Source organism: Desulfoscipio geothermicus DSM 3669 (assembly GCF_900115975.1).
Taxonomy (GTDB): domain Bacteria; phylum Bacillota; class Desulfotomaculia; order Desulfotomaculales; family Desulfallaceae; genus Desulfoscipio; species Desulfoscipio geothermicus.
The window spans coordinates 1-104,859 of the sequence record NZ_FOYM01000012.1 but is presented as its reverse complement, the minus strand read 5'-3'; the positions used below and the strand labels follow the sequence as shown (position 1 = coordinate 104,859).

The window sequence follows — 104,859 nt, the reverse complement described above, 5'->3', positions numbered from 1 at the left end:
GGCTGCAATTAACATATATTCACCGACGCTAATGCCCTGCTCTCTTTTGGGTATGTGGTTATCAATGGTTTCGACAATTTTCAGTTGTTCCGCCACTGTTAGTAGAGCAGCAACTGCTCCAAATTCAAAGACCTTAGCGTGTTTCGGTGGAGTTAACTGTTCAGGGTTACTCATAGCCCTCGCAATGTCCTCTACTTTTCCCAGGTATTTTTGCCAGACAATGCGGGGCTTGCCGTTAACCCGTTGACTTTCCACAATATAATAATAAAACTGATTCTTCTTTTTCTTTTTAATGATTGAGGCCACTTGGGCATACCTCCCGGGTGAAATATGGTAGGGTAATACATACTTCGCCCAAGAAGAGTAAAAATCCTGCCAATAAATGAAAAAAGTCAATATTTTAGGGTATTTTCATGGGTCATTTGGACTGTTAAAGATTGAAATATAATTATAGAGTAGGGTAATACATTTTCTGCTTCATAAGTACCATAAATGTTATTCCGTACCAGCTAATTCGGCCCTGGAAATAAACAGTTTTTGTTAAAAAATGTGACCCATGCGATCATTAAAACTGGAAATAACTTTCGATAATTCGTAAACTGCTGCTAGAACCTTCTCTATCTCACTCCAACGATTGCTCGCATATTTTGCACGTAAAGAGGCGATGAATTGGCCGGTTTCCACTCCCCACTGCATACCGGATTGTTTCATCCGCTGTTGGATGACTTTTTTATTCCCACTCTCTATCGCACCGCTTCCTGCTTTGAATCCCCGTTGTTCCAGTTCTTTGTAATTCATGCGGTTGCGATTATTGCTAAGGTACGTATACAGATTTGGGACGCCTGTAGGTAATTTTGATTCATTGATCGAAGGGATTGCCTCCAACGCATCATCTACCTTTCCAGCCTCAATGCTCGCAATGATCGTTTCGGCCCACGCTTTCATCTTCGCATCATTGTAAGGATAGATATAGCGGGCATAGGTATGAACATTTTCGCTCATATGATAATAGGAAATGGTGGAAAAGCGTATGTTGAGCGGTATGAAATAAGTCCTGAGGAAGCAATAAAGTTAATAAGGGAAACCGGTGGTATAGCTGTACTGGCTCATCCCGGTTTTTTTTAAAAGAACGTCAAAATGGATGATTTTGATATCAGGTACCTGGCCGGCAGAGGATTGCAGGGTGTTGAAGTCTGGCATACCAAGCACGGAAGAAGATGTACAGCGGGACAAGGCTGTTGCTGAAAGTCTTAACCTGGCTATCACTGGAGGGTCTGATTGCCACGGTGGAAATACCGGTGAAATTCTAATGGGAAAAATTAAGCTGCCATATACGTATGTTGAGAAATTGAAGGGACTACTATACAAGTAGTCTTTTTTGCTGGAAGTAATCGAAGTGCAGCTTGGCGAGTACTTGGAGGAAGACGATATTGTCAGGTTCGACGATGATTTCGGCAGAGCTTTCGAAGAGGCAACTTTGCGTGACCTGGCGACTGCATTTGACGAGGTTGCGGTGGCGAAGGAGAAGGAGTAAAAGTATACCTATGCCCGGAGTAAGTGGTGGTGGACTGCGGGAACGGTACCGCGGGCTTCTTTGCGGAACAATTAATGCGGGTCTTTGGGGTGGACTTCACCCAGCTGTACTGTGATCCCGACCCCGCCTTTCCCCATCACCAGCCCGACCCGGTTAAAACCGCCAACCTGGTCGACCTGCGCCGGGTGGTGCTGGAGCAGGGGGCCGACCTGGGTGTGGCCTATAACGGCGATGCCGACCGCATCGAAATGGAATTGTAGAATAAAATCAAGAATTCACAACTTAACAGACGGGGCTTTTAATTAAGCCTCAACACTTTTACCTTTATTAATTATTTCGTCATGTAAAAACTGGCCAGGACTAACTTTTTTATATTCTTCGGTAGAATAGGGTCTGGGCGAAATATCTAGATCTATGGATTCACTAATTTTTTTTAGCATGACAGCTTCTTCCAAGTAATCTTGGCCAAAATCAGGTGAAATTATCGCAATATCAATATCACTATCTTTGTTTTCTTGGCCACAGGCATAAGAACCAAAAAGTATGGCCTTTTCGACCCGAATTTTTTTTGCTTTTAGGGCATTGATATATTCTTTTATTATTATCTCAACTTGTTTTTTAGCCATTCAATGACCCCCTTTGTTGCTGCCAATAATTCTTCCGTATATTCATATGTGCATTTTAATTCAAGCTCTTTTCTTATCTGGGTATCTTGTCTCAATGTAGTATATTGAAAGGCGGCGTAAAAGATCTTGAGTTTTATCATCCAATGCATTAAGTATATTAGCAGCACCAGCCAGAGATATTAAGTCGTGTTTTTTTGGAGGAGTGTCCCCGGTCTTTTCAAAATAAAGAGCTTTTATGGCTTTTTCCACAGCTTGTTGGCACATAAACAAAGCTCATAGATAATTTTTGCCATTAAAACAATGCTCTGCAGCATCTATATCATCAGCTGCTATTTCTAGCCATACAGAAGATTGTGCTTTCAAGAGTGACCACGCATCCCTTTAATAATAACTAAATCTTCTTCAATATTTTACCACCATTTTATTTATAATAGCAAGTGCTACGCTCGGAAAATCCGGAAGGGCTTGGCGCCCTTCCAGATTTTCCTAAAAGGGGTCTGTCCCCCGGTGCGTTAAAAAATTAACGAACTAAAGCAAAGTCCGGACCCTCCCCCGGCTACCACATCGGCGGAGGGCTTTTCTTATCCCAGCCGGCTGCATACACCCAAGAATTATTCGCCGCCAATACCTTGGACGAAGCCCGTGCCATCATCAACGACGGCGTTGGTGAACCATCATGATCGGCGGTGTGCAAGTTAAAAACCTCGTTCGCCACTGTGATGACCGGGGTTTTTTCATGTGTATGTGGTTTATGCATAAGGTGGACTCCTCAATTATGGGATTTGGAGGTTCTTTTGCCGGGCTTGTTCCGGCCGGGCAAGGGTTTGCGGGCCGGGGCGAATACAAATTCTGTTTTAACGGCCTGGTAGCCGGTCTGCTCTGTCTGCTTTGCCTTGTCTCTCTGCTGGCCCACCAGGTCACCGGCCCGGATAAAGAACAGGGCGGCCAGAGCCGCCAAACCGGCCAGGGCGGCACCGCTCCAGTACATGTAGGCGTTGCCGATGTCCATCAGGTACCCGAACAGCGGGGGGCCGGCGGCCACGCCCAAAAAGCGGACGCTGCCGTACACTGAAGTGACCAGGCCTCTTTCTTCGGAATCCACCGTACCGGTGATAATGGTATTTAAACAGGGCAGCAGAAGGCCCGTGCCGATACCGGCGACAGAAATGCCGGCAAAAAAGAAATAAACATTCTGGTACAGGTTCAGCGACACCAGCGATACGGCTACCAGTCCGAGGCCGGTTACCACCAGCCATTTCATTAACTTGACCTTCTTTTTAATGAGCATACCCGTGATAAATGAGGTAATGCTCATAAACAGGACGGGTACGGCCAGGGCCGCACCCTTTAAGATGCCATAAATGCCCACGCTTTTTTCAAGGTAGTCGCTCAGGAAAAACAGAATGCCGAACAGTATCAACAGTGCGGTCATGCCGGCCAGGAAAACGGTCAGCAGCATGGCCGATTTTCTGGCGAACACTTTTTTTATGGCCTGCATGTACCGGGATATGCTCTGGGTGGCCCGGTTGCCGTCCGGTTCTTTGACCAGCAACCAGATGCCCAGGACAATGGGTACGATAACGGCCGGAAAAAACAAAAAAGTGGCGTACCAGGCGATCAGGCCCAGGGCCGCGCCCAGCACCGGGCTGAGCACCTTGCCCAGCCCGTTGGCGGCCTCCACCACCCCCAGTGACTTGCTGCGTTTGGGCCCTGCAAACAGGTCGCCGGTGAGGGCCATGGCGATGGGGGTGGTGCCTGCCGCTCCGATGCCCTGGATAATGCGCCCGCCAATAATCCAGGTATATGCTTTTTCCTGCAGGAAAACAGAGGCCAGTCCGGCTATTATGCCACCCAGGCCGTATAAAATCAGGCCCGGAATAATTACCTTTTTGCGACCGATGCGGTCGGACAAAAAGCCGGCCAGGGGAATGAGCAGGCCGGGTATGGAAAACGCCGTAATAATCATGCTGACCTTTAACTGGCTGAGGTCGAGGGCTGCTTTTAATTGCGGCAGCACCGGGATAAGCATTGAATTCCCCAGCACCATGATAAACGGCACGCCGGCTATGGCGGCCAGCGCGGCAGTTCCGGCTTTCGCCCCCATGAGAATTTCACGTCCTTTCTGTGAACATGGATATTTTGCCTCTTGTCCCAAAGCGGTATGCATTTTATGTCCCCTCCCCGCATAAGAAAAAATAGTTAATTGCGGGGAGGGAATAAATTGTTTTTTTCCTTTGATAAAATAGTCATGTCCATGGCGGCAGTACGGTTTTTATCCTCCGTCGTTGAACTTACGGCGGCTGTATTAATGCTTTATTTCAACAGGGTGGAAACGGCCTTTAAAATAAACGCCGTGCTGGCCCTGGTGGGCCCCGCCGTGCTGATCACCGTTACCACCCTGGGGCTGGTGGGGTTGGCCGGCAAGGTATCACCCCTGGGCATGGCCTCCATCTTGCTGGGGGTGACGCTGATATTTCTGGGGATCAACAAGCTTTGAAAGTGAATAAACATTCGGGTAAATTGTATAAATATAAAAAATTTTACCATATTTAAATAACGGGTTGACTGGAAACCTGGTATCTGGTAGTATGAATTAAATCTTACAACAACCTTTAAAGCGGTCCCGTGAGGCCGGTAAGGGTACATGGATATGCCAGCAAGGGCTCAAAGTATGTCTATCTATGCCTGCTTACCGGAAAGCAGGTTTTTTTAATGCCATTTTCAGCCGGGGGGATATCAATTTGCCAAATTTAAAGGAAAAAGCCCGGATAATTGATAAAGACGGGATCAGGCGCGCCCTGACCCGCATAGCTCATGAAATCATTGAGCGCAACAAAGGCACGGAAGACCTGGTGCTGATCGGCATCAGGCGGCGCGGGGTGCCGCTGGCCCGAAGGCTGGCCGAAAAAATCAGGGCCATTGAGGGCAGCCGGGTGCCGGTGGGTATACTTGACATCACCTTGTACCGGGATGATTTGTCCACCCTGAGCCACCAGCCCGTGGTCAGGCAAACGGAAGTTAATTTTCCTATCAAAGGTAAAAAAGTGATTCTGGTTGATGATGTCCTTTTTACCGGTCGCACCATTCGGGCTGCCCTGGATGCCGTTATCGACTTGGGCCGGCCCCGCAATATTCAACTGGCGGCCCTGATTGACCGGGGGCACCGGGAACTGCCCATCAGGGCGGACTATGTGGGCAAAAACGTACCCACTTCCCGCCGTGAGTCGGTGGCGGTGCACCTGGAGGAAACAGACGGAGTGGATGAAGTGGTAATCATGGAAAAAACATAATCTGTTTAGCGTGTCCTTTTAAGCGGTCCCGTGAGGCTGGCAAGGGAAGGCTGAAAGCGAACCGGGGTAGGTTGATAATGCTTGAAGTTATGCCCCGGCCCGGTTGTCCCTGATAAAAACTCGCAAAAATAAATACTTAACAGGTGTTACAAAGAGTTTTTTTAACGGGAAACCGGAAAAATGCCCTGCCGGCCTCCGCCGGGTTTATGGTATAAACCCGGGGAGGTCTTATTTTTTGGGAGGGGGTATTCTTATCTTGTTTAAACACAAAGATTTATTGGGTTTGAAAGACATTACCGCCGCGGAGATCAATTTCTTGCTGGATACGGCGGTACCCATGAAAGAGATTATTTCCAGGCCGATAAAAAAAGTGCCCACCCTGCGGGGGCGCACGGTGGTTAATCTTTTTTACGAGAACAGTACCCGCACCCGTGGTTCCTTTGAACTGGCGGCCAAGCACCTGAGCGCAGACAGCATAAACATTTCCAGTTCCTCCAGCAGCGTGGCCAAAGGCGAGAGCCTGTACGACACCGCCCGCACCATCCAATCGCTGGGTGCCGACGTGGTCATTCTGCGCCACCCCATGGCCGGCGCGGCGCAGCTGCTGGCAGGGACGGTGGAGGCGGCGGTGATCAATGCGGGGGACGGGGCGCACGAACACCCGACACAAGCTCTGTTGGACTTGTTTACGGTACGGGAGCGCCGGGGGGAAATAGCGGGCCTGCGGGTGCTGATTGTGGGTGACATACTGCACAGCCGGGTGGCCCGGTCCGATATCTGGGGTTTTACCAAGATGGGGGCCGAGGTACGGGTATGCGGCCCGCCGACGTTGGTGCCGCCCGGCCTGGAGGAAACCGGCGCACGGGTATATTACAACCTGGAAGAGGCCCTGGTGGACGTGGATGTAGTCATTATGCTGCGCATCCAAAAGGAAAGGCAGCAGCAGGGACTGTTTCCGGGGCTGCGCGAATACGCCCGGCTGTACGGCTTGAACAGGGAACGCCTGGCCCTGGCGCGCAAAGACGCGCTGGTGATGCACCCCGGGCCCGTGAACCGCGGCGTGGAAATAGCGTCGGATATTGCCGACGGGCCGGCGGCGGTGATCGAGGAGCAGGTGACCAACGGGGTGGCGGTGCGCATGGCCCTGCTGTACCTGTTAACCGGGGGAGGTGACCGGCATGAAAATGATTATTAGAGGCGGGCGGGTGCTCGATCCTGCTTCCGGCAGGGACGAAACGGCTGATGTATATATACGGGACGGGCTGGTCAGCGGTCCGTTCAAGGCGGACAAAACGACGCGGGTGATTGATGCATCCGGTAAAATAGTGGCGCCCGGGTTGGTGGACATGCACGTGCACCTGCGGGAGCCGGGGTACGAGGCCAAGGAAACCATTGCCACCGGCGCGGCGGCGGCCGTCCGGGGCGGTTTCACCGGGGTGGCCTGCATGCCCAACACCGATCCGGTGGCCGACAACCGCTTTATTATAGAATTTATCAAAAAAAGAGCGGCTGAAGCAGATATGGTCAATGTATACCCCGTGGGGGCCGTCACCAAAGGCAGCCGGGGCGGGGAAATGGCCGAATTGGCGGACATGCGGGACGCCGGGGCGGTGGCTTTTTCCGACGACGGCTGGCCCGTGATGGACGCCGGGGTAATGCGCCGGGCCCTGCAATACTGTAAAATGCTGGGCGCGGTGATTATATCGCACTGCGAGGATAAAAACCTGGCGGCAGGCGGGGTGATGCACGAGGGGTATTATTCCACCATCCTCGGTCTGAAGGGTATACCCGCCTCCGCCGAGGAAGTGATGGTGGCCCGGGATATAATCCTGGCGGCGGAAACGGGCTGTCCGGTGCACATCGCCCACGTCAGCACCGCCGGCTCCGTGGCGCTGGTGCGGGAGGCCAAAAAGAAAGGCCTGCCGGTGACGGCGGAGGCCGCGCCGCACCACTTCACTTTAACCGACCGGGCGGTGGCCGAGTATAACACCGCCGCCAAGGTGAATCCGCCGCTGCGCGGCGAAGCCGACGTGCAGGCGGTGCGGGAGGGGCTGGCGGACGGCACTGTCGAAGTCATCGCCACCGACCACGCGCCGCACACCGTGGAAGAAAAAAACGTGGAATTCGACCTTGCGCCCTTTGGCCTGGTGGGGCTGGAAACGGCGGTGGGTCTGGTCTGGACCGAACTGGTGCACACCGGCATTCTCACCCCGCTGCAGGCGGTGGCCAAACTTTCCCTGCACCCGGCCCGCCTGCTGGGCATCGACCGGGGCACCCTGGCCGAAGGCGGCGCGGCGGACATCACTGTCATCGACCCGGAACTGGAAGAAACGGTGGACCCGCAGCATTTCGCCGGCAAGGGGCGTAACACCCCCTTTGCCGGGCGCAAGTTGAAGGGCCTGCCGGTGATGACGATAGTGGCGGGGAAAGTAAAGTACGAAAGGTAAATTTTAATAGACATACATGCAATAAACTGCGGAGGTGTATCATATTGAAAGCTGTTTTAGCACTTGAAGACGGCACCCTGTTTACGGGCCGGTCTTTCGGCGCCACGGGGGAACAATGGGGGGAGGTCGTTTTTAACACCGGCATGACCGGGTACCAGGAAATACTGACCGACCCCTCCTACTGCGGGCAAATCGTTGTCATGACCTACCCCCTGATTGGTAACTACGGTATTAACCGGGAAGACTTCGAGGCCGAAAAATCTTTCGTGCGCGGTTTCGTGGTCCGCCAGGCCTGCGACCATCCCAGCAACTGGCGCGCCGGTTACCGTATCAGCGATTACCTGGCCCGGGAGGGCATACCGGGCATCAGCGGAGTGGATACCAGGGCGCTTACCAGGCACCTGCGCAGTTACGGTACCATGCGGGGCGTAATCGCCGCCGGGGAAGTGGATACTGACGAACTGGTGGAAAAGGCTAGGACCAGCCCGCACTTAAGCGGTCAGCAGTTGGTAGCCGAGGTGGCCGTTACGGAACCTTACACCATCGAAGGCAGCGGCCCGCGGGTGGTGCTGATTGATCTGGGGGCCAAGCAAAATATTGTCCGGCGGCTCCTGGACAGGGGCTGCACGGTGATTGTCGTTCCGCCCGCCAGCACTCCGGAGCAGATCGGAGCGCTGGCACCCGACGGCGTGCTGCTTTCCAACGGCCCCGGCGACCCGGTGGATGTCCCCGGCACCGTTGAGACAACACGGGCGCTGGTCGGCAGGTACCCGCTGTTCGGCATCTGCCTGGGCCACCAGGTACTGTCCCTGGCCCTGGGCGCCAAAACCTATAAGATGAAGTTCGGGCATCGCGGCGCCAACCACCCGGTGAAGGATTTGCATTCCGGGCGGGTTTACATTACCTCGCAAAACCACGGATTTGCAGTGGACGCGGGTTCCCTGGCGGGACTGGACGTGGCGGTTTCCCACATCAACCTGAACGACAACACGGTGGAGGGCATTCGGCACAAGCAATTGCCTTTGTTCGCGGTGCAGTACCACCCCGAGGCGTCGCCGGGGCCGCATGATTCCGACTATATATTTGACCAATTTATGGACATGATGCGCGGGGAGGGACAGTAAATTGCCGATTAAAAAAGGTTTGCAAAAAGTTTTAGTGGTTGGCTCCGGCCCTATCATCATCGGCCAGGCCGCCGAATTTGATTACGCGGGTACCCAGGCCTGCCGGGCGCTGCGGGAGGAAGGGCTGGAAGTGGTGCTGATCAACAGCAACCCGGCCACCATCATGACCGACGCCAACATGGCGGACCGCATATATATCGAGCCCATCACCCCGGAATTTGTCACCCGGGTCATTGCCAAGGAAAAACCGGACGGTTTTCTGCCCTCCCTGGGCGGGCAGGTCGGCCTGAACATGGCCCTGCAGTTGTCCGAGATGGGCGTGTTGGAGCAATACGGCGTACAGCTTCTGGGCACTCCCCTGGACGCCATCAAACGGGCCGAGGACCGCGAGCAATTCAAGGACACCATGGAACGGATCAATGAGCCCGTGCCCGAAAGCACCATCGTATCATCGGTGGACGAAGCCGTGGAATTTGCCAAGCAAATCGGCTTTCCCCTGGTGGTGCGCCCCGCCTATACCCTGGGCGGTACCGGCGGCGGCATGGTTTACAATATGAACGAGCTTATCGACACCTGCACCCGGGGCCTTAAGGCCAGCATTATTCACCAGGCGCTCATTGAGCGCAGCGTGGTGGGGTGGAAGGAAATCGAATTTGAAGTCATGCGGGACGGGGCGGACAACTGCATCACCATCTGTAGCATGGAAAACCTTGACCCCATGGGCATTCACACCGGGGACAGCATCGTGGTGGCCCCGACCCAGACCCTAAGCGACCGGGAGTACCAGATGCTGCGCAGCGCGGCGCTGAAGATCATCCGCGCCCTGGGCGTGGAGGGCGGCTGCAACATCCAGTACGCCCTGGATCCCAATAGTTATCAATATTATGTCATCGAGGTCAACCCGCGGGTGTCCCGCTCTTCGGCCCTGGCTTCCAAGGCCACCGGTTACCCCATTGCCAAGGTAGCCAGCAAGATCGCCATCGGCCTGAACCTGGACGAAATTAAAAACGCGGTAACCGGGAAGACCTATGCCTGTTTTGAACCGTCCATAGATTATACCGTAATCAAGTTCCCCCGCTGGCCCTTTGACAAGTTTGCCGCGGCTGACCGCACCCTGGGCACCCAGATGAAGGCCACCGGCGAGGTGATGGCCATCGACCGCACCCTGGAGGGCGCGCTTTTAAAAGCTGTCCGTTCCCTGGAGATCGGGGTGCCGGGCTTGATTTATCCGGGCCTGGAACGGCTTACGGACGAGGAAATCGAGCAAAAGCTGGCCCGTGCCAACGACGAGCGGCTGTTTGTGCTGGCCGAGGCGCTGCGCCGGGGCATGCTGTTTGAACGCATTCACAACCTGACAAAAATGGATTACTTCTTTATCCATAAAATATATAACGTGGTGCAGCTCGAGGACAGGTTGCGCCGGGAGGGCGGCGCGGCCCTGACCGCCGGGCTGCTGCGGGAGGCCAAGCAAATGGGCATGGCCGACGCCTACCTGGCCCAGGCCGCCGGCGTGACGGTGCAAGAAGTCCGAACGCTGCGGAAAGCGCACGGTGTTGAGCCGGTTTACAAGATGGTGGATACCTGCGCCGCTGAATTCGAGGCAGTAACTCCCTATTATTATTCATGTTACGACAGCGAAGACGAGGCCGAGCCCACCGGCAACCGCAAGGTGGTGGTGCTGGGCGGCGGGCCCATCCGCATCGGCCAGGGCATCGAGTTTGACTACTGCTCGGTGCATTCGACATGGGCGCTGAAGGAGTTGGGCATTGAGGCCATAATCATCAACAACAACCCGGAAACCGTCAGCACCGACTTTGATACCGCCGACCGGCTGTACTTTGAACCATTGCTGCCGGAAGACGTGCTTAACATCCTGGAAAAGGAAAAGCCGGAGGGAGTGATAGTGCAATTCGGCGGGCAGACTCCCATCAACCTGGCCGGGCATTTGGACCGGGCCGGCATCAAAATCCTGGGCACCTCCATGGATGATATCGACCGGGCCGAGGACCGCAAGCGGTTCGACGCCATGCTGAACGACCTGGATATTCCCCGGCCGCCGGGGGGTACGGCCACTTCGGTGGCGGAGGCCGAGGCCATATCCCGGAACATCGGGTTCCCGGTGCTGGTGCGCCCTTCCTACGTGCTGGGCGGGCGGGCCATGGAAATTGTTTATAATATCGAAGATTTGAGAAACTATATGGAAAACGCCGTTAAGGTGACGCCGGAGCATCCCGTGCTGGTGGATAAGTACTTCCTGGGCGAGGAAATCGAGGTGGACGCCATCGCCGACGGCGAAACAGTGCTCATTCCCGGCATCATGAAGCACGTGGAAAGGGCCGGCGTACATTCCGGGGACAGCATCGCCGTATACCCGGCCAACCACCTGGACCGCACGGTGCGGGAGCAGATCGTGGACTACACCACCAGGCTGGCCCTGGAACTGAATGTGCGGGGCATGATCAATATTCAGTACGTGCTGTACAACGGTCAGATTTACGTACTGGAGGTCAACCCGCGGGCCAGCCGCACGGTGCCGTACATGAGCAAGATCACCGGCATTCCCATGATCAACCTGGCCACCAAGATCATCATGGGTCAAAAACTTTCGGATATGGGATACCGGGGCGGCTTATACCCGGAAACCAAATTAGTGGGGGTCAAGGCGCCGGTGTTCAGCTTTGCCAAGCTGCTGCAGGTGGATATATCGCTGGGGCCGGAAATGAAATCCACCGGCGAGGTGCTGGGGGTGGACGCCAGCTACCCAGTGGCTTTGTACAAGGCGCTTCTGGCCTCCGGGGTGGTATTCCCGCGCCAGGGCAACATCCTGGTGACGGTGGCGGACAAGGACAAGGAAGAAGCGTTACCCATTGTCAAAGGCTTTGCCGGCCTGGGATACAACATCTTCGCCACGGCGGGCACGGCCCGTTACCTGGAAGAACACGGTGTGGCGGTAACCCGGGTCAACAAGGTGCGCGAAGGGTCGCCGCATATAGACGATTTGTTGCGCAAGGGGGATATACACCTGGTAATCAATACGCTCACCAGGGGGAAAGCACCTGAGCGGGATGGTTTTGTCATCCGGCGGGCCACCGTGGAACTGGCCGTGCCCTGCCTGACCTCCCTGGACACCGCCCGGGCCATCCTGGAAGTGCTGGGCGATTTCAAGGAAGGCTCCGACGTAACGCTGATTCCGCTGCAGGACTACCTGAATTAGTGGCCGGTTACGACGGGTCAGACCCGTCGTAACTGTATTGTGGTGGGGGGCGGCATAGGCGCCGCGCCGCTGTAATTCTTGTGGTCAGTATACGGCCTGGCGGCGGCTGGCTGTCGACGACTAAACTAAAAGCCCCGGACGGCTTTTAAGAATCCGTCCGGGGTTTATGTTAACCGGGCAGGCGGCCCGGGGATTTGGCGGGAATTAAAACGGACCTGCCTTAAGCGCCCTTTCTGAGGGTTTCTATCGCTTGCAGCAGGTCCCGGTTGAGGTTGTTGAACCAGTCCTTAAGTTCCTGGTTTTTCTCCGCCTTTTCGTTGTTGGACCGGATCATGTCGCTCAGTGCGCTGATGGCGTGTTCTCTGTCCGTCATTAATTCATCACCTTCCTTTGATTATTAATATACAGCAAGCACGTTAAATGTCAATGAAAAATATATTAATTTTTTGGAGGGCTTGCCAAATGTCCCAACTTGTACAGGCTGAAATAACCGGGCACGCAGAACCGGTACCCGGTGTGAGTAGGATTGAATTTTATGCTCCGGGCCTGGCCCGGGCGGCCGGCCCCGGCCAGTTCGTACATGTTCGCTGTGGGGAGGGCAGCGATCCGCTGCTGCGCCGCCCCATCAGTATTCATGCCGTGGACCGGCAGGCCGGTACCGTAAAGATTATGTTCCAGGTGGTGGGGAAAGGAACCGCCTGGCTGGCCCGGCAAAAAAAAGGCTTGCTCGACGTCATGGGGCCGCTGGGCCGTGGCTTTACGACGGGTCAGACCCGTCGTAACTGTGTTGTGGTGGGGGGCGGCATTGGCGCTGCGCCGCTGTACTTCTTGCTGCAGGAACTGGCGCGGGAGGGCTGCGCCCGGCAGGTCAAGGTGCTTTTGGGCGCTCGTAACGCCGGCCGGCTGTTGATCAAGGAAGAAACGGAAAGGCTGGGTTTTGCGGTACGCGTGGCCACGGACGACGGGTCGGCCGGGCACGGCGGACCGGTAACGGAGTTACTGTCTGAAGAATTGCAGGCAAACCCCGGTTTTATTTACGCCTGCGGCCCGGTGCCCATGTTGCGGGCGGTCTGCGGTATGCTGGAAAGCGCCGGGGTGCCGGGTGAAGTTTCGGTGGAAGAGAGGATGGCCTGCGGCGTGGGCGCCTGCCTGGCCTGTGCCTGCCGGGTGCGGGAAGCCGCCGGCGGGGAAAACTACCGCCGGACCTGTGTAGACGGACCGGTATTTGCCGCCGAGGAGGTGGTCTGGTGATGAATACGTCGGTAAACCTGGGCGGGATTAAAATGAAAAACCCCGTGACCACCGCCTCGGGGACCTTCGGATTCGGTCTGGAATACCAGCCTTATGTTGACCTGCAGCGGCTGGGAGCAATCATTGTAAAAGGTACCACTCCTAAACCCCGGGCGGGCAACCCGCCGCCGCGCATTGTCGAAACGCCGTCCGGGATGCTCAACGCCATAGGGCTGCAAAATCCGGGCGTGGAGCGGGTGGCCGGGGAGATAATGCCTCGCCTGGCGGAGTTAGGTGTGCCGGTGATCGTGAACATTGCCGGGGATACCGTGGAAGACTATGCCCTGGTGGCCCGCAGGCTGGACGGTGTGCCCGGGGTGGCGGGGCTGGAGATCAACATTTCCTGTCCCAACGTAAAAAAAGGGGGCATCCAGTTTGGTAGCGACCCGCGCACCGCGGTCGAGGTGACCCGGGCGGTAAAGTCGGTTACCGGGCTGCCCGTGATCGTGAAATTATCGCCCAACGTGACCGACCTGGTGGGTATGGCCGAGGCGGTGGCGGAAGCGGGGGCGGACGCCCTTTCCATGATCAACACGCTGCTGGGGGTGGTTATTGATGTGGACAGGCGCAGGCCGGTGCTGGGCAACATCACCGGGGGGTTGAGCGGTCCTGCGGTGCGCCCGGTGGCGGTGCGGGCGGTCTGGCAGGTATACCGGGCGGTATCTCTGCCCATCCTGGGTATGGGCGGTATCATGACGGCCCGGGATGCCCTGGAATTCATCCTGGCCGGGGCCACGGCGGTGGCGGTGGGCACCGCCAATTTCGTCAACCCCCGGGCCACCGTGGAAATAGTGGAGGGCATTGAAACCTATATGCGGGAAAACGGTTTTTCAGACATAAGCGAACTGGTGGGTCTGGCCCACCGGGCTTGATATTTTTTATAGTGCTTACAAAAAATATTAAACGCTTTCCCATGTGTGATCTGCCGATAATAGACCGTAAAATGGGGACTGGCTCCGATTCGTTATGTGAATCGGTGCCTGTCCCCATTTTATCGGAACCAGTCCCCTTTTGGGTATACTGACGCACAGAGGGGATAAAAAACCCGCCTGAATTTACGAAGACATCAGGCGGGCTTTGCTGTTTCCGGTATGGGTTACCTTACTTGTTTCCTTCCTGTGATTGCCCCCCATTTACGTCAGCCGGCGGGGTTAAATCCAGTTCTTCAGCTTGCAGGGCTTCTTCCGGCAGTGTAATGTTGATTTCCTGGTTGTAATCCGAGTATTTAAAATCATACTCCACCCGGATGGACTTGATGGGGAAGGGCTGCCCCTGGAACTTGTCGGCGTAAGTGACTACCGAAAAGTTCTTGACCTGCACAGGCAGGTAAGTTTCCTTATCCACATACATTTTGCCGAGGTAACTTACGGATTTCAACAAACCCCCGGCCTGGCTCACGGTTTGCTGCAACTGACTGTTAAACTGGCCCAGGGCAGCCAGCATTTGGGAGAAGTCTTTTATTTCCCCGTAGAATGCCATTTTGATGACTTCCCGGTCACCGAGGTTTTCCTCACCCAGGTATCTGAAGTGGAACATCTTTTTCATTTCCTCGGATAGCGGGTTGGATTGCTGTTTGAGCAAATCCATCATATTGGGAAGCATATCTTTCGGGATTCTCTTCCAGGAGGCTTTGTTGGTTGCTGGGTCCGGCATGTTCATAAATATACCTTCGTTGGTCATGTATTGTTCCACGGTGAAGCTTTTTTCTTCTCCTTTGACGGGAACGGCAGTTTCCATCACCATATGCATTCCTTTATCTAAGACCAGTTCACTTTGCATGCTTGCTTTGGTTTGCACATCCGGAGCCTGCCCCATATCCATTTGCATTTGCATATCTCCGGCCATGCGCAGGCTTTTAATGTCTTTGTTGGCTGTTTCGATTTTGGCGTTGATTTCCGCACACTCATCGGCGGTGCCAAACACGTTCACCAGTAATGCGGCCCCGGCGTCCGGCGTCATTGTCTGCTTGGCGTTTACTCCGGTTACCAGACCTTCGCTGACCATCCAACTGTAAGTATCATGGGCCCAGTGGCTGTCGGCCAGGGAAATTTTATCGCCAACGGCGCGGGCGGGTTCCACCCGGGGCAGGCCCAGTGCCCTGGCCACCATGACAACGGCCTCGGTTTGGGAGATGGCTTTATCGGGTTTGACGGTCCCATCGGCAAAACCCCTGATTATATCCGCGGATAACAAAGTTTTGATACTGTCCGCGTACCAGGCGTCCGCATTCACATCAGCAGGTAACTTTTCAACACTGTTTCCGTGCTGCAAGTCCGCTGCCTTGACCAGCATGGCGCCGAATTCGGCCCTGGTTAATTCAGCGCCCGGCTCGCCGGGCAGCACATCAAGTAATTGGGATTTTTGCAGGGGCGCGGCATAAGCCAGGGAACTGATGCTGAAAAGCAAAACGAAAACCAGGACAGTTATCCGGTTGATTTGTTTCATACGCATTTTTTCCTCCTTTAGTTGATTAATTGGCTGAAATTCCATATTTCACTTCTCCTGTAAATCTTTAAAAATTATAACACAGGCAAAGGGTTATTTGTGACACTTTGTTTTCTAAAAAACCGGTTCCGGGCGTTGGAATGTTGTATAATCTTTTTCCAACATTTCAATACCCGGCACCGGTTTAGGTGGAGGTTTACTTTTTCCTTTGCAGTTCCGCGGCCAGCATTTGCGCGATGTCCTGGTCTTGTTTTCTCAGCGCGGCCAGATACATGAATACGCTGCCGGGGTAATGAATGTTTTCTTCCAGAATGGTATTCTCCAGGCAAGTGCGGGCCAGGGCGATGACGCAATCCGGGGAATGGTTGTCCTGGCATTCTTTGCACTGCCGGCAAGTTTCACCCAGGGCGGGGATAATGTTTTCAGCAAAGTAATGTTTCATGTCCGACTGGGGGATATGCTGGACCGCGCCGGGAATATCCAGGATGCCCTTTTGTTTGGCAAACTGCAGCGAGCGCAGGGCGAACCCCGCCATGCAGGCGGCGGGCTTACAGTCATCCGTACCGTTGTAATCGCACTCATTGCATATGTTTTGCAGCGGTTTAATCATGGCTTCCAGGTCTACATGCGCGGTAGTCCTGATTTGATTACTCATGCCCATTACTTCCCCTTTCCGTTTAAAAATGCCAGAAAATCCTGATCTGCAGATTCCTGCGGGCTATTGTCGCCCAGCAAACCCGGCGGTGGTGAAAAGGCTTCAAAGCCCAGCCGTGCAGCGGTCACTGCCAGGCGTTCCTTGGGCAAGGCCAGCTCGTCATACTGTTTAAGCACGTGTTCCAATATTTTAAAGACACCTTCCTTATGCACCCCGCCGGCCAACAGGCTGCCATGGAGGGGCTTGCTGCTGCCGCTGCGCCCGCCCAGGAAAATATTGAAGGTGCCTCCGCCCCGCGCGACTACTCCGAAATCAGCGCACAGCGGGTCGGTACAACCCCGGGGACAACCGGCCACGGCGATTTTGACATCCTTTGGCACCTCGCGGCCCAGGAATTTTTCCTGGATTTCAATACCCAGGTCAAGAGCGTCGCCCAGCGCCCGGGGGCATAGGGCGGAGTTGCCGGCACAGGCCTTGACGGCTCGCACGGCGCCCCCGTAGGGGGAAACCGCCAGGCCCAGTTCCGTCAAGCGTTGTTCCAGGCAGGACACTTTTGCTTCGTCCAGCACCGCCACCACCGTTTGCCGGCTGGTTAGTTTCAGCCTGAAAACGCCGCAATCTTGCGCAGCTTTACCCAGACCGGCAAATTGTTCAGGTATGAAAACGCCGCAGGCGGCCACAATGTTTATGGCATAAAGGCCGCATTTTTGCTTAAAGTACGCTTTACCCATTTTATACCTCCTTCGCCTCTTTTGATATTCCAATTGTATTATTGATAGCCGTAATAATCAAACAAAAGATTTATTCACCAGGTGAAAACAAGGCTTAACTCTCAAACAAAGGGAAATCATTGGCTTATGCCTAAATATAAAAGAAGGGATTGTGTATATATTCGTTGTTAGCGGGATGTGATGTTAATGAAAGTTTCACAATTTATGACCGGCAACCCTGTTACTTTGAAAGAAAGTGACACCATCAAGCAGGCTGCGGAACTGTTTACCCGCCATTTTATTGACGGGGCGCCCGTTGTTGACGGGGCCGGTAAAATAAGCGGCATTTTTACAAAAAATCACTTATACCGGGCCATTATCAACAGTTATGCCCCTGAAACAGCGGTCAGCTGTTTGATGAAAAGAGATGTTATCAGCATTGACGTGGACATGCCGGCGGAAAAAGCATGGCAGATAGCGCAAGAAAAGCATATCGGCAGGTTTCCCGTGGTTGACCGGAGCGGCGCCCTGGTGGCCATGATGACCCGAACCAACCTGGTTCGGGCGTTCAGTAAAACCACCGAGCTATACGAAGAACTTAATGCCGTAATCAATTCCTCATACGACGGTATCGTTGTGGTGGATGAAAGCGGGACTGTAGTGCAGCGCAACCGGGCTTTTGAAAAAATGGGCCTGCAGGTTAATGAGTCAATTATAAATTTTGCCAGGCAAGCAATAGAAAAAAGCAACGCAGTTACCCGGTTGTATCAACTCGAAGACGGCCGGGAACTTCTCCTTACGGCCAACCCGGTGCGCGGGAGTTCCGAGCGTAAAACTACCAAGGTGGTGATCAACTGTCGCGACATTTCGGAACTGAACAAGCTGCGCAGGGAGGTGGCCGCCAGCCGGGAATTGTCGGAAATATATCACTTGGAACTGGAAACCCTGCGAGCCAAATACCTGGGTCATACTCTGGTTTGTGAAAGCCAGGTGATGCGCAATATTCTGGATCTGGCCATCAGGGTAGCCAAAGTGGACTCCACCATCCTCATTCTGGGCGAATCCGGGGTGGGTAAAGATGTGGTCACCAGGTTGATTCACAAGGCCGGCAGGCGGTCGGCAGAACCATTTATCAGGATTAATTGCGGAGCCATACCGGAAAACCTGCTGGAATCCGAACTTTTCGGTTACCAACCGGGCGCGTTTACCGGGGCCAGGCGGGAGGGAAAGCCCGGGTTATTGGAACTGGCTCATAAGGGAACGCTGTTTTTGGATGAAATTGCCGAGCTGCCCCTGGCGCTGCAAGTCAAATTGCTTAATGTTATTCAGGACCGCGAGGTCACCCGTTTGGGCGGGGTGAAACCGATGCCGGTGGATGTCCGTATCATTGCGGCGACCAATAAAAACCTTGCTGCCATGGTCAAGAAGGGCCGGTTCCGGACCGACCTGTATTACCGCTTGCATGTTGTGCCCATTACCATACCGCCGTTGCGGGAACGGCGCAGCGATATTCCGGCCCTGGTAATCCACTTTCTGAGAAAATTCAATGAAAAGTATCACCTGAATAAAAGCATTTCCGCCGAGACCATGGAGTATCTTACGCGCTATCACTGGCCAGGCAATGTGCGCGAACTGGAAAACTTGATTGAGCGTTTGATGGTGATCAATACCCACGATACGATCGGTCCCCGGGACCTGCCCACGGTTTTTTTGCGGTCGGGCGGTAAAAGCACCTTAAATGCGGGAGAAAACGGCTGCGGTTCGGAAAAAGAATTGATCGAAGAGTTATACCGGAGGCTGCAAAGTACCCGGAAGGTGGCGGAAGTGCTGGGTGTGCATCAGTCCACCGTTGTAAGAAAAATGAAGAAATATAATATCAAAGTGATCAAAATAAATGAACAGCGTGTTTGATGCGATGCGAGGCGATGCATCAGGTGATGCAAAGCATCGTTTTTTTTGTTTCCGTGGCGCAGAAAAAACAGCCCGGGAGCCTTTCAGTGCCCGTATTATTGCTGGTATTGGACTTGCATATAAATATTGACAATAGTTTTTATAGTAATGAAATTTTAAATTTTCAAACACGTGAACCGGAGTTGTAATCTTGATTTCATTGGGTTTGGGCTTTGCGGGCATTGTTTAAGCCGGCGGCAAGACCCGGCCACGGGTGATGCATGCTGATGCACCTGATTGTAAAGAGGGGTGGTTGCAACGTATACTATTGCCAATATGCTGGAAATGTCGGCCGGTAAATACCCGCACCGAACGGCGCTGGTTTATCCGGCCAAAGGTCAGCGCTGGACATACCGGGATTGGGATGCTCAGGCAAACCGCCTGGCGGGTGCCCTTTTAAAACTGGGCATCAACAAGGGGGACAGGGTTTCAGTCTTTTTGGGCAACACCGGTGAGCTGGTTTCCACACTTTTTGCGGCGGCAAAAATTGGCGCGGTATTCAATCCGATTAATTGTAATTTAAGTGCCACCGAATTAACTTTTATTTTAAACCATGCCGAGTCCCGGGTGCTTGTTTTCGGGGCGGATGAACAAAAACGGGTGGACCGGGCGCGCGCTAAAATAAGGACTGTGGAACACTATATCTACGTTGACGATGCGCCTCCGGAATTTGCGCTTCCGTACTATCAGTTGACCGGGGTGGCTTGTGATGACCGACCCGCAATCCTGGTTTCGGAGAATGACTGGTATTCCATAATCTATACCAGCGGGACGACCGGCAAACCAAAGGGTGTGATTCACCGCCACCGGGACATTGTCGATCACAGCATGTGCATGATTGAATGTCAGAAGTTAACCTATCGCGACAGGGGGCTGTCCATTGACCCGCTGTATCACGCCGCCGAACTGCATTGTTTTTTTCTGCCCCGTGTGCATGTGGGGGCCGCCAACATTATATTGAAAAACTTTGACCCACAACTTGTCTGGCAGGTTTTGCAGGAAGAAAAAATTACCTTTATGTTCGCGGACCCTGCCAAATGCCGGGCTATCCTGCAGCATGCCCCCGCTGACTGTCGCCTGCCCCATTTGCGGGTGCTGGCCAACGGGGGGGCGCCGATGCCGCCGGCGCTGGCGGCCAGGTGTCGGGAGGTCTTTCGGTCGGATATTATTCATTTGTACGGGATGACCGAAATGGGACCGGTAATAACGGTGCTTTATCCCGAAGAGCAGGAAAGTAAGTCCGGTTCGGTGGGCAAGCCGTTGATTAACCATGAAATCAGGGTGGTACGTATCAGCGACGCATTTCCTTCCGACCCGCAGGATGCAGTGGAAACCGGGGTGCGTGGGGAGGTTGTCGTGCGGGGCGTCGGTATGATGCAGGGTTATTACAACCGGCCGGAAATGACCGCGGAGGCGTTGTACGGGGGGTGGTATCACACGGGGGACATCGGCAGCCTTGACGAGGATGGGTATTTGTGGTTGTCGGGACGCAGGGATGATGTCATTTTTTCCGGGGTGGACAACATCTACCCGCAGGAAATAGAGGAAGTTTTGCTGGAACACCCGGATGTGCTGGAAGCCGCGGTGGTGGGTGTGGAAATCGCTGATTGGGAAACAGAAATCGTAGCCTTCATAGTAAGCCAAAACCCTTCGCTGGCGCCGGGGGATATTAAAAATTATTTGCAGCAATGCGACAAGCTGGCGGGTTTTAAAATGCCCGGAGAGTATGTATTTATTGACAAGCTGCCCCGGGTAACCACGGGCAAGGTGCAAAAGCGCCTGCTGGCCAAACAATTCAAGCGCCTGTGCCTGGCCAATGCGCAATTTCAAAATGCAGAATGATTTAGGAGGTTTTTATCTTATGGAAAAGGTTTGGTTCAACAATTACCTGGCGGACACCCGGCGTACCTTGGATTATCCAGAAATACCGGTGCATCAATTTCTGGCGGACAGCGCCCGGCAATACCCGGATGTCAATGCAATTCTCTTTTTTGACCGTGGAATAACCTTCAAGGAATTGGACGATTTAACCAGCCGCTTTGCCACTTTTTTGCAAGACAGAGGTGTGCGCAAAGGGGACCGGGTGGCCATCATGGCGCCCAACTGCCCGCAAAATGTAATCTGCTTTTTCGGCACCCTGAAAACCGGTGCCGTAGTGGTGCAGCACAATCCCATGTACGTGGAGCGGGAGCTGGAACACCAGCTCAACGATTCCGGCAGCGAAACATTGGTATGTTTGGCCGATCTTTATCCCAAAGTGCAAAATGTTCGGGCCGAAACATCCCTGAAAAATGTCATTACTTTCAACATGGACGGGACACCCGTTTCCACCGGTGATGACACCGAGGATTTGAAAGACATCCTGGAAAAGTATGATGCGGCTTATGATCGTATTGGCGTCGGGCCCGAAGACCTGGCTCTTTTACAATACACCGGCGGCACCACGGGTGTGTCCAAGGGCTGTATGCTCACCCACCGCAACCTGGTGGCCAACGTATTGCAAACGGTGGAGGTGGTGGGGAAAAACTACCGCCGGGGCAACGACTGCGTCATCGGCGTGCTGCCGTTATTCCATGTTTACGGATTGACCTGTATCATGAATATGTCCGTGTATATGGGAGTAACCATGATCCTGTTTCCGCGCTTCGAACCGAAGGCGGTCATCGAGGCCATTCATAATTACAAGGTGGGCGTATATTTTGCCAGCCCCACCATGCTGATTGCCATCAACAACTACAAGGAAATCGGTAATTATGATTTGCGCTGCCTGCATACCTGCGTCAGCGGCTCGGCTCCCCTGCCCAATGAAGTTAAAGAAGCGTTTCGTAAATTGACCGGAGTGGAAGTGGTTGAAGCTTACGGGCTGTCGGAAGCCTCGCCCGTGACCCACAGCAACCCCGTCAACGGCAAGGTGAAGACGGGCAGCATCGGTCTGCCCATACCGGATACGGGCATGAAAGTCGTCGATATCAATACAGGCGAAGAGTGCACATTCCACCAGGCCGGTGAAATGTGGGTCAAGGGGCCGCAGGTCATGCGGGGCTACTGGAACCGCCCGGACGAAACCGTCAACGTATTTGCAGACGGCTGGCTGAAAACCGGCGACGTGGTGGAAGTGGATGACGAGGGTTATGTTTGTATTGTCAGCCGGAAAAAAGACGTTATCATCGCCGGGGGCTACAACATATACCCGGTGGAGGTGGAAGATGTGCTGTTTGCCCATCCCAAGGTTAAAGAATCGGTGGTGGTGGGCGTGCCCGACGCGTACCGGGGCGAAACGGTCAAAGCCTTCATAGTACTCAAGGAGGGGGAGACGGCCACGGAAGAGGAGATCATTTCCTACTGCCGAACCAAACTGGCGGCCTACAAGGTCCCGCGCCGGGTGGAATTCCGCGCCGAGCTGCCCAAATCCGCCGTGGGCAAAATACTTCGCCGCCTTCTGCGGGAGTAGAAGATAGATTCTAAACGCAGCGGGTACCGCCGGACCCGCAGGCGTTGTATTGTATAAACATGTAAAGCCGCCAATAAAGACACCCCGGGCTTTATGGTCCCGGGGTATCTTTGTGTCAAAATGAGATTGGTATCAATTTGAGATGCGCCGCTTTTTAGCGCTTGTACAGACTTTTTATGTCAAATTGAGAGCCGGGATGGGATACCGGGAGTGTTTATGTTATTGATCCGTCGTTGGCCGGGTATGACCCAAATGGGCTGAAGCCCTTGAAAAAAACGGTTTTTTTTACTATTTAAAAAATGAAATCCCAATCATTACACAGTGGCATGCGGGTTGCTTGTTAAAAAAGCAAGAAGGATTGCAGGTTGGTTTTGGTTTACAAATCAGAAGGATAGGAGTGATCTGCATGGCCAGACCTGCTTCGCATTACTACGATAATAGAATACATGTAAAAAGGGAATGGTGCAAGGGCTGCGGCATCTGCACCGTCCTCTGCGCCAAAAAAGTTCTTTTACTGGATAACCGGGGTAAGGCCGTGGTGGCAAACCCGGTGGCTTGCACCGGTTGCGGCAATTGTGAAACACACTGCCCCGACCTGGCCATTATGGTTGACCGGCCCGCCGCTAAAGACCGGGTGCCGGTGTATGCCGGGGAAGGTGCCCGGCCCGGCTGTTCCGGGGAAAGCAGGGATGATTCGCGGGTATAATACTATGGATATACACGCAAAAAGGGGGCGCTGAATATGAGCCAGGTTATTGAAATGGCCCGGTTGATGCAGGGCAATGAAGCCGTGGCCGAAGGGGCGCTGGCGGCCGGGGTGCGGTTTTTCGCGGGGTATCCCATTACCCCTTCCACGGAAATAGCCGAGATCATGGCCGATCGGCTGCCCCGGCTGGGCGGCAAGTTCATTCAGATGGAAGATGAAATTGCCGGTCTGGCTGCCGTTATCGGGGCGTCTCTGGCAGGCTTAAAAGCATTGACCGCCACCAGCGGGCCCGGATTTTCCTTGATGCAGGAAAACCTGGGTTTCGCCGCGATGGCGGAAGTGCCCTGCGTTATAGTGAATGTCCAGCGCAGCGGACCCAGCACGGGCATGCCCACGTCGCCCGCCCAGGGCGACGTGATGCAGGCTCGCTGGGGTACCCACGGCGACCACCCGGTTATCGTGCTTAGCCCGTCATCGGTGCGGGAGGCCTATGACCTGACCGTGCGGGCGGTCAATCTGGCGGAAAAATACCGGGTGCCGGTAATCCTGCTAATGGATGAAGTAGTCGGGCACCTGCGGGAAAAAGTGGTTCTGCCTGCCCGGGGCGAGGTGGAAACCGTTGACCGCCCGTCGCCCAAAGTGCCGCCCGGCGAATACGTTCCGTTCCGGCCGGAGGATAATCTGGTTCCCCCGATGGCCAATTTCGGTGAGGGATACCGCTATCATGTCACCGGCCTGGCCCATGATGAAAAGGGAACGCCCACCAATAACCCGGCACTGGCGGAACAATTGCTGCTGCGCTTACATGATAAAATTAACATGCACCTGGATGATATATTGCTTGATGACGCAAAATTCCTGGAAGATGCGGAAATAGTGGTACTGGCCTATGGTTCCACGGCCCGCCCGGCCCGGCGGGCCGTGAAGGAGGCTCGCGGCAGGGGAATCAAAGCGGGGCTGTACCGCCCGCTGACGCTGTGGCCTTTCCCTGCTAAGAAGGTGCGGGAACTGGCGGAACAGGCGCACAGTATTATAGTGCCGGAAATGAACCTGGGCCAGTACCGGCTGGAAGTGGAACGGGTGGTCCGGGACCGGGCCCGGGTGTCGGGCGTCAACCGGGTGCACGGTGAATTGATTGAGCCTGAAGAAATAACGGCGGCCATCCTGGAGGTGGTTTAAATGATGCAAGAATTACAAGGGTATCTGCGACTGGACAGATTTCCGCACATGTGGTGCCCCGGTTGTGGCAACGGTATTGTGTTGGGGTGCCTGCTCAGGGCTATTAAAAAACTGGAGCTGGATCAGGACCGGACAGTTATAGTCGGGGGCATCGGATGTTCCTCCAGGGCAGTGGGTTACCTTGATTTCAATACCCTGCATACCACGCACGGCCGGGCGCTGGCCTTTGCCACGGGAATAAAACTGGCCCGGCCCGAGCTGCATGTAATCGTGATAACCGGGGACGGGGACGCCACGGCCATTGGCGGCAATCACTTTATCCACGCGGCCCGGCGGAATATAGATTTGACTGTAGTGTTATTCAACAACAATATTTACGGTATGACCGGGGGGCAATACTCGCCGCTGACACCGGGCGGCAAAAAAGCTACCACGGCCCCTTACGGCACCATTGAGCATAATTTTGACGTGGCCGAACTGGCCCGCTCTGCCGGCGCCACTTATGTAGGCAGGAGCACCACTTATCACAGCAACCTGCTGGCGAATTTAATCGCCGCGGGGATCGAAAACAAGGGTTTTAGCCTGGTGGAAGCGATAACTGCTTGTCCCACGGCCTACGGGCGGCGCAATAAAATGCGCAGTGGTGCGGAAATGCTGCTGTGGCAAAAGGAAAACGCCGTACACGTCAAAAAGACCGAGCGTATGGCCCCTGCGGAACTGGCGGGGAAAATCGTCATCGGTGAACTGCATAAAAGGGAGGCGCCGGAATATACCGCCATGTATGAGCAGTTAATAGCCGAAGCCGGGCGGGAAACCGGAGGCGGGTCGGTGACCCCGCTGAAGGGAAGATAACGGGGGTGATGTCATGGGTAAAAGCATGGAACTGCGGTTAAGCGGCACCGGGGGGCAGGGACTGATCCTGGCCGGTATCATTATTGCCGATGCGGCCATCCGGGACGGCAAAAATTCCGTTCAATCCCAGTCCTACGGCCCGGAAGCCCGCGGTGGAGCCAGTCGGGCCGAGGTGATTATCAGTGACGAAGAGATCGACTACCCCCGTGTTGCGCACCCGAATGTGCTGTTGGTCATGAGTCAGGAGGCTTATGATAAGTTCGCGGCCGATCTTGACCGGGGCGGAGTGATGATTATAGATTCCACATATGTGCAGGAACGGCCCGGAATTGACGGCGCCGTATATACCCTGCCCATAAGCTCGACGGCCCGGGAACAGGTGGGTAGGGAAATGGTGGCCAATGTAGTGGCGCTGGGGGCGATGGTGCGGATCACCGGCGTCGTCTCCCGCCGGGCCTTGGCGGATGCGCTGCTGGCCCGAATCCCCCGGGGCACTGAGGAACTCAACCTCAAGGCGCTGGAAACGGGCTGGCAGCTGGCCGAAAAAGTATTGCACTGATTATTGCTAAATTTAATATATTGATAATAAGCGCACGGTGCTATATGATTTTATTACGGAGGCATTATTTATAAGCCTCCGTTTTTTAGATGGCTATATGCGGGGACTCCCAACCCCGCAGTCAAGAGTTTTTACCTCCGGAGGAAAGCAAATGCTTAGTTTGATGCAGGCCAAGGAAATGGAGCAGCGCGTATCGGAAGCTATCGCCGCTGCTTTGAAGGTGGAAGTGGAGATAATTGACGAAAACCTGGTGCGGGTGGCCGGTACGGGTAAGGTGCGGGCCGGGGTGGGTAACCGCCTGCTGCGCGGCCTGGTGAACAAGCACGTGTTGCAGACCGGTGAGCCCGTCTTCATCAATGAACCGGGTTACCATTCCATTTGCCTGTCCTGTCCTCTTTCGGGCACCTGTTTTTATTACGCCTATCTGGTTTATCCTATCCAGGTTGATAAAAAGGTTATCGGTACCATCAGCCTGGTGGCTTTTGACGAAACCCAGAAGCAGACCCTGACCGGTAATACGGACACCCTGCTTGACTTCGTGGGACGTATGGCCGACTTGATTGCCGGCAAGGTCGTGGAGCGGGAAATGGTGCGGGAAAAAATCGTCATGGCCAACAGGCTGGAAGCGGTGGTGGACGCGGCTTACGAGGGTGTGCTGGCCATAGACGAACACGGGGTGATCACTCACTGCAACCGCTCGGCAGCCAGGATGTTAGGCATCAGCAAGGAACAGTTGATCGGGCAGCCGGTGCGGGAAATTTTCACAGAAATGCCCCTGACTGAAGTGCTGCGCAAGGGTAAGGGGTTCAATTCGCGGGAATTTTTTATGAACCTGCATGGCCGGAAATTGCATTTTTTAATCACTGCCAGGCCCATTCGATCCGAAAGCGGTATTGCGGGGGTTGTGACCACTTTCAAGGATTTCCGCGAAGCTCAGAAAATGGCTTACCAGATCATCACCTCCCAGGAGATGCTGAACTTCGATGACATCATTGGTGAAAGCAAGGCCATCCGTGAAGTGAAATCGCAGGCCGCGAAAATAGCCCGCAGCAATTCCACCGTGCTGATAGTGGGTGAAAGCGGCACGGGCAAAGAGATTTTCGCCCGGGCTATCCATGCCGCCAGCCCACACGGCCATAAACCCTTTGTGCCCATTAACTGTGGGGCCATACCGGAGCACCTGCTGGAAAGCGAATTTTTCGGCTACGAGGAAGGGGCGTTCACCGGCGCCCGCCGGGGCGGCAAACCGGGCAAATTTGAACTGGCCAACGGCGGGACAATTTTTCTGGATGAAATCGGCAACATGTCTCTCTATTTGCAAGCCAAGCTGCTGCGGGTGCTGCAAGAAAGGCAAATTGAGCGGGTTGGCGGCACCCAGGTGATTCCGGTGGATATCCGGGTGATTGCCGCCACCAACAATGACTTGCAGGACATGGTGCGGCGGGGTCGTTTTCGTGAAGACCTTTATTACCGGCTCAGCGTTATTCCCCTGGTAGTTCCCCCGCTGCGGGAGCGCCGGGAAGATATCCCGCTTTTGCTGGAGTATTATATGCGGCGTTTTGCCAAATTGCTGGGTAAGAATATCACAGGTTTCAGTGCCCGGGCTTTGAAAATATGCCTGGAATATCCCTGGCCCGGCAATATCCGGGAGTTGATCAATGCCGTGGAATATGCTATAAATTTGGAGGAAGGTGCGCAAATTCTTCCGGAGAGCCTGCCGCCGCGCTTGCGTAACCGGGAGCAGCGCCTGGTTGTAAATTCGGTGGAAATCAAACCGCTGGAACAATTGGAAAAAGAGGCTATCAGCCGGGCGCTGGAACATTACGGCTGGACCGATGAGGGTAAAATGCGTGCCGCCGCGGCGTTGGGCATCAGCCGGGCCACCATATACCGCAAAATAAATAAATACCGTTTAAGCGAAAAAAAGGATTAAGTGTTTTATCATGTCAGATTCTTTTTAGTGTTTTTTTAGTATTTATCCTTTTGCAGGCAGGAATTTTTTTTGCAAAAAATGAATAGTACATTAAGTACAGCTACAAGCAACTTATAATATTTATAAAGATGTCTGTATCCTATTTCAAAAGATAGAAAGCAATGTATTTATAACCAATAAATGCAAGAAATATATTATCCATCAAACCGGCATTGGTACATAAAAGCAATTTATACGGAGGTGAAGCTTATTGACAGTTAATAAGCATGATAAACGTGACATAGCGCTGGACAGGACGGAAGAGTTGAAGCAGCGCATTGAGAGTTACCTGGAAGCGGCCAAATCCATTCCTACAGGTTTCAAGATGGAAGAAGAATATCAGGCCAGAAAAAAAGAATTGCTTCAGTTTTTCGGGGCCACGGAAGAAAATTGGCAGGACTGGCATTGGCAAATGCGTAACCGCATAAGTGATGTCGGCATGTTAAGGAAGTTGTGGTCCTTAACCGAGGAAGAAGCCGAACAGATAGAATCGGTAAGCGAAAAGTTTCGCTGGGCGGTTTCGCCGTATTACCTGAGCCTTATGGAACCCGGCAACCCCGGGTGTCCGGTCAGGATGCAGGGGATTCCCAGTATCCGTGAACTCCAGGATAACTGGGGCAAATTGGACCCCATGGCGGAAGAGTATACTTCGCCGGCCCCGCGCATCACCAGGCGTTACGCCGACCGGCTGATTATCAACGTCACCAACCAGTGTGCCATGTTTTGCCGGCATTGCCAGCGCAGGCGCAGCATCGGCGAGGTGGATAAGCCGGCGCCGGTGGAGGAGATCAAGGCGGCCATTGATTACATCCGCCAAAATCCGGAAGTGCGCGATGTTTTGATCACCGGCGGCGATCCCTTGACCCTATCCGATGAATGGCTTGATTGGATACTGTCCGAGTTGGATAAAATCGAGCACGTGGAAATAAAGCGGATAGGCAGTCGCACACCGGTAACCATGCCCCAGCGGATTACGCCGGAATTGTGCGCCATGCTGGAAAGCCACCATCCGCTGTATTTGAACACCCATTTCAACCATCCCAGGGAAGTAACCCAGGAGGCGCTCCGGGCGACCAGGATGCTGGCCAAGGCCGGGATATCACTGGGCAACCAGGCGGTATTGCTGAAAGGGATAAATAATGATCCCCATGTAATGAAAAAGTTAAATCACGAATTGTTGAAAATTCACGTGCGCCCGTACTATATATTCCACGCCAAGCCTGTTAAGGGTACAACCCATTTTGTCACCACCGTGCAGGAGGGTCTGGAAATCATGGAAAACCTGCGGGGTTACACTTCGGGTCTGGCCATACCGTGGTATATCATCAATGCCCCCGGCGGTGCCGGTAAAACGCCTCTGTTACCGCAATACCTGCTTACCATGGGCAAGGATTACGTGATGATCAGAACGTGGGAGGGCAAGGTTTTCCGGTGCGCCAACGGCAACATATAAAAGACATCGACCGCAACATTGCCGATCAATGGGTGAAATCGTGTAAAATTCAATAAAATATGGCATAAAATTCAATTATTGACTAACAACTCATCTAAATTTGTAATTTTGTCGGCAATATTAAATATTATTCGTAATATTGCCAACATAATGAATAAGGAAAATAAGGGGGTTGACGAATGCGGAAAAAGTTTTTGTTGCTGTTGACACTGTTATTGGCGGTATCGTTGCTCGCAGTCGGATGTGGGGGGGCGAATGAAGAGCCCAAGGAGCAGGCGGGTGAAAAAAGCGGCGGTGAAACTTTTAACCTGCTGATGGCCACCGGTGGTACGGGCGGTACTTATTACCCGCTTGGCGGCGCAATGGCTGACGTTTGGAACAAAAATATTGAAGGGTTGAACGTTACCGTGCAGGCCACCGGGGCGTCCGTGGAAAATATTCGCCTGCTGGCCGGCGGTGATGCGCAGCTGGCCATGGCTATGAACGGTCCGGCGCAGAGAGCCTGGAACGGGGCAGGTGAGTTTGAGAGCAAAGCCCTGCAAGATTTTGCAGCCGTGGGGGTCATTTACCCCGAAGTGATGCAGATCATTGCTCCCGCCGGCGCGGGGATCAAAACTGTGGCCGACCTCAAAGGGAAGCGCGTTTCCCTCGGCCCTCCGGGCAGCGGAACGGCATCAGCGGCGGTCGCGATTCTTGAGTCATATGGTATTGACCCGGACAAAGACTTGGATAAGTTCCAGGATAACTTTGCCGATGCCGCCCGCAAATTAAAGGACGGGCAGCTTGACGCCGCTTTTGCGGTGCTGGCGGTGCCGGCAGGCAACGTTGTGGACATCACCACCGCCACGCCGGTAACCATTGTGGATATTGAGGGTGACGGTCTGCAAAAGCTGCTGGCCTCCGACCCGGCTTTCACGCCGTATGAAATCCCCGGCGGCACTTACAAAGGACAGGACGAGACCGCCCATACCGTTTCCCAGTGGGCGGTGCTGTACGTGAAAAAGGATCTGCCGGATGATCTTATTTACAACATGACTAAGGTGATGTACGAACATACGGCGGATATTGCCAAGGGTCATGCCCGGGGCAACCAGATTACCATTGACAACGCGCTTAAAGGGATTGAGCCTGTAGAGTTCCATCCGGGAGCCGTCAAGTACTACAAGGAACAAGGCTTGATGTAACAGCAACAGGCATAGCACAGGAAAAGGTTGATATTGCATGAAGAAATCATTAATGAGCACCTTCACAGGTGCTCATTATGTCGTATTTTTTTTGTTGTTTGTTTGTGTATTTATAGCATATGCCCTTCATAACTATGCTTTTTTTGAGGTTAAAGAGCATTTTTCAGGGGAAGTGTTATTTCGCAAGCCGGTAAAAGTAGGGACAGTCTTTACCTTGGAATACGTACATTCGGTGACCAAACAACCGGTTTATGAAGATTATAAAATAGAGGACAAGCGCATATTGTCCATGGTGGAAATGCGCTATGATTCCTTTGGGGCCAACCTCCCCGTCGGGCCTGAAAAGATGGCTGAAGAAACCACCGGATTTATAGTGGAAGACGGTTATTACAAGGTGCTTTACGAAAACCGGAAATTTGCCAAAGTGCCGCTGCGGGTGGGCCAGGTGGTGGCGGACCACACCCTGGTGTTCAAAGACGGATCAAAGCTGCGTTTGCTTGATGTGGCCGAAGGTGGCGCTTTCGTTGAATTTTATGTGCGACCGTTATTATCGTTAAGCAGTTGAAATATATTGCAGAAGGAAGGGAATTATGCCGAATTCGCAAACCCAGTCAGACGCAAAACAATATAATTTAGGCCCCCGGGAAGAGGAACTGAACCTGGCGCAGGCAGTGATGGAGAAGTACGACGCCGCCAGCGCTTACCGCAAAAACGTGCCTCTTTTCTGGAAGTGGTTTATATTTGTCGTTTCTATAACGCTTACTTTGTTCCAATTGTATACGGCTATATTCGGCACGTTGATTTCCAACCAACAGCGTGGTTTCCACGTGGCTCTGGCCCTGGGTTTGGCATTTTTGTTATACCCGGCGAACAAGCGGGATGACGGTAAGATTTCCTGGGGAAGTCGGGTTATTACTCTGTTGCTGCTGCTGGTGGTTGCTGTCATATATCAAAAAGGCGAGATCAGCTTGCCGGTTGCCCTGGTTTCCGGCCTGGTGCTGCTTTTGTTTCATCTGGCTAAAAGATATAATCAAAAATATGCCGGCATTCCGCTGTTTGACATAGTATTATCTATTTTGGGTTTTACGGTTGGCTTATACCAGTTCTTCTGTTATGAAGGGATTATTGCCCGGGTGGGCATGTACAATGATGTGGATTACGTGGTGGCCGGCGCCGGCGTGCTGCTGGTGCTGGAAGCGGCCCGGCGCGTCATCGGGGTGCCGATTGTCGCTGTGGGGGTTTCCATGCTGTTTTACGCTTACCTGGGTCCCTACCTGCCCGGCTTTTTAAACCATGCCGGGTTTAGCGTGGAGCGGGTGATATCACACTCTTTTCTGAGCATGGAAGGGGTTTTTGGCATCCCCATATCAATCTCCACCACCTTCATATATCTGTATATGCTTTTCGGGGTGATCCTGCAGCGCACCGGCCTGGAAAAGTTCTTCAGTGATCTGGCCATGTCCATGACGGGCTGGATGACGGGCGGCACCGCCAAAGTGGGGGTTTTAACCAGCGTGTTTTCCGGTATGATTACCGGCAGTTCCGTGGCGAATACGGTGGGTAACGGCGCGTTCACCATTCCCATGATGAAGCGGGCGGGCTACAAGCCGGAGTACGCGGCGGCGGTGGAGGCGGCGTCGTCCACGGGCGGGCAGATCATGCCGCCCATTATGGGTTCGGCGGCCTTTTTGATGATTGAGTTCACCGGACTGGCTTACCAGGATATTATGAAGGCCGCTATCATTCCGGCGCTGCTGTTTTTTACCGGCCAGTTCATTGCGGTGCACTATGAGTCGAAGAAACTGAATATCATGGGTGTGCCGCGGGACCGGTTGCCCAGCGTATGGAGTTTGTTGCTGAAAAAGGGCTACATGCTGCTGCCGATCATCGCCATCGTCGTCATTCTGTGCACCGGCCAGTCGGCCATGAAAGCGGCTCTTTACGGGATATATACCTCCCTGGGCATGAGCGTTTTGGCCCTTATAATAGCTAAAATACTGGGCAAACAGGATATGATAGAAGATAAACTGACCCTGCCGGTATTCTTTCAAATTCTGGCCGACGCGGCCCGGACCGCGCTGCCGGTTATCGCCGCCTGTGCCGCCGCCGGCGTCATTGCGGGCGTGATTACCCTGACCGGTCTGGGATTGAAAATTTCCGGCGGTATTTTAAGCCTGGCCCATAACAAATTGATACTGACCATGTTTTTCACCATGATTGCCAGCATCATCCTGGGTATGGGATTGCCCACCACCGCTAACTACGTGATTACCGCCACCATGGCGGCGCCGGCCCTGCTGGCCTTTGACAGCGTGCCGGTGATTGCGGCCCACATGTTTGTGTTCTATTTCGGTATCGTGGCGGACATCACCCCGCCGGTGGCCCTGGCGGCTTATGCCGGCGCGGGCCTGGCAAACAGCAACCCCTTCCAAACCGGTGTCCAGGCCGTGAAAATCGCCATAGGAGCGTTTTTAATCCCGTATATGTTCGTGCTGTCACCGGTGTTGTTGATGGAAAACGCCACTCTGTTCAAACTGGTGATAGTGATTGTGGCCGCCATGCTGGGGATGTTCTGTATCAGCGTTTCTTTGGCCGGATTTATGGAAAAGAAACTTTCAATTATCGAGAGGGTATTATTAATACCGGCCGGTTTGGCCCTGGTCAATCCCTGGTTATTGAGCGACCTTTTCGGCCTGGTAATACTGGCGGCAGTTTTTTTATACCAGAAGAGAAGTGTTCGCAAGCAGGCCAAAACCACCGGTATAAGCGTATAAACTACCAACTACCTGGATACACCCCGGCCATGAATTTGGCCGGGTGTACTTTTTTTGTGCCCTTTGCCAAAAGCGGCATACTGCCGTTGATTTACGAAAACGGCCGGGTATTGAAGGAAGAACATGACCCGGAGGGGGTTGAAATCACCACCGAACTGGGCGTGGTATGGGCACACCTCAGTTACGTGGAGCCTATGAACGTGACTGAAAAATTGCTGACAACCGTGGGATGTTATACTTCGGCCACAATTTTGCCTGTTTCGGTTAAATCGTAATCCCCCAAGCCCTGGACTTCCTTTTTATACTGTTCGGACTGGAGAATTTCAATTACTGCACGGATATGAGGCTTTTCCAGATCTTCTTTTTTGATGACCAGTTCATAGCGTTCCTTGTGTAGGGGGAGAAACTCCAGTCCCCGTACCTGCAGGGCTGCTTTTTCGTTGCCCAGGCCTACGTCGGCCTCTCCCCTGGCCACGGCGCTGGCCACGCCCAGATGGGAAAATTCCTCTTTCTCGTACCCCGTTATGAGCCGCCTATCCAGTCCCAGGCGGCGGAGCTGTTCGTCCAGCAGGACCCGGGTGCCGCAGCCCTTTTCCCGGTTGATGAAACATATGTCCGGTCGGGTCAGATCTTTCCATTCCTTAATGTTTTTGGGATTGCCTTTTGCCAGGTAAAATCCCTGCATCCGGTAGGCCAGGTGCACAATGATCGCGGGAACACCGGGGAGAAGGCGGCGTACGAAAGGGATATTGTATACCCCGGTGTCCCCGTCCCATAGGTGGATGGCGGCCATATGGGCCTTACCCTGGTACAGGGCCAAGAGGCCGGTGAAGCTACCCACGTGGTGGCGGAAGGCATGAACCCCCTGCGGGTGTCGCTCCAGGTGGCGGGTCAGAATATCCAGGAGCACGTCCTGGCCGCAGATCACCAGTCCCTGGTGGTAAGAGGCTGTTTCTTCCGGGCGATAACTTCGCGGGTTCAGAGGCAGGTTGCGGCAGGAAGCTGTGCCCGGGTCCGGCGCTAATTCAATATTTTTGCCATGTTTCTTATAGGCTTCAACATCCTGCAGATCAACCCGGATTTTACGGCCTACCCGGTAAGCCGGAAGCTCTCCCCGCTTAATCAATTCATAGACCGTGTTTTTAGCAATTTTTAGTATTCCCGCCACTTCTTCAGGTGTTAAAGAAATCTCTTCTTTCATAATTTATTCCCTCCCAATATCTTGACAATTATTATAACTTAATTTATTATTTCTTCATAGTAACGTTTTGTAATGTTAAGTAATGTTTCGTATGGCATTGTCTTTATTTATAAATTGTTAAAAATAAAAGGTAAAAAAAAAATTCGGTATTTTTATATTAATTGTTTATTTATGTTACGTTATGTTTATTTTTATTTGCTGCAAAAACAGTAAAAAATTTAATAATAAATTAAAATCAAAGGGGGAAACAAAACAATGAGAAGACTATTGTTTTTATTGGGTCTTGTGATGTTTATCGCAGCTGCTGCGGCCGGTTGCGGGGCCGGCAAGGAACAACCCGAGGCCGAAGCGGAGCCGGTGAACCTGATTATATCCGCCGCCGCCAGCCTTAAAGATGCTGCGGAAGAGCTTAAGGATATCTACATAACCAAACACCCTGAAGTAAATATAACCTATAATTTTGCCTCCTCCGGCACCCTGCAAAAACAGATCGAAGAAGGCGCCCCGGCAGACGTGTTTATATCCGCGGGTAAACCCCAGATGGACGCCTTGGCAGAAAAGGACCTGATTGTTAAAGAAACCCGTCAGGACTTGTTAAGCAACGAAATAGTACTGATCACGCAAAGTGATAGCAATTTGGCCGGCTTTGAGGAACTGGCCGGCAGCGACGTGGAAAAAATCAGCATCGGCACACCGGAATCCGTGCCCGCGGGTAAGTACGCCAAGGAAGCCCTGATTAGCCTGGGACTATGGGAAAAAATCCAACCCAAACTGGTTTTTGCCAAGGACGTGCGCCAGGTGCTTACTTACGCGGAAACCGGCAATGTGGACGCCGGCCTGGTTTACCGATCCGACACCGTAATCGGCGAAGGAATTAAAATCGTGGCTGCTGCGCCGGCCGGTTCACACAAGCCTATCGTTTATCCCATGGCCGTTATCAAAGGCACCGGGCACCCCGAGGAAGCAAAGGCTTTTACCGAATTTATCTCCGGGGAAGAAGCGGCACAGATTTTTACCAAGTACGGCTTCAAACCCCTGAATAAGTAGTTTTTAGCCATGTTTTTTCAACTTACTGACTGGTTTCCCGTTCTACTCTCCCTCAGGGTTGCAATAATAGCGGTGTTCGTAGTCACCTGCCTGGGCCTGCCGCTGTCCAGGTTGCTGGCCCGCCGGGAATTTTACGGGAAGGACCTTGTGGAAGCAGCTCTGACTTTGCCCATGGTGCTGCCACCCTCTGTCATCGGTTACGGACTCCTGATGCTGATCGGTAAAAACGGTCTTTTAGGCCGTGTTTTGTCCGAGTTGGGCATATCTTTAATTTTCACCTGGTGGGCGGCCGTGCTGGCTTCCACGGTGGTGGCTTTCCCGCTGATGTACCAGAGCGCCAAGGCAGCCTTTAAAAGCGTGGATGAGAATTATGAAAAAGCGGCCCGGACTCTGGGGGCCGGTGAATGGCGAATATTTTTTACAATCACCCTCCCCCTGGCCTGGCCGGGGATAATAGCCGGGTTGGTTTTATCCTTTGCCAGAGCCTTGGGCGAATTTGGCGCCACCTTGATGGTGGCGGGCAACATTCCCGGGCAAACCCAGACCATCCCCCTGGCCATATACTTCGCGGTGGACGCCGGGGACAACGCCACGGCCAAAACTTTGGTGGCTATTATTACTGTTTTCAGTTTTGCGGTGATTTTCTGGGTCAACCGGTGGGCCAAGCGGCGTAAGTACTGATATTTGTGGTGATGTTATGTTAGAGATGCGATTCGCGAAAAAGCTGTGGCACTTCGCCCTGGAACTGGAACTGGAAATTGGTAACCAAATTCTCGTCCTGTGGGGACAGTCCGGGGCGGGGAAAACAACGGTCCTGCATTGCCTGGCCGGTTTGCGAAAGCCTTCTTCCGGACAGATAAGGTTGAACCGGCGGGTATTATACTCGTCAAATGAAAGAATTAATATCCCCACCCGGTCCAGAAACGTGGGCTACCTGTTCCAGGATTATGCCCTGTTCCCGCACATGACCGTACACCAGAACGTATTGTACGGGCTGCAAAACAAGCGGAACAAAAAAAACGGAGAAAACGGAAAAAACGGCCCCGTGACGGACCCCATGGAAATGCTGCACTCTTTCGGCGTGGGACACCTGGTGGACCGTTATCCCGCACAGCTCTCCGGCGGGGAAAAACAACGGGTCGCCCTGGCCCGTGCATTGGTGGTACAGCCCGAATTACTGCTGCTGGATGAGCCGTTCAGCGCTCTGGACAGGGAGAATAAAATCAAGCTCAGGCAGGAATTAAAAAAACTGCACCGGCAGTGGCAAATACCCTTCGTGCTGGTTTCGCACGACGAAGAGGACGCAAGTTTTCTGGGAGATGTAATTCTGACGTTGGAAAAAGGACAGTCCAGGGCACATTAGAAGTCTTGACAACGGTTTTTATGCTGATGCTTCTTGGTGGCCTGTTTCTCTACGGAAAATGGACTACCTTTTTCTTCGTCCTTCAGCACCCCTAATTCCGTTTCGCTGCCGGATTTACATTGTGGCCGACCCTTCTGGCGCTTTAATTTCTGCCATAATGGCTCTTTCCTGTGGACATAAATGGCGGTGTACTTATCAAAGATGGGGTGATACGGATGGCGGAATCCCGGGCGGGCAAAAAATAGCATTAGATTCAAAAGCGGGGGAGGTGAGAATTCATGCACATGGGGAGTTGGTGTTCGCCCGGCATGTCTTCCGACCAAAAAAATGCCTGGAAGAGTTACCGGGCATTATTATTAATATTTTCCTTTTATTTCACTATTTATTTTTACCGTTTTTATCCACCTGCTTTCCACCCGGTGTTTTCTTATAATTTATGGTTAACTTGGGGCCTGAACCCTGGTGGGATTGTTTTTTCTTTTTTTCCTCCTTACCTTCTTTTACCCGGGGCTGGGTGTTCTGATCTTTCTTTTCCTTATCCTTCGGTGCGGTTCCAATGCCATAGTTGGCGCCGATATTGAGCATTCCGCTTAATTCTTTGATCCCCAGCGAACCAAAATTATTTGTATATTCAACTTTATCAACCACTATTCTCTCGACGTGAAACTGCTCTATCACGATGGGGGGCAATTTTTGCATGTTCTTGGTTACAGCGCTGTTCCAAATCTTGAATCTTTTTTTCCAGTTCACAGACTCTTTTCTCAATAATATCCCGGTCATCACCAAAAATTAATTGCCACAAGTAATTTGCAAAACCTTTAATTTTTTTAATAATTTTACATGACATGTTGACCCCTACATTTGGACAACTATATTCTATATTATACTTGGTAACACCTTCCATTAGATTTGAATACTATGAAGTATCTAAAAAATCTTTAAAACGGGAGGTATGTATTTATGGGCTACGGAGCTGCTCCTGACAGCAAGGCTAAAACTACGGGGATTCCATTCTTTTTCCCATGGCTATTCTTTTTCCCATTCTTATTTTTCTTATTCCCCTTCTTTTTTGGGCATCGTCCAATAGGCCAATACTTTTTCTAAAGTGCGAAAAAAAAAGCCCCTGTTCGGTGTTTATCCCGGACAGGGGTTTAATTTCAGCTAATGATAGTCGAGAGGTAGGATGATGCATTAAAAAGGGGAGAGTAAATCAGCTAATATTCAATTGTGTTTTATCTTGGTTACGCAAAGAATGTGCCAGAAGAACGAGTTTTATCTGAAAAGCCAAAAAATTGTTCCGGCTGCAAGCAGAGCCGGTTCGTCACGTTTTTTGGCAGGCTATAGCATAATTAGACATTAGTAATAGCGCCGCCGGTATGCATGAAAATTACACAACGACGGCGCTCCATAAATGAACAATTGTTCTGAAACGATACGTTATCCGGTTACATGGCGTTGCGGTAAACCTGAATTACATCTTCCAGGGTGGCCGTGCGCGGGTTGGTGAAGCTGCAGGCGTCCTTCATGGCGTTTTCAGCCATTACCTTCAGGTCCTCTTCTTTGACACCCAGATCGGTTAGTCCGGTGGGGATGCCCACGTCCACGGAAAGCTGCTGGATGGCCTGGATGGCCACGTCGGCGGCGGCTCTGGTGCTGAGTCCCTCAACATTTTCGCCCATGGCTGTGGCGATATCAGCAAACCGCTCGGGACAGGCAATCAGATTGAACTGGCAGACGTGCGGCAGCAGGATGGCGTTGCAGACACCGTGGGGCAGGTTGTAGAAACCGCCCAGCTGGTGGGCCATGGCGTGCACGTAACCCAGGCTGGCGTTGTTGAAAGCCATGCCGGCCAAAAACTCCGCGTAAGCCATTTTATCCCTGGCTACCATGTTTTGGCCGTTGGCCACGGCATTGCGCAGGTTTTCCGAAATCAGTTTGATGGCCATCAGAGCCGCCGAATCCGTAACAGGAGTGGCGATGGTGGAAACGTAAGCCTCTACCGCGTGGGTCAGGGCATCCATTCCGGTGGCGGCGGTAAGGGCCGGGGGCATGCCCACCATCAGGAGCGGGTCGTTGATAGCCACGTTGGGCGTGGTTCTCCAGTCCACGATGGCCATTTTAACGTGGCGGTCGGTGTCGGTGATAATGCAGAAGCGGGTCATTTCGCTGGCGGTGCCGGCGGTGGTGTTGATGGCGATGAATGGCGGCATGGCCTTGGAGGACTTGTCAACCCCTTCGTAGTCGCGTATATTGCCGCCGTTGGTGGCCACGATGCCGATGCCCTTGGCGCAGTCGTGGGAACTACCGCCGCCCAGGGAAATGATCATGTCACACTGGTTTTCCTGGAACACTTTCAGTCCGTCGTGTACGTTTATGTCAGTGGGGTTGGGTTCTGCGCCGCCCCACACGGTGGCCTTGGCGCCGGCGGCCTCCACCAGCGCTTTAATTTCGTCGGCCATGCCGGACTTGGCCAAAAAAGCGTCGGTGACAATCAGGGTATTGGTGCCGCCCAGCACCTTGACCTGATTGGTGACTTCCTTGGACGCGCCTACGCCCATAAGATTAACTGTGGGAATAAAGTAACCGTAAACCTGTTCTCCTAATGCCATGGTAAAAAAACCTCCTTGTTATATTTTTTTATTAATTCCGATTATTCTTAATCGCAAGGGTCGTGCCAGTTCAGTAAAGACAAGCTTTTAATTCACATACGCCGTAAAAAAAAGCGTGAAAAAGTTTAGTAAATTATGAAAATGGTCCAAAATGATACCTGAATAATCTGAAAAAACGTCAATGGTAGTTCGATTATGAAACAATGGTCCCGAAAAGGAACATAAAAAAATCGGAATGCATCGAATATATTCTATTATTTTGCAATTAATCCAGCCTATCTTAATTACTTTTTTGCTTATCTTGAAATTGTAATTAAGTGCCTTAATTGAAACCACTACCTTAATGTATATTTTTTTCTGAATTCTTTTAACTGTTTCCGAGATTGCTCATTATTTGTGGCACGCGTTATGCATGATAAAACATAAAGCCTATAAATTACCTTGAAAAACACTATTTTTATTGGGATTTTTTAAGCGGCTTAATGAATAAGCTTGTACCAGTCCGGGACATGTGTACTAAAAAAGACCGGCTAACTGTACTGTTTTAAAACAGACCGGAGGGAAAAACCTTCGGTCTGTTTTTTTTATACCAGCGAGGGCCAATAAAATATTAGCATAAAGGCTCATAAATTCAATGGTATATATGTTGCATAACGTATCATGAAGATATTCAAAATATTTAAAAAGAAACGGAAAAAGGAGGAATATTTTGTGGACAAAATTTTAAGGGTCAATATGACCACCAAAGAAGTCAAAGTAGAACCTGTTCCTGAGAATTACGCAGCTCTGGGCGGCAGGGCCCTAACATCGCAGTTTGTTCTCGACGAGGTTGTACCGACCTGTGATCCGCTGGGTCCGTTAAACAAGCTCATCTATGCTCCCGGCCTGCTTTCCGGGACCAGTGCTCCGTCTTCAGGACGTCTCTCCGTAGGCGGCAAGAGCCCTCTGACCGGTACCATCAAGGAATCCAATGCCGGTGGTATTACCTCCCAGAAGATCGCCAACCTCGGCTACAAAGCCATCATTGTTGAAGGAAAACCTGCCGCCGGAGATTTCTCCATACTGAAAATCACAACTGAAGGAGCAGAACTGCTTCCCGCCGGCGATTTAGCCGGTAAAGGCGGCTATGATACAGTTGCAATGCTACGTGAAAAGTATGGCCAGAAGGTCGGCGTTATATTTATCGGTCCTGCCGGTGAAATGCTCATGGCAAACGCCGGTGTTGGCACTAACGACGGCGACGGAAACGCATCCCGTTACGCCGGACGCGGCGGCCTGGGTGCCGTAATGGGCTCCAAGGGCCTCAAAGCCATTGTCATTGACAGCCCAAGCACCTTTGACGTTCCTGTCAAGGATCCTGAGAAATTTAAAGATGCCGCCAAGAAATTTGCCAAGATACTGCTGGACCACCCTGTGTGCGGCCAGGGGCTGCCCGCTTACGGCACCAACGTGCTGATGAACATTATCAACGAAGCCGGTACCCTGCCCACCAGGAACTTCAAGTTTGGCCGTTTCGACAAGGCCAGCGAGGTATCCGGAGAAAAACTGGCTGAAGTGGCCACCGCCCGGGGCGGGAAAGCCACCCACGCATGCCATCCCGGATGCGTAATGCGCTGCTCCAACGTATATCCAATGCCTAACGGCAAAGTTTGCGCCCCCATTGAGTATGAATCCGCCTGGGCTTTCGGACCCAACCTGGAGGTCGGGGATCTTGACGATGTGGCCATGATGAACTGGCTCTGCAACGACATCGGCCTGGATACCATCGAAGCCGGAGCCACCCTGGGCGTACTGATGGAAGCCGGTGTAATTCCATTCGGTGACGGAAAAGCCGCTATCAAGGCTCTGGAAGAAGTACGCACCGGTACTCCTCTGGGAAGAATTATCGGCGCCGGAGCTACATTTGCCGGCAAATTATACGGTGTTACCAGAATACCTGCTGTTAAAGGTCAGGCTATGCCGGCTTATGACCCGCGTTCCTGCCGCGGCAACGGCGTTACCTACGCCACCACCCCGATGGGTGCGGACCACACTGCCGGCTACGCTGTAACCGCCAACATTCTTAAGGTAGGCGGCTATGTTGATGCAACAAAAGACGAAGGCCAGGTTGACCTGTCCAGGAACCTGCAAATCGCAACCGCTGCCGTGGACGCCACCGGTTTATGCCTGTTTGTTGCCTTTGCCGTTCTTGACAATCCGGAAGGATTGCCCACAGTGGTTGAAATGATTAACGCAATGTACGGAACCAGCCTGACCACTGACGATGTTGTGGTACTTGGCAAGAGTATACTCAAGAATGAGCGGGAATTCAACGAAAAAGCCGGATTCACCAAGGCTGACGACCGCCTGCCCGAGTTCTTCTACAACGAAGAACTGCCACCCCACAACACCATGTTCACTTTGACCACTGAATTGGACGAAGTATTCAACTTCTAAAATATATTGATAAAAATCCTGTCGAGCATATGCGTGACAGGGTTTTTTTAAAAAATAATATCGAAAACTGGCCCCGGTGATGGATTTTGCCTCCGCCCATGGCGTAGCATAATTTCCTTAAAATAAAAAACCAAAAAGGGGACAGGCAAAAAAGGGGACTGGCACTTTTTTTTAAAAGCGAAAAAAGAGCCAGTCCCCTTTTTGCTTATCCCCCAAAGGCGGCGGTATATGAAAGAGTGCGGTTACTTGGTTTCAATATCGTATTCTTTAATCTTCCTGTACAGCGTATTTCTGCCGATTCCCAGGGACCGTGCGGCGGTGGTTATGTTACCTTCGTAATAAGCCAGGGTGCGGGTAATGGTTTGCGCTTCGATCTCCGCCAAACTGGGTGGCAGGGGACCCGGTACGTCAAGGTGCCGCATGCGGTCCAGGATTTTTTCTTCCACTTGCTTGATAATACGGTAAGCTAGTAGTACATTGCCCGGATTCAATGTGTTTATTAACTTGGGATTATTTACCATATCATTCAGTATTTCCACCAGCGTTCGCGGGGTATTGTCTTCCCGGTGACTGCCCGCCGGTATGCCCACAGTTGGGGTAAAGTGTTCGCCGCCGGTGGATAGAATCTTGTCCGGCAAATGCGCGGGCAATATTATATTGCTGTCACACAGCGCAAGTATCTGGTCCACTATATTGACCAGTTCCCGGATATTGCCGGGCCAATTATACTCAAGCAGCATCTGCATGGCTTCCGGGGAAACCTGCAGTGGTTCGGCGTCTTTGGGGGCCAGGCGGGAAATAAAGTGATTCACCAGCATGGTGATGTCCTCTTTCCTTTCCCGTAAGGGAGGTAGTTCCAACCTTACCACGTCCAGGCGGTAAAAAAGATCTTCGCGAAATTGTTTTTCCCGTACAGCTTTTTCCAGGTTTACGTTGGTGGCTGCAATTACCCGTACGTCGGTTTTAACAGGTTTTTCCCCACCCACCCGCAAGAATTCTCCCGTTTCCAGCACCCGTAACAGTTTTACCTGGATGGGCAAACTGGCTTCGCCGATCTCGTCCAGGAACAGGGTGCCGTTGTCGGCAATTTCAAAAATGCCGCGCCGCTGGCTGGTGGCGCCGGTAAAAGCGCCTTTCTCATGGCCGAAAAGTTCGCTTTCCAGCAGGTTTTCGGGCAGGGCCCCGCAGTTTACCGGAATAAAGGTCTGTTCGCTTCGCTGGCTGGCTGCGTGTATAAACCGGGCCAGCACTTCTTTGCCCGTGCCCGTTTCCCCCTGAATTAAGACGTTTATGTTTTTACGGGCTATTTTATCCGCCACGGTGGCCAGACGCAGCATTTTGGGGGTGTTGCCCACCACAAAACCGATGCGCTCCGCGGTGGTCAGCCATTCCGGCTGGCCGGCGTTTTTTCCCGCTACCCGGCGTCCGTATTCCAAAGCCTTGGCGATCAGCTCCTCCACTTCGGTAATATCCTCAAAGGGTTTTTCTATATAATCAAAGGCCCCGAGTTGAATCGCTTTGACGGCGGTTCGGGTGGTGCCGTAACCCGTCATGATGATGGCCTCACATTCGGGCTGTCTGCTTTTCAGGTGCTGCAGGAGGTCCAGTCCGTTGGCGTCGGGCAGTTTCAAGTCTATTAAGGCCACCGAAAAACCGGTGGAGTTGATTAGTTTGACGGCGTCACTGCCGGTATAGGCCGTGCTGACGTTAAACCCCTTGCGCTCCAGCAACCGGCGGAAAAAAGTTCCCACTTCCATTTCATCGTCGATAACTAAAATATTTTCACCAGGAGCCAAGTACGGTACACCCCCTTGTTAATTTTCCGGGCAATCCACCGGAATTGCCAGGGTGAAACTGCTGCCCCGGCCCGGTTTGCTGACCACTTCGATAGTTCCCCCATGGGCTTCGGCTATGCCCAGGCTCACCGATAAACCCAATCCGGTGCCCCGGGTGGCTTCCTTGCTGGTAAAGAAGGGGTTGAAAATCTTCATGATGTTTTCGGGTAGTATTCCTTCGCCGTTGTCGGTGACCGTGGCCACTACCGAGGCGCCTTCTTCGGCCCGGCGCAAGCCGGTGGAAATGAAGATTTTTTTCTCTCCCGGGTTATTCTCCAGGGCGTCCCGGGCGTTGAGCAGCAAATTGATCAGCACCTGGTCCAACTGGTGTTCGTTGGCCAACACGTCCGGCAGCTTTGGGTCCAGGTCCAGTTCTATGTCTACGTTGTTGCGGTTGATCTGGTACTGAATCAAGCTTAAAACCCTTTCCACCACCTTGTTCAGGCTGGTGCGGGACATGGGGCGCTGATCCTGGCGGGAAAAGGTCAACAGGTTCTGGATGATTTTTTTGCAGCGCAGGCCGCAGTTTACAATATCTTCCAATAGGTCGGCATTGTTTTGATCGATACCGCCGTCCCGCATAATCATCTGGGAATTGCCGATGATTACGGTCATGGGACTGTTTAATTCGTGGGCCACCCCGGCGGCCATTTCTCCGATGGCGGCCAGCTTGCCGGACTGCATGAGCTGGGCCTCTATTTTAATTTGTTCCGTGACATCCTTGATGTGTTGGATCACGGAATATATTTCCTGGTTAACGTTAAATACCGGGTAGTAATAAACATCGTAAGTTTTTCCCGATTCCAGCTGCACGCGGTGGTAAGCGGGGGCCTGGTTTTCGTACACTTCGTCCAACTTGCAATTTTCACACTTATTTTCGTGGCCCCATACATAACGATAACATTTGCTCTTTTGCGGGTCCCCGTAATTTTTGCCCGGTAAATCATCCAGGCGGTTGTTACAGCGGATGATGTTATGGTGCCGGTCAAGCAGCAAAATCGGGTCGGTGAGGGCCTTGAAAGTTTCTTCCCATTCCAGTTTGCTTTTCAAAATTTGCTCGTAGAGCGGGCATTTTCAATACAGATGGCCAGCTGGTCGGCCAACTGGCGGGTAAATTTCACTTCGTCTTCCGTATAGGCGTTGTCTTTACTGCTGCCGGTCATCAGCACCCCGATGACATTGCCCTTGACAATCAGCGGGTCCAGGGCCAGGGAGGTCAGGTCCAGTTTTTTTATCGGCGGGCAATTGTGAAGCATACGGTCTTCTTCGTCGAGCGAGTACACCTTGCTTTCTCTTTCCCGGACGGCACGCCAGAGCAGGGACTTGAAGGGTACCGGGCGGCCCGTGCAGTCACAGGAGGGAATCATGGCCGTCATAATTAACTCGTGATCGCTTTGCATGAGCGCCAGTCCCAGGAAATCACAGCGTATTACCAGCGGCAGGCGGTCGTAAACCCGCTGGATGATGTCCGTCAGCGACATATCTATATTGATATCTTTAATTATCTGGTGGATAATTTCCAAACGGTTGTTTTGCTTGATAATTTCATCGTTACTTTTCTTGACTTCCAGGTAATAATTCAGCTTGGAGGAATTTACGCCGGTGAGGTTTTCAATCAGGCGCATTTTTTCATTAACTAAATGATAATTTTTCATATTTACTGAAACCTCCTACAAGGCCTTGCGGAAAATCCGGGCCATGTCTTCAGCGCTGGCGTCCCTGGGATTGGTTACCAGGCATGCGTCATTCAAGGCGTTTTGGCTCAGTTTGGGGATATATTCCTCCTTAAACCCCATGGTCGACAGCCCGCCCGTGATGCCGATGTCCCGCACCAGGCGCTGTACTGCGATGATGGCCCTTTCAGCCCTGTCCTGCTTGTTCAGACCGGTTACGTTTTCTCCCAGTGCTTCGGCTACCCGGCCGTATTTTTCGGTACAGGAAATCAGGTTGAATTCCATAACGTGGGGCAGCAGCACGGCGTTGGTTTCTCCGTGGTGGAGGTCCAAAAGGCCGTCCACCTGGTGGGTCATGGCGTGGGTGGCGCCCAAAATGGCGTTGGAAAAAGCCAGGCCGGCGTGCAAGCTGGCCATCGCCATGGCGGACTTGGCCTGCATGTTGGTCCGGCAGGCCACCGATTCCCGTAGGTTTTCCGCTATCAATTCAATCGCCTGCAGGGCGTGCACCTCGGTCAAACCGGTGGCGGCAAGGGAAACATAGGATTCAATGGCATGACTCAGGGCGTCGATGCCGGTGGCGGCCGTCAATCGGGAATCCTTGGTTTGTAAAAGCAGCGGGTCGATGATGGCAATGTCGGGGACCAATGACTTGGAAATAATAGTCATTTTTATCTTGCGCTGCTTGTCCACGATAATGGCAAACTGGGAAACTTCCGAGCCCGACCCGGCGGTTGAGGGCACCGCGATCATTGGCGGCAAGGGCTTGGTGATTTTGTTGATACCCTCGTAATCCTGGATTTTTCCCCCGTTGGAGGCGATGATGGCCACGGCCTTGGCGGCGTCGATGGGACTGCCGCCACCCACGGCCAGTATGGCGTCGCAGTGCGAGGAAAGGTATGCTTTGGCTCCCTCGGCCACCTCGCTGTCCTTGGGGTTGCTGGTGATGCCCGACCAGACCATGTACTCCAGCCCCGCCTGTTCCAGGTAAAACAGGGCTTTAGCCACCCAGTTGTTTTCTTTTACCCCGCAGTCGGTGACTAAAAATATTTTTTTGGCCCCCAGGCGCAGGGCACTTTCGCCGACCTGGCTGATGGCGTCCAGACCAAAAATAATTTCCGGTGCGAAAAATTTACTGATATCCATGAATAACACCTGCTTTAATCTATTTATTGTGCCAAAATGGCACAGTATTATTTTAACAAAATTGACCACAATGCGAAACCACTAATAAATTGGCTGGTTTGTAAGTTAAAGTTATTTCTGTAATTAAAAAAAGGATGCGCTTATTTAGCGCATCCTCGGTCTGCCGTCCCTATACCATAGATCGCTCTGCCTTTTCAATGGCCAGGCGGACCAGGTTCCCGCAGTCTCTGGACGAGACGCTGCCGAAATCGCCTTCCGCCCGCACAATATCGGCAACCCCAAGTTCTTCGGCTAACTCCATTTTCAGCCTGTCGGACATAACGCCGCGCCTTCTAGCCATTAGCCTACCTCCTTTGGGTTTGTAGGGACCGGCAGGTCCGTTTTTAGTATGTGTTATGCGATACCCATTTTATTTGTACAGGTTAACTTTTTGTACAATGGCTGTGGTAAAATGCAAAGTTTGCACTATATCGTTCAAATCGGCAATTTGGCCCGGGGAGTGGGCGTAACGCAGGGGGATGCCCAGGGTGGCCACCGGTACGTCGGCCAGTTGGATGACCGAGGCGTCGGTGTAGGAACGGGATATGCCCTCCTGCAGGACAATACCTGCGGCGGACGCCACTTCTTTTAAAAAAGCGCGCATCTTCGGGCGCATGATGGCCAGGTCGTCCACCAGTCGCAGCGCCACTCCTGCGCCCAGGCGGACCTGGCGCAGGTGGGGCGGTATACCGGGTATATCGCTGCAGACGATGCTGTCCAGCACCACGGCGAAATCCGGGCGCAGGTTCATGGCCGCCACTCCGGCGCCCCGGGCCCCGTACACCCGGGCCGGGCCGCTGACCGGCAGCATGCCGTGTTCCTCGGTGGTGGAGAACACTCCGGTCACGGTGGCTTCGATATTGTTTGCCGCCAGCCGGCGCAGCAGGGCAACCAAAACGGCGCAGCCCATCCGGTTGTCCAGGCACCGGCCCATCACCCGGTCATTGCCGAGCTGCTGAAAGTGCCGCGTAAAAGTGACCGGCGTCCCCGTGATAACACCCATTTGCTGCACCTGTTCCCGGTTCCGGGCCCCCACATCCGCGAAAATTTCCCGGCGCGCGGGCACCGCCAGGTGAGGGGGATGAATGCCCACGCATCCCTGAATATCGCCCTTATCGGTATGCAAAGTAACCCACTCGCCCGGCCCCAGGTATTCAGGAATGCCGCCCAGGGGATAAAGGAAAATAAAACCCCGGTCGTCTATGTTGTTTACTACGAAGCCCACCTCATCCATGTGGGCGCAGACCATAACCCGGAGGTGCCCGTCCCGGCCGGTGTCTGCGCCGGGGACCGTTGCATAAAGGTTGCCCGGGTTGTCTGTGCTGATCCGGGCACCGGTTGGTGGCAACAAAGAAATTATTTTTTGCCTGATTGAGTCCTCAAATCCCGTAACCCCCGGAACAGACACCAGTGTCCGCAGCAGGTCCGCAATTTCTTCTTTAATAATTTTTTCATCACCGGCATTTGACAAATAAGCTCAACTCCCGAATCAGCCAATCTTATTCCTGAGCCGCCCAATGCTTTCGATGTAACATTCCACTTCGTCGCCGGGTTGTAAGAATTTGCCCGGCTTAAACCCCATGCCCACCCCGCCCGGGGTCCCGGTGGAAATTATGTCACCCGGCAGCAGGGTTATCCCTTTGGAAAACTCGCTGATAATGTGCTCGATACTGTAGATGAGGTCGCGGGTATTGGCGTTTTGTCTTAATTCCCCGTTGACATGGCACTTTATGGCCAGCTCCGGAGGGTATTTGACGGCGCTTTTGTGCACCAGGTAAGGGCCCATGGGGCAAGTCCCGTCCAGGCTTTTGCCCCGGAACCACTGGGCATGCTGCCTTTGCAGGTTCCTGGCAGTTATATCATTTATAATGGTGTAGCCAAATATGTATTCCTCCGCTTTTTCCGCCGGGATATTTTGGCCCTGTTTGCCGATGACCACGGCCAATTCCACTTCGTAATCAAGCTCGGTCGTAATGCCGGCATGAGCCGGTATATTATCGTTATGGCCGGCGGCCCTGTCCACCATTTTTAGAAAATAAACGGGGTATGCGGGGATTTTCTCGGCTTCACTGGCCGCGCCGGCCATTTCTTTGACGTGCTCCCGGTAGTTTTTGCCCAGACAAATTACCCCCCTGGCCGGATGGGGAATGGGAGCGGTAATTTTTACCATATCCAATGATATACCGTTTTTTTCCACCGTCGCTTTCCGGATTAACGCCAAATAATCATTAGTTGGGGACATTCCTCCGCAGGAGGTGTGCCCCCGTTCCTTATTTTCATGATCAAATCTTTTTATAAGTTCCAACATGGTGTGGGGCGGGTTTTCCGGGATAATCTCCTCAATCGGGATAATACCCTGCCGGTCTGCTGTCAGCACGCCTATTTTTTCTTTATTATCCAAAATGAATGTGGCAAAGTGCAATATATACCCTCCTTTTTGCTTTAATATTCGTTGTTATTCATTAACCGGCTTCATGGCGTCGGGACGCGGGTTTACGTATACGGTTTTCTGTTTTTCGTAGATAACGTAACCGGGCTTGGCGCCGCCGGGTTTTTTGACGTACTTGCGCCGGGTATAATCCACGGGTACGTTGGCGGACTCCCGGGCCCGGCTGAAGTAGGCCGCCAGGGCCGCCGCTTCCAGCAGGGTTTTTTCGGGCACTTCCCGTCCCCCGGTACGGATGATGACATGTGAGCCGGGTATTTTGCAGGTGTGCAGCCAGATGTCGTCATCGTCGGCGGTTTTCAAGGTCAAGGTGTCGTTTTGCCGGTTATTCTTGCCCACCAGCACGGTAAAACCGTCGCTGGAAATGTACTGCAGCGGTTTGGTATGGGGTTTGGGGTCCCTGGCCTGTTTTTTGCCGGGGCGGGGGGCGGTTTCCTTGATATAACCCTGGCCGGTCAACTCCCGTTTTATTTCCGCCAAGTCTTGCATGTCCCCGGCCATATCCAGGGAGGCCTTAACCCCCTCAAGATATTCCAATTCCTCTTCGCTTAACCGGGCCATTTCACCGGCGGCTTTTCCGGTGTTCCGGGCCTTGCTGTACTTTTTGAAGTAAACTTGAGCGTTTTCCGCACCGGTCAATTCCGGGATCAACGGGATGGTTATTAATGCGACCTCCGGATCGTGATAATTTTCCAGTTCCACCTCGCGCATTCCCCGCTTTATCCGGTAAAGATTTGCAATAAGCAATTCCCCGTACAGCCGGTAGCGGTCCGCTTTGCCGGCATCCTGGATGCTTTTCCTTTGCAGGGCCAGCTTTTTTTGCAAGCGCTTAATTTCTTTATTTATTATATCCAGCAAGGCGCCTTTTTGCCGCTGCAAGTTTTCCAGGGCTGTTTTCTGTTTGTAAAACTTGTCCGCTGTTTCGTTGAACCCGCCCTTTATTTGTTGATGATTTTCCTCCGGCGCTATGGCTGCGGGGAAAAAATCAACGGGCTGACCTTTAGCGTTGCATATGAGGGCGGCTTGCAGGTTGTGTTCCCGGGCGGAGGCGGTGATGGCTTGCAGTGTTTGCCACAGGGCGCGCAATTCGTGTTCCCCGCAGTGATTTAATAATAAATCCGGTTCCAGGCCGGACAGTTTGACCAGTTCCCGGCAGGTGGGGATGCTCAGCCCGTCCAGTGTCTTTTGCATGGCCACGGCCAGGCTGGCGTCCAGGTCGCCGGACAGGATAATTTCCCGGAAATCTTCTTCGCTGATAAACAGGGGATTGGTCTTGTTGGAACCGGGAGGGGGGATGTAGGGCTGTCCGGGCAGCACTTCCCGGTGCCGGCTGACAGCATGGCTGTACCGGCGAATGCCGTCCAGGATAATGTTTTCGGGTCGGGATACCAGGATAATGTTGCTGTGGCGGCCCATGATTTCACAAATTAAAGATTTAACCACTCGGCGGCCCAGTTCATCGCGGCTGTCCACCCGGATGTCCAGGATTCTGTCCAGGCCCGGCTGTTGGAATTCGATAATCTTGCTGCCTTCCAGGTGTTTGCGCAGCAGCATGCAAAACATGGGGGGCGCAGTGGGGTTGGGACCGGTTTCCCCGGTCAGATGCGCCCGTGCTTGCCGGGCGTTGGCGTTCAACAGCAGCCGGTGCTTTTCCCCGGGGCGGCTGATAATCAAAATTATTTCTTCCCGGGCCGGCTGGTATATTTTTTCAATGCGTCCCTGGCGTAATTTTTCGTTCAGTTCATGGCAAATGCCGTATAAAAAAAGGCCGTCAAAGGGCATGGCGTTTCCTCCGGCTCTTGGATTTCTGATACAGGCATCAAATTGCTAAAAGTATAACACCGGACCGGGAAGGGGTCAAACGGTTTTAACCGGGATATTTTATTCATAAGATTTTGAAGTTTTAAATCTTTAAAAAAAGGAATATTTTAGGTTTTAAAGAAAATCCATACTATAATCAGTTAATACATTTCTTTGAAAGACCCCGGTAGAAATTCAAATGGTAGAGGCCTGCAAGCAATATAAAACCAAAAGCTGTGACAATACATGTCACATTGAAGAAAAATTAAATGATAAATGAGAAAGTTTTGCAAATCTGATAAAAGGCGGATCGAGGTTGGCAGCGAGGAGGGTGCGAGCACCACGTTCCGCATCTGTCTGCCGGCTTCAGAGGCGTAGTTTCTTTGCGGGAAACAGCGTAAAATGATGGTAATTTTTTCTTGCCCCTCTGAATATGATTTTGTAGTCGAGGAATTAAACTCCGAGGGGTGAGGACATGCCTGATATCTGGCAAACAATGAGTGCGGAAGAAACGGCGGTGCGTCTGCAGGTGGATACGTCAAGGGGGCTGGGTGCGGACGAGGCCCGGGCCCGGTTGGAGCGGGTCGGCTTGAACACCCTGGAAAAAGGACCGGACATTGCCCTGTGGCAGATGTTTTTAAACCAGTTCAAAGACTTCATGGTGCTGGTGCTGCTGGCGGCCACCGCCATCAGTGGTTTTTTGGGCGAATGGTCCGATGCCGTAACCATTTCCATCATAGTGCTGCTGAACGCCATATTGGGAGTAGTGCAGGAACAGCGGGCCGAACGTTCCATGGAAGCGCTGCGGGAACTGACTTCGCCCGAGGCCAGGGTGGTCCGGGACGGGGTGGAAATAAAAATTCCCGCCGCCGAGCTGGTCCCGGGGGACATAGTGCTGTTGGAGGCCGGTGACCGGGTGCCGGCGGATATTCGTCTGGCCCGGACGGTGGACCTGGAGGCTGTGGAGGCAGTTTTAACGGGTGAGTCCAACCCGGTGTGCAAACACACCCGCCCGTTGGAAAAGCAGGTGGGGCCGGCAGATGCCGGGAATATGCTTTATATGGGTACGGTGCTGACCCGGGGACGGGGTCTGGGCATCGTGGTGGCCACGGGTATGGCCACGGAAGTGGGCCAGATTGCCGGGATGATCAAGGAAGCCGAGCAGGAACCCACGCCGCTGCAGCGCAGGCTGGCCCAGCTGGGCAAGGGGTTGGTGACGTTTTGTCTGGCGGTGTGCGCCGTGGTGGTGATTGTAGGCATTCAGCGCGGTGAGCCCGTGTACCGGATGTTTTTGACCGGGGTAAGCCTGGCGGTGGCGGCGATACCGGAGGGGCTGCCCGCTATTGTCACCGTTGCCCTGGCCATCGGGGTGCAGCGGATGATTAATAGAAATTCTATAATCCGGAGATTACCCGCCGTGGAAACGCTGGGCTGCGCTACATTTATTTGCTCCGATAAAACCGGTACCCTTACGCAGAATGAAATGACGGTCCGCCGGGTGCATTTGGCCGGCCGGGAACTGGAAGTAACCGGGGAAGGCTACGATCCCAAGGGTAAGTTTAAGGGTGATGGGTTGGATACACAGGGTGCGGATTTCGCTAAAATGATGAGCATCGCCGCTTTGTGTAACAATGCCACCCTGGTGCGCAACAATATTGCCGTCGGCGGCCTGTTCAGAAAGCCGGGGCAGAAAAAAGACCCGGCATGGACTGTTTCGGGCGACCCCACCGAGGGGGCGCTGCTGGTGATGGCGGCCAAGGCGGGCTTTTGGCGGGAGCGGCTGGAGAAAAAGATGCGGCGCCTGGCGGAAATTCCCTTTGACTCGGATCGTAAACGCATGACTGTTATTTATAAAACGGCGGGAGGGAGAACCGAGGCCTATATCAAAGGGGCGCCGGATGTGGTGCTGGGCCTGTGCACCCATTTTTTGCGGGACGGGCGGCCGGTGCCGCTGGACAAGCGCACGCGGGGCTCCATCCTGGCGGCCAATTCGGCCATGGCCGATGGCGCGCTGCGGGTGTTGGCCGTGGCTTACCGTGAACTGTCGCCGGGCATGAACGCCGGGGAGGCTGCTCCGGAGGAAATAGAAAGCAACCTGGTATTTGTCGGTCTGGCCGGCATGATTGACCCGCCCAGGCCGGCGGCGATTCAGGCGGTGCACACCTGCCGGCGCGCCGGTATTCGAGTGGCCATGATTACGGGCGACCACCGGTTGACCGCCCGGGCGGTGGCCCGGGAAATGGGCATAGCCGGTCGGGGGAGCCGGGTATTGACCGGTGCGGAACTGGAAGAAATGAGTGAAGAGGAACTGGCCCGCGTGGCGGAAAACGTCCACGTTTATGCCCGGGTTTCCCCGCGGCATAAACTACGCATTGTCCGGGCATTGAAGCGGAACGGGCACGTGGTGGCCATGACGGGCGACGGGGTCAACGATGCCCCCGCCGTTAAAGAGGCGGATATCGGCATTGCCATGGGTGTTTCGGGAACCGATGTAACCAGGGAGGCGTCAGCCATGGTCCTGGCGGATGACAATTTCAGTTCCATTGTGGCGGCGGTGGAGGAAGGGCGGGGAATTTATGATAATATACGCAAATTCATCCGTTACCTGCTTTCCTGTAACGTGGGAGAAGTGCTGGTCATGTTCCTGGCTGTGCTGGGCGGCATGCCGCTGCCCCTATTGCCCATCCAAATACTGTGGATGAACCTGGTTACCGACGGGCTGCCGGCCATGGCGCTGGGTGTTGACCCCATTGACCGGAATATTATGCGCCGTCCGCCCCGGGACCCGCAGGAAAGCATATTCTCCCACGGGCTGGGCTGGCGGATACTGAGCAGCGGTACGGTCATTGCGGTGTTGACCCTGGCTGTGTTCGGGCTGTCTTACGCGGACGGGCGCAACCTGGATCTGGCCCGGACCATGGCCTTCAATACCCTGGTGTTTCTGCAGCTGGTCTATGTTTTTTCCTGCCGGTCCGAGCATGCCACCATCTGGGAACTGGGCTGGCTGTCGAACCCGCATCTGGTGGGGGCGACGCTTATTTCCGCCGTGCTGCAAATAAGCGTCAACTATATACCGTTTTTGCAACCGGTATTTCACACCGTGCCGCTGGGCGTGCACCACTGGCTGACCATCCTGGGCGTGGCCCTGCTGCCCACCCTGGCCGGCACTGTCCTGGGCGGCGTAGGCAGCCGCTTGCGTGAAAGGGTTACTTATCTACGGGTATGAAGAAATAACCCCGGTACAGCGAGGACTGCCGGACCCTGCACGATATCGGAGTCAAATCAAAAAGGGCAAAAAAGGGGACTGGCTCTTTTTTCGCTTTTTGAAAAAAGTGCCTGTCCCCTTTTTTGCCGGCACCGTAAAAGGGGGACAGGCACCAATTCGCACTTCATAAATTATATCCTGGCCATCAGCGGAAAGGGGACACACCTCTTCGAGGAATGTCCCCAATGTATGGCCAGGACAAAGGAATGAAGTACTGAAAGGCGCGCTTAAAGGGAACTGATTAGGTGCGCGCCTTTCTTGCAAAACGAATTGGAGCCAGTCCCCTTTTACGGTGCCTGTCCCCTTTTTTGCCTTCACCGGTTAAACCCTAAATATCCTGTATACATAAGAAATTCAGGGGAGGAAAGATTAGACTGACAGGGAAGTATAGTATAGAATATAGAAAGATAAGTATGGGAGGAAAAAATTTTGCGTTTTACCAAGGTGCACGGGCTGGGTAATGATTTTATCCTGGTCGATGCAGCCGTGGAGAAGGAACTGCCCGAAGACCCGGCCGGGCTGGCCGTGCAGGTTTGCGACCGGCATTTCGGCATCGGTGCCGACGGGCTGGTTTTGATCAAACCCGGCGATAAGGCGGATATTGCCATGCGAATAATCAATTCCGACGGCAGCGAGGCGGAAATGTGCGGCAACGCCATCCGGTGCGTGGCCAGGTACGCCTATGAGCGGGGATTGGTAAACAAAACCGTGCTGCAGGTGGAAACGGCGGCCGGTATCATGGTGCCCGAACTGGTAATGGAAAACGGCAAGGTCAAGGCCGTGCGGGTGGACATGGGCGAGCCGCGCCTGGAGCGGGGGGAAATCCCCATGACCGGTCCGGCGGGCCGGGTGGTCAATGAACCGCTGCAGGCGGGGGAGGATAGTTTTCACGTTACGGCAGTTTCCATGGGCAACCCCCATTGCGTGATTTTTGTTCCCGATGCGTCGTCGGTGGCTCTGAACACCCTGGGCCCGCGCCTGGAAATGCACCCGGCATTTCCCCGCAAGACCAACGTGGAGTTTGTTCAGGTGCTGAACGACAAAGAGCTCCGCATGCGAGTATGGGAGCGGGGCGCCGGTCCGACCATGGCTTGCGGCACCGGGGCCTGCGCCTCGGCGGTGGCGGCGGCGCTGAACGGTCACACGGGCCGGAAGGTCCGGGTGCACCTGCGCGCAGGCGCGCTGGATATAGAATGGGCGGAGGACAACCACGTCTACATGACCGGCCCGGCGGAAGAGGTGTTTACCGGGGAGTACCCCGTTTAGACTTCCACATGTAGCGACCGGCGGGGGTAACCGAACCTCGCAATAAGATGCATCAAGCAGCTCAAACAAAAGTATTAGGAGGTTTTTTCTGTTGACTTTGCAGTTTGAACAAGCCCAAAGAATCAAAAACTTACCACCTTATCTTTTTGCGCGGATTGAAAAACTGGTAGCCGAAAAAAAAGCGGCCGGAGTGGATATCATCAGCCTGGGTATCGGCGACCCCGATATGCCCACCCCGGAACATATAATTGAGGAATTACAAAAACAGGCGGCAGTTCCTGTCAATCACCAGTATCCCTCATCGGTGGGCATGCTGTCCTTCCGGCAGGCCGTGGCCGACTGGTACCGGAAGCGGTCCGGCGTTGAACTCGACCCCGCCACGGAAGTGGTTTCCCTGATAGGTTCCAAAGAGGGTATTGCTCACATTTCCTGGTGCTATCTCAACCCCGGCGACACCGTACTGGTGCCCGACCCGGGTTATCCCGTGTATTCCGGCGGCGCCATCCTGGCCGGGGCGGAACCCTATTACATGCCCCTGACGGCGGAAAACAAGTTTCTGCCTGATTTAAACGCCATTCCAGCTGAAGTGGCCCGCAAGGCGAAAATGATGTTTATCAATTATCCCAACAACCCCACCGGGGCAGTGGCCGGTGAGGAGTTTTACCTGGCCGTCATTGACTTTGCCAAAGAGTATAACATCCTGGTTTGCCACGACGCGGCCTACTGCGATATGGCTTTTGACGGCTACAAGCCGCCCAGTTTCCTGCAATTCCCCGGAGCCAAGGACGTGGGTATAGAGTTTCTTTCTGTGTCCAAAACATACAATATGACCGGCTGGCGCATCGGCTGGGCTGCCGGCCACCCCGGTGTGGTGGACGCCCTGGGGCGCTTGAAATCAAACATTGATTCCGGCCAGTTCCAGGCCATTCAATATGCGGCCATGAAGGGCCTGACCGGGCCCCAGGATTCCGTGGAGCGGATGCAAAAGGTTTACCGGGAGCGGCGGGATATCCTGGTGGATGCGCTTAACAGCATGGGCTGGCAGCTGGAGAAGCCCAAGGCCACCTTTTACGTATGGGCTCCGGTACCCGCCGGGTATACTTCGGCCTCATTCGCCGAAATGGTGCTGGATAAGTGCGGGGTAATCATCACCCCGGGCAACGGATACGGTGAAAACGGCGAAGGCTTCTTCCGCATCGCCCTCACAGTGGAAAAAGACCGTATGATGGAAGCCCTCGACCGCATGAAGAAAAACATCGGTACCGTGAAGTTTTAACCATTGTGTTTATATTACAGGAGGATAAACTAAATGAAATTAGCTGAAAGAGCAAAAAATATCAGCCCGTCGCCAACCCTGTCCATTGACGCCCAGGCTAAAAAAATGATTGCCGAGGGCATCAAGGTCATCAACTTCGGAGCCGGGGAGCCCGACTTCGGCACCCCGGAGAACATCAAACAGGCCGGGGTCAAGGCCATTGAAAACGATATGACCAGATATACCCCGGTGGCCGGCATCGAACCCCTGCGCCGGGCCATTGTCAAAAAACTGGCCGAGGACAACGGGCTGGACTATGAGCCCGGACAAATTGTGGTATCCGCCGGCGCCAAACACTCGTTATATAACGCCTTTCAGGTGCTGTGCCAGGAGGGCGACGAGGTTATTCTGCCCGCCCCTTACTGGGTCAGTTACCTGGAGCAAATCAAACTTACCGGTGCCAGACCGGTTATCGTATCCACCCGGGTGGAAAACAACTTCAAGCTGACCCCGGATGAACTGCGAAGGGCCATTACGCCCAATACCCGGCTGATAGTATTAAACAGCCCCAGCAACCCCACGGGGGCTGTGTATACCGGGGACGAACTGGTGGCCCTGGGAGAAATCTTGGAGCAAAACAAAATTGCCGTTATTTCCGATGAAATATATGAAAAATTAATTTATGACGGGCTGGAGCACGTGAGCATAGCCGCTTTAAGCCCCGGCTTAAAGGAACTGACCGTGGTGATCAACGGGGTCTCCAAGTCTTACGCCATGACGGGCTGGCGCATCGGATACGCCGCCGCGCCGGCGCCGGTGGCCAAGGCCATGGCCGACCTGCAGAGCCATTCCACCTCCAACCCCACCTCCATCGCCCAGGCGGCCAGTGTGGAGGCGCTGGAAGGCACCCAGGAACCGGTGCGGCAAATGGTGGCCGAATTTGTCAAGCGGCGGGATTATATGGTGGAAAGACTGAACGCCATGCCGGGGGTCAATTGCAACCGCCCGGGCGGCGCATTTTACGTATTCCCGGAAATTAAGCCGCTGCTGGGTAAAAGTTATGAAGGGGTAAAAATAGACAGCGCCTCCGACCTGGCCAAAGTGCTCCTGGAAAAGGCGCACGTGGCCATTGTGCCCGGCATAGCTTTCGGGGACGACACCTGTTTCCGCCTGTCCTACGCCACTTCCATGGATAATATCCGCGAGGGATTGGATCGCATTGAAAAAGTACTGCAGCAGCTGAGCTAAAAAGAAAAAAAGGGACTGGCTCCTTTTTCGCATTTTGAAAAAGGTGCCTGTCCCTTTTTTTCGATTCAAATTAAAACCGGTCTTGATGAGGCCGGTTTTTATATTTTTAAATATAGATTGCAAAGAATAGCCCAGCTTTTCTTTTTATTAAAAGGAATTTCATTTTTTAGGTAGAAAAAATAATTTTAGTAACAGTGTCAATACTATATGTACTATTAATTAAAGCTGGGTGGTGGGATATTGATCAAAAGCATGACCGGGTTCGGCCGCGGAGAGATAGAAAACGATATACTAAAAGTCGGCATAGAAATGAAATCAGTTAATCACCGTTATTGTGAAATAGTGCTGCGCATGCCCCGGTCGCTGAATGTACTGGAAGATCGCATTAAGCGGGTGATCCAGCAAAAAGTTGCCCGAGGCAGGGTGGACGTGTATATAAATATGGAATTGTGCGGTCCCGGCAGGGTAACGGTTAAAGTGGATGAAACGCTGGCGGCCTCTTATTTGCAAACGTGCAGGGAATTGCAGGCCCGGCTGGGGGTGAGCGGGGAAATTACCATCTCCGAATTGATGCATTTATCCGGTGTTTTCAGCCTGGAAGAAGCGGGTGAAGACGCCCAGCAATGGTGGCCGGCCTTGGAAGCCGCCCTGCAGGCGGCTCTGGACGGTTTGATGGCCATGCGCGTCAGGGAGGGGCGGCAATTGGCCGCCGACATTAGTGAAAGGGCCGCCCGCATTACCGCACATGTTAAAGAGATTGAACAGCGTTCCCCGGTGGTGGTTGAGGAATACCGTGACAGGCTGCGCCAGCGGCTTAAAGAGTTGCTGGACTCCGGTGCCATGGACCCGGCCCGGCTGGATACCGAGGTGGTTATTTTCGCGGAACGTTCGAACATTGCGGAAGAGGTTACCAGGCTGAAAAGCCACCTGGAGCAACTGGCCGGTTGTCTGGGAATTGAGGCGCCGGTGGGCAGGAAGTTGGATTTTCTTTTGCAGGAGATGAACCGCGAAATCAATACCATTGCTTCAAAATCGTCGGACCTGGCCATCAGCCGTACGGTTGTTGAGGTTAAAAGTGAATTGGAAAAAATAAGGGAACAGGTGCAAAATATTGAATAAAATGAGGAGGATCTGGAAATGGATATCAAATTGATAAATATCGGCTTTGGCAATATCGTTTCCGCCAACCGTATCGTAGCTATCGTCAGCCCCGAATCGGCGCCAATTAAAAGAATAATTACAGAAGCCAGGGACAGGGGGATGCTGGTGGACGCCACTTACGGCAGGCGTACCCGGGCGGTGATCATTACTGACAGCGATCACGTAATTTTGTCGGCGGTACAGCCGGAAACAGTAGCGCACCGTCTGGTCAACAAGGATAGTTCCGCAGCGAATGAAGAAGATTGACGGGGTACCGCGGGCATGAAAACCAGGGGGAATTTAATAGTTATTTCCGGGCCGTCCGGTTCGGGCAAGGGGACTGTCTGCCAGGGCCTGTGCCGGGCGATGTCCGGTCTGCATATTTCCATTTCGGCGACCACCAGAAAACCCCGCAGCGGGGAAAAGGACGGAATCAACTATTACTTTTTGAGCCGGGAGCAATTTGAAAAGATGATTGCGGGGGGGCAGCTTTTGGAATGGGCTGACGTATACGGGTATTATTACGGCACGCCCGGGGAGCCGGTGATTGAGGCCTTAAATGCCGGCAAGGATGTGATACTGGAAATTGACGTACAGGGCGCCCTCCAGGTAAAAAGCAAGTTTCCCGGTTGCGTACTGATTTTTTTAATACCGCCGACCCGGGCCGAACTGGAAAGACGGCTGAGAAACAGGGGCACGGACAGCGCGGAGGAGATTGAACGGCGTCTCCGGTGGGCGGAGAAGGAGATCAATGAAGTAAGCAAATATGATTACCTGGTGATTAACGATGACCTGGAAAGCGCGATCCGGAAGGTATGCACCATCATCACAGCGGAAAGATGCCGTCCTGCTTTGTTAGACGTGGAAATGCTTTTGCAACGCTACCGTAATGCATAAAATTATAATACACACTATGTTGACTGGGGGGATTGGGGATGGCTATGAACAAACCTTCTCTGGACGAACTGATGGACAGGGTGGATAGCCGGTACACCCTGGTGGTGGTATCGGCAAAGCGAGCGCGCCGGCTCACGGAAGTGGCGCTGCATCAAGACTCGGAAGAAAAACCGGGAACGGTTGGTAAGCCTGTTTCTGCCGCTTTATATGAAGTGGTGCAGGGTAAGATAAAGTATCGCAGGACCAAACAAGGGATTAAATAACGGGGGTTCTCTATGCTTGCGGGCAAAAATTTTGTTATCGGGGTATCCGGCGGCATTGCCGCTTACCGGGCCCTGGATCTGGTAAGCAACCTGGTAAAAGCCGGGGCCGAGGTACATGTGATAATGACCGCCGGCGCCCGAGAATTTGTCAAACCGCTTACCTTTGAGGCCATATCCGGGAACCGGGTTCACGTTGATATTTTCGAAACGCCGCCGGGATGGCGCTACCCGCACCTGGAATTGGCCCGCCGCGCCGACATGGCCGTGATTGTTCCCGCCACCGCAAATGTGGTGGCCAAACTGGCCTGCGGGCTGGCCGACGACCTGCTGACTACCGCGGTGCTGGCCATGGTTTGCCCGGTGCTGGTTTGCCCGGCCATGAACGTGTACATGTACCGGAACCAGGCGGTGCAGGAAAACCTGCGCCGCCTGCGCCGGATGGGATTCATAATGGTGGAGCCCGGTATCGGTCGCCAGGCCTGCGGCGATACCGGCCCCGGGCGGCTGGCCGACGTGGCGGTCATTCTGGATCAGATAAAACAGGTACTGGACCCGCCGGACGGTGATTTAAAAGGCGTGAGGGTACTGGTAACCGCCGGGGGAACCCGGGAGCCCATTGATCCGGTGAGGTATATCAGCAACCGTAGTTCCGGCAAAATGGGATATGCGCTGGCGGAAACTGCTGCAAACAGGGGAGCCGGGGTTTGCCTGGTTTCCGCCCCGACCAGGCTTGAACCGCCGGCGGGTGTAAAATTAATCAATGTGGAAACGGCGGCACAAATGCACCGGGCCGTGACAGAGCTTTATCCCCGGGTGGACGTGGTTGTGAAAGCGGCGGCGGTTGCGGATTACCGCCCCCGGGTGGTGGCCGATCACAAGATCAAAAAAAAGGAAGCCGGGCTGGTGGTGGAGTTGGAGAAAAACCCGGATATTCTATTGGAACTGGGTAGACAAAAACAACACCAGTTGCTGGTGGGCTTTGCGGCGGAAACAGAAGATTTAATTAACAACGCCCGGGAAAAATTAATCAACAAAAATCTGGATATGCTGGTGGCCAATGACGTAACCATGTCCGGGGCCGGGTTCGGCTCCGATACCAACATTGCCAAACTGCTTTTTCCCGACGGCAGGATAAAGTCACTGCCAATGATGGACAAGCTGGAACTAAGCGACCGGATTTGGGATGAGATTGTAAAACTCAGAAAAACAGTGCCCAAAGACGCAGCAGATTAATTTGCTGCGTCTTCGGTTGACATGAGGGTCAGGTAAACCGTTTGGCCTTCCTTAAAACCTTTAACCAGTTCACAATGCCGCAAAACGGCAAACTGTTTTTCCAGTTCCCAGGGGGGCAGTTCAAAAGACCGGGCCAGTTCCTCGCGGGTAATTTTACCTTTTTCCTTAATCAGGGCATAAATTTGTTTTTGCAGCGGGGTCAATCCATCGGTGCCCCGCTGGCCGAGCTGGCTGCGGGTGGCCTTGGCGCTGGAAACGGCAGCGGGGTCGCAGGGTCTGGGGGGCTGCAGGGCTCCGATGTAGCAGTCTTCACAAAGCTGCTTGCCATACCACTCGAAGTTTTCGCCTTCTTCAATTGCACAGCCGCATCTTTCGCAGATCATGAGTGACACGCACCTCCTGTATAAATTATAATGGGTTAATATGTTTAAAGTAAACATATTAACCAAAAAGGAAAAATAAAAACATTTTAAATATTTTTCATTCCCCTGCGCAATTTTTGCAATAATTCAATAAGCAAGTTTTTTTCATCGGGACTCAAGCCCGACATGGCTTCCCGGGTGAATACGGTATGAATGGGCAGAATATCTTCCAGCAGGTTGGTCGCCTTGGTAGTTAATTTGGCCCTGAATATGCGCCGGTCACGGGGGTCAGCTTCCCGAAAAACAAGGCTGTCCCTTTCCAGCCGGTCGATCAGGCCGGTGATATTGGCCCTGCTGACCAGCATGCGTTCACCCAGTTCCGACAGCGCCAGTCCCCGTTCGCCTGCCTGGCGCAACTGTATCAAGGCGTTGAATTTGGGCTGGGACAGGCCAAAGCGGGCGAAATGCCTGCCCAGCACATCTTCCAGCATATCATAAGATTTGGTTAGTTCAATGATGGTTCGTACGGCCAGGTAACCGTCGTTCGGTTCAGATTTATTTTTCACTCCGGACAAAATAACAACCTCCATATTCATTGTAAATAGCCCAATAAGCATCTGTCAATAATTTCATGGAAGGGGTTTTAGACGCGTGAGCAAAATATATGGCAATATCCTGGAACTGGTGGGTCGCACACCGGTGGTCAAGTTAAGTAAAGTGCCGGATGATTGCCCCGCGACCATACTGGCCAAGCTGGAAATGTTCAACCCCAGCGGCAGTGCCAAGGCCCGGGCGGCGCTGGGTATGCTGGCCGCCGCCGAAAGGGAGGGGACAATCAAACCGGGCGCTGTCATAGTGGAACCTACCAGCGGCAACCAGGGTATTGCCCTGGCCATGGTGGGGGCGGTCAAGGGATACCGGGTCATTGTGGTGATGCCCGAATCCATGAGCAGGGAGAGAAGACAGCTGGCCCGGGCTTACGGAGCGGAAGTGGTGCTGACCCCCGCGGAGCAGGATGTGGACGGGGCGGTGCAAAAGGCCCGGGAGTTGGTGCAGCAGACCCCCGGGGCGTGGATGCCTGACCAGTTCGCCAACCCCGACAATCCGGCCTTTCATGAGCGCACAACGGCCCGGGAAATCCTGGAGCAGGTGGATGGGGAAATCCACGCCTTTGTAGCCGGCGTGGGTACCGGTGGCACCTTGACCGGCGTGGCCCGGGTGCTGAAAGACAGATATCCCGGGATGAAAGTTTATGCCGTTGAACCTAAAAAATCAGCGGTGCTTTCCGGTGGAAAGCCGGGGCCGCACGGGATTCAGGGCATTGGTGACGGATTCATACCGGCCAACCTGGACCGGACGCTGGTGGATTCGCCCTATGCGGTGGATGATGAGGAGGCCTTTGCCATGACCAGGCGCCTGGCCCGGGAAGAGGGCCTGCTGGTCGGCATTTCCGGGGGCGCCGCCGTACACGCCGCCGTTGCCGTGGGGCGTGAACTGGGCGCGGGTAAAACTGTGCTCGCCATTTTGCCCGACACCGGCGAGCGGTACCTCAGCACTCCGGTGTTTGGAGAATAAAAATTAACGGTGGCCTGTAACATAGCCGGTATAGTTATTTTAATTATTTGCCAGGCGGGTTGATATTTTTTTGAAAAGTGCCCAATCTTCCAGGCTTACATGAGTACCACAGCGGACTATCAATGCGTTGGCGGGATGCTCTAATACGTCGTACATTGTCGTAAACATTGGCATAAAGTTCACTTTTCCAACAAATTTATCTATCATATTTCGATATTTCCATAATGTCAAATTGTTGCCTTGCAAATCCCAGTAGCGGAAACATTCAAAACCAATAACTATATAATCTTCCCAAAAGTCATCACGAAAGATATATTTTAAAAGTGCGTTGCCAATATGACAGGACCTCCATTCTTTAGCTACTTCAATGCCTCCCATTTCAATCACCCTCGGATGACAGCGCCAGCGGGAGCAAACATCCGGCAGGTGAAAAGTAACATAGCCTACAATCATGTTATTCCAGCGAGCAACATAAACTCTGCCCTGGGGAAGATATGCTATCTTAGCCAGGGCTTTTAATTGGGCATTGGAACGGCGAAAAGTATTCATTTGGATACATATATGCATGGTATTTAACCTATCCCCTGTCACGGGACCTTCGATAATCATCTTTCCTTTTGGTGTAATTATAATTTCTCCAGCATTTAAAGGCTTTTCATTATTTCTGGTGGTGGCTATGCTTTCAGACGAAATATCCTTTGACATTAACCAATCCCTTCTTTCCAAAAAGTTCACATTAAAGCCTGTGTTTCCTCTTTTAAAATCCTTTGGTATAGGCCTTCGCCCAAAGATTGGTGAAAAGAGACTACCATCTCAATCATTTCTTCCTGAGAAATCTCTTTCAAAACTATCCATTTAAAAATAGCATATTTTATAATAGCAAGAATGGAATGACTTATGGGATATATTGGCAAGTTCTTAAAATAACCATATTTTACGCCATATTCAATGTTTTGCTTAACAAAGCAAAGATATCTATCGTCAAATTCTTTCAAACATTTGTCCACCGATTCACTTAATCCCCCTACCCGAATATAAATTTCAGATAACTTTGGGTTTGCAGCAAAAACTTCCATAATTACCCGCTTGCTTTCTACAAAGCGTTTATATACATCTTGTTCCTGTTTAAAATATTCTTTTACCTTATCGATAATTTGATCTAAAAAGTTAGATAACAAAACTGTTAACAAGTCTTCCTTGTCTTTGAAATAACGGTAAAAAGTACTGGTTCCGTAACCGGAGACATCGATAATATCCCGAACAGGAGTATTCATATATCCTTTCAAGACAAATAAATCAATTGCACAATCAAGAATTCGTTTTTTCTTTTCTTCCATTTGTGTTATGACTCTTTTTGTTTTACGAGGCACCACTTTTAGCTTATATCCTCCTTACAAGTTATATAAAAGGAATATTCCTTCCCTTTTTTATAATATACCTTGAGATTATTACCTATGTCAATAATGTACAAGCAGTTGGCAACAAATAATTAAATGAAAAAACCGATATCTCTTTTGGGAGATAAACCTGGGTTCTTCCAGGCGAAGGGCGGCCTCTGCCGTGCTGGATCGCATATTGGTTAGGTGTTTTTTTCTTGCATACGTTAACTTCCAGGTCATGCTCACGGGAATGTTCTCCAACCACCATGCCTTCATAAACTTTGGTCCCGGGCGTCATGAAAAGGTTATTCTTTATACCGTACTTAAATCTCAGCACAATTAGCGTTCTATTACATAATATGGTTGTAAACATTTCAGGTGGTTGTCATGCTAATTGGCAAGCTCAAAAAAATATTCATTAAAAACCGGGATATGAAATGCCCGGACCGGCAAGAAGGGCGGCAGATTGACCTGGCCAAAATTAAAATAGGCGACCTGGAGATGGTTATGTGCCGCCGGGTTGATATCGAAACGCCCCATGAATTTTCGGTATTTGTGCCCCGGGTGGAAATCAGGCAGCGATATTACCGGGATAACCGGCTGCAGTATGAAAAAGAAACGATATATAACAGCCTGACTATCGTGCACGCTCCCATACATCCTCCGGCGGAAAGCGGGCGCCCGGCAAAAGCAGGGGAGCGGGTATACAAATTAAACCAGAAAATAGATTGAGAGGGTATCCCTATATGGTCTATAATTAAGTGGGATATTGTTGATTTCTTTTGTTGTTTGTAATAATATTGCTGCAATGTAAATAATTTGACTGTAGCCGGTTGATCAATTGAGGGATAGAATGGCGGAAAAATTATTTGCCGACGTGCTGGTAGAGGTTTCGGGGGTGAAACCGGACCGTACATTTCAATACCGGGTGCCGGAAAAACTGGCATTGTCCTTGCGCTTTGGCCACCGGGTGCATATTCCCTTCGGCGGCCGGCGGGTCACCGGCTTCGTGGTGGGCATAAGCGGGGAAAAGTCGGTGGAGCAAGTCAAGGACATCATCGGCCTGGCGGATGAAAAGCCGCTGTTCCGGGAGGATCAGTTCGCCCTGGCCAGGTGGATGGCGGGTTATTACTTTTGCAGTACCGTGCGGGCTCTGCAGGCGATTATTGCGCCGGTGCTGAAGAAAACGGCGTCCCGGCGTGTGGCCCGGTATTTTTGCGCTGCGGGGGCGGGAGAATTGCCCGCCATCCGTGAGGAATTGGCTCGCCGCGCTCCCAAAAGCCTGGCGGTTCTGGAAGCGGCCCTGGTCAATGCCGGGCTGACCAGGGGGGAACTGGCGGCGGCTGCCGGCGCTTCGCCGTCTGTGGTGGACAAGCTGGCTGCCAGGGGATTGCTGCGGGTAGAAAGTAAAACGTTTTACCGGGATCCCTACCCTCAACCGGCGGCGGCCGATGCGGTACAAGTCCGGCTGACCGCTGAACAAAAACGGGCCGTGCAGGATATACTGGCACCGCTGAAGGATGGCGAGCACCGGGTGGTCATGTTACACGGTGTTACCGGCAGCGGCAAAACCGAGGTATACCTGCGCTGTATTGAGCACGTCCTGCGCGCCGGGCGGCAGGCCGTGACACTGGTACCCGAAATATCCCTGACGCCGCAAATGGTCAGGTTGTATAAAGCGCGGTTCGGCAGCGATGTGGCGGTATTACATAGTCGTATGTCCGACGGGGAAAGATACGATGAATGGATGCGTATTGAAAGCGGTGCGGCGCCGGTGGTGCTGGGCACGCGTTCCGCCGTGCTGGCGCCGGTATCCGACCCCGGCTTGATCATCCTGGATGAGGAGCACGAATGGTCCTATAAACAGGAAGAAACGCCGCGGTACCATGCCCGGGCGGTAGCCCTTTACCGGGCGCAGAAAAGCCGGGGGGTACTGGTGCTGGGCAGCGCCACTCCTTCCCTGGAATCATATTGCCGGGCCTTGCCCGGCGGTGTTTATAAATTGGTTAGTCTGGCAAAAAGGGTCGACGGCCGAATTATGCCGGCCGTGCAAATTATTGACATGCGCGAGGAAATGCGGGACGGTAACGGTGGTATTTTCAGTCTGCCGTTATTGCAAAAATTAGAGGAAAAGTTACATAATAAAGAGCAGGCCATTATTTTTTTAAACCGCCGCGGTTTAAAAACCCTGGTGGTTTGCCGGGAATGCGGTCTGGTACTTAAGTGCCCCCGCTGTGAAATATCCCTGACCTACCATGCCGACGGGCGGCTAAGGTGTCATTACTGCAATTACACGGTTAAGGCGCCGGAACTTTGCCCGGACTGCGGCAGCCGCCAGATCGGGTATTTTGGCACGGGGACCCAGCGGGTGGAAAAGGAACTGCAAGCGCTTATCCCCGCAGCGCGTATATTGCGCCTGGATGCCGATACCACTTCGCGCAAGGGCTCCCACCAGCAAATACTGGACGCTTTTAAAAACGGCGAAGCTGACATTTTGGTGGGCACGCAAATGATCGCCAAAGGGCTGGATATGCCCGGGGTAACCCTGGTGGGTGTGATAAATGCCGATGTCACCCTGCATATGCCTGATTTTCGGGCCGGCGAGCGAACTTTTCAGTTGCTCACCCAGGTGGCCGGCCGCACGGGGCGGGGGGATAAACCGGGGGAGGTTTTGATTCAGACCTACACGCCCGAACATTATTCCGTGCAGGCCGCCACCAGGCATGATTACAAAGCGTTTTTCAAACAGGAAATGGCCCTGCGTAAGGATATGGGTTACCCGCCCTTTGCCAAGATGGTGCGGCTTCTGGTGCAGGGAAGGGATGAGTCCGCCGTGCGGCAGGCGGCGGAACATTTGCGGGCGCAACTGGACGGGTTTGCCTGCTTGCCGGAAGGGGCAAAAATATTTATAGTGGGCCCGGCTCCGGCGCCGCTGGCCCGCTTGAAGGAAAACTATCGCTGGCATATCATTGCCTGGAGCGCCGACTACCGGGGGTTGCGCCGGGTTATGAAAGAGTTCTGGCGCGCCACCGGCGGTGAGGCGCCCGGCAAGGGGTTGCGTTTAAGCATAGATGTTGATCCGATGAATATCATGTGACGATCAGTGATTGTTAAGGAGGCATTAGATTTGGCCATATATAAGATTGTGGAAGCCGGGGATGATGTATTAAGGGAGACAGCCAGGCGGGTTACCAAGCTGGGCAGCAATATTGACAAATTGTTGGACAACATGCGGGACACCATGTACGCCAACAAGGGCGTGGGGTTGGCCGCGCCCCAGATCGGCATATCCAAACGGGTTATCGTGGTTGACGTGGGTGAAGGTCTGGTGGAGCTTGTCAACCCGGAAATTGTCGATGCACAAGGTTCCCAGACCGACACCGAGGGCTGTCTGAGCATTCCCGGCGTGGTGGGGGAAGTTACCCGGGCCGAACGAGTTCAGGTGTCCGGCCTGGACCGCAAGGGCAATAACGTGGAAATAGATGCCAGGGGGTTTTTCGCCCGGGCGCTGCAGCATGAAATTGACCATTTGAACGGGATACTGTTTATTGATAAGGCCAATAACCTTAAGAAGGTGCAATAAAGTTATGAAAGTAGTGTTTATGGGCACGCCGGATTTTGCCGTACCGTCGCTGCGGGCTCTGTTGCAGAATAATTTTGAGGTGCCGGCGGTGATTACCCAACCCGACCGGCCGTCCGGGCGGGGGAAAAAGCTCAAACCGTCTCCGGTAAAAACGGCGGCGCTGGAGGCCGGCCTGCCGGTGCACCAGCCGGAAAAAATACGCGAACCCGGTTTTATCGAGCTGTTAAGGGGGTTGAATCCCGATGTGATTGCCGTAGCCGCTTTCGGGCAGATTCTGCCGGCGGACATCCTGGACCTGCCTCCATTCGGGTGTGTGAACGTGCATGCCTCGCTGCTGCCCGCTTACCGGGGCGCGGCCCCCATACACCGGGCCGTGATGAACGGGGAGCGGGAAACCGGGGTGACGATTATGCAAATGGATACCGGCCTGGATACGGGAGATATGCTTTTACAGGAAAAGGTGCCCATTGGCCCCGATGATACCGTTGGAGCGGTGCATGACCGGCTGGCGGTCCTGGGTGGACGCTTGCTGGTGGAGGCGTTGCGGCAGCTCGCCGCCGGGCGGGTCCGTCCGGTGCCGCAGGATGATGCCCGTTCCTCATATGCGCCCATGCTTACCGGAGCGGATGAAATCATCCGCTGGGACCGTGATGCCCGCGAAATCAAAAACCAGGTCCGGGGGTTGAACCCCTGGCCCGGCGCCCGCACAAGCCTGGCGGGAAAAATGTTTAAAATTTGGCGGGTGGTTGAGGCCGCCGATTCCCGGGGAGACGCCGGTAAACCGGGCCAGGTGCTGGAGGCCGGCCAGGAATGCGGCTTGCTGGTGCAAACCGGCAATGGAATATTAAGTATTGAAGAACTGCAGTTGCAGGGCAAAAAACGGATGAGCGCCGCCCGGTTTTTGCGGGGCAACCCGCTGGTACCCGGCAGCATTTTCGGTGCCGGACCGGCCGGCGGGGGTGGTTGACATTGAATAACGTCATGCAGATTCACGAGCGAAAACGCCTGTTCATCGGTTTGCTGGTTGCCAGCCTGGTGGTGGTAAGCCTGCTGGCCGCAGCCATATGGTATCTGGTTTTCAGCCCCGAGCGCTCGCTGGTTTATAAATTGGTGCTGCTTTCTGTGGTTGCGGTGCTGGCGGCGGGAATATTGCTGGCGGGCTTCGGGTTGGCCGGTATCGTACTGACCATTATGCGTTCCAGACCCCTGGCGCTGCTGCAGGGACCCATGCGCGTAGCATTAAACACCTTTTTCCCGCTGGTGCTGATCCTGGGCCGGTTGTTCAGGATTGATATGAACCGGATCAAGCGATCGTTTATTGAAGTAAACAATAACCTGGTGCAGGCCATGCATATTAATGCCGGGTCCCACCAAATTCTGCTGCTGGCCCCGCACTGCCTGCAAAACAGCGAGTGCGTGCACAAGGTGACCGGCAGCATAGATAACTGCCGCCGGTGCGGCAAATGCGGGGTTAATGATATCCTGCAGTTGCGGGACCGTTACGGTATCCGCGTGGGGATGGCCACCGGGGGAACGCTGGCCCGGAAATATGTACGGGATTACCGGCCCAAGGCTATAGTGGCCATAGCGTGCGAGCGGGATTTAACCAGCGGTATTTTGGATGCCAATCCCATACCAGTTCTGGGGGTAACCAACCTGAGACCCAACGGCCCGTGCCACAACACGCAATTTTCTTTGCAGCGGGTGGATGAAGCCATTCAGTACTTTTTACGGTAATAATTAAAGTGTGTGTTCGAAAAGGAGCACGTAGGTTGGTGCCAGGTGTTGAAAGTTGAAAAATCTTCGATTTTCAACTTTCAACACCTGGCACCTATCAAGGCGGCGAAGGCTTTGAGGAGCAGAGCAACCAGCGACGTGAATCTCGCGCGGACTTTTCGAACAACCTCTTAAAGTATATTTTTGAACTTGGACGTGGTAAAGTTGACGAAGAAGACAAGCGCCAGGGAATCCGCCCTGCAGGTTTTGATAAACGTTGATGAACGGGAGGCATACGCCAATTTGGCCCTGGGGGCGGTTTTGGAAAAATCCGACATGAATAAGCTGGACCGGGCCTTTACCACGGAGCTGGTTTACGGCACCTTGCGTACCCTGAATACGCTTGACTGGGCGCTGGGCCGGTACCTGCGCCGCCCGCTGCCCGGTCTGTCCACCGCGGTGCGCAATATCCTGCGCCTGGGCGCTTACCAAATTTTGTTTATGGACCGGGTTCCCGATGCCGCGGCGGTCAACGAGGCGGCCAACCTGGCCCGCCGGAACGGCCATGCCGGAATTGTCAAATTTGTCAACGGTGTGCTGCGCAACCTGGCCCGGGGCAAAGATAATTTGCCTTATCCCGACCCCGGGAAAGAGCCGGTTAAGTACATAGCCCTGCGTTACTCACATCCTGGGTGGCTGGTGCGCCGGTGGCTGGAGGAATTCGGTTACGAACAGACGGCCGCCCTTTGCGGGGCCAATAACCGGCCTGCGCCCAATACCGTGCGGGTAAACACATTGAAAATTAATACCGGGGAGTTGTCAGCCCGGCTGGAGTCCTGCGGGGTAAAGACGCTAAAGGGGCGTTACGCCGAAGATTGCCTGCAGTTGGAGGGCTTTGTTTCCCTGGGGCGGCTGGCGCTCTTTCAGGAGGGACTTTTCCAGGCGCAGGACGAAAGTTCCATTCTGGTGGGGCAGGCCGTGCGTCCCGCACCCGGCTCCCGGGTGATCGATGTGGCCAGCGCGCCGGGGGGCAAAGCCACCCATCTGGCCCAGATTATGCAGAACCGGGGCGAAATTCTGGCATTGGATGTGCATGAACATAAAATAAAGCTAATCAAAGAAAACTGCCGGCGGTTGGGCGTGGAGATTGTGCGCGTCCTGCTGGCGGACGCCCGGCGCCTGCCGGAAGAATACACCGGGTGGGCCGATTACGTGCTGGTGGACGCGCCGTGTTCCGGACTGGGGGTGCTGCGCCGGCGCCCGGATGCCCGGTGGCGCAAGGGCGAGGAGCAGATCAAGGAACTGGTGACCTTGCAGGCGCAAATTCTCGCCGCCGCCGCTGTCGCCCTAAAACCCGGCGGGGTGCTGGTATACAGCACCTGCACAATCACCCGGGAGGAAAACCTGGGGCAGGTGGAGAGTTTTTTGCGCCGGCACCGGGATTTCCGGGCGGAGCCGCTCACCGGTTTACTACCGGACAGCCTGGACCACGCCGGTACCATGAGCCGGGGCTACCTGCAAATTCTGCCACACCAGCACGGCCTGGACGGTTTCTTTATCGCCAGACTTAAGAAACAAAGCGGAACTTAATTACAGGGAAAAGGTCATAATTGTTAAAAGCACCCACAGGCCTGACCCGAATCGGCAATGGAGGTTAGCATATGCCGGGTTTGCCCAATATCAAAGATTTTACCCTGGCGGAACTGGAGCAAAAAATGGTATCCGTGGGACTGGCCAAATACCGCGCCAAGCAAGTGGTGGACTGGTTTCATCGCAAGGGAATTAATTCCTTTGCAAAGATGTCCAACCTGCCCAAAGAAACGCGGGAAAAGCTGGCCGGGCAATTCAGCCCCGGTGGGTTAGAGATAGTGGATAAAAAAATGTCCCGCGACGCAAGCACCGCCAAGTATCTTTTAAAGATGGCGGACGGGCAGGCCGTGGAAAGCGTGCTGATGAAATATCATTACGGCTATACGGCTTGCCTCTCCACCCAGGTGGGGTGCCGCATGGGCTGCGCCCTTTGCGCCTCCGGCCTGGAAGGTTTGATGCGTAACCTGACCCCGGGAGAAATCATTGATCAGATATGGGCTATGCAGCATGACTCCGGTGAACGCATCGGGCGAATTGTACTGATGGGAGCGGGCGAACCTCTGGATAATTTTGTTAATACGGTCAAGTTTCTGGAGTTGGTTGCGGCCCCGTACGGGCTCAATATCGGCTGCCGGCACATCACTTTATCCACCTGCGGCGTTGTGCCGCGCATTTATGATTTGATGCAGTTACGCCTGGCCATTACCCTGGCGGTTTCCCTGCACGCCCCCAATAATGAACTGCGAAATAAACTGATGCCGGTCAACAAAGTTTACCCGCTGGAAAAGCTGCTGCCCGCCTGCGCTGAATACGCCGGGGTTACCGGCCGCCGGGTGTCGTTTGAGTACGCGCTGCTGGGCGGGGTAAACGATTCCGCTGAGTACGCCGCGGAACTGGCGCGGGTTTTGCGCGGCATCCACTGCCATGTGAATTTGATTCCGGCCAACCCGGTGCCCGAGCGCGGGATCAGGCGCAGCAAGGCAGGCGATGTGAAAAATTTCCGGGCGGCGCTGGAGCGTGCCGGGTATCCGGTAACGGTGCGCCGGGAACTGGGGCTGGATATTGACGCCGCTTGCGGCCAATTGCGGCGCCGGGTGCTGGCGGACGCCGGCGCAGCCCGGGGCAAGCCGGGAGCATGGATTCGCAAGCGCAGCGGTGAACTAACGGTTCCGTAAGGCAATAACTCTTTTGGTGCCAGGTGTTGAAAGTTGAAAATCGAAGATTTTTCAACTTTCAACACCTGGCACCTATCAAGGCGGCGAGGGCTTTGAGGAACGGAGCGACCAGTGACGTGGATCTCGCGCGGACTTTTCAAACAACCTCTTAAAGCTCAGATTAAAACGAGGTGAATGCCGGTGGGCTTTTTCTCGGAACTGGAAGGGAACCTGGAAAAATATATTGAAGGTTTTTTTAAAGACAAATTCGGGAGCGGCAGCCTGCAGCCCGTGGAAGTGGCCAAAAAACTGGCCCGGGAAATGCGCGACCGGCGGCAAACCGGCGTACAGGGCATTTACGTGCCCAACCGGTTTGAAGTTTACCTGGGGCCACAGGATTTGGGCGCTTTTAAGCCGCTTGTTGAGCGGTTGTCAACAGAAATGAAACAATATGTAATTGATAAAGCGGACGAGAAAAAATACATTTTGCCGGGTCCGGTATCGGTGACATTTAAAGAGGATCAGCAATTGGTGCGGGGGAAGTTTAAGATAGAAAGTTTTTTTGACAGTGTCCCGGAAGATGAAGGAGATGCGGGTGTGACCCCCGAAGACACCCTGCAATATATCCCGGTCCGCGCAAACGTGAGCCCGTTACCCGACAGGCGGCGGGCTGCGGTACTGGAAGTGGCGGAAGGGAATCTTGCGGGCCGACGGTTTGCGTTACATGAACTGACGGTTATCGGGCGCGGGCAAACTTGTCATGTTTGTTTGCCTGAACCGAGTATTTCCCGGCGTCATGCCGTGATAACCCGTACGGGAAACCGGTACACGATCAGCGACCAGGCGAGCACCAACGGTACATATGTGAACGGGATGCGGGTAACCCGGGCGGAACTGGACGACGGGGACATCATAAAATTGGGCCGGGCGGTATTGACCTTTAAGGTGGAATGATTTTTGGATATTATTTTATTTGTTTTACGCACTTTATTTTTAGTGTTCATTTACGTATTTATTTTTATACTGCTGATTTATTTAATCAGGGATTTACATAATACAGACGGGCCGGCGGCAAGCGATGTCGCCGGGGCGCAAACCGGGGACGGCCCGGCCGGCCGGGGGGTCCGTAAAAAAAGCGGCTTTGGGGCGCTGGTTGTTGAATCTGCGCCCCGGGAGTACGCGCTGGAGGGCTCGGAATACGAGTTGACCCGGGAAATAAAACTGGGCCGGGGGCCGAATAACGAAATAATTTTACCGGGACGGTTTGCCTCGAACCGCCATGCGCGATTATACTTGCGGGACGGGCAATACTGGCTGGATGATTTGGGCAGTAAAAACGGCACCTACTTAAACGGGAAGCTGCTTACCGGACCCGCGGTGCTGGCTGATGGTGATCAGATTAGAATTGGTGATATTATTTTCAGGTTTGTGAGGTGGGGCTATGAGGTGGAGTCAGATCACCGAATGCGGTCCGGTGCGCCGGCGGAATGAAGACTGGCTATGCGTATGTCCCGATCTGGGCCTTTTTGCCGTGGCCGACGGTATGGGCGGGCACCGGGCCGGTGATGTCGCCAGCAAACTGGCCCTGGAGGTGCTCAAGCGCACTTTGGAAAGCCGGCCCGGGGCGGGTGCCTCCGCCGGTGAACTGCTGGCGCAGGGGATCCGGCGGGCCAACGAAGCAGTTTACCGTTCCGCCCGTGAGTTTATCGAGCACCGGGGTATGGGCACCACCCTCACGGCCTGCCTGGTCCGTGGGAATAAGCTTACTGTGGCCAATGTCGGGGACAGCAGGGCGCTTTTACTGCGCGACGGCAGAATCAGCAAGCTGACCAGCGATCACTCGCTGGTTCAGGAGTTGTTGGACGGCGGCGGCATAACGGAAGAAGATGCGCTGCACCACCCGCAACGTAATGTTTTAACCCGGGCGCTGGGCGTCGACCCTGAAGTGGAAGTGGATGTTTTTGATTATGACATCCTTCGGGGCGACCGGCTGTTGCTCTGTACCGACGGGTTGACCGGGTTTGTAGCCGAGCAGAAAATTGCTGATTTGATGGCGGTCGATACCGACCCGGACGCCGTGTTGAACGCGCTGGTGGCGGAGGCCATCCGGGCCGGCAGTAATGATAACATAACCATGATTTGGGTGGCGGTGGATTGATTTGCACGGGCGCGGCAAAGAGCGGAAACTGTTGCTGATAACTTTTTTATATACCTTGACCGGCGGCGCAGCACTGTATCTGCGCGCGCCGGGACCGGGCGGGCTGTGGGCCGTAGCCGCCGCAACGGTCATATTCTGCGGTTTCATGCTCCTGAGCGTTGTCTGGCAGCGCCGGGGAACCGGATATGACCTGTATATTACCCCCTTGATCAGTTTTCTGACAGGCACCGGGGTGATTTTCCTGTTCCGGCTCAATCCCGCCTACGGGTACCGGCAGCTGGCCTGGGCGATCATCGGAATGGCGGCCCTGTATATGACAACTACTTTATTGAGTTCATATCATTCATTGGCCGATTATAAATACCTGTTTGCCCTGGCCGGCATTGTCGCCCTCCTGCTGCCCATATTTTTCGGCATTGAATTGGGCGGGGCCAAGAGCTGGCTGGACCTGGGATTGTTTCACTTCCAGCCCTCCGAATTTGTCAAATTGCTGCTGGTATTTTTCCTGGCGGGCTATTTGGTGGAGAACCGGGTATTATGGCGCGCGGCAGGCGGAAAAGAATATTCTTTACCCGGGCTGCAGGAATGGGGGCCGCTGCTGGGCATGTGGCTGACGGCCTTGCTGCTTTTGGTATTTCAAAAGGATCTGGGCACGGCCTTGATTTACTTCGGTACTTTTCTGGCCATGGTATACATGGCCACCGCCCGGCTGCGCTACATCATTTCCGGCGCGGTTTTATTCCTGGCCGGGGCGGCTGCCGCTTACTTGTCAGTCGGACATGTGCGCACCCGGGTGGCCATCTGGATGAATCCCTGGGCCACGGCTGAGGGTTCGGGTTACCAGATTATTCAGTCTCTTTACGCCATTGATGCCGGCGGTATCTTTGGTTCAGGGCTGGGAGCCGGTTTTCCGGAGTTTATTCCGGCAGTGCACACCGATTTTATATTTGCGGCCATATGTGAGGAAACCGGGCTGCTGGGCGGGATAGGTATACTGGTGGTGTTCATGCTGCTGGTTTATCGTGGTTTTAAAATTGCTCTGATAAAGCGGGATGAATATTCCGTGTTGATGGCTGCCGGGTTTACGGCCCTGCTGGGACTGCAGGTGTTCATCATCATTGCCGGGGTGACCAAATTGCTGCCCATGACCGGGATAACCCTGCCTTTCATCAGTTACGGGGGGAGTTCACTGGTGGCCAATTTTATCCTGGCCGGGATGCTGCTTAATATTTCCTGCGAGGTTGACGGGGCATGAGGAACAATGTGCGCAGGCTGGCTTATATCCTGCTGGTGGGTTTGGCGGCTGTTTGCGTGTATCTGGCCCTGATTCCCGTCTATATCAATCACATAACGAAGAGCGGAGCCGCCTTGGCGGACCCGCGCATCGCCGCCGGGGAAAACCGGATTCAGCGGGGAGCCATACTGGACCGGCACGGCGCGGTGCTGGCCCGCAGTGTACCGGCGGAAAACGGCTATCAAAGGGAATATCCCCTGGGCGGTGCCGCCGCTCATATTGTCGGTTATTATTCAAATAAATACGGGGCGGCCGGCCTGGAAAAATCCATGGCGCGGGTTCTGCTGGGCTTGGAAGGCGGCAGCAAAATCATTAATTTACGCAATCGCATTCTGGGCCGGCCCGGGGTGGGCAACGACATCACCTTGACCGTGGATGCCGGTCTGCAGCAATATGCAGCCAAACTGCTGGCCGGCAAAAAGGGAGCCGTGGTGGTGCTGGACCCCGCCACCGGCGAAGTGCTGGCCCTGGCCAGCAGTCCCGCCTTTGACCCGCTGCAGCCGGCGAAATATATTGATGATGCCGAAGCGCCCCTTTTAAACCGAGCCTTGCAAGGGGCTTACCCGCCGGGTTCAATTTTTAAAATTATTACTGCGGCGGCTGTGCTGGCTGACTTGCCCGGTATGGCGGGGGATACAATAAAGTGTACAGGAAAGCTTACGGTTAACGGTTTTACCTTGCATGACAACGCGGTGCACGGGCCGGTGGATTTTGGCGAGGCTTTCACCAAGTCTTGTAACGTGGCTTTTGGCCGCTACGGGCTGGCCTTGGGGGCGGGTGAATTTCTAAAGCAGGTTACGGCCTTCGGTATTGGGAAAAGCATTGATTTTGAACTGCCCGTATATGCCGGGAACATCACCCCGGCGGGTGAGATGGACGGGCCCACCCTGGCTTCCAGTGCCATCGGGCAGGGAGAGGTGCTGGTCACCCCCCTGCATGCCGCGCTGCTGGCCGGCGCCGTGGCCAATGACGGCGTAATAATGCAGCCTTACTTAGTGGCCGGTTACCGGGGGCGGGGCGGCAGCTCAAGCCGGCGGCACCCGGAGGAATGGCGGCGGGCCATGACTCCGGCTGTGGCCGCCGCCCTGCGAGAGCAAATGATTAACGTGGTCAGGCAGGGCACGGGGCGGGCGGCTGCGCTGCCAGGCGTTACAGTGGCCGGTAAAACCGGCTCGGCGGAAAACCCGCACGGCAAAAGCCATGCCTGGTTTGTAGGTTTCGCCCCTGCGGAAGAACCCCGGGTGGCGGTGGCCGTACTGCTGGAAAATGCCGGCTCCGGGGGGTCCGCTGCTGCACCGCTGGCCCGGGAGATCATCCGCAAGGCGCTGCAGTAAGCCTATGATTTTCAAGGAGAAAATACTATGATCGGCAAAATGCTGGGAAACAGGTATGAAATACTGGAAAAACTGGGCGGCGGGGGTATGGCCATTGTCTATAAGGGCCGGGACACCTACCTCAACCGCTATGTAACCATAAAGGTTTTGCGCCCGGAGTTCACTTCGGACGAAGACTTCATCAGTCGCTTCCGGCGCGAGGCCCAGGCTGTGGCCAGCCTTTCCCATCCCAATATCGTCAATATCCACGACGTGGGGCGGGAAGACGGCGTTCACTATCTGGTCATGGAATACGTGCGGGGTGACAACCTGAAGGCGATCATTAAGAAAAACGGTCGTCTTTCATCCGCCGAGGCCGTGCGCATTGCCGTGCAGGTTTGCGAAGCGCTGGAGCACGCCCACCAAAATAATATTGTGCACCGGGACGTCAAGCCGCACAATATCCTCATCACCCATGACGGGCGGGCCAAGTTGACGGATTTCGGGATTGCCATGGAAGCCACTTCGGGCACCATCACCCGTTCGGATACCATTGTGGGGTCTGTGCATTATTTGAGCCCGGAACAGGTGCGCGGTGAAACGGCCACCGCCAGGTCGGACATTTACGCTGTGGGGATACTGCTGTACGAAATGTTGACGGGTAAACAGCCCTACAGCGGTGACACCCCCATTGCCGTAGCCATGAAACATATTCAGGAAACCCCGCCGCCCGTGGATGAGGTTAACCCGGAGGTGCCGCTGGAATTGGCCGCGGTGGTCATGCGGGCCATGGAAAAGAGACCCGAGCAAAGGTACGCCAGCGCCGGGGAACTGGCCCGGCACCTGGAGCTGGCCCTGGAGGATACCGGGCAGGCAACGGTGGTCATCCCGACCGGTGCGCTGGACCGGGACGGCATAACCGGGGAAGGTGAGGAGGAGATTGACGTTAGTAATAAAGAGAAAGCTCCGCGAGTACCGCGGGCCTGGACGGTGATCGCCGTGCTGGTTCTGCTGGCCGGGCTGCTGGCCGGGGGAATCTATGGTTTTTACAATTACATGGATGTCCAGGCGATCAAAGTGCCCAACGTGGTGGGCATGAATGAAGAGCAGGCCCGGGCCGAACTGGAAGCGGTGGGTTTGCAGGCCAGAACCACTGAAGTGTATGACGAGGAAGAAAAAGGGATAGTAATTGCCCAGGAACCGGGACCCGACGACCCCGAGGTAAAACCGCCCCGGGTGATAAACCTGACGGTGAGCAAGGGGCCGGAGTTGCGGGAAGTGCCCCAACTATACAACTTGACTGTTTATGATGCGGAGCTGCGGTTGCGGGAAGCAGGCCTGTCCCTGGCTCAACCGGTGAAAAAAGTGTACAGCGAAGAAGTGGAAAAGGATAAAGTAGTGGATCAGACACCGCGGGCCGGCAAAAGCGTGATCAAAGGCACGGCGGTGCAGGTTTCAGTGAGTGAAGGGCCCCGGCCCCGGATGCAAACCGTGCCGGATTTAACCGGGCTCACCCTGGATGAAGCCCGGGACGCGCTGGCGAAACGGAACCTGGAATTAAATGAGAAAGAATTAACCTGGGACTACCGGGCGGGGTTTTTATGGGGACAGATCATCGACCAGTCACCTGATCCCAACACCGAAGCGGAAGAAGGAACCAATGTCAATGTGGTGCTGAACAACGGCCCCGGTCCGGTGGAGAGGACCGCCGTGGTGGTTATCGAAGATGAAATACCTAACGACGGCGCATCGCATATGGTGGAAATTGTGGTCGAGGACGCGGAAGGTAGAAAAGTGGCCTACGCCAACTCCCACACGGGGGGTGACCGGATTGAAAAAACCATCACTTACGTGGGAAACGGGGTAGTGCAGGTGTATATTGATAAACAGCTGATATCGGAAAAAAAACTAAAATAGGAGGGCCTTTATGGAGGGAACAATAATAAAGGCCTACGGAGGATTTTATTTTGTCCGGGTGGCGGAAGAAATTTACCGGTGCGCTATCCGGGGCAAAATCCGCCGGCAGCTTGGCCAGGCACTGGTGGGTGATCGTGTGCGTGTGCAGCCGGTTAATGCACAGGAGGGCGTGGTGGAGGAAATTCTGCCCCGGCGGACGGAACTGATCAGGCCGCCGGTAGCCAATGTGGAGCAGGCGGTAATTGTTTTTGCGGTAAAGCACCCGGACCCCAACCTAGCGTTGCTGGACCGGTTTCTGGTGCAAGCGCAGGCGGCCGGAGTCGCCCCGGTTATCTGTTTTAACAAAATCGACCTGGCGGATGCGGCGGAATTAAATATTGTAAATCATTACAAGCCAGCCGGGCATCCCATAGTCCGGGTCAGCGCCAAAACCGGCATCAACCTGGATGATTTACGGGAAATTTTGCGGGGGAGAATTACCGTGCTGGCCGGTCCGTCCGGGGTGGGCAAATCCAGCCTGCTGAATGCCCTGCAGCCCGGTTTGGGGCTGGAAACCGGGGGGATAAGCCGCAAATTAAAGCGGGGCAGACATACCACCAGGCACGTGGAATTAATTCCTCTGGCCGGTGGCGGGCTGGTGGCGGATACGCCGGGGTTTTCCAGCATGTTTTTACCGCCTATGCGGCGCGAAGAACTGGCGGGCTATTTCCCGGAGTTTGGTGTCTACGAACCGCAATGCCGGTTCGCCGGTTGCCTACACCACCGGGAGCCCGGCTGTGCGGTCAAGGAGGCGGTAGTGCAAGGGCAAATATCCTCCTTGCGGTACCAGCATTATCTGGATTTATTGACAGAAGTTATCGAGGCGGAAAGGAGATATTGAATTGGTTATAATTGCCCCGTCTATTTTGTCGGCCGACTTTGCGTCCCTGGGCGAACAGGTCCGGGCCGTGGAGCGGGCCGGGGCGGAATTTTTGCATATTGATGTGATGGACGGGCATTTCGTGCCCAATATAACCATCGGTCCTCCGGTGGTTAAAGCGCTGCGTCCGGTATCCGGGCTGGTGTTCGACGTGCATTTGATGATTGCGAACCCTGACCGGTACATACCTGAGTTTGCCGCCGCCGGTGCTGACATTATTACCGTGCATGCCGAAGCCTGTCCCCATTTGCACCGGACCTTGCAGATAATCAAACAGGCCGGTAAAAAGGCCGGGGTGGCCTTTAACCCCGCCACATCGCCCGAAGGGTTGGAATTTGTTTTGCCCATGCTTGACCTGGTGCTGGTAATGACTGTCAACCCCGGGTTCGGGGGGCAAGAGTTCATTACGGAAATGTTACCTAAAATAAGCCGGGTTAAAGCGTTGTTGCAAAAGGAAAAGCCGGATACATTGCTGCAGGTGGACGGTGGGGTTAACGTGAATACCGCATCCGGTGTGGTTGAGTCCGGCGCCGATGTGCTGGTAGCCGGGTCGGCTGTATTCGGGGCTGTAGACCCGGCGACGGCGGTCGCTGAACTCAGGCGGGCGGCCCAAAGCGGCACCGGTTGTTAAATTTTCACTTAAAATTTACTGTGTAACATTAAATGAAGGAGTGATATCATGGCAGTTTGGAAATGTCAATCTTGCGGCAATATCGTGGAAGGACGTTGCAAGCCGGGTAAATGCAAGGCTTGCGGCGCGCCCAAGGACAGTCTGGAAAAGCAAGCGCCGCCGAAAAAAGAAAAGTAACGAATATTTGCCGGGCTTGGACATTTTTTTTGAAAAATTTTCTTTTAATAAAGGAAATAGAGAATATTTGTCATATAATTAAGAGGTAAACTAAAGCCGGGAGCGGGTGGTTTTTATGCAAAATGAAGGTCAATTGGTTATTTTCGAGCTGGCTGATCAACTATATGCTCTGCCCATTCAGGATACCCAGGAAATTATCCGCATGACTGATATTACTAATGTGCCCAATACAAGGGATTATGTCGAGGGAATCATAAATCTGCGGGGCAGTATTGTTCCGGTAATTAATTTAAACCGGCGCCTGGGTTTGTCGGTTAAGGACTATGATGATTCCTCCCGTATTATAGTGGTGGAATACAGCGGGCAAAAAGTGGGCATGATAGTGGATAATGTGCACGAGGTGGGGCGGTATACCAGCGATGAGGTAGACCCGCCGGTGGTGGACGGTGATAATGTCGATTTCATCAGCGGTGTGGTGAAAAAGGGAGACGATCTCTGGTTGCTGCTCAATCTGGCCAAGGTATTGTAACCCAAAGCCGGTGATCCGGAACACGGAAAGCCGGCTTATTTAGTGAAAGTGTGTTTTTTTAGGTAGGTGTTATCATGCAAACCAGCAACGATTTGCGGCGCAAATTGGCCGGTATAGATCGCAAGGGCTATGGGGCCTACAAGTCCCTGGCCGGTACATATAAATTTGACTTTTTCACCCTGTATATAGATCACGTGCAAAGCGACCCCTTTGCTCCACCGAGCCGCATGCGGGTCAGGTTGGCCCGGGAGGTGGCGGGTTTTCCTGCGGAATATTACCGCACCCGGACGGAAAGGATAGCTTTGGAAGATTATCTCACCAGGTGTTTTGCGGCAGTGGTGCGGCGTTACTCGGAAAGAAAGGGCACCGGCAAAAGCGGCATCATATCCATTGACCGGCCCGGGCAGGAGGTGCTGGAACGTACCTCCATGGTGGCGGGCGACCGGTTTGTAGAGGCCAGGTTTGTGGTGGGCCTGCCAGCCCGGGGCAGGACCGTGCTGGCCGGGGAAGCCGGGGAAATCTTGCTTGAAAGTCTGCCGGAAATAGTCCGCCACTCACTGGTTTTTAAAAACCTGGACCGTAACCGTTTGCAGGTGCACATTGAGCTGGCCCGGGACCAGGCGGCTTTGCGGCGGCAATTGCCGGAAATGGGTTTGGTGGCCTTTGTGGCCGACGGTTCCGTGCTGCCGCGGGAAAGCGGTGTGAGTGACCTGCCGCTTAAAGGGGAAAACGTGGTGCCCTTTCGTTCCCCGCCAGAATATACGGTGAGTGTAAACCTGCCCCACCGGGGCCGGATCAGCGGTATGGGTATCCCCCGGGGAGTTACCCTGATAGTGGGAGGCGGGTATCACGGCAAGTCCACTCTTTTGCGGGCCATTGAACGGGGCGTTTACAACCATATTCCGGGAGACGGCCGGGAATTCGTGATTACCGTGTCGGACGCCGTAAAAATAAGGGCCGAAGACGGGCGCAGCGTAGTAGGGGTGGATATAAGCGGCTTTATCAATAATTTGCCATTTGGCAAGGATACCCGTAATTTTTCCACCGCCAACGCCAGCGGCAGCACGTCCCAGGCCGCCAACATAGTGGAAGCCCTGGAAGCAGGCACGGAACTATTGCTGCTGGACGAGGACACCAGCGCCACCAACTTTATGATCCGGGACGGTCGGATGCAGCGGCTGGTGGCCAGGGAAATGGAACCCATCACGCCCTTTATTGACAGGGTGCGGGATTTGCTGGATAATTTTAATACTTCAACAATACTGGTGGTCGGCGGGTCGGGCGATTACTTCGAAGTGGCGGATAATGTAATAATGATACACAATTACCTGCCCCGGGATGTTACCGCCCGGGCCCGGGAAATTGCTTATGGTATGCGGGGTGAGCGCAGTCGGGAGGTGGAAGCGCCGCTGCAAACGGTGCGGGAGCGCATTCCGCTGCCGGAAGCTTTTCGGCTGCAAAGCAAGGATAAGGTCAAGTCCCGGGGACTGGATGACATACAGCTGGGCCGGGAGAATGTGGATTTGCAAAATGTAGAACAGCTGGTGGACAACAGTCAGACGGCTGCGCTGGCAGCCATTATGAAATATGCGCGTAAATACATCGACGGCAAAACAACACTGGCGCAGGTAACGCATAAAGTATTGCAAGATATCGAAAAGGAGGGGTTGGACGTTATCTCCGCTTTTATGGGGCAGCATCCGGGCGATTTTGCGCTGCCCCGCAAATACGAAGTCATGGCGGCTTTCAACAGGTACCGCGGTTTGCGGGTCAAATAGACACTGACCGCTGTCTTGGTATTTATTGAAAACAATTAATAAGGAAGGGAAAACCCGATGCAAGGACAACGTCACCAGGCCTACCTGGCAAGATATATTACTATCGCAGTGGATATTGCCACCCGCATAGTACGTGGCGAATATCGCATTGGACAAAAAATTTTCGGCCGGTCCACTCTGGCCGGGAAATACAATGTTTCACCGGAGACCATCAGGCGGGCGCTGACGCTGCTGCAGGAGCGGGGCATTGTCGATGTTATGCCCGGGGTGGGCGTGGTGGTAAAATCGGACAGGGCCGCCCGCGAATACCTGGCCGATTACAATCAGAAAAAGGTTTTGCTGGATATCCAGGAGCGGTTGACAAAACTGTTGCGGGAAAGGGAGCAATTGAACACCGAAATAGATCAGCTTACAAACCAGCTGTTGGATTACACGTTTAAAATGGCCGGCAGGCTGCAAAAACTTGAGGAGATATCCGTTCCGCCGGATTCACCCTTACTGGGAAAAACGCTGGCCGAAGCGGACTTCAGGGCCCGGACGGGAGCGACCATTCTTTCTATTTACCGCAACGGCCATGAAATGGTTTCGCCGGAAGCGAAAACCACCCTGCAGGCCGGGGACGTGCTGATGGTGGTGGGTACCCACGAAGCGGCCGGCATGGTTTATCAACTGGTTACCGGAGAGGAAATTGCTCCGGAGCACGTAGGACAGGAAGATTATTACCATCAGCCATAGATGAAGTGCCACCGTTTTTCTGGCAAGCAAGGTATAAAATGAAAAAAAATTGCCAATAATATATCCCAAACACTCAGGGGGGTGTATGGATGGGCTTTAAGGACATTGAGAAAAGAGCTCGGGATTATGCAGAAAAAATGAGTGAAAGCAGAAAAAAGGAACAGGAACATAGCGAGCTGATTGCAGCGGAAGATCAGGATAAAACGGAATAATATTTATCTTGACCGGAACCCTTAACCGGAAAGCGGCAAAAGGGTTCCTTTTTATTTTCAGTTTCATTTGCCGGCAGAGAAGCGTGACGGGATAAGTTATTTTTAATTTACGCAAGTTACCATTAAGATGTCATTTTCAGCATTCCGGCAGAAATATATTTAATTAGGGACAATGTTATAATAAAATAAAAATATATTATATAATGAAAATATAATATATTTAGAAAATTCATAAAAAGGGGGTGAGCCTGGCTTTATAAGGCTTGTTTTTGTCAATCCGTCAACTACTTGAGTAATAGACCTAACAGTAAAAGATAAGAATAATTTTTATTTTATATCGCCGGGGAGGATATTTTTTTATGGAAAAAAATAAAGTAGGTACCGGTTTAATACCACCGCACGTAAGAAAATTTATCGACTGGGCGGCGGAGGATACCGAAGGGTTCTGGGGGCATGCCGCCGAACAAGCCATGAGCGAAATTAAGTGGTTTAAAAAGTGGGATCAGGTATTTCAATGGGATTATCCCACCTTCCGGTGGTTTATCGGTGGACAAACAAATATCAGCTATAACTGCCTGGATTATAATATTGAAAAGGGCCGGGCCGGCCGGGCGGCCATCGTTGCCGAGTCCGGGGAAACGGGCGAGGTAAGGACGGTGACCTATGCCCAGCTTTTCGAGTTGGTCAAGCAATACGCCCGGGCGTTGCGGGGCCTGGGGGTTAAAAAAGGCGACCGGGTGGCTGTTTACATGCCCACCGGTATCGAATCCGTGGCGGCCATGCTGGCCTGCGCCCGGGTAGGGGCCATCCATGTGGTTATTTTCGCCGGTTTTTCATCCAATGCCGTGGCCGACCGCTTGCAAATTTCCGGCGCCCGGTACGTGCTGGCCCAGGATGAAGGTTCCAGGCGGGGCAAGCCCGTGGAACTCAAGCCCATTGTCGATGAGGGAATTGCCAAGTGCCCGCCCGACCTGATTCAAAAGGTGGTTGTGCTGCGTAAGAACCCCGACCGGGAGTATCCCATGACCGAAGGGCGGGATATTTACTGGGACGAGTTCCTGGCCGGCGGCGAGGGACAGAGTGACGCATACGAGATTATGGACTCCAACGACCCGCTGTTCCTGCTGCCCACCTCCGGCACCACGGCCAAGCCCAAGGTAACGGTGCAAAAACACGGTGGATACCAGATCTATATTTATAGCATGGGCAAATGGATTTACGGCCTGCGGGACAGCGATGTTTGGTTCTGCACATCCGATATCGGGTGGATTGTGGGGCACAGCTACAACGTGTACTGCCCGCTGCTGACCGGCTGCACCACTGTACTCTACGAAGGCACACCGGACTACCCCAACAAGGATATGTGGTGGAGCGTGGCTTCCCGTAACAAGGCTACGGCGCTGTGGCTGTCTCCCACCGGTGTGCGCGGGCTGATGCGTTTGGGCATTGATGAAGCGCGCAAGCACGACCTGAGTTCGGTGGAGAGAATATTCTGCGCCGGAGAAGTATTGAACCCGCCGGCCTGGTCCTGGCTGCAGGAGCAGGTCTTTGAAAACAAGGTTCCGGTTATGGACCACATGTGGCAGACCGAGACCTCCGGGCCCATTTTCGCCAACCCCTACGGCCTGGGCATAATACCCATTAAACCGGGATCGGCGCATATTCCGGTGCCCGGCGTGGTGGCCGAGGTATTGGACGAAAAGGACGGCAATCCGCTGCCGCCCGGCGAAAAGGGCGTTGTGGTCATTAAAAAGCCGTTCCCGGGTCTTGTTTCCACCCTGTGGGGCGACCCCGAAGGCTACCTGTACAATTACTGGGAACGCCTGCCCGTGACCAAGGGCAAGTACCTTTGCGGCGATGCCGCGTACATGGACGAGGACGGGTATATCTTCTTTGCCGGCCGGTCTGACGAGGTCATTAAAATTGCCGCGCACCGGATCGGCACCGTGGAAGTGGAAAGCGCCCTGATCGGTCACCCGGCGGTGGTGGAGGCCGGTGTGTCCGGGGTGCCTGACGAGTTGCGGGGCGAGGTGGCCTGTGCCTTCGTGGTGCTCAAGCAGGGCTATGAGCCCTCGGAAGAAATGAAAAAGGAACTGATCGCCCACGTGCGCAATACTATGGGCGCCATTGTGGTGATGAGGGATATCCAGTTCGTGGGCACGCTGCCAAAGACCCGTTCCGGCAAGATCATGCGTCGGGTAATGAAGACCCTCTGGTCCGGCAAGGAACTGGGCGACCTGTCCACCATCGAAGAAGAGGCTTCCATTGCGGAAATCAAAGAAGCCATAGACAAGATGAAAGGATAAAACTGTGTGAAAAGCCCCAGCTTTTGGGGCTTTTTTTATTTAGCGGCTATTGATCATGTGAAAATTATTTGTATTGGCACCCGCACCCCGGTGGTCATGCCCCAGCGCGTAACCCCGGAATTGTGCTGCATCATTCAAAGACATCACCCCGTTTGGCTCAATATGTATACGGGAAGATTTTTAAATAATTGTCATATAGGCGGCAGATTTGAGGATATGAATTTATGGGTTAAGCGCTGAAGGGCGAATATAACTTTCCCGGTTTGTTTACAGGATATATAAAGTATATTACAATGGGCTAAGGTGTGAAGAAAACCGTATTACTAAGATCGTCCAATTTTTTTTATCCAAACAAGCAACTTATTTATTGAAATACAGTTGCCACCAACCTTAAAATTATTGCAAAATGATTGGTAGCGGCAAGTAATAATAATAAATTTTTTCAGGGGAGGTGGATGCCGTTAATAAGTGATTTTTTAATCATCAAACTAACTGAAAATAAATTAAAAGGAGATGAAATTATTTTGCAAAAATTTAAGTGGGTGTTTATGCTGGCAGTGCTCGTAATGGGGATTGCGTTACTGACCGCGGGTTGCGGTGGTAAGCAGGAACCTGCGGGTGAAAGCCAAGAACAGGGTCAGATGGCGGAAAAAGCCAAGTTTACTTACGCCATGAGCGGGCTGTACAAGCCCTTTAATTACAAGGAAGGCGGAAAGCTGGTCGGGTTTGATGTGGAAATCGGCGCTGAAATTGCCAGGCGCATGGGTATGGAACCAAACCCGGTGACCAACCCCTGGGAAACCATCATTCAGGGCTTGAAGGCAGGTAAATACGACGCCATTATCGGCAGTATGGCCATAACGGAAGAGCGTAAAGAACAGGTTGACTTTTCACGGCCCTATTATCGCTCGGGCGCCCAGGTATTTGTCAGCGCCGATAACGATACCATAAAGAGCGCGGGCGATATTAAAAGCAAGAAAATTGGTGTCGTAAAGGCCAGTACCTTCCGGGATGTGGCCCTCGAGTATACCGGTGAGGACAAGGTTATCGGCTACGACAGCGACGTCGTCGCCCTGCAGGACCTGACCACCGGTCGCATTGACGCCGTTATCACCGATCAGATGGTTGGTTTTCGGGCTATGAAGGACGGACTGGAGATTAAAGATGTGGGCGAGCCACTGTGGGTGGATGAGATGGCCATTCCCGTCAGAAAGGGTGATGCCGAACTGTTGAACAAAATCAACGCCGCCCTGGAAGAAATGATCGAGGACGGTACCTACGAAGAAATCAGCAATAAGTGGTTCGGCCGCAGTATTCTGGGCGAGTAAGTTATATTGGCTGGGGTGCGTTTTCTTTAAACGTACCCCTAGCTTGTTCAGCCATACTTAAACAATTGACTGCTATGGTATTGCCCATAAGCGAACGACTTGCGTAGCGCCGGTAATCCGGTCCGAAGTAAGCCGTGGTGCGCATCACGCGCGAAGCATTGGAGTGAGCGCTCTAGCAATACCACAGCTTTAGATAGTTATAACAAGTAGAGGTGACGGAATGACGGCAATCTACGAAATATTCATGGAAAACGCCGCAGCTTTTATGCAAGCAACGACAGTTACATTAAAACTGACCTTTGTTTCGCTATTACTGGCTATGTTGATCGGTCTGGTTTTTGCGTTTTTTAAAATATCCGGCAACCGCGTGCTGTACGGCATCGCCCAGTTATATATCACCGTTATCCGGGGCACGCCGCTGATCGTACAGTTGATGTTCCTGTATTTCGGCATTATCAAAATCGTGGTGCTCCCTGCCTTCTGGGCGGGTTCCCTGGCGCTGGCCATCCACGCCGGAGCCTACATTGCAGAAATATTTCGCGGTACTATTCAATCCATTGACCGGGGGCAGATGGAGGCCGCCCGTTCGCTGGGTATGAGTTATCCGCTGGCCATGCGGCGCATTATTCTGCCCCAGGCCTTCAAGCGGGCCATCCCGCCCCTGGGCAACCAGTTTATCATCGGCCTCAAAGATTCCTCCCTGGTAGCCTATCTCGGGGTAGCTGAAATATACGGCACGGCCCTTTACGCCCAGGCGGAAAACTTTCAGCCCTTTGAAACCTACCTGGTGGCGGGATTTTATTACTTGGTGCTGGTGATCATATTTACTTTCCTGGTTAATAAGTTGGAACTGAAATTAAACGTTGAGAACGGGGGGGATGCCAAGTGATAAAAATAAAGGGTCTGAATAAATATTTTGGTTCGCTGCATGTTTTAAAGGATGTTGATTTTGCTGTGGATAAAAGCAATGTGGTGGTCCTGATAGGGGCCAGCGGTTCCGGAAAAAGTACGCTATTAAGGTGTATCAACTTTTTGGAGTTGAACGACAGCGGCCGGGTGGAGATTATGGGCAAAAGCGTGGACCCCAAAAAGGATGACTTAAATAAAATACGCCAGGACGTGGGGATGGTTTTTCAGCATTTCAACCTGTTTCCGCATAAGACGGTGCTGGAAAACGTGATCGAAGCACCCATTTTTGTAAAAAAAATGCCCAGGCAGGAGGCAGTGGAAACGGCCTCGTATCTCCTGGAAAAAGTGGGCCTGTCGGATAAGGCGGATGTTTACCCCTGCCAGCTTTCCGGCGGCCAAAAACAGCGGGTGGCCATTGCCCGGGCACTGGCCATGAATCCCAAAATCATGTTGTTTGACGAACCCACTTCGGCGTTAGACCCGGAACTGGTGGGAGAAGTATTGCAGGTCATGAAGGAGTTGGCCAGGGAAGGCATGACGATGGTGGTGGTCACCCACGAGATGGGTTTTGCCAAGGAAGTGGCGGATGCGGTTTTCTTTATGGATGAGGGCAAAATTGTTGAGGAGGGTAAACCTTGTGAAATATTCACCAACCCACAGCACGTACGCACCCAGGAATTTTTAGGCCAGGTGCTGGCGTAGGTGGTTGGATAAAAATTGGCACCGGAGAAATAATAAAAAAGCCGCCGGTTCTATGTACGGTGGCTTTTTTATTATGCCCCGGGGTGATCAAGTTTTGAAAGAGACCGTTCAACAGGAGAAAGTGTCCCTGAAAAAATTATTTCTGGCCATGTCCAACCGTATATTCCGTAAGATGCTGCGATTTATAAAGAGGCTGCTGACCTGTCTGGTAATAATTTTTAGTCCGGTAATTATCTGGGTTATTTTATCCCTGAACAGGGAGCTGATTGTGATTATCGCCAATTCCCAATGGCTGTCCGGTATTTTCCCCAGTTTGTTTGCCACCCTGGGGGAGCACGTCAATAAGCCGGAATTTGCCAGGGGATTCAACGATGCCGCCCTTGGGGGGCTGTTAACCCTTTTTGGCGTTATTGTGACGGTCTGGTATTACCAGGTGATCAGGATACAGGAAGTGACCGAAAAAAGGTTGTTTGTCATTGATGAATTGCTGGAAGAACTGAAAAAAAACCGGCATATTGTCAATGACCTGTTGCAAGGAAAAACGGAAAAATACAAGTCTGGGAGTAAAAATAAAAAAGGGTCCATTTTTACTACTGAAGCATGGCATAAAATGGGGGCTGACGTCGCTTTGCTGCCCAGACGCCTGCACTTGCGGCTGAGTGTGCTGTACGCCGGTTTGAATCGCTGCTCAAGCGCCGACGGTTACTGGAAAAATCAAGCCACCATTGATCGTATAGACGGCATTATTTCGGATCTGCACAGGTACAGGAGCACCCTGTGCAAATCAGACATTGCTTGAAGGGTTGTGTTTGAAGAACAAATGAGCATTAAAGTCAATATGCCAAAAATATTAAAAAATATGTGACAGCGATGGTGGTACTGAAAAGGAGACAGCTTAAAATGGCTGTCTCCTTTTAGTAGTGTCTTACTTGCCGATCCACTCGTTTACTTTGTCCTGGTTGTTCTTAATCCATTTTTGGGCCGCTTCATCGGGGCTCATACCGCCCTGAATGTCCAGCATGACAGCTTCCATGTCGGCGGGCGCCCAGTGGAAATCATCGAGCATTCTATAAACTTCGGGCATGTCTTCTTTCAGGCCTGGGCGGACGATGGTGGCGATATGCTCTTCACCGCCGTAGATACCCTTGGGGTCTTCCAGGTATTTAAGGTCCCACTTGGCGAACTTCCAGTGAGGCGTCCAGCCGGTAACCACAATCCAATCGTTGTTGTCGATGGCTTTTTTCAGGGATGCGGCCATGGCGGCGCTGCTGCTGTCCTGCAGCTTGAAGTCCAGTCCGTAATCCTGGATGGCCTTTTCCGTGGCCCGCATGATACCGGCACCGGGCTCAATGCCGGTTATTTTACCGTCAAACTTTTCCTTGACGCTGTTCATTTCTTCGATTGAGTTAATGGTTACGTACTCGGGCACCACCAGGCCGATTTTGGCCCCTTCCAGGTTGGGTCCCAGGTTGTCAACTTTGTCTTTGACTTTTTCGTAATAATCCTTGTGGGTGCCGGGCAGCCAGGCCGAAACAATAGCGTCAAAATCACCGTCGCCGATGCCGGTCCACATCACGCCGGCGTCCACGGCCACTGTTTCTACATCATACCCCATGTCTATCAAGACATTCTTTACCACGTGGGTGCTGGCAATTTCGGAATCCCACTCAACGTAGCCAAGGGTTACCTTGCCTTTGCCTTCCTTGGCCCCTTCGCCGCCTTCTTTCTTTTCCTCGCCGCCCTGGGCGCAGCCGAACAGCACCGCTGTCAGCATGGCGAGCACTGCCATGAGGGACAGTACCTTAAACAGCTTTTTCATTTTTATCCTCCTTTTTCTTGAATTTTACAAAAAGGGAACTTTATGCTTTCCCTTTATTGGTAAAACTTTGGGTGATCCTGTCCAGGATAATGGCGATTATTACAATGGCCAGACCTCCTTCAAAGCCAACGGGAATATCCAGGCGCTGAATGCCGCGCAGCACCTCCGAACCCAGACCGCCGGCGCCGATCATGGCTGCGATAACCACCATGGAGAGGGAAAGCATGATGCACTGGTTTACCCCCGCCATGATGGTGGGCATGGCCACCGGTAACTGGACTTTATACAGTTTTTGCGATTCGGTGGAGCCGAACGCCTCGGCGGCTTCCACCAGTTCCACCGGCACCTGCCGGATGCCCAGGCCGGTGAGCCTGATGGCCGGCGGCATGGCAAACACCACCGTGGCCACAAGGCCGGGTACGGTGCCGATATCGAAGAAGAATACCGCCGGAATCAGGTAAACAAAGGGCGGCATGGTCTGCATGAAGTCGAGCACGGGCATGACTATTTTGTGCACGGTGTTGTTGCGGGCCGTCCAGATCCCCAGGGGGATGCCTGCGATCAATGCCACAATGGTGGCTGAAATAACCATGGCCAGGGTATTCATGGACGGCTCCCATATGCGCAGGTCATAAATGAGCAGCAACCCCAGCGCCGTGCCGATGGCGGTTTTACGGTCGGCCAAAAACCAGACCAGCGCCAGGGCTGCAATAATGATTACCCAGGCCGGTGGGGTTAATAAGATTAATGTCAGGCTGCTGACGATAAAATTAATAACCACCACAATGGCGTCGAAAAGCGGCGTCAAATTGTTTTGCGCCCAGATTACTATCAGGTCAACCCATTCTCCAATTGGAATTTTAGGCAACATCCTGCCCGTTATCCCCCTTTCGCACCATGCCGGCCAGCACGGCGCCCCGTACAATAATGCCTTTCAAGTGGTTTTGCTCGTCCACCACCGCAATGGGGTACCTGGACTCCGCTATGATGGGGATCAAGTCAGTAAGCGGGGTGTCGGGGGATACCCGGGGGATATCCTTGATAATTATTTCGTCCAGATGATCTTGATGTGCCTCCACGGCGTTCAGGGCATCTTCGGCCATTACCAGGCCGGACAATTTTCTGTCCCGGGTGACTACGAATATACTGGATATACCGTTTTCCTTCATCCGGCGCATGGCCTGGCGGGGACCGTCTTTCAGGGTGACCACGGCATCCGGTTTTTTCATTACCCCTTCGGCGGTGAGCACCTTGGACATGTCCACGTCTTCCACGAATTTTTCCACGTATTCGTTGGCCGGGTTGGTCAGGATTTCTTCCGAAGTGCCGATTTGAATAATGGCCCCGTCTTTCATCAGCGCGATGCGGTCGCCTATCTTCAAGGCTTCATCCAAGTCGTGGGTAACAAAAATGATGGTTTTGTTCAGGGTGGCCTGCAGGGAGAGCAGCTCATCCTGCATACCCTTTCTGATCAACGGGTCCAGGGCGCTGAAGGCTTCATCCATCAGCAGAATGTCCGGGTCGCTGGCCAGCGCCCGGGCCAAGCCCACCCTTTGCTGCATTCCGCCGCTGAGTTGGGAGGGCATGCTGTTTTCCCACTCTTTTAGTCCCACCACTTCCAGTACCCGGCGGGCTTTCTCCAGTCTTTCTTCCTTTTCCATCCCCTGCACTTCCAAACCGTAAGCCACGTTGTCCACTACCGTGCGATGGGGGAACAGGGCAAAACGCTGAAAAACCATGCCTAATTTATTTCGGCGTATTTGGCGCAGTTTTTTATCATCAACGCCGGTAATCTCTTCGCCGTCGATCAGTATTTTGCCGTCGGTGGGTTCAATTAACCGGTTGAGGCAGCGCAGCAGGGTTGACTTACCGCTGCCGGACAGGCCCATCAAGACAAATGTTTCACCTTCCTGAACCTCAAAAGAAATATTGTATACCCCTACGGTGCACCTGGTAGCTTCCAAAATTTCTTGCTTGCTTTTACCTTCCTCCAGCATTTTCAGTGCTTTACCGGGGTTATCGCCGAAAATTTTAACCAGGTTCTCCACTATAACTTTAGCCATGTTGTATTCAGCCTTTCCGGTACAAATTTTAAATGAAGATTTGTATTTATTATTTTAAGAAGGTTTAATTTTTATTTTGCCATTCTGACATCTTTATCAATTCTTTGTCAAGTCAAGCAAACTAAAAATAAAAGAGAAGTTGTTGGCTGTACGGTTAATTGTATCAAACAGTAAATTAATTGTCCATATTATTGCAGTTTTTTTGACCGTCAATGAATATTGACATGGTTTTGACATGTTACTATAATTAACATAAATAAAATAAAGACCTTCAGGGACCGGTGAAATTCCGTACCGGCGGTAAGGAGTATTCCAAGCCCGCGAGCCCTTGATGGGTTGATCCGGTGCAATTCCGGAGCCGACAGTATAGTCTGGATGGGAGAAGGTTGTTTTGCCGCAAGGTGTATTATGCCCGTATGGGTAACATGTGTCTTGCCGGTTTTTTCCTTATGGTTGAATGCCCTGAAGAATTATTTTTTCTTCAGGGTTTTGTAATGCTATGGGCAAAGAAGGTGGGCAGTTGAAAGACGCAGACAAATATTACATGCAGATGGCTCTGGACCTGGCGGCCAAAGCGATGGGGCGCACCAGCCCCAATCCCATGGTGGGCGCCGTGGTGGTACGCGGCGGTGAAGTGGTCGGCAGGGGGTACCATGCCCGGGCCGGGACCCCGCACGCCGAGGTGCATGCGCTGCGGGAAGCGGGAAACAGTGCCAGGGGCGCAACTTTATACGTCACCCTGGAGCCATGCTGTCACCACGGGCGCACCGGTCCCTGCACCGAGGCGGTGATTGAGGCCGGGATAAGCAGGGTGGTGTTGGCCATGTCCGACCCCAACCCGCTGGTGGCCGGCAAGGGCGTGCAAAGACTGCGGGAAGCCGGGCTGCAGGTGGAAACCGGCGTGCTGGAGGAAGCATCCCGCAAACTTAATGAAGTATTTATTAAATATATAACCACCCGCCTACCCTTTGTCGTGTTAAAAACGGCGATGAGCCTGGACGGTAAGATAGCCACCGCCGGGGGTGAATCGCAGTGGATCACCGGCCCCTATTCCCGGGAATACGTTCACCACCTGCGGGACCGTTATGACGCTATCCTGGTGGGGGTGGGCACGGTGCTGGCCGATAACCCGTCGCTGACCGCCAGATTGCCCTCTGGCGGAGGCAGGGACCCGGTGCGGGTCATCCTGGACTCCCGCGCCAGGACCCCGCAGAACGCCAAAGTGGTCACCCAGGCGTCCCGGGCCCCGACCATTATAGTTACTACGCCCGGGGCGCCGCCGGAAAGGGTGCGGGCATTGCAGGAAGCCGGCGCTGAAATCATCGAGGTACCCCGGGAGGACGCCGGGGTAAATCTGGCGCTGCTGCTGCGGGAACTGGGCCGCCGGGAAATCACCGGCGTACTGGTGGAAGGGGGCGCTCGCATAAATGGCTCATTTGTAAAAGCCAACCTGGTGGATAAGGTGTACTGGTTCATGGCTCCCAAAATCATCGGCGGCGCCGAAGCACCGGGGCCGGTGGGCGGGTCGGGGTTTTCCCGCTTAAACGATGCGCTACAGGTGCAAGACATCACCATTTACCGCTTTGGAGAAGATATTTGCCTGGAAGGATACGCGAAATAAACGGAGTGGTTGATTATGTTTACCGGACTGGTAGAGGAAAAGGGCAAACTTATTTCGCTGCGCCGGGGCGCTGATTCGGCACACTTGAAAATCGGGGCCCGCCTGATTATGGGCGGCATGCAAACCGGTGACAGCATCGCCGTCAATGGGGTGTGCCTGACGGTTACCACCTTCGATGAGGGCACCTTTACCGCCGATGTAATGGCGGAAACGCTGGCCAAGACCAACCTGGGCGAATTGCAGGCCGGCGACCGGGTTAACCTGGAGCGGGCCATGCGGCTTGGCGACCGCCTGGGCGGGCACTTGGTAAGCGGCCATATCGACGGAGTGGGAACCATTATTAAGAAGGAACGACACGATATAGCCACATTAATAACCGTTGCCGCCCCTTTAGCGGTGATGCGCTACATTATCAAAAAGGGCTCGGTGGCCGTGGACGGAACCAGCCTGACCGTAGTGGATTTCAACGAGGACTCTTTCCAGGTTTCCCTCATTCCCCATACCGCGCATGCCACGGTCCTGGGGGAGAAAAAGCCGGGCGACCGGGTCAACCTGGAAGGGGATATGATCGGCAAGTATGTGGAACGCTGGCTCGGGGCGCGGCAGCGGGAAGAAGGCGAAAAAGCGCCGTCAAAAGGGCTTACCGCCGATCTGTTGGCCGAGCACGGGTTTGTGTAAGAAGGATCGACCCCCACGCCCCGGTGTAAAGTTACCGCATTCAAGCGACGATAAAATCCAGGGAAGGAATGAAAAATATGCCGTTTAGCACAATTGAAGAAGCTATTGAAGATATCAGACAGGGCAAAATGTTGGTGGTAGTTGACGACGAAGACCGGGAAAACGAAGGCGACCTGATTATGGCCGCGGAAAAGGTCACTCCGGAAGCCATCGCCTTTATGGCCACCTACGGCCGGGGACTCATTTGCATGCCCATTGTCGGGTCCCGGTTGGACGAGTTGGACCTGCAGGCTATGGTTACCAACAACACCGACCCCCACGGCACCGCTTTTACCGTGTCCGTTGACTACAAGGAAACCACTACCGGGATTTCGGCGCATGAGCGGGCGGCCACCGTGCGGGCCATCCTTGACCCCGACACCAAGCCGGATGACCTCAGGCGTCCGGGGCATATTTTTCCGCTACGGGCCAAAGAAGGCGGCGTATTGCGGCGGGCCGGGCACACTGAAGCGGCGGTGGACTTAACCCGGCTGGCCGGCCTGTATCCGGCGGGCGTTATTTGCGAAATTATGAAAGACGACGGAACCATGGCCCGGGTCCCCGAGTTGATTGAATTTTGCAAGACCCACGGGCTGAAGCTGGTAACCATCGCCGATCTGATCGAATACCGGCGCCACCACGAAAAATTGATCCGCCGGGTAGACTCAGCCAAGCTGCCCACCAGTTACGGCCATTTCGTGGCCGTGGCCTACGAGAGCCTGCTGGATAAAAAAGAACATATCGCTCTGGTCAAGGGTAATCTGAGCAGCGTCGAAGCGCCGCTGGTCCGGGTGCACTCCGAATGCCTCACCGGCGACGTTTTCGGCTCGGCCCGCTGTGACTGCGGCGACCAGCTGGCCCGGGCGCTGGAAATGATTGAAAAGGAAGGCGTCGGGGTACTGCTCTATATGCGGCAGGAAGGTCGGGGCATCGGTCTTTCCAATAAAATCAGGGCATACAGGTTGCAGGACCAGGGCAAGGATACGGTGGAGGCCAACGAGGCGCTGGGATTTCCCGCCGATTTGCGCGACTACGGTATCGGAGCCCAGATACTGGCTGACCTGGGACTGAGCAAAATCAGGCTGATGACCAACAATCCCAGGAAAATCGCCGGGCTTGAGGGGCACGGTCTGGAAGTGGTGGGCCGGGTGCCCATAGAAATCTGCCCGAAGCGGGAAAATAAATTCTACCTCAGCACCAAGAAGCGCAAGTTGGGTCATTTGCTTTCCATTGAAGATGTGAGCAAAAAGTCGTCTTAAAAAATAACGAAATAGTTGTAAGAGGAGAGGATCGAGTTGCCAAAACATTATGAAGGTCACCTGGTGGGCAAGGGCTTAAAATTCGGCATTGTGGTGGGCCGGTTTAACGAATTTATCACCAGCAAGCTGCTTTCGGGGGCGCTGGACGCCTTGCACAGGCACGGCGTGGATGAACAGGACGTGGAAGTGGCCTGGGTGCCCGGAGCCTTTGAAATCCCCATGGTGGCTCGGCGCATGGTGGGTTTGAACAAATACGATGCGGTAATTTGCCTGGGGGCGGTGATTCGCGGCGCTACGCCACACTTTGACTACGTTGCCGCCGAGGTATCCAAGGGGATAGCCAAGGTGGGGCTGGATTACGGCACCCCGACCATTTTCGGAATCATCACCGCCGATACCATTGAACAGGCCGTGGAACGGGCGGGGACCAAGGCTGGGAACAAGGGCTGGGATGCGGCGGTTACCGCCATTGAAATGGCCAATCTGACCAGGGTACTGGGCGCCTAAAAACCGGATTGCGGCATTTGAGGGAGTGGAAATGGATATAAAAACACTGCAAAACCTGGCTGAAGTGGCGGCGTATAAAACAGAGCCCCGGCGGCGGTTGTTTTCCGCCAACCATGAGGAAATCGCCCGCGGGCTGACTACCGATATTTACTTTATTCGCACCAGGGAAATTCTCAGGCACATGGGGCTGGAAAAAACTCAGGTGACGGCGGAGATTTTCACCGGCGGGTCCGGCGTGCTGGCCGGGACGACGGAAGTTAAAAACTTGCTGGCCGGGTTGCCCGTGGAAGTTTGGGCACTGCCCGAAGGGGCGCAAATTGAAGAGAAACAGGTAGTAATGCGCATTACCGGTGCCTACGACGTATTCGGCATTTATGAAACCGCTGTCTTAGGCGCCCTGGCCAGTTCCAGCGGCTGGGCGACGGCGGCCAGGAGGTGCCGCGAAGCGGCCAGGGACAAAAGGGTGGTCTGCTTTGGCGCCCGGCACGTGCACCCGGCGGTGGCACCTGTGATGGAAAGGGCGGCCATTATCGGGGGCGCAGACGGGGCGAGCTGCATACTGGGGGCTAAGCTGGCCGGGCAGGAACCCCTGGGTACGGTGCCCCATGCCGTGATGTTAATTGTCGGCGACACTGTGGAAGTGGCCCGGGTTTACCAGCAAATCATGCCGCCTGATGCGCCTGTGATCATACTGGTGGATACTTTTAAGGATGAGGCCGAGGAATCGCTGCGGGTGGCCGAGGCGCTGGGGGATAAATTGCAGGGCGTCAGGTTGGATACGGCCGGCGAACGGGGGGGCGTCACCCCGGGGCTGGTGCGTGAGGTCATGGCCCGCCTGGCGCAGGCCGGTTACCCGCAGGTTAAAATATTCGTATCCGGTGGTATTACCCCCGAGCGCATCCCGCTTTTAATTGAGGCGGGCGCCGACGCCTTCGGCGTGGGCAGTTACATTTCCGGCGCCCGGGCCATCGATATGACCATGGACATCAAGGCGGTCAACGGCCGCCCGGTGGCCAAGCGGGGCAGGATACCCGGTCTTACCGACGCGCCGGATCTTCAACGGATAATATAAAAAAAGGGGACTGGCTCCGTAAAAGGGGGACAGGCACCGATTCACAAAACGAATCGGAGCCAGTCCCCTTTTACGGTGCTGGCAAAAAAAAAGGGGAACAGGCACCTTTTTCAAAAGCGAAAAAGGAGCCAGTCCCCTTTTTTTTGCCTTATCCCTTTTTTTTATTTAAAACTGTTGATAAAATTATATAGCCCGCTGCACTTTACCGCTGCGGAGGCACCTGGTGCAAACCATGACGCGGCGCGGTGCGCCGTCCACGATAGCTTTAACCCTTTGCAGGTTGGGCGCCCAGGTTTTTTTGGTGCGGATATGGGAGTGGCTGACTTTCATGCCGACGGCAACTCCTTTGCCGCAAACTGCGCATTTCCTGGCCATATTCAACACCTCCTCTTTACAACAACACTTTTACATTTTATCAGATCCGGGCATGCTCTGCAAGAAGATCTTGACATTGGGAATTTGGGAGAAATGTAAAATGGGTAATACGCATGTTGACGATCCTTATACCACTCCGGTCAAATACGTAAAAAAAATAGGGCCGCGCCGCGCGGAGCAACTGGGCCGGTTGAAGATATTCACCGTACATGACTTGCTATACCATTTCCCCCGGGAATACTTGGACCGTAGCAAATTGGTTTCCCCCTTTGACCGGCCCGGCGGTGAAACGGTGACGGTGGCCGGCCGGGTGCTGACCGGCCAGGACACCCGCCCGCGTAAAAATTTAACCCTTACCAAAGTGGCCGTGGATTCTCCGCAAGGTGTTTTCTATGCTGTATGGTTCAACCAACCACATGTAAAAAAGTTGTTGAAACCGGGCCTCAGGGTGCTGCTTAGCGGTAAGCTGGAACGGGGATTCGGGGCGGTACAAGTGCAGGTGCAGGATTTTGAAATAATAACGGGTGATGGCGCTGCGCTGCACGCCGGGCGCATTGTGCCGGTGTACCCGGCCACGGCCGGAGTTACGCAGCGGATGCTGCGGTTCTTTGTACACGCCGCCTTGGAACGGTGGGGAAACAGTTACCGGGAATTTTTACCTCGGCGGCTGGTAGAAGGGGAGAACCTGCCGGAACTGCCCGAGGCGCTTTGGCAGATTCATTTTCCGGAGAACAGCACCGAAGCGGAACGGGCGCGGCGGCGCTTCATTTATGAGGAATTATTTCTGTTTCAATTGCGACTGGCCATGTTGCGAAACAATTACGTCAAGATGGAAAAGCCACATCGTTATGTTATAGGGCGAAAACTACATGAGCAGTATCTGGCCGGTTTGCCTTTTGCACTTACGGGTGCGCAGGAAAGGGTGGTGGCTGAAATCATGGCGGACATGGACAGTCCCCACCCGATGAACCGGCTGCTGCAGGGCGATGTGGGGTCGGGTAAAACGGTGGTGGCGGTATTGACCCTGCTGCGGGCGGTGGAAAGCGGCCTGCAGGGGGCGTTTATGGCCCCCACCGAAGTGCTGGCGGAACAACATTATCTGTCCCTGTCCCGGTCGCTTGCGCCGTTGGGCGTGCGGGTGGCTTACCTGGGCGGCGGCATGCCGGGGAAGGAGCGCCGGGCCTTGCTGGAACAGGTCGCTGCCGGGGAAATACCCGTGGTGGTGGGCACCCAGGCCCTGCTGCAAGAGGATGTGGAGTTCCATAAATTGGCCGTGGTGGTTATAGATGAGCAGCACCGTTTTGGTGTCAGGCAGCGGGGCGCCCTACAGCAAAAGGGGGCATGCCCGGACGTGCTGATTATGACCGCCACGCCTATCCCGAGGACCCTGTCCATGACTGTTTACGGTGACCTGGATATTTCGGTGATCGACGCACTACCCCCCGGGCGGCAGCCCATCCGCACATATTTCGTGGCCCCGGAAGAATTGCCCCGGGTATATGAATTTGTGGCAAAGCAGGTGGCGGCGGGACGCCAGGCCTACGTGGTATGTCCGCTGGTGGAGGAATCGGAAAATCTGGACCTGCAGGCAGCGAAAGATTTGTACCGGTGCCTGGCGGATGAGGAATTGCGCGGGTGCCGGGTGGGCCTACTGCACGGGCGCATGAAAAGAAACGAAAAGGAGCAGGTGATGTATGACTTCCGTGCCGGGCAAATTGACGTGCTGGTCAGTACAACGGTGATCGAAGTGGGGGTGGACGTACCCAACGCCACCGTGATGGTAATTATTGATGCCGACCGGTTCGGGCTGGCGCAGCTGCATCAACTTCGGGGCCGGGTGGGCCGGGGCGGTGGGCCTTCGCACTGTATCCTGGCGGCCCGCCTGCGTTCCAGAGAGGCGGCGGAGCGGATCAAGGCCATGAAGGCCAGCCAGGACGGGTTTTACCTGGCCGAGAGGGACCTGCAAATCCGGGGGCCGGGCGATATGGCCGGCGTAAAACAGTCCGGCGTGCCCGAGTTCAGGCTGGCGGATTTATTGCGGGACCGCGACCTGCTGGCGGCGGCCCGCAGCCGGGCCATGGCGGTAATCCGTTCCGACCCCGCGCTTACCGCGGAAGAAAACCTGCCGCTCAAGTTTTACCTGCAGCGCGAAGAACGCAGCCGGAGAAGTTATTATCACATTAGTTAGCAGTCAAAACAAAAACATTTTTATCTTTTGCTAACTTTGCCACGTTATTATCTAAAATAATGTCATAAACCAAACGGGGCAAAATGTACCTCACATAAATGGTTAAAAAAAAAACAATACTACTTCTAACCTAAAAACAAGGAGGTGAAAGCATGGCTGAAGGACAAAGGACCAACAAGAAACTGATCCCGCAAGCTTCCGCGGGTATGGAGCAGTTCAAGTGGGAAACCGCCAGGGAACTGGGCATTCAAGTACCCCAGGGTGGATACATGGGTGACCTGCCTTCCAGGATCAACGGAGCTATTGGCGGTAACATGGTCAAGAAAATGATCGCCGCCTACGAGCAGAGCCTGGCCCAGGGGCAGCAGCCTCCCACTCCGCAGGTAACCAATCAGAACCCCACTCCCTAGTGGTTGAGTAGATTTAACAATTAAAAAGCCTCTGTCAGGTGGTCGTTTTTTAGCGGTTTTGTACAAGGTCACCTGACAGAGGGCTTTACCAAACAAGCGGCTTTTAGGACCGCTTGTTTTTGCGCTTACGTCAATGTAGGTAATAAGCATAATCCTGGGGACTGATCCCGGGGTGCATGGCCATATTGATACTGCCGGCAATAATTTGGGCGGTGTCCTCTATTAAAGTGTCAATTTCTTTCGGCGTGACCGTCAGGTTGCCCCCGAAGGGTTCCAGAACCTTTTTAATGGCCAGGCTGGCGTCTCCAAGCTGCCCACCCGTACTCTGGATGTATTTTTCTATGGCGTCCTGGGCGATGACGGCGGCCAGGGTGACGGTAGGCACCCCGATGGCAATGACCCTTACTCCCATGGTTTCCTGATTAATGCCGGCCCGCTTGTTGCCGATGCCGGAACCGGGGTTGATGCCGGTGTCGGCCAACTGGATGGTGGTGGAAATGCGTTCTACGCTGCGCGCGGCCAGTGAATCAATGGCAATGATCAGGGCCGGGCGGGTTTTTTCCACCACGCCGCGGATAATTTCCGCCGTCTCGATGCCGGTAAGTCCCAGCACGCCGGGTGCCAGTGCGCTTACCGGGCGCATGCCGCCCTGTAATTCCTGGGGGGCATAGTTAAAAAGATGCCGCGTTACCAGGCACTTGTCCACCACCCGGGGTCCCAGCGCGTCCGGCGTGGCGTTCCAGTTACCCAGCCCCACTATCAGGACATTTGATTCCATGGGCAGGTCGATCATTTTTTTCAACTGTTCCGCCAGGATTTCCGTAACTTCCTTGTGCGCCTGCTGGTTGTTCTGCTTGATAACGGGCGCTTCCACGGTTACGTATGTGCCCACCGGCTTACCCATGATGGTCTGGGCCGCTTCATCCTCGATATGTACGATGGTTACGTTGGCGTTGTCATAAGATTCCCGGTCCATGCGTACGCCTGGAATTTCCTGGCCTGTTTCGCCGCGGATAATTTCCCGGGCTTCCAGGGCCAGGTCAAGGGTAATCCCCATTTTATTCAAAAATTTACTGTCCAATTTAATGTCACTCCTCTTGCCGTACTGTTTGGAAATCCCGTTTATGCTTACTTCATCAATTTAAAAATTATATTTACCCTTTTCGGTAATTATATGCAGGTTTATTAGGTAAAAATAGAGCATGATAATGTTTGAAGTATATCAAAAATCGATTTTTTCAGTGCTTTATGATATAATTAAGTAGTTTATGGAAAGGTGGAGAATTTTTGCGCGTTATTGCCGGAATCGCCAAAAAAAGGCGGCTTAAATCACCGGGAAAATTGCCGGTCAGGCCTACGGCGGACCGGGTGAAGGAGTCGCTGTTCAACATCCTGGGCAGCCGGCTGCCCGGCAGTATTTTTGCTGACCTTTACGCCGGGACCGGCGGGGTGGGCATTGAGGCGCTCAGCCGCGGTGCCGGCAAAGTGGTTTTTGTGGAAAAGAATCTGCCGGTGGCGCGTATTTTAATGGAGAATATAGCATTGACCGGCCTGCAGGCCGGGGCTGAAATAATCACCCGGGATGTTGAAGCAGCACTGAAAATATTGTCACGGCAGCATATAACTTTTGATATTATTTTTGCCGACCCGCCGTACCGGCAGGGACAGGCGGCCAGGGTATTGAATATTTTAAGTAAAGTCCCCGTGCTGCGCAAAAACGGTATCCTGGTGCTGGAAATTGCAGCAAACGAAAATATACCCGAAAAAGCGGGCGCGTTTACAATGTGGCGTCGGGAAAAGTACGGGGATACGGCGCTTGTATTCTGCAAACCCGATACAGAGGAGGACATGTTTTGCGAATAGCAGTTTACCCGGGCAGTTTTGATCCAGTAACCAACGGCCATCTGGATATCATTGAGCGTGCGGCTGTTTTATTTGATAGATTAATTGTTGCAGTATCATTAAATCCGGGTAAAAAACCTCTTTTTACGGTTGAAGAGCGTTTGGACATGCTCAAGGAAGTGACGCAGCCTTTTTACAATGTAGTAATTGATACTTTTAACGGGCTGACGGTGAACTATGCCAAAGAAAAAGAAGCCCAGGCCATCATCAGGGGCCTGCGGGCCATATCCGATTTTGAAAATGAGTTTATGATGGCCCTTACCAATAAGAAGCTGCAAACATCTGTAGAAACCATTTTTCTTATGACCAGGGCGGAATTTTCCTTCATCAGTTCCAGTGCCGTCAAGGAAGTGGCTTATTTTGGCGGCTGTGTCAAGGATATGGTGCCACCGGTTATCCGGGAACGGTTGCAGAGTAAATTCAAATCCAGATAACGGGCGGGGAGGGATCCGTTGTGGAGTTGTTTAATGTATTAAATGAGCTGGAGGAATTAATCGAGAGCAGCCCCAAAGTTCCCATGACCAAGCGGGTTTTGGTAGACGAGGACAGGTTGCTTGACTACCTGGATCGCATCAGAACATCCTTGCCGGAAGAATTGCGCCAGGCCCGGTGGGTCATCCAGGAAAGGGACAAAGTGATCAACGATTCCAAGCGCGAGGCGCTGCGTATTATTGAGGACGCGGAAAAACACCTGGAGAAACAGGCCGTAGAGTCCGAGATTATGCGTAAGGCCCAGGAAATGGCCGATGAGATCCGGTTGCGCAATGAAGAAGTAGCCCGGCAAATAAAGCAGGGTGCCAGGGATTATGCCGATGATATCCTGGCCGGGCTGGAGGATAAGTTGAATAATATTTTGCAACAGATTCAGGCGGGCCGGGACGAACTGCGGGGGATGAAAACCGAATAAAAAAGGGGACAGACTTTCATGCCGCTATCGCGGCACCAACAGAGGATGAAAAGCGTGCAGGTCGGGTTGTTCCCCGCTGCGTTCAAAATCTCCGCGTCGACGGGACTAAGGTTCGCTTCGGGCCGAATTTGGCGGTCCTGCATAATGCGCAGAACGGGTAGTTATACTGGGTCAT

102 protein-coding genes, 3 pseudogenes and 1 riboswitch are annotated in these 104,859 nt (G+C 53.6%); of the genes and pseudogenes, 73 read left to right on the top strand and 32 right to left on the bottom strand.

Annotated elements, in window-relative coordinates; all coding sequences use genetic code 11:
• Together BM299_RS09015 and BM299_RS09010 are read right to left on the bottom strand one after the other, a co-directional pair.
• Positions 1 to 306 (bottom strand): annotated as a pseudogene (locus tag BM299_RS09015) (IS1634 family transposase); the annotation flags it as partial.
• Between the two features lie 234 nt (positions 307 to 540).
• The gene (locus BM299_RS09010; RefSeq protein ID WP_131820629.1) at positions 541 to 1,002 is read right to left on the bottom strand and encodes a hypothetical protein; all 462 of its coding nucleotides are present in this window, start codon (positions 1,000 to 1,002) and stop codon (positions 541 to 543) included.
• A 376-nt stretch (positions 1,003 to 1,378) separates the two neighbouring features.
• On the opposite strand from BM299_RS09010, the pseudogene BM299_RS19960 reads away from it, so the two are divergent.
• Positions 1,379 to 1,534 (top strand): annotated as a pseudogene (locus BM299_RS19960) (hypothetical protein); the annotation flags it as partial.
• Positions 1,535 to 1,563: 29 nt separating this feature from the next.
• Positions 1,564 to 1,794: a hypothetical protein gene (locus BM299_RS08995; RefSeq protein WP_245779704.1), complete on the top strand. Its 231-nt coding sequence runs from the start codon at positions 1,564 to 1,566 to the stop codon at positions 1,792 to 1,794.
• Positions 1,795 to 1,836: 42 nt separating this feature from the next.
• Here BM299_RS08995 and BM299_RS08990 read toward each other — a convergent pair whose 3' ends face one another.
• The 4 genes from BM299_RS08990 to BM299_RS08975 all read right to left on the bottom strand — a co-directional run bounded on the left by BM299_RS08990 (position 1,837) and on the right by BM299_RS08975 (position 4,264).
• On the bottom strand, positions 1,837 to 2,160 hold the full coding sequence (locus tag BM299_RS08990) for a nucleotidyltransferase domain-containing protein (protein ID WP_092483180.1): 324 nt from the start codon (positions 2,158 to 2,160) through the stop codon (positions 1,837 to 1,839).
• 60 nt (positions 2,161 to 2,220) lie between these two features.
• On the bottom strand, positions 2,221 to 2,424 hold the full coding sequence (locus tag BM299_RS19955; protein ID WP_245779703.1) for a HEPN domain-containing protein: 204 nt from the start codon (positions 2,422 to 2,424) through the stop codon (positions 2,221 to 2,223).
• A 292-nt stretch (positions 2,425 to 2,716) separates the two neighbouring features.
• The gene (locus BM299_RS08980) at positions 2,717 to 2,917 is read right to left on the bottom strand and encodes a hypothetical protein (protein ID WP_092483178.1); all 201 of its coding nucleotides are present in this window, start codon (positions 2,915 to 2,917) and stop codon (positions 2,717 to 2,719) included.
• A 12-nt stretch (positions 2,918 to 2,929) separates the two neighbouring features.
• Positions 2,930 to 4,264, bottom strand: coding sequence for an MFS transporter (locus BM299_RS08975; protein WP_092483215.1), 1,335 nt, complete (start codon positions 4,262 to 4,264; stop codon positions 2,930 to 2,932).
• Positions 4,265 to 4,381: 117 nt separating this feature from the next.
• Between BM299_RS08975 and BM299_RS08970 the strand changes: the two genes are divergently transcribed.
• The 6 genes from BM299_RS08970 to carB all read left to right on the top strand — a co-directional run bounded on the left by BM299_RS08970 (position 4,382) and on the right by carB (position 12,235).
• Positions 4,382 to 4,657, top strand: a complete 276-nt coding sequence (locus BM299_RS08970) for a YqhV family protein (RefSeq protein WP_092483176.1) — start codon at positions 4,382 to 4,384, stop codon at positions 4,655 to 4,657.
• A gap of 244 nt (positions 4,658 to 4,901) precedes the next feature.
• Positions 4,902 to 5,450 carry a bifunctional pyr operon transcriptional regulator/uracil phosphoribosyltransferase PyrR gene (pyrR, locus tag BM299_RS08965; RefSeq protein WP_425429482.1) on the top strand — a complete coding sequence of 183 codons (549 nt, stop codon included), beginning with the start codon at positions 4,902 to 4,904 and terminating at the stop codon, positions 5,448 to 5,450.
• Positions 5,451 to 5,703: 253 nt separating this feature from the next.
• Positions 5,704 to 6,645: an aspartate carbamoyltransferase catalytic subunit gene (locus tag BM299_RS08960; RefSeq protein WP_092483213.1), complete on the top strand. Its 942-nt coding sequence runs from the start codon at positions 5,704 to 5,706 to the stop codon at positions 6,643 to 6,645.
• A complete protein-coding gene (locus BM299_RS08955; protein ID WP_092483172.1) occupies positions 6,629 to 7,897 on the top strand; it encodes a dihydroorotase in 1,269 nt (422 codons plus the stop codon). Before BM299_RS08960 ends, BM299_RS08955 begins: the two co-directional genes overlap by 17 nt.
• 44 nt (positions 7,898 to 7,941) lie before the next feature.
• Positions 7,942 to 9,021 (top strand): glutamine-hydrolyzing carbamoyl-phosphate synthase small subunit, encoded by a 1,080-nt coding sequence (carA, locus tag BM299_RS08950; protein WP_092483171.1) that lies wholly within the window; start codon positions 7,942 to 7,944, stop codon positions 9,019 to 9,021.
• A gap of 1 nt (position 9,022) precedes the next feature.
• Positions 9,023 to 12,235: a carbamoyl-phosphate synthase large subunit gene (gene carB, locus BM299_RS08945; protein WP_092483169.1), complete on the top strand. Its 3,213-nt coding sequence runs from the start codon at positions 9,023 to 9,025 to the stop codon at positions 12,233 to 12,235.
• Between the two features lie 220 nt (positions 12,236 to 12,455).
• Here the strand turns inward: carB and BM299_RS08940 are convergent, their stop codons facing one another.
• Positions 12,456 to 12,608, bottom strand: a complete 153-nt coding sequence (locus BM299_RS08940; protein ID WP_092483167.1) for a peptidase — start codon at positions 12,606 to 12,608, stop codon at positions 12,456 to 12,458.
• Between the two features lie 89 nt (positions 12,609 to 12,697).
• On the opposite strand from BM299_RS08940, the gene BM299_RS08935 reads away from it, so the two are divergent.
• Both BM299_RS08935 and BM299_RS08930 read left to right on the top strand, forming a co-directional pair.
• On the top strand, positions 12,698 to 13,486 hold the full coding sequence (locus BM299_RS08935; protein WP_165608243.1) for a dihydroorotate dehydrogenase electron transfer subunit: 789 nt from the start codon (positions 12,698 to 12,700) through the stop codon (positions 13,484 to 13,486).
• On the top strand, positions 13,486 to 14,397 hold the full coding sequence (locus tag BM299_RS08930; RefSeq protein WP_092483164.1) for a dihydroorotate dehydrogenase: 912 nt from the start codon (positions 13,486 to 13,488) through the stop codon (positions 14,395 to 14,397). The genes BM299_RS08935 and BM299_RS08930 overlap by 1 nt, the downstream gene beginning before the upstream one ends.
• A 229-nt stretch (positions 14,398 to 14,626) precedes the next feature.
• On the opposite strand, the gene BM299_RS08925 is transcribed toward BM299_RS08930, so the two are convergent.
• The 3 genes from BM299_RS08925 to BM299_RS08915 all read right to left on the bottom strand — a co-directional run bounded on the left by BM299_RS08925 (position 14,627) and on the right by BM299_RS08915 (position 17,356).
• Entirely contained in the window at positions 14,627 to 16,015 is a 1,389-nt protein-coding gene (locus BM299_RS08925) for an S-layer homology domain-containing protein (RefSeq protein WP_092483162.1), read from the bottom strand.
• A gap of 151 nt (positions 16,016 to 16,166) precedes the next feature.
• The gene (locus BM299_RS08920; RefSeq protein ID WP_092483211.1) at positions 16,167 to 16,625 is read right to left on the bottom strand and encodes a hypothetical protein; all 459 of its coding nucleotides are present in this window, start codon (positions 16,623 to 16,625) and stop codon (positions 16,167 to 16,169) included.
• A gap of 5 nt (positions 16,626 to 16,630) precedes the next feature.
• Entirely contained in the window at positions 16,631 to 17,356 is a 726-nt protein-coding gene (locus tag BM299_RS08915) for an NAD(P)/FAD-dependent oxidoreductase (RefSeq protein ID WP_092483160.1), read from the bottom strand.
• Between the two features lie 186 nt (positions 17,357 to 17,542).
• On the opposite strand from BM299_RS08915, the gene BM299_RS08910 reads away from it, so the two are divergent.
• From BM299_RS08910 to BM299_RS08850, 13 genes are all read left to right on the top strand, one after another.
• Positions 17,543 to 19,246 (top strand): sigma-54-dependent Fis family transcriptional regulator, encoded by a 1,704-nt coding sequence (locus tag BM299_RS08910; RefSeq protein ID WP_165608242.1) that lies wholly within the window; start codon positions 17,543 to 17,545, stop codon positions 19,244 to 19,246.
• 288 nt (positions 19,247 to 19,534) lie between these two features.
• Positions 19,535 to 21,127 (top strand): long-chain-fatty-acid--CoA ligase, encoded by a 1,593-nt coding sequence (locus BM299_RS08905; protein WP_131820628.1) that lies wholly within the window; start codon positions 19,535 to 19,537, stop codon positions 21,125 to 21,127.
• Between the two features lie 19 nt (positions 21,128 to 21,146).
• Positions 21,147 to 22,736, top strand: coding sequence for a long-chain-fatty-acid--CoA ligase (locus BM299_RS08900; RefSeq protein WP_092483155.1), 1,590 nt, complete (start codon positions 21,147 to 21,149; stop codon positions 22,734 to 22,736).
• Positions 22,737 to 23,142: 406 nt separating this feature from the next.
• On the top strand, positions 23,143 to 23,442 hold the full coding sequence (locus BM299_RS08895; protein ID WP_092483153.1) for a 4Fe-4S dicluster domain-containing protein: 300 nt from the start codon (positions 23,143 to 23,145) through the stop codon (positions 23,440 to 23,442).
• A 36-nt stretch (positions 23,443 to 23,478) separates the two neighbouring features.
• A complete protein-coding gene (locus tag BM299_RS08890) occupies positions 23,479 to 24,621 on the top strand; it encodes a 2-oxoacid:acceptor oxidoreductase subunit alpha (protein ID WP_092483152.1) in 1,143 nt (380 codons plus the stop codon).
• Complete coding sequence (locus tag BM299_RS08885; protein WP_092483150.1) at positions 24,622 to 25,473, top strand: 2-oxoacid:ferredoxin oxidoreductase subunit beta; 852 nt, start codon at positions 24,622 to 24,624, stop codon at positions 25,471 to 25,473. It begins immediately after the preceding gene.
• A gap of 13 nt (positions 25,474 to 25,486) precedes the next feature.
• On the top strand, positions 25,487 to 26,032 hold the full coding sequence (locus BM299_RS08880) for a 2-oxoacid:acceptor oxidoreductase family protein (protein WP_092483148.1): 546 nt from the start codon (positions 25,487 to 25,489) through the stop codon (positions 26,030 to 26,032).
• A gap of 151 nt (positions 26,033 to 26,183) precedes the next feature.
• Complete coding sequence (locus BM299_RS08875) at positions 26,184 to 27,965, top strand: sigma-54-dependent Fis family transcriptional regulator (RefSeq protein WP_092483146.1); 1,782 nt, start codon at positions 26,184 to 26,186, stop codon at positions 27,963 to 27,965.
• A 250-nt stretch (positions 27,966 to 28,215) separates the two neighbouring features.
• Positions 28,216 to 29,457, top strand: coding sequence for a glutamate 2,3-aminomutase (gene eam / locus BM299_RS08870; protein WP_092483144.1), 1,242 nt, complete (start codon positions 28,216 to 28,218; stop codon positions 29,455 to 29,457).
• Between the two features lie 179 nt (positions 29,458 to 29,636).
• Positions 29,637 to 30,641 carry a TAXI family TRAP transporter solute-binding subunit gene (locus BM299_RS08865; RefSeq protein ID WP_092483142.1) on the top strand — a complete coding sequence of 335 codons (1,005 nt, stop codon included), beginning with the start codon at positions 29,637 to 29,639 and terminating at the stop codon, positions 30,639 to 30,641.
• Positions 30,642 to 30,678: 37 nt separating this feature from the next.
• The gene (locus BM299_RS08860) at positions 30,679 to 31,206 is read left to right on the top strand and encodes a DUF1850 domain-containing protein (RefSeq protein ID WP_092483140.1); all 528 of its coding nucleotides are present in this window, start codon (positions 30,679 to 30,681) and stop codon (positions 31,204 to 31,206) included.
• A gap of 25 nt (positions 31,207 to 31,231) precedes the next feature.
• On the top strand, positions 31,232 to 33,415 hold the full coding sequence (locus BM299_RS08855) for a TRAP transporter permease (protein ID WP_092483139.1): 2,184 nt from the start codon (positions 31,232 to 31,234) through the stop codon (positions 33,413 to 33,415).
• A 56-nt stretch (positions 33,416 to 33,471) separates the two neighbouring features.
• Positions 33,472 to 33,690, top strand: coding sequence for a hypothetical protein (locus tag BM299_RS08850; RefSeq protein WP_131820627.1), 219 nt, complete (start codon positions 33,472 to 33,474; stop codon positions 33,688 to 33,690).
• Here the strand turns inward: BM299_RS08850 and BM299_RS08845 are convergent.
• Positions 33,648 to 34,616 carry a substrate-binding domain-containing protein gene (locus BM299_RS08845; protein WP_092483135.1) on the bottom strand — a complete coding sequence of 323 codons (969 nt, stop codon included), beginning with the start codon at positions 34,614 to 34,616 and terminating at the stop codon, positions 33,648 to 33,650. The two genes, BM299_RS08850 and BM299_RS08845, sit on opposite strands and share 43 nt — an antisense overlap.
• A 255-nt stretch (positions 34,617 to 34,871) precedes the next feature.
• Here BM299_RS08845 and modA point away from each other — a divergent pair, with 255 nt between their 5' ends.
• From modA to BM299_RS08830, 3 genes are read left to right on the top strand one after another with little or no spacing between them, the layout of a single operon-like run.
• Positions 34,872 to 35,663, top strand: a complete 792-nt coding sequence (gene modA / locus BM299_RS08840; RefSeq protein WP_092483133.1) for a molybdate ABC transporter substrate-binding protein — start codon at positions 34,872 to 34,874, stop codon at positions 35,661 to 35,663.
• A gap of 9 nt (positions 35,664 to 35,672) precedes the next feature.
• Positions 35,673 to 36,344 (top strand): molybdate ABC transporter permease subunit, encoded by a 672-nt coding sequence (gene modB, locus BM299_RS08835; RefSeq protein WP_092483131.1) that lies wholly within the window; start codon positions 35,673 to 35,675, stop codon positions 36,342 to 36,344.
• 16 nt (positions 36,345 to 36,360) lie between these two features.
• On the top strand, positions 36,361 to 37,026 hold the full coding sequence (locus BM299_RS08830) for an ATP-binding cassette domain-containing protein (protein ID WP_092483129.1): 666 nt from the start codon (positions 36,361 to 36,363) through the stop codon (positions 37,024 to 37,026).
• On the opposite strand, the gene BM299_RS08825 is transcribed toward BM299_RS08830, so the two are convergent.
• Both BM299_RS08825 and BM299_RS08820 read right to left on the bottom strand, forming a co-directional pair.
• A complete protein-coding gene (locus tag BM299_RS08825) occupies positions 37,023 to 37,349 on the bottom strand; it encodes a hypothetical protein (RefSeq protein ID WP_131820626.1) in 327 nt (108 codons plus the stop codon). The genes BM299_RS08830 and BM299_RS08825 overlap by 4 nt on opposite strands.
• A 55-nt stretch (positions 37,350 to 37,404) precedes the next feature.
• On the bottom strand, positions 37,405 to 37,776 hold the full coding sequence (locus BM299_RS08820; protein ID WP_131820625.1) for a hypothetical protein: 372 nt from the start codon (positions 37,774 to 37,776) through the stop codon (positions 37,405 to 37,407).
• Positions 37,777 to 37,986: 210 nt separating this feature from the next.
• Between BM299_RS08820 and BM299_RS19280 the strand changes: the two genes are divergently transcribed.
• The gene (locus tag BM299_RS19280) at positions 37,987 to 38,130 is read left to right on the top strand and encodes a hypothetical protein (protein ID WP_165608240.1); all 144 of its coding nucleotides are present in this window, start codon (positions 37,987 to 37,989) and stop codon (positions 38,128 to 38,130) included.
• 341 nt (positions 38,131 to 38,471) lie between these two features.
• Here BM299_RS19280 and BM299_RS08815 read toward each other — a convergent pair whose 3' ends face one another.
• Positions 38,472 to 39,635 carry an iron-containing alcohol dehydrogenase gene (locus tag BM299_RS08815; protein WP_092483123.1) on the bottom strand — a complete coding sequence of 388 codons (1,164 nt, stop codon included), beginning with the start codon at positions 39,633 to 39,635 and terminating at the stop codon, positions 38,472 to 38,474.
• Between the two features lie 711 nt (positions 39,636 to 40,346).
• Between BM299_RS08815 and BM299_RS08810 the strand changes: the two genes are divergently transcribed.
• Positions 40,347 to 42,071 (top strand): aldehyde ferredoxin oxidoreductase family protein, encoded by a 1,725-nt coding sequence (locus BM299_RS08810; RefSeq protein WP_092483209.1) that lies wholly within the window; start codon positions 40,347 to 40,349, stop codon positions 42,069 to 42,071.
• A gap of 242 nt (positions 42,072 to 42,313) precedes the next feature.
• Here BM299_RS08810 and BM299_RS08805 read toward each other — a convergent pair whose 3' ends face one another.
• The 8 genes from BM299_RS08805 to BM299_RS08775 all read right to left on the bottom strand — a co-directional run bounded on the left by BM299_RS08805 (position 42,314) and on the right by BM299_RS08775 (position 50,992).
• Positions 42,314 to 43,828, bottom strand: a complete 1,515-nt coding sequence (locus BM299_RS08805; protein ID WP_245779706.1) for a sigma-54-dependent transcriptional regulator — start codon at positions 43,826 to 43,828, stop codon at positions 42,314 to 42,316.
• 57 nt (positions 43,829 to 43,885) lie between these two features.
• Complete coding sequence (locus BM299_RS20325; protein ID WP_342741326.1) at positions 43,886 to 44,956, bottom strand: PAS domain-containing sensor histidine kinase; 1,071 nt, start codon at positions 44,954 to 44,956, stop codon at positions 43,886 to 43,888.
• A complete protein-coding gene (locus tag BM299_RS20320) occupies positions 44,953 to 45,561 on the bottom strand; it encodes a GAF domain-containing protein (protein WP_342741325.1) in 609 nt (202 codons plus the stop codon). Before BM299_RS20320 ends, BM299_RS20325 begins: the two co-directional genes overlap by 4 nt.
• Before the next feature lie 15 nt (positions 45,562 to 45,576).
• Positions 45,577 to 46,725 (bottom strand): iron-containing alcohol dehydrogenase, encoded by a 1,149-nt coding sequence (locus BM299_RS08795; RefSeq protein ID WP_092483119.1) that lies wholly within the window; start codon positions 46,723 to 46,725, stop codon positions 45,577 to 45,579.
• Between the two features lie 169 nt (positions 46,726 to 46,894).
• A complete protein-coding gene (locus BM299_RS08790; RefSeq protein ID WP_092483117.1) occupies positions 46,895 to 47,065 on the bottom strand; it encodes a small, acid-soluble spore protein, alpha/beta type in 171 nt (56 codons plus the stop codon).
• A gap of 69 nt (positions 47,066 to 47,134) precedes the next feature.
• A complete protein-coding gene (locus BM299_RS08785; protein WP_092483115.1) occupies positions 47,135 to 48,235 on the bottom strand; it encodes a M42 family metallopeptidase in 1,101 nt (366 codons plus the stop codon).
• A gap of 18 nt (positions 48,236 to 48,253) precedes the next feature.
• On the bottom strand, positions 48,254 to 49,186 hold the full coding sequence (locus tag BM299_RS08780) for a fumarylacetoacetate hydrolase family protein (RefSeq protein ID WP_092483113.1): 933 nt from the start codon (positions 49,184 to 49,186) through the stop codon (positions 48,254 to 48,256).
• Positions 49,187 to 49,219: 33 nt separating this feature from the next.
• Positions 49,220 to 50,992: an Rqc2 family fibronectin-binding protein gene (locus BM299_RS08775; protein WP_092483111.1), complete on the bottom strand. Its 1,773-nt coding sequence runs from the start codon at positions 50,990 to 50,992 to the stop codon at positions 49,220 to 49,222.
• Positions 50,993 to 51,485: 493 nt separating this feature from the next.
• On the opposite strand from BM299_RS08775, the gene BM299_RS08770 reads away from it, so the two are divergent.
• The 9 genes from BM299_RS08770 to coaBC all read left to right on the top strand — a co-directional run bounded on the left by BM299_RS08770 (position 51,486) and on the right by coaBC (position 61,577).
• A complete protein-coding gene (locus tag BM299_RS08770) occupies positions 51,486 to 54,236 on the top strand; it encodes a calcium-translocating P-type ATPase, SERCA-type (protein WP_092483109.1) in 2,751 nt (916 codons plus the stop codon).
• 468 nt (positions 54,237 to 54,704) lie between these two features.
• Positions 54,705 to 55,541, top strand: a complete 837-nt coding sequence (gene dapF, locus BM299_RS08765; protein WP_092483107.1) for a diaminopimelate epimerase — start codon at positions 54,705 to 54,707, stop codon at positions 55,539 to 55,541.
• A 97-nt stretch (positions 55,542 to 55,638) separates the two neighbouring features.
• Positions 55,639 to 56,817, top strand: coding sequence for an LL-diaminopimelate aminotransferase (locus BM299_RS08760; RefSeq protein ID WP_092483207.1), 1,179 nt, complete (start codon positions 55,639 to 55,641; stop codon positions 56,815 to 56,817).
• 33 nt (positions 56,818 to 56,850) lie between these two features.
• A complete protein-coding gene (locus BM299_RS08755; RefSeq protein ID WP_092483105.1) occupies positions 56,851 to 58,044 on the top strand; it encodes a pyridoxal phosphate-dependent aminotransferase in 1,194 nt (397 codons plus the stop codon).
• 240 nt (positions 58,045 to 58,284) lie between these two features.
• The gene (locus BM299_RS08750; RefSeq protein ID WP_092483103.1) at positions 58,285 to 59,163 is read left to right on the top strand and encodes a YicC/YloC family endoribonuclease; all 879 of its coding nucleotides are present in this window, start codon (positions 58,285 to 58,287) and stop codon (positions 59,161 to 59,163) included.
• 18 nt (positions 59,164 to 59,181) lie between these two features.
• Positions 59,182 to 59,451 (top strand): extracellular matrix/biofilm regulator RemA, encoded by a 270-nt coding sequence (gene remA, locus BM299_RS08745; RefSeq protein ID WP_092483101.1) that lies wholly within the window; start codon positions 59,182 to 59,184, stop codon positions 59,449 to 59,451.
• A 15-nt stretch (positions 59,452 to 59,466) separates the two neighbouring features.
• A complete protein-coding gene (gene gmk, locus BM299_RS08740) occupies positions 59,467 to 60,081 on the top strand; it encodes a guanylate kinase (protein ID WP_092483099.1) in 615 nt (204 codons plus the stop codon).
• Between the two features lie 44 nt (positions 60,082 to 60,125).
• A complete protein-coding gene (rpoZ, locus tag BM299_RS08735) occupies positions 60,126 to 60,344 on the top strand; it encodes a DNA-directed RNA polymerase subunit omega (protein WP_092483205.1) in 219 nt (72 codons plus the stop codon).
• Between the two features lie 12 nt (positions 60,345 to 60,356).
• Entirely contained in the window at positions 60,357 to 61,577 is a 1,221-nt protein-coding gene (coaBC, locus tag BM299_RS08730; RefSeq protein ID WP_092483097.1) for a bifunctional phosphopantothenoylcysteine decarboxylase/phosphopantothenate--cysteine ligase CoaBC, read from the top strand.
• Here coaBC and BM299_RS08725 read toward each other — a convergent pair.
• Together BM299_RS08725 and BM299_RS08720 are read right to left on the bottom strand one after the other, a co-directional pair.
• Entirely contained in the window at positions 61,574 to 61,960 is a 387-nt protein-coding gene (locus tag BM299_RS08725; RefSeq protein ID WP_092483095.1) for a winged helix-turn-helix domain-containing protein, read from the bottom strand. The genes coaBC and BM299_RS08725 overlap by 4 nt on opposite strands.
• An 86-nt stretch (positions 61,961 to 62,046) precedes the next feature.
• Entirely contained in the window at positions 62,047 to 62,505 is a 459-nt protein-coding gene (locus BM299_RS08720) for a MarR family winged helix-turn-helix transcriptional regulator (RefSeq protein ID WP_245779705.1), read from the bottom strand.
• 85 nt (positions 62,506 to 62,590) lie between these two features.
• Between BM299_RS08720 and cysK the strand changes: the two genes are divergently transcribed.
• The gene (cysK, locus tag BM299_RS08715; protein ID WP_092483093.1) at positions 62,591 to 63,514 is read left to right on the top strand and encodes a cysteine synthase A; all 924 of its coding nucleotides are present in this window, start codon (positions 62,591 to 62,593) and stop codon (positions 63,512 to 63,514) included.
• Between the two features lie 39 nt (positions 63,515 to 63,553).
• Here cysK and BM299_RS08710 read toward each other — a convergent pair whose 3' ends face one another.
• The 3 genes and pseudogenes from BM299_RS08710 to BM299_RS20315 form a co-directional block, all read right to left on the bottom strand.
• Complete coding sequence (locus tag BM299_RS08710; protein ID WP_245779702.1) at positions 63,554 to 64,219, bottom strand: GNAT family N-acetyltransferase; 666 nt, start codon at positions 64,217 to 64,219, stop codon at positions 63,554 to 63,556.
• 26 nt (positions 64,220 to 64,245) lie between these two features.
• Positions 64,246 to 64,851: a TetR/AcrR family transcriptional regulator gene (locus BM299_RS08705; RefSeq protein WP_092483201.1), complete on the bottom strand. Its 606-nt coding sequence runs from the start codon at positions 64,849 to 64,851 to the stop codon at positions 64,246 to 64,248.
• 180 nt (positions 64,852 to 65,031) lie between these two features.
• Positions 65,032 to 65,197 (bottom strand): annotated as a pseudogene (locus tag BM299_RS20315) (hypothetical protein); the annotation flags it as partial.
• Positions 65,198 to 65,280: 83 nt separating this feature from the next.
• Here BM299_RS20315 and BM299_RS08700 point away from each other — a divergent pair.
• From BM299_RS08700 to BM299_RS08580, 25 genes are all read left to right on the top strand, one after another.
• Entirely contained in the window at positions 65,281 to 65,625 is a 345-nt protein-coding gene (locus tag BM299_RS08700) for a hypothetical protein (RefSeq protein WP_092483091.1), read from the top strand.
• A 121-nt stretch (positions 65,626 to 65,746) separates the two neighbouring features.
• Positions 65,747 to 67,990, top strand: coding sequence for a primosomal protein N' (gene priA / locus BM299_RS08695; protein ID WP_092483090.1), 2,244 nt, complete (start codon positions 65,747 to 65,749; stop codon positions 67,988 to 67,990).
• A gap of 30 nt (positions 67,991 to 68,020) precedes the next feature.
• The gene (gene def / locus BM299_RS08690; RefSeq protein WP_092483088.1) at positions 68,021 to 68,476 is read left to right on the top strand and encodes a peptide deformylase; all 456 of its coding nucleotides are present in this window, start codon (positions 68,021 to 68,023) and stop codon (positions 68,474 to 68,476) included.
• A 4-nt stretch (positions 68,477 to 68,480) separates the two neighbouring features.
• The gene (gene fmt, locus BM299_RS08685; protein ID WP_092483086.1) at positions 68,481 to 69,443 is read left to right on the top strand and encodes a methionyl-tRNA formyltransferase; all 963 of its coding nucleotides are present in this window, start codon (positions 68,481 to 68,483) and stop codon (positions 69,441 to 69,443) included.
• Positions 69,444 to 69,457: 14 nt separating this feature from the next.
• Positions 69,458 to 70,213, top strand: coding sequence for a DUF116 domain-containing protein (locus tag BM299_RS08680; protein ID WP_092483199.1), 756 nt, complete (start codon positions 69,458 to 69,460; stop codon positions 70,211 to 70,213).
• Between the two features lie 204 nt (positions 70,214 to 70,417).
• Entirely contained in the window at positions 70,418 to 71,782 is a 1,365-nt protein-coding gene (gene rsmB / locus BM299_RS08675) for a 16S rRNA (cytosine(967)-C(5))-methyltransferase RsmB (protein ID WP_092483084.1), read from the top strand.
• A 71-nt stretch (positions 71,783 to 71,853) separates the two neighbouring features.
• A complete protein-coding gene (gene rlmN / locus BM299_RS08670; RefSeq protein WP_092483082.1) occupies positions 71,854 to 72,957 on the top strand; it encodes a dual-specificity RNA methyltransferase RlmN in 1,104 nt (367 codons plus the stop codon).
• 180 nt (positions 72,958 to 73,137) lie between these two features.
• On the top strand, positions 73,138 to 73,890 hold the full coding sequence (locus tag BM299_RS08665; RefSeq protein ID WP_165608239.1) for an FHA domain-containing protein: 753 nt from the start codon (positions 73,138 to 73,140) through the stop codon (positions 73,888 to 73,890).
• 3 nt (positions 73,891 to 73,893) lie between these two features.
• On the top strand, positions 73,894 to 74,427 hold the full coding sequence (locus tag BM299_RS08660) for an FHA domain-containing protein (RefSeq protein WP_092483079.1): 534 nt from the start codon (positions 73,894 to 73,896) through the stop codon (positions 74,425 to 74,427).
• Positions 74,378 to 75,094 carry a Stp1/IreP family PP2C-type Ser/Thr phosphatase gene (locus BM299_RS08655; RefSeq protein WP_092483078.1) on the top strand — a complete coding sequence of 239 codons (717 nt, stop codon included), beginning with the start codon at positions 74,378 to 74,380 and terminating at the stop codon, positions 75,092 to 75,094. The genes BM299_RS08660 and BM299_RS08655 overlap by 50 nt, the downstream gene beginning before the upstream one ends.
• Positions 75,090 to 76,349, top strand: coding sequence for an FtsW/RodA/SpoVE family cell cycle protein (locus BM299_RS08650; protein ID WP_425429483.1), 1,260 nt, complete (start codon positions 75,090 to 75,092; stop codon positions 76,347 to 76,349). The genes BM299_RS08655 and BM299_RS08650 overlap by 5 nt, the downstream gene beginning before the upstream one ends.
• Positions 76,346 to 77,722, top strand: a complete 1,377-nt coding sequence (locus tag BM299_RS08645; RefSeq protein WP_092483077.1) for a peptidoglycan D,D-transpeptidase FtsI family protein — start codon at positions 76,346 to 76,348, stop codon at positions 77,720 to 77,722. The genes BM299_RS08650 and BM299_RS08645 overlap by 4 nt, the downstream gene beginning before the upstream one ends.
• A 27-nt stretch (positions 77,723 to 77,749) precedes the next feature.
• On the top strand, positions 77,750 to 79,618 hold the full coding sequence (gene pknB / locus BM299_RS08640) for a Stk1 family PASTA domain-containing Ser/Thr kinase (protein ID WP_092483076.1): 1,869 nt from the start codon (positions 77,750 to 77,752) through the stop codon (positions 79,616 to 79,618).
• A gap of 10 nt (positions 79,619 to 79,628) precedes the next feature.
• Positions 79,629 to 80,498 (top strand): ribosome small subunit-dependent GTPase A, encoded by an 870-nt coding sequence (gene rsgA / locus BM299_RS08635; protein ID WP_092483075.1) that lies wholly within the window; start codon positions 79,629 to 79,631, stop codon positions 80,496 to 80,498.
• Between the two features lies 1 nt (position 80,499).
• Positions 80,500 to 81,168 carry a ribulose-phosphate 3-epimerase gene (gene rpe / locus BM299_RS08630; RefSeq protein ID WP_092483074.1) on the top strand — a complete coding sequence of 223 codons (669 nt, stop codon included), beginning with the start codon at positions 80,500 to 80,502 and terminating at the stop codon, positions 81,166 to 81,168.
• A 48-nt stretch (positions 81,169 to 81,216) separates the two neighbouring features.
• Positions 81,217 to 81,345, top strand: a complete 129-nt coding sequence (locus tag BM299_RS08625) for an RCKP-type rubredoxin-like domain-containing protein (RefSeq protein WP_092483073.1) — start codon at positions 81,217 to 81,219, stop codon at positions 81,343 to 81,345.
• A gap of 115 nt (positions 81,346 to 81,460) precedes the next feature.
• A complete protein-coding gene (locus BM299_RS08620; RefSeq protein ID WP_092483072.1) occupies positions 81,461 to 81,874 on the top strand; it encodes a chemotaxis protein CheW in 414 nt (137 codons plus the stop codon).
• A gap of 74 nt (positions 81,875 to 81,948) precedes the next feature.
• Positions 81,949 to 83,652 (top strand): ABC-ATPase domain-containing protein, encoded by a 1,704-nt coding sequence (locus BM299_RS08615; RefSeq protein WP_092483071.1) that lies wholly within the window; start codon positions 81,949 to 81,951, stop codon positions 83,650 to 83,652.
• A 57-nt stretch (positions 83,653 to 83,709) separates the two neighbouring features.
• On the top strand, positions 83,710 to 84,387 hold the full coding sequence (locus tag BM299_RS08610) for a TrkA C-terminal domain-containing protein (protein WP_092483070.1): 678 nt from the start codon (positions 83,710 to 83,712) through the stop codon (positions 84,385 to 84,387).
• A gap of 89 nt (positions 84,388 to 84,476) precedes the next feature.
• Entirely contained in the window at positions 84,477 to 84,599 is a 123-nt protein-coding gene (locus BM299_RS20205; RefSeq protein ID WP_281246365.1) for a hypothetical protein, read from the top strand.
• Between the two features lie 359 nt (positions 84,600 to 84,958).
• Entirely contained in the window at positions 84,959 to 86,905 is a 1,947-nt protein-coding gene (locus BM299_RS08605) for an acetate--CoA ligase (protein WP_092483069.1), read from the top strand.
• Between the two features lie 455 nt (positions 86,906 to 87,360).
• Positions 87,361 to 88,233, top strand: a complete 873-nt coding sequence (locus tag BM299_RS08595) for an ABC transporter substrate-binding protein (RefSeq protein ID WP_207545159.1) — start codon at positions 87,361 to 87,363, stop codon at positions 88,231 to 88,233.
• Positions 88,234 to 88,453: 220 nt separating this feature from the next.
• Positions 88,454 to 89,122: an amino acid ABC transporter permease gene (locus tag BM299_RS08590; protein ID WP_092483067.1), complete on the top strand. Its 669-nt coding sequence runs from the start codon at positions 88,454 to 88,456 to the stop codon at positions 89,120 to 89,122.
• Positions 89,119 to 89,844 carry an amino acid ABC transporter ATP-binding protein gene (locus BM299_RS08585; protein WP_092483066.1) on the top strand — a complete coding sequence of 242 codons (726 nt, stop codon included), beginning with the start codon at positions 89,119 to 89,121 and terminating at the stop codon, positions 89,842 to 89,844. The genes BM299_RS08590 and BM299_RS08585 overlap by 4 nt, the downstream gene beginning before the upstream one ends.
• Before the next feature lie 94 nt (positions 89,845 to 89,938).
• The gene (locus BM299_RS08580) at positions 89,939 to 90,643 is read left to right on the top strand and encodes a hypothetical protein (RefSeq protein ID WP_131820624.1); all 705 of its coding nucleotides are present in this window, start codon (positions 89,939 to 89,941) and stop codon (positions 90,641 to 90,643) included.
• 126 nt (positions 90,644 to 90,769) lie between these two features.
• Here BM299_RS08580 and BM299_RS08575 read toward each other — a convergent pair whose 3' ends face one another.
• From BM299_RS08575 to BM299_RS08565, 3 genes are read right to left on the bottom strand one after another with little or no spacing between them, the layout of a single operon-like run.
• Positions 90,770 to 91,663, bottom strand: coding sequence for a glycine betaine ABC transporter substrate-binding protein (locus BM299_RS08575; protein ID WP_092483064.1), 894 nt, complete (start codon positions 91,661 to 91,663; stop codon positions 90,770 to 90,772).
• A 40-nt stretch (positions 91,664 to 91,703) separates the two neighbouring features.
• A complete protein-coding gene (locus BM299_RS08570; RefSeq protein WP_092483063.1) occupies positions 91,704 to 92,534 on the bottom strand; it encodes an ABC transporter permease in 831 nt (276 codons plus the stop codon).
• The gene (locus BM299_RS08565; RefSeq protein ID WP_092483062.1) at positions 92,524 to 93,726 is read right to left on the bottom strand and encodes a quaternary amine ABC transporter ATP-binding protein; all 1,203 of its coding nucleotides are present in this window, start codon (positions 93,724 to 93,726) and stop codon (positions 92,524 to 92,526) included. Before BM299_RS08565 ends, BM299_RS08570 begins: the two co-directional genes overlap by 11 nt.
• Positions 93,727 to 93,989: 263 nt before the next feature.
• Positions 93,990 to 94,117: riboswitch (FMN riboswitch) on the top strand.
• A 108-nt stretch (positions 94,118 to 94,225) separates the two neighbouring features.
• Here BM299_RS08565 and ribD point away from each other — a divergent pair.
• The 5 genes from ribD to BM299_RS08540 all read left to right on the top strand — a co-directional run bounded on the left by ribD (position 94,226) and on the right by BM299_RS08540 (position 98,902).
• The gene (ribD, locus tag BM299_RS08560) at positions 94,226 to 95,347 is read left to right on the top strand and encodes a bifunctional diaminohydroxyphosphoribosylaminopyrimidine deaminase/5-amino-6-(5-phosphoribosylamino)uracil reductase RibD (RefSeq protein ID WP_092483061.1); all 1,122 of its coding nucleotides are present in this window, start codon (positions 94,226 to 94,228) and stop codon (positions 95,345 to 95,347) included.
• A gap of 15 nt (positions 95,348 to 95,362) precedes the next feature.
• Positions 95,363 to 96,025, top strand: a complete 663-nt coding sequence (locus tag BM299_RS08555; RefSeq protein ID WP_092483060.1) for a riboflavin synthase — start codon at positions 95,363 to 95,365, stop codon at positions 96,023 to 96,025.
• Between the two features lie 77 nt (positions 96,026 to 96,102).
• Positions 96,103 to 97,323 carry a bifunctional 3,4-dihydroxy-2-butanone-4-phosphate synthase/GTP cyclohydrolase II gene (locus BM299_RS08550; protein WP_092483194.1) on the top strand — a complete coding sequence of 407 codons (1,221 nt, stop codon included), beginning with the start codon at positions 96,103 to 96,105 and terminating at the stop codon, positions 97,321 to 97,323.
• 36 nt (positions 97,324 to 97,359) lie between these two features.
• Complete coding sequence (ribH, locus tag BM299_RS08545; protein WP_092483059.1) at positions 97,360 to 97,830, top strand: 6,7-dimethyl-8-ribityllumazine synthase; 471 nt, start codon at positions 97,360 to 97,362, stop codon at positions 97,828 to 97,830.
• 31 nt (positions 97,831 to 97,861) lie between these two features.
• Positions 97,862 to 98,902, top strand: a complete 1,041-nt coding sequence (locus tag BM299_RS08540) for a nicotinate phosphoribosyltransferase (RefSeq protein ID WP_207545158.1) — start codon at positions 97,862 to 97,864, stop codon at positions 98,900 to 98,902.
• Between the two features lie 183 nt (positions 98,903 to 99,085).
• Here the strand turns inward: BM299_RS08540 and rpmB are convergent, their stop codons facing one another.
• A complete protein-coding gene (gene rpmB, locus BM299_RS08535) occupies positions 99,086 to 99,277 on the bottom strand; it encodes a 50S ribosomal protein L28 (protein ID WP_092483058.1) in 192 nt (63 codons plus the stop codon).
• A 100-nt stretch (positions 99,278 to 99,377) separates the two neighbouring features.
• Between rpmB and recG the strand changes: the two genes are divergently transcribed.
• Positions 99,378 to 101,465 carry an ATP-dependent DNA helicase RecG gene (gene recG, locus BM299_RS08530; RefSeq protein ID WP_092483057.1) on the top strand — a complete coding sequence of 696 codons (2,088 nt, stop codon included), beginning with the start codon at positions 99,378 to 99,380 and terminating at the stop codon, positions 101,463 to 101,465.
• Positions 101,466 to 101,617: 152 nt separating this feature from the next.
• Positions 101,618 to 101,875, top strand: a complete 258-nt coding sequence (locus BM299_RS08525) for an alpha/beta-type small acid-soluble spore protein (RefSeq protein WP_092483056.1) — start codon at positions 101,618 to 101,620, stop codon at positions 101,873 to 101,875.
• A gap of 130 nt (positions 101,876 to 102,005) precedes the next feature.
• Here BM299_RS08525 and gpr read toward each other — a convergent pair whose 3' ends face one another.
• Positions 102,006 to 102,956, bottom strand: a complete 951-nt coding sequence (gpr, locus tag BM299_RS08520) for a GPR endopeptidase (protein ID WP_425429481.1) — start codon at positions 102,954 to 102,956, stop codon at positions 102,006 to 102,008.
• A gap of 206 nt (positions 102,957 to 103,162) precedes the next feature.
• Between gpr and rsmD the strand changes: the two genes are divergently transcribed.
• From rsmD to BM299_RS08505, 3 genes are read left to right on the top strand one after another with little or no spacing between them, the layout of a single operon-like run.
• Positions 103,163 to 103,738 (top strand): 16S rRNA (guanine(966)-N(2))-methyltransferase RsmD, encoded by a 576-nt coding sequence (gene rsmD / locus BM299_RS08515; protein WP_092483055.1) that lies wholly within the window; start codon positions 103,163 to 103,165, stop codon positions 103,736 to 103,738.
• Positions 103,729 to 104,211 (top strand): pantetheine-phosphate adenylyltransferase, encoded by a 483-nt coding sequence (gene coaD, locus BM299_RS08510; protein ID WP_092483054.1) that lies wholly within the window; start codon positions 103,729 to 103,731, stop codon positions 104,209 to 104,211. The genes rsmD and coaD overlap by 10 nt, the downstream gene beginning before the upstream one ends.
• A 20-nt stretch (positions 104,212 to 104,231) precedes the next feature.
• Positions 104,232 to 104,684 (top strand): ATPase, encoded by a 453-nt coding sequence (locus BM299_RS08505; protein WP_092483053.1) that lies wholly within the window; start codon positions 104,232 to 104,234, stop codon positions 104,682 to 104,684.
• Positions 104,685 to 104,859 lie beyond the last annotated feature (175 nt).

Bases quoted from the DNA above. Each gene is read 5' to 3' on its own strand.
- BM299_RS09010 (WP_131820629.1), bottom strand. From the start codon at position 1,002: ATGAGCGAAAATGTTCATACCTATGCCCGCTATATCTATCCTTACAAT.
- BM299_RS08845 (WP_092483135.1), bottom strand. From the start codon at position 34,616: ATGAAAGAAGAGATTTCTTTAACACCTGAAGAAGTGGCGGGAATACTA.
- BM299_RS08805 (WP_245779706.1), bottom strand. From the start codon at position 43,828: ATGGAAGTGGGAACTTTTTTCCGCCGGTTGCTGGAGCGCAAGGGGTTT.
- BM299_RS08595 (WP_207545159.1), top strand. From the start codon at position 87,361: ATGCCGTTAATAAGTGATTTTTTAATCATCAAACTAACTGAAAATAAA.
- rpmB (WP_092483058.1), bottom strand. From the start codon at position 99,277: ATGGCCAGGAAATGCGCAGTTTGCGGCAAAGGAGTTGCCGTCGGCATG.
- BM299_RS08890 (WP_092483152.1), top strand. From the start codon at position 23,479: ATGAGCCAGGTTATTGAAATGGCCCGGTTGATGCAGGGCAATGAAGCC.
- BM299_RS08940 (WP_092483167.1), bottom strand. From the start codon at position 12,608: ATGACGGACAGAGAACACGCCATCAGCGCACTGAGCGACATGATCCGG.
- BM299_RS08795 (WP_092483119.1), bottom strand. From the start codon at position 46,725: ATGGATATCAGTAAATTTTTCGCACCGGAAATTATTTTTGGTCTGGAC.
- gmk (WP_092483099.1), top strand. From the start codon at position 59,467: ATGAAAACCAGGGGGAATTTAATAGTTATTTCCGGGCCGTCCGGTTCG.
- modB (WP_092483131.1), top strand. From the start codon at position 35,673: ATGTTTTTTCAACTTACTGACTGGTTTCCCGTTCTACTCTCCCTCAGG.
- BM299_RS08875 (WP_092483146.1), top strand. From the start codon at position 26,184: ATGCTTAGTTTGATGCAGGCCAAGGAAATGGAGCAGCGCGTATCGGAA.
- BM299_RS08710 (WP_245779702.1), bottom strand. From the start codon at position 64,219: ATGTCAAAGGATATTTCGTCTGAAAGCATAGCCACCACCAGAAATAAT.
- rlmN (WP_092483082.1), top strand. From the start codon at position 71,854: ATGCCGGGTTTGCCCAATATCAAAGATTTTACCCTGGCGGAACTGGAG.
- BM299_RS08775 (WP_092483111.1), bottom strand. From the start codon at position 50,992: ATGCCCTTTGACGGCCTTTTTTTATACGGCATTTGCCATGAACTGAAC.
- BM299_RS08975 (WP_092483215.1), bottom strand. From the start codon at position 4,264: ATGGGGGCGAAAGCCGGAACTGCCGCGCTGGCCGCCATAGCCGGCGTG.
- BM299_RS08855 (WP_092483139.1), top strand. From the start codon at position 31,232: ATGCCGAATTCGCAAACCCAGTCAGACGCAAAACAATATAATTTAGGC.
- BM299_RS08895 (WP_092483153.1), top strand. From the start codon at position 23,143: ATGGCCAGACCTGCTTCGCATTACTACGATAATAGAATACATGTAAAA.
- BM299_RS08625 (WP_092483073.1), top strand. From the start codon at position 81,217: ATGGCAGTTTGGAAATGTCAATCTTGCGGCAATATCGTGGAAGGACGT.
- rsgA (WP_092483075.1), top strand. From the start codon at position 79,629: ATGGAGGGAACAATAATAAAGGCCTACGGAGGATTTTATTTTGTCCGG.
- modA (WP_092483133.1), top strand. From the start codon at position 34,872: ATGAGAAGACTATTGTTTTTATTGGGTCTTGTGATGTTTATCGCAGCT.
- BM299_RS08605 (WP_092483069.1), top strand. From the start codon at position 84,959: ATGGAAAAAAATAAAGTAGGTACCGGTTTAATACCACCGCACGTAAGA.
- BM299_RS08770 (WP_092483109.1), top strand. From the start codon at position 51,486: ATGCCTGATATCTGGCAAACAATGAGTGCGGAAGAAACGGCGGTGCGT.
- BM299_RS08610 (WP_092483070.1), top strand. From the start codon at position 83,710: ATGCAAGGACAACGTCACCAGGCCTACCTGGCAAGATATATTACTATC.
- BM299_RS08700 (WP_092483091.1), top strand. From the start codon at position 65,281: ATGCTAATTGGCAAGCTCAAAAAAATATTCATTAAAAACCGGGATATG.
- BM299_RS19955 (WP_245779703.1), bottom strand. From the start codon at position 2,424: ATGTGCCAACAAGCTGTGGAAAAAGCCATAAAAGCTCTTTATTTTGAA.
- BM299_RS08915 (WP_092483160.1), bottom strand. From the start codon at position 17,356: ATGGGTAAAGCGTACTTTAAGCAAAAATGCGGCCTTTATGCCATAAAC.
- recG (WP_092483057.1), top strand. From the start codon at position 99,378: ATGGGTAATACGCATGTTGACGATCCTTATACCACTCCGGTCAAATAC.
- BM299_RS08980 (WP_092483178.1), bottom strand. From the start codon at position 2,917: ATGCATAAACCACATACACATGAAAAAACCCCGGTCATCACAGTGGCG.
- BM299_RS08705 (WP_092483201.1), bottom strand. From the start codon at position 64,851: ATGGAAGAAAAGAAAAAACGAATTCTTGATTGTGCAATTGATTTATTT.
- BM299_RS08555 (WP_092483060.1), top strand. From the start codon at position 95,363: ATGTTTACCGGACTGGTAGAGGAAAAGGGCAAACTTATTTCGCTGCGC.
- BM299_RS08615 (WP_092483071.1), top strand. From the start codon at position 81,949: ATGCAAACCAGCAACGATTTGCGGCGCAAATTGGCCGGTATAGATCGC.
- BM299_RS08990 (WP_092483180.1), bottom strand. From the start codon at position 2,160: ATGGCTAAAAAACAAGTTGAGATAATAATAAAAGAATATATCAATGCC.
- BM299_RS08955 (WP_092483172.1), top strand. From the start codon at position 6,629: ATGAAAATGATTATTAGAGGCGGGCGGGTGCTCGATCCTGCTTCCGGC.
- BM299_RS08645 (WP_092483077.1), top strand. From the start codon at position 76,346: ATGAGGAACAATGTGCGCAGGCTGGCTTATATCCTGCTGGTGGGTTTG.
- BM299_RS08575 (WP_092483064.1), bottom strand. From the start codon at position 91,663: ATGAAAAAGCTGTTTAAGGTACTGTCCCTCATGGCAGTGCTCGCCATG.
- BM299_RS08900 (WP_092483155.1), top strand. From the start codon at position 21,147: ATGGAAAAGGTTTGGTTCAACAATTACCTGGCGGACACCCGGCGTACC.
- BM299_RS08755 (WP_092483105.1), top strand. From the start codon at position 56,851: ATGAAATTAGCTGAAAGAGCAAAAAATATCAGCCCGTCGCCAACCCTG.
- fmt (WP_092483086.1), top strand. From the start codon at position 68,481: ATGAAAGTAGTGTTTATGGGCACGCCGGATTTTGCCGTACCGTCGCTG.
- BM299_RS20205 (WP_281246365.1), top strand. From the start codon at position 84,477: ATGGGCTTTAAGGACATTGAGAAAAGAGCTCGGGATTATGCAGAAAAA.
- BM299_RS08550 (WP_092483194.1), top strand. From the start codon at position 96,103: ATGCCGTTTAGCACAATTGAAGAAGCTATTGAAGATATCAGACAGGGC.
- BM299_RS08680 (WP_092483199.1), top strand. From the start codon at position 69,458: ATGCAGATTCACGAGCGAAAACGCCTGTTCATCGGTTTGCTGGTTGCC.
- BM299_RS08880 (WP_092483148.1), top strand. From the start codon at position 25,487: ATGGGTAAAAGCATGGAACTGCGGTTAAGCGGCACCGGGGGGCAGGGA.
- BM299_RS08620 (WP_092483072.1), top strand. From the start codon at position 81,461: ATGCAAAATGAAGGTCAATTGGTTATTTTCGAGCTGGCTGATCAACTA.
- BM299_RS08790 (WP_092483117.1), bottom strand. From the start codon at position 47,065: ATGGCTAGAAGGCGCGGCGTTATGTCCGACAGGCTGAAAATGGAGTTA.
- BM299_RS08815 (WP_092483123.1), bottom strand. From the start codon at position 39,635: ATGGCATTAGGAGAACAGGTTTACGGTTACTTTATTCCCACAGTTAAT.
- BM299_RS08910 (WP_165608242.1), top strand. From the start codon at position 17,543: ATGAAAGTTTCACAATTTATGACCGGCAACCCTGTTACTTTGAAAGAA.
- BM299_RS08540 (WP_207545158.1), top strand. From the start codon at position 97,862: ATGGATATAAAAACACTGCAAAACCTGGCTGAAGTGGCGGCGTATAAA.
- BM299_RS08655 (WP_092483078.1), top strand. From the start codon at position 74,378: ATGAGGTGGAGTCAGATCACCGAATGCGGTCCGGTGCGCCGGCGGAAT.
- coaBC (WP_092483097.1), top strand. From the start codon at position 60,357: ATGCTTGCGGGCAAAAATTTTGTTATCGGGGTATCCGGCGGCATTGCC.
- BM299_RS08830 (WP_092483129.1), top strand. From the start codon at position 36,361: ATGTTAGAGATGCGATTCGCGAAAAAGCTGTGGCACTTCGCCCTGGAA.
- BM299_RS08865 (WP_092483142.1), top strand. From the start codon at position 29,637: ATGCGGAAAAAGTTTTTGTTGCTGTTGACACTGTTATTGGCGGTATCG.
- priA (WP_092483090.1), top strand. From the start codon at position 65,747: ATGGCGGAAAAATTATTTGCCGACGTGCTGGTAGAGGTTTCGGGGGTG.
- BM299_RS08570 (WP_092483063.1), bottom strand. From the start codon at position 92,534: ATGTTGCCTAAAATTCCAATTGGAGAATGGGTTGACCTGATAGTAATC.
- BM299_RS08920 (WP_092483211.1), bottom strand. From the start codon at position 16,625: ATGAGTAATCAAATCAGGACTACCGCGCATGTAGACCTGGAAGCCATG.
- BM299_RS19280 (WP_165608240.1), top strand. From the start codon at position 37,987: ATGGGCTACGGAGCTGCTCCTGACAGCAAGGCTAAAACTACGGGGATT.
- pknB (WP_092483076.1), top strand. From the start codon at position 77,750: ATGATCGGCAAAATGCTGGGAAACAGGTATGAAATACTGGAAAAACTG.
- BM299_RS08885 (WP_092483150.1), top strand. From the start codon at position 24,622: ATGATGCAAGAATTACAAGGGTATCTGCGACTGGACAGATTTCCGCAC.
- ribD (WP_092483061.1), top strand. From the start codon at position 94,226: ATGGGCAAAGAAGGTGGGCAGTTGAAAGACGCAGACAAATATTACATG.
- BM299_RS08525 (WP_092483056.1), top strand. From the start codon at position 101,618: ATGGCTGAAGGACAAAGGACCAACAAGAAACTGATCCCGCAAGCTTCC.
- rpoZ (WP_092483205.1), top strand. From the start codon at position 60,126: ATGAACAAACCTTCTCTGGACGAACTGATGGACAGGGTGGATAGCCGG.
- BM299_RS08860 (WP_092483140.1), top strand. From the start codon at position 30,679: ATGAAGAAATCATTAATGAGCACCTTCACAGGTGCTCATTATGTCGTA.
- BM299_RS20320 (WP_342741325.1), bottom strand. From the start codon at position 45,561: ATGAAAAATTATCATTTAGTTAATGAAAAAATGCGCCTGATTGAAAAC.
- BM299_RS08930 (WP_092483164.1), top strand. From the start codon at position 13,486: ATGAATACGTCGGTAAACCTGGGCGGGATTAAAATGAAAAACCCCGTG.
- remA (WP_092483101.1), top strand. From the start codon at position 59,182: ATGGATATCAAATTGATAAATATCGGCTTTGGCAATATCGTTTCCGCC.
- BM299_RS08725 (WP_092483095.1), bottom strand. From the start codon at position 61,960: ATGATCTGCGAAAGATGCGGCTGTGCAATTGAAGAAGGCGAAAACTTC.
- BM299_RS08925 (WP_092483162.1), bottom strand. From the start codon at position 16,015: ATGGAATTTCAGCCAATTAATCAACTAAAGGAGGAAAAAATGCGTATG.
- BM299_RS08935 (WP_165608243.1), top strand. From the start codon at position 12,698: ATGTCCCAACTTGTACAGGCTGAAATAACCGGGCACGCAGAACCGGTA.
- BM299_RS08590 (WP_092483067.1), top strand. From the start codon at position 88,454: ATGACGGCAATCTACGAAATATTCATGGAAAACGCCGCAGCTTTTATG.
- BM299_RS08565 (WP_092483062.1), bottom strand. From the start codon at position 93,726: ATGGCTAAAGTTATAGTGGAGAACCTGGTTAAAATTTTCGGCGATAAC.